We start from the raw sequence: 111,391 nt of genomic DNA on the forward strand, positions 1-111,391 counted from the left end.
GGTATCGCCTTCCGTGCGGTGGCGGTCACCTCGCTCGTCGCCGCTGCCGAGAAGCCCAAGGCGGCCTGATCATGACCGGGTCCCTGGTCACGCTGCTGCTGATCGTCGCCACCGCAGCGATCCTGCGGTGGCGGCGTCCCGCCTGGTACTGGATGACCTTCGGGGTCACCCTTGCCGCGCTGCGGGTAGCGGTCCGATACGCCTCGGTCATGGACGCCTGCGGACTCACCGTTCCGCCCGCGCGTTGGCGTCTCTCCCTCGCCCGGATGACGAACCGCCCCGTTCCTGAGTCGAGGGCCCCGCGCATTCTCCGGCTTCGGCCTACTCGTACCGGGCTGGTCCTGCGGATCAAGCTCCGTCCCGGTCAGGATGCCTTCGACGTTGCCTCGGCCACCGACCGCCTCCGGCACTCCTTCGGGATGTACGGAGTCACCTCCCGCGAACTTCGCTCGGGAATCGTGGAGTTACGAATGACGGGATACGACGTCCTTCGGCGGGTGCAGATGCCCGCCGAAACCGGCCCCGCGCCTATGCGTATCCCCGTCGCACTGCGCGAGGACGGATCCGTCCACTACCGCGACTACCGGGCTGTGCCCCACGGGCTGACGCTCGGCGCGACCGAGTCGGGGAAGTCCGTCTACCAGCGCAACCTTGTCGCCGGCCTCGCGGCGCACGACGTCGCGCTCGTCGGGATCGACTGCAAACAGGGCGTCGAGCTCTTCCCGCTCGCCCGGCGCTTCTCCGCCCTCGCCGACAACCCGGGCACCGCCCTCGAACTCCTCGAAGCACTCGTGCAGCACATGGAGGACGTCTACCAGCTCATCCGTTCCGCTCAGCGCATCACAGTCGACGTTCCGGACGCCGACATAGCTGCCGACATCTGGGACCTGCCGGCCGACATACGCCCGACTCCGGTCGTGGTCCTGGTCGACGAGGTTGCCGAGCTGGCGCTGTTCGCCACCAAGGACGAGGAGAAGCGCCGCGACAGGATCGTCACTGCTCTGGTCCGCCTCGCCCAGCTCGGCCGTGCCGCGGGGATCTACCTGGAGATCTGTGGCCAGCGCTTCGGATCCGAACTCGGCAAGGGCATCACGATGCTCCGCGCCCAACTCACCGGTCGGACCGCCCACCGCGTCAACGACGAGTCCAGCGCCAACATGGCCTTCGGAGATATTGCTCCGGACGCCGTCCTTGCCGCGATCCAGATTCCCACCGACGTCCCCGGCATCGCGGTCTCGGGTGACTCGACTGGTGGATGGACCCGCATCCGGGCACCACACACCTCACTGCGCCAAGCCGTGAACATCTGCAACCGGCACGCCGACCGCACTCCGGATGTGCCCGCCCTCGCGGCCTTCCGGCCCGCCGTCGCACCCCTGGCCTCGGCCACCGCGCCGCTCACCAAAGCAGCGCCCACCACCGCCTGACCTTCCGCTCACCGGTCGGCGTGACCATTCCCGCGCCAAGTCCCTACCCGTCCCATGCCGAAAAGGAGAAGTCCGATGGTCCGTCCCTCCATGCGCGTGGACGCCGTACTGATCCAAGCCGTGATCGCTGGCGCGCTCTCCTTCGCCCACCTCCACGACCTCGCCGCCGCCGCGGGCCAGGACGGCTGGAAGGCATGGGCCTACCCGATCAGCGTTGATCTGCTCCTGGTCGCTGCCTGGCGGCGGCTACGAAAGGACGGCCCGTCCCGGCTCGCCTGGAGCTGGTTCCTGATCGCGCTCGTCGCTTCGCTCGGTGCCAACGTCGCCACCGCCGGATTTCTCGATCTCGCGCACCCTCCGGCCTGGTTGCGCTTCGGCATCGCTGGATGGCCCGCGCTTGCCTTCCTCGGCGGGACGCTCCTCGCCCACACGGAGACCCCGGTCGAGGAGCGCACGCCCGTTCCGGCGGTGCCTACGGCTGATCCCTCGGCGCCGGAGCTCGTCACCGAGGAACAAGCCCCGGAGCTGGAACCAGCGCCGATTCCTGCCGCTGAGGAGTCTCCGGTCCTGCCTCCCGCCGACGCGTCTCCGCCCGTGCCGGCCGCGCTTGTCGATCACGCCCGGAAGGTCGCCGACGACCACCGCGCCCGTACCGGTTCACCGATCGACACCGACACGCTCCGCGCGCGCCTCGGAGTTCCGCCCCAACTCGCCGCCGCTATTGCCGCTCAGCTCGCCTGACTCGAGAGGAGACCCACCATGCCCGCCCGCGACCACTTCCACTCCGTGATGCGGATCGGACCGGTGCAGATCGGTACCCACCGCGACCGGCACGGCCGCACCCAGCACGCCGCCGTGTGCACCGCCGATCGCTGCGGTTGGTCGTCCGACTTCAGCAGCCGGTCCGCCGCCCAGCTCGCCGCCCGCACCCACCGCTGCAAGGTCCGCTGAAGGAGACCCGCCATGGACGTACCGCTCTGGCTCGCCCTGATCGTCGTCGGCTGGCTCGGCGTGAAGCTGATCCGCCCGCCCTGGTGGCTCGTGCTCGTGCTGCTGCTCGGCGGCTATCTCCTCGCCGACAGCCTCCTGACCCCCGTGATCGACACCGCCGTCAAGTAACCCCCACCGAAGGGAGAACCGCCATGCTCCGCCCGAGGATCCCCACCAACCCGTTGCCGACCGGAATCGTCACTGGAACCGCCCGGAGCGACGTCCCCGCCGTGCCCCACCAGACCTCGGCCCCGGCCCCTATGGCTCCCGCACGTCCCACGGTTCAGCTCACGCCCGGTGCAGTCGTCGCCGTCATCGGTGGCGGCACCGCCGTGGTGCTGGTCGTCGGTGCGGTCCTGGTCTCCATGCTCCTCGCGGTCGCCGTCACCGCCGCGTCGCTCGCCATCAGCGCCCTGGTCATTCGGTCGCTCGTGGCGTCGCAGAACCATCGCTGACCGGCTTCCGGGCGGCCTCGATACCGGCATCCGCCGCCCGGAAGCCGTGCTCCTGCCCGAACCACAGATCCGGAAGGAAGCACCATCATGACCGACCGCACCGCCCGCCGCCGGGGGAGTGCACATGCCTGAATCGCAGATCGACCGGCTCACCCTCGGCGACCTGCTGAGGGTGGCCTCGGCCCCCGAGTTCCACCGCTGGGAGGACCAGATCCGTCGCACTGGTGGCTGCTCCGACCCGATCCACCTGACCGGTTGGACCCTAACCAAGGACAAAACCACCGGCGAGACCCTTCACCACTACTCGACCGAGACCGAGCCCGGCGGACGTCTCCGCCTCGCCTGCGGCAACCGCCGCGCTTCCCGCTGCCCCTCTTGCGCCTGGACGTACGCCGGAGACACGTACCACTTGATCCGTGCAGGCCTGGCTGGCGACGAGCGCCGCGACGTCCCCGCCACCGTGCGGGATCACCCCCGGGTCTTCGCCACGCTTACCGCCCCGTCCTTTGGCCCGGTCCACAACCGCCCCGAACGTGGCACTTGCCGTTGCGGTAGCCGGCACTCGGCAGACGTACCCGAGCTCGGTACCGCCCTGGACCCCGAGACGTACGACTACGCCGGATCGGTCCTGTTCAACAACCACGCCGGCGACCTCTGGATGCGGTTCACCACTCGCCTCCGACGGGAGATCGCGGCCCGCGCCGGACTCACGCAGGTGGAACTGAAGGAATCGGCTCGGTTCTCGTACGGCAAGGTCGCCGAGTTCCAGAAGCGCGGGGCGATCCACTTCCACAGCGTGATGCGGATCGACGGACCGGACGGGCCCGGCACCCCTCCTCCGTCATGGGCCACCGTCGACCTGCTCACCGACTCAATACGCGCAGCCGCTCGACACAACTACACCTCGGTGTCCGCTCCCGCCGCCGACGATCAGCCCGCTCGCACCTTCCGCTGGGGCACACAACTCGACGTCCGCCCGGTCGTTGCCTTTGGCGACGGCTCCGATGTCACCGAGCAGGCTGTGGCGTCCTACGTCGCGAAGTACGCCACCAAAGCGGCGGAGAACACCGGCACTCTGGACCGCCGCATCGGCGAGCTCTCCGAGCTCGATCGCCATGGCGTTCCCGACCACGCCCGCCGTCTCATCGCCGCATGCCACCTCCTCGATCCGCTCTACCCCGAACGTCGGCTGCGCGCCTGGGCGCACATGCTCGGGTTCCGCGGACACTTCTCCTCGAAGTCCCGCCGCTACTCGACCACCCTCGGCGAGCTCCGCCAAGCCCGCGCCGACTTCCGTGCCGCACAGGAACGGCAGTCACTCTGCTTGGAGGACCGCGTCCCGGACACCGTGCTCGTCCTGGCCGACTGGCAGTACGCAGGCCATGGTCACTCGCCCGGAGAATCCGTTCTCGCCGCGACCATCGCCCGTGGTCTCCAGCTCAACCGCGAAACCGCCCGTGAAGCCATGGCGGAGCTGGTCGACGAGGGGGAGTGGTGACCATGGCGCTCCCTCTGCCGAGTCGCTATCTGACGCCCGACGACCTGGTCGAGATGTTCGAGCTGCCCAGCGTCGAGACGGTCTACCAGTGGCGCCGGAAGCGGACAGGCCCCCGCGGCTTCCGCGTCGGCCGGCACCTCCGCTTCGACCCCGACGACGTACGGGCCTGGGTCGACTCCCGCCGGAGCGAGGCGGCTGCCTGATGGCCGGACACATTCAGGACCGCTGGTTCGTGACTGTGACCGGCCCTGACGGTAAGCCGCGCAAGGTGAAGTCGGATCGCTACGGAGTGGGGTCCCGCTACCGCGCGCGCTACGTCGGGCCGGACGGCACGGAGAAGTCGAAGAGCTTCCCGGACCGACAGAAGCGGCTCGCTGATCAGTGGCTGGCCCATACCGAAGCGGACATGGCGCGGGGGCAGTACATCGATCCCCGCGCGGCCCGGACCACCTTCCAGCAGTACGCGGAGGGCTGGGTATCCACCCAAGGGGCGGACCCCAACACGCAAGCCTCGATGGAGTCGCAGCTCCGGCTGCACGCGTTCCCGTACCTCGGCACGCGTCCGCTCGGATCGTTCCAGCCGGCGCACATCCGCGACTGGGTGCAGCAGCTCCAAGCGAACGGTGTGCGTGGCTCGTACGCCCGGACGATCTACTCCAACGTGCGGGCGGCTCTCAGCGCGGCCGTGGATGACGGGCACCTCCCCCGGAACCCTTGCGCTGCCCGCTCGGTACGGCCGCCGACCGTGGACACGAAGCGCGTCACACCCTGGACGACGGAACGGCTCTTCGCTGTGCGCGCGGGTATGCCCGCCCGGTACCAAGCGATGGTCGACCTGGGCGGCGGCTGCGGCCTCCGGCAAGGCGAGATCCTGGGCGTCGCGGTGGACGCGATCGACTTCCGCTCGGACACGTTGCACGTCGTCCAGCAGCTCAAGCTGAGCCGCAGCAAGCCCGTCTTCGCTCCGCCCAAGGGCGGCAAGCTGCGGGACGTACCGCTCCCCGGTCCAGTCGCTGAGGCGCTACGGGCACACATGAAGCAATTTTCGCCGGTCGCGATCACGTTGCCGTGGAAGGTCGCGGGCGGACCGCTGGTGACCAAGCGGCTCGTCTTCACGGGACCGCGCGGTGGTCATGTCTGGCGAACCTCGTTGAACGAGGAAGCGTGGAAACCGGCCCTGGCCTCGGCTGGAGTCATCCCGACCCCGGCGGCCGGCGCTCCGCACGCCGAGTCGCGCGAGAACGGTATGCACGCCATGCGGCACTTCTACGCGTCGGTGCTGCTGGACGCCGGGGAGAACATCAAGGCGCTCGCCGAGTACCTCGGGCACTCGGACCCTGGCCTGACGCTGCGGGTTTACGCACACCTGATGCCGTCGAGCCAGGAGCGAACGCGCAAGGCGGTTAGTGCGATCTTCGGATCGCAGAACCTCGAAATAGGCAACGGCTCGTTCTCGAAGGCGTCTGGTTTGAAACCGGAACCTTACATCTGAGATCTGTTCAAGGTTCCAAATGTGAGTTTCGAAGCAAGGTTGAAATCGGTAAGGGGAAACCGATACTCCGCAACCGATTCTCCGACATCGATTTCCCGAAATCAGTTACGGAAACCGATTGGCGCAACCGGTTGCTCCTGCCTGGCGGCGGCGGCCCTGCGCGGCATCGTCCTCGTGTCCTGCGGGGCGAGGTGGCGCGAGGTGACACAGGTCGGCACCAGGCAACGAGGGGCAACGAGCCGCATCGGACGGCGCCTGGAAAGATTCGAGGGTCTGGAAAGTCTCCGGGAAATGTTGGAGTGCTCTGGCTGTCCATGTGCGTGGACAATCTGTCTACGCAAACGAACAGGGTAGCTTTCAGCTGCGCGTTTGTCTGGCGCGTGATGGTTGTGGGAAAGTTCCTGCGGCATGCGAATGCCGCCCGTGCAAGGGCGGCATTCGCCTCCATTTGCCACGCCCCAGAAATCACCTTGCGAAGTGAACCGAGCACAGCTGGAGGGCTTCATGGTCCCACGCGTCGGCGTAACCGTCGATATCCACCCGCGCGATCTCCCGATCGCGCTCATCGGCACTGCCGGCGGCGCACTCGCCGTCTGGGCCAACGCCCCCGCAGAGATCGCTGTCCCCGTGGCACTGCTGATCGTCCTCGAAGTCCGCATCCGCCGCTGGAGCCGCCGCGCCTGACGGCCCGTTGAGCATCTGACGGCCCACAGACGGCCCAGCGCACCAAGAAGCCCCCCACCACGCGGAGAACCCGCAGGTGGGGGGCTTGTTCAGCTCTGCTTACTTCTTCTTGCCCTGGGTCTTCACAGCCTCGATCGCAGCCTTCGCCGCGTCCGGGTCCAGGTACGTGCCGCCCGGGTTCAGGGGGCGGAAGTCGGCGTCCAGTTCGTAGGCGAGCGGGATGCCGGTCGGGATGTTCAGGCCCGAGATGGCGTCGTCGGAGATGCCGTCCAGGTGCTTCACCAGGCCGCGGAGGCTGTTGCCGTGGGCGGCGACCAGGACGGTCTTGCCGTCGAGGAGGTCCGGGACGATGCCGTCGTACCAGTACGGCAGCATGCGCTCGACGACGTCCTTGAGGCACTCCGTGCGGGGGCGCAGCTCCGGCGGGATCGTCGCGTAGCGCGGGTCGGCGCTCTGCGAGAACTCCGTGCCGTCCTCGAGGGCCGGCGGCGGGGTGTCGTACGAGCGGCGCCAGAGCATGAACTGCTCCTCGCCGAACTCGGCGAGCGTCTGGGCCTTGTCCTTGCCCTGGAGGGCGCCGTAGTGACGCTCGTTCAGGCGCCAGGAGCGGTGCACGGGGATCCAGTGGCGGTCCGCGGCCTCCAGCCCGAGCTGGGCGGTGCGGATCGCGCGCTTCTGGAGGGAGGTGTGCACGACGTCGGGGAGCAGGCCGGCGTCCTTGAGCAGCTCACCGCCGCGGACCGCCTCCTTCTCGCCCTTGTCGGTGAGGTCTACGTCCACCCATCCGGTGAACAGGTTCTTCGCGTTCCATTCGCTCTCGCCGTGGCGGAGGAGGATCAGCTTGTACGGTGCGTCGGCCATGGGTCCGAGCGTAATCGAACCCGTGCGGCCTCCGCGCGCTCGCCCGAAGGGCGGACCGGGGGCGGGGCCGGGGCGTGACGGTTGACGGGCGGCGTCAATCGAGTGGCGGCCGGGGGCGGCGCCTTCGTAAGGTTCGGACCGTCGCGGGGCCGCTTACAGGGGCCGGCGTCCTATCCGTACGAACACGTCCCCGGGGGGAAGCCCTATGTCCGTCGCCGGTCTCAGAAAGGCGGCACACGAGACGGTCGCCGGGCTCCCCAGGGAGTTCTGGTGGCTGTGGACCAGCACGCTGGTCAACCGCCTCGGGGCGTTCGTCGCCACCTTCATGGCGCTCTACCTGACCTTGGACCGGGGCTACTCGGCCTCGTACGCCGGTCTCGTCGCCGCGCTCCACGGGCTCGGCGGGGTCGTGTCGTCGCTCGGCGCCGGGGTGATGACCGACCGGCTGGGGCGCCGCCCCACCATGCTGATCGCGCAGCTCTCGACCGCCGTGTCCGTGGCGGTGCTCGGCCTCATGGTCCACCCCGTGGCGATCGCCGGTGTGGCCTTCGTCGTGGGCATGGCCAGCAACGCGTCCCGGCCGGCCGTGCAGGCGATGATGGCCGACATCGTCCGGCCCGAGGACCGGGTGCGGGCCTTCTCGCTCAACTACTGGGCCATCAACCTGGGCTTCGCCGTGTCGTCGGCCGGAGCCGGGTTCATCGCCGAGTACAGCTATCTGGCCGGTTTCCTGGGGGAGGCGGCCCTGACCCTGCTCTGCGCGGTCGTCGTCTTCCTCAAGGTGCCGGAGTCCCGGCCGGAGGTGGCGCCCCGGGTTGCCGGAACCCCGCCGCCGGACGACGTGCGGCTCAGCACGGTCCTGCGCGACGGACGCTACATGGGGGTCGTCGGGCTGTCGTTCCTGGTCGCGCTGATCTTCCAGCAGGGGTACGTGGGCCTGCCGGTGGCCATGGGTACGGACGGGCTGTCCGCCTCCGACTTCGGCACGGCCATCGCCGTCAACGGTGTGCTGATCGTGGCCCTGCAGATCCCCGTCACGCGGTTCATCCAGCACCGCGACCCGCGCCGGCTGCTGATCCTGTCGTCCCTGCTCGCCGGGTACGGCTTCGGGCTGACCGCGTTCGCGGGAACGGTCGGGGTGTACGCCCTGACGGTGTGCGTCTGGACCCTGGCCGAGATCGTCAACGCCCCGACGCAGACGGGCATCGTCGTACAGCTGTCCCCGGCCCACGGCAGGGGCCGCTACCAGGGCATGTACACGATGTCCTGGTCGGTGGCGGGGCTCGTCGCCCCGCTGATGTCCGGCTTCGTGATCGACCACTACGGCGCCGCCTGGCTGTGGGGGACCTGCGCGGTCCTGGGCACCGTGGCCGCGGCCGGCTACTGGCTGCTGATGCGCAACCTGGACCTGCCGGAACCGGTGATCGCCGCCTCTCCGGTGCCGGAGGACCGGACGGTCGCCGAGCCCGCGGTCTGACGGGACAGGGGCAGGGGGTAGGAGGTAGGCCCCCGCGGTTCGAGAGGCAGGCCCGGGAGAACGCGGGCGCGCGGCGCGGTGCCCCGCCACGGACGTGTCCGGAGCGGGGCACCGCCGCTGGATCCGGCCGGCCTCAGCCGCCGCACTGGCAGGGCGCGCCGGCCTGACAGCCGCACCCGCAGCCCGAGCCGCAGCCGCAGGCTCCCAGCAACGGCAGATGCACCACTTCGGTCGGGGTCTCCTGCTGCTGGGGTTCGGTCATGGGGGAATCGGCCATGGTCCCTCCTCAGGGCGTACGACTCGACGGCGTACGGCACATGTATGGGGCACACATGCCGACGGCGGGGGCCGCAGGCATGCCGCGCCGCCCCCGCACCCATTGCATGCCCAGCCCGGAGGGCGCATCAACGGCGCACGAGCGCGGGAACGGATGTGCGGCCGTCGTGGTGGCCGCGCCCCCCTACGCCCCCTCCACCGGCGTCGCCGCCTGGATCTCGTCCGCGTGCTCACCCGTGACCAGGTAGACGACGCGCTTGGCGACCGACACGGCGTGGTCGGCGAAGCGCTCGTAGTAGCGGCCGAGCAGGGTGACGTCGACGGCGGTCTCGATGCCGTGCTTCCAGCGGTCGTCCATCAGGTGCTGGAAGAGCGTGCGGTGCAGCAGGTCCATCTCGTCGTCGTCCTGCTCCAGCTGGAGCGCCAGGTCGACGTCCTTCGTGATGATCACCTCGGCGGCCTTCGCCATCAGCCGCTGGGCGAGCTGCCCCATCTCCAGGATGGTGGCGTGCAGGTCGTGCGGCACCGCCGACTCGGGGAAGCGCAGCCGCGCCAGCTTGGCGACGTGCTGGGCGAGGTCGCCCGAGCGCTCCAGGTCGGCGCTCATCCGGAGCGAGGTGACCACGATCCGCAGATCGGTGGCGACCGGCTGCTGGCGGGCCAGCAGCGCGATGGCGCGGGCCTCCAGGTCGTGCTGGAGGTCGTCGACCTTCTGGTCGGCGGCGATCACGCTCTCGGCGAGCTTGAGATCGGCGTCGAGCATGGACGTCGTGGCCCGTCCGATCGCCGAGCCGACGAGCCGGGCCATCTCGACCAGGTCCTCGCCGATCGAGTCGAGTTCCTCGTGGTAGGCGTCGCGCATGGAAGTCCCTCTCCAGATCCTTGTGACCGGCCGGCAGCGGGGGCGGCGTCCCCCGTACGGCCGGGTTTGCTGAGGCCGGGGTCTTGGCGCCGACCCCCACGCTGCCACGGTGCGGTGCCAACGCGTCGGGATCCGGCCGCCTAAGTGAACCGGCACTATCCCCTCGGTGAACTCTGGGCGACGAGTGTTCGAGATGGCACCCGGATGGCTGGGAGAGTGTCGGCGAGCCCGCATAACCTTGAGGCATGGACGTGAACGCGGCAGTCGCCGCAGCTGCCGCGATCGCCGGGCTGTGCACCGGTGTGATCGCGATGCTGGCGTTCCGCTGGAGCGAGCGCGAGCAGAAGCGGCCCACGCGTACGTCCCTGCGGCCCGACGGCAACGCCGCGCTGCCCCCGGGCGTCGACACGGTCCTCTCCGTGCTCAGCTCCTCCGCCGTCGTGCTCGACGAGAGCGACAGCGTCGTCAAGGCCAGCTCCGCCGCGTATGCGCTGGGCCTGGTCAGGGGCGGCCGGCTGGCGGTGGAGCCGATGCTCCACATGGCCAGGGACACCCGGCGTGACGGTGAGATACGACAGGTCGAGCTCGACCTCCCGCGCCGGGGCACCGGCCGGGGCGAGGCGCTCGCCGTCTCGGCCCGGGTCGCCCCGCTGGGCTCACGCCTGGTCCTCCTGCTGGTCGAGGACCTCACGGAGGCCCGGCGCATCGAAGCGGTCCGGCGCGACTTCGTCGCCAACGTCAGCCATGAGCTCAAGACGCCCGTCGGAGCGCTCTCCCTGCTCTCCGAGGCCGTCATGGACGCCTCCGACGACCCGGAGGCGGTGCAGCGGTTCGCCGGCCGCATGGAGATCGAGGCGACCCGGCTGACCAACCTCGTGCAGGAGCTCATCGACCTCTCCCGGGTGCAGAACGACGACCCGCTGGAGGACGCCGAGCCCGTACGGGTGGAGGAGCTGGTCGCCGAGGCCGTCGACCGGTGCCGTCAGCAGGCCGGTTCGAAGCAGATCACCATGGCCTCCGGCGGTACCGCGGACCTCTTCGTCTGGGGCAACCGGAGCCAGCTGGCGGCCGCCCTCGGCAATCTCGTGGAGAACGCCGTCAACTACAGCCCCGCCCGCACCCGCGTCGGCATCGCCGCCCGGAAGCTGGCCGCGCCCGGCGGGGACCTGATCGAGATAGCCGTGACCGACCAGGGCATCGGCATCTCCGAGAAGGACCGCGAGCGTGTCTTCGAGCGGTTCTACCGCGTCGACCCGGCCCGTTCACGGGCCACCGGTGGCACCGGTCTCGGCCTCGCCATCGTCAAGCATGTGGCCGCCTCGCACGGCGGGGAGGTCACCGTATGGAGCTCGGAGGGACAGGGCTCCACGTTCACCCTGCGACTGCCGGAGTCCGGCGTCGTACGGGGTCGTACCACCGGCGGATCCCTCGTCGTCAACGGCGCTGTTGACCACGACGGGCCGTACGAGACCGATTCTTTTGACACATTTCCTGCCCCGGAGGCTCTTCCGTGACCCGAGTGCTTGTCGTCGAGGATGAGGAATCCTTCAGCGACGCCCTGTCCTACATGCTCCGCAAGGAAGGCTTCGAGGTGGCCATCGCGGCCACCGGCCCGGAGGGCCTCGACGAGTTCGAGCGCAACGGTGCCGACCTCGTGCTGCTCGACCTGATGCTCCCGGGTCTGCCCGGTACGGAGGTCTGCCGGCAGCTGCGTGTCCGGTCCAACGTTCCGGTGATCATGGTCACCGCCAAGGACAGCGAGATCGACAAGGTCGTCGGCCTGGAAATAGGAGCCGACGACTATGTGACCAAGCCCTTCTCCTCGCGGGAGCTGGTGGCCCGCATCCGCGCTGTCCTGCGCCGCCGCGGCGAGCCGGAGGAGGTCACCCCGGCGGCCCTGGAGGCCGGGCCGGTCCGGATGGACGTGGACCGCCACGTCGTCACGGTCTCCGGCGGCAAGGTCGACCTCCCGCTGAAGGAGTTCGACCTCCTGGAGATGCTCCTGCGCAACGCGGGACGCGTCCTGACGCGCATGCAGCTCATCGACCGGGTCTGGGGCGCCGACTACGTGGGCGACACCAAGACCCTGGACGTCCACGTCAAGCGGCTCCGCGCCAAGATCGAGCCCGACCCGGGGGCGCCGCGCTACCTGGTGACGGTGCGGGGCCTGGGCTACAAGTTCGAGCCGTAAACGGCACCCGGCGCCGTACCGTGGGCGGCATCCGGCGCCGTACAGCCGTGAAGGGGGTGCCTCCGCCGGAGGCACCCCCTTCACGCGTGCGGTCAGTGCGTGGCGGCTTCGTCGTCCGCCGTGCCGGCCGAGTCGGTGGCCGTGCCGTCGGACTGGCTCCCGGCCTGGCCCTCGGACGCCTCGCCGGTGGCTTCGCCCGTCGCCCCGGTCTCGGAGGCCGAGGGGGTGGGTGACGGCTTGGCGGACGGCGCGGTGCTCGGGCCGAACTTCTCGAAGAAGCTGGTCGCCGGGACGATGGCGGCGCCGAGCTCGATGTCGCCGGTCTCGCTGAGCGTGAAGGCGACGTTCTGCACGGCGCCGTCCGCGCCCGCCTGGCGGCCGTTCTCGATGACGGCCGAGGCGTTGTTCTTGCCGCCGATGATGAGCCGTCCGCCGGCCGGGATCACGACCGGGCCCTTGCCCTTGGCGGGCTTGAGCTCCACGGTGGCGTTGGTGCCCGGCAGGGTGACCTTCTCCACGACCTCGCGCTTCGGGCCGTCGTTGAAGAGAGTGGCGGCGATGACCGCAGGGCCCTCGGTCTCCGGGTCGGGCTGGGTGATGATGTTCAGGTTCTGGATCTTGATGGAGTCGACAGCGGTGGCTGCGTTGTCCGGCCTGACCTGAAGCGTCTGCGCGTTGTTGCCGGCGGCACAACCGGACAGCGCGGCGATCGAGAACACGAGGGCAGTGGCGGCGAAGGCGCCGTGTCGAAGGCTGCGGCTCACGGCGGCGGCAACTCCTTGAACGTTCGGACTGCGGACTTCGGACTCTGCGGACAGGAAGGCCGAGCGGCCGTAAAGCCGCCCTAAGTGTGTGTCAGCGGGCTCAGGTTACCGAGCCGTCGTCCCGGGCCCGCACCCGACCCGCCCCTGGGGGCTCCTGACCTGTGGGGCCGGTACGGGGCCCGGTGGCCCCGGCGGCGGTCGCGGACACCCCCGGGCCACGCCGAGGCCGTCTCCCGAGCCGTGAGGATTCGCACGGCGTTCACAAAGCCCGGTAAGGCGGCTGAGCAGTGCGTTGATCGGCGCGATGATCGATTTCCGGGCGGTGGCGCATTTCCCGTGCATAATCCACGCGGCCCGGGCCGTTGATCAATTTCATTGGCCACGCACGCTAAGGGCCGTACGGGTGATCGAGGTCCGAACGGAGTACGGAAAGTTCACCATCCGGAATCCGGCAAAACGGGACGTTCGGCACCTTCTTGAGGGCTTCCGGCACCTGTGACGCGTGTGTTTCGGCTCGGTCGTACGCCCGCTCCGACCTGCGAATATCGCCTTCCGGAAGGCTCCCGCAGCACGTTCGTGTCTCAGTTGTCAAGCCCCGAGATATGCCCTGACCTGCGAAAACGCCATTCAGGAGAAGCCGTTCTCGTGTTACTCTGGATAGCCACGGAAGGGGTACCTGTCACATGACGTTCAAGGTTGGCGACACCGTGGTCTATCCCCATCACGGGGCCGCGCTGATCGAGGCTATCGAAACTCGCCAGATCAAAGGCGTGGACAAGACCTACTTGGTGCTCAAGGTCGCCCAGGGCGACTTGACGGTTCGTGTGCCGGCGGACAATGCGGAGTTCGTCGGTGTGCGTGACGTGGTCGGGCAGGAAGGGCTGGACCGGGTCTTCGAGGTGCTGCGCGCGCCGTACGCCGAAGAGCCGACGAACTGGTCCCGACGCTACAAGGCAAATCTCGAGAAGCTCGCCTCCGGCGATGTCATCAAGGTCGCCGAAGTAGTGCGCGACCTGTGGCGTCGCGAGCGCGAGCGCGGACTCTCCGCAGGTGAGAAGCGCATGCTCGCCAAGGCCCGCCAGATCCTGGTGAGCGAGCTCGCCCTCGCGGAGAACACGAACGAGGACAAGGCCGAGGCACTGCTCGACGAGGTCCTCGCGTCCTGAACCGGACGGCAGCCGGTGATGTCGACGTCACCGGTCGTCGGACGACGCCGGTGACCGGATGACACCGGCGCCCACCGGACCCGGTAATGAAAAAATGTGCCGCGGTGCCCGCTGACCAGCCGTCTTCACGGCGAGTCGTCGGGCGCTGCGGCATGTTCGGACCCGGGAGCAGGATCCGCCCGGAAACCCGCCCGGGAAACGGACATCCATCCGGAAGAATGCCGACACGCCGCGCGCCGTCCCCTTCGGCATCCTCCACCGGTCCTCTCCGATCCCCGGCCGGCCGGGGATCACGGAAGGGTCCCGGTCGAGCCGAGGCGCAGCGCCCGGCTGTTCCCCGACCTACGGTCGGGGCACGCCCAGGCCATACCCATGTCGGCCGTGGAAACAAACCTGCCGAAGCTGCGGAGTGCAACCGATGTCACCGATGCCACCGACGCCTGCTGAACCGAGCCCCTCGCGCACCGCGGCGGTGATCCCCGCGGCGGGCCGCGGCGTCCGGCTCGGCCCCGGTACCCCGAAGGCGCTGCGCGCGCTCGGCGGTACCCCGATGCTCATCCACGCCGTACGCGCGATGGCCGCGTCCCGCGCCGTCACCCTCGTCGTCGTGGTCGCGCCGCCGGACGGCGCGCCCGAGGTCAAGAACCTCATCGACGGGCACGCGCTGCCCGAGCACACCGACTACGTCGTCGTCCCCGGCGGTGCGACACGCCAGGAGTCCGTGAGGCTGGGCCTGGACGCCCTGCCGGACGACGTCTCCGTCGTGCTCGTCCATGACGCGGCCCGGCCCCTGGTGCCGGTCGACACCGTGGACGCCGTCATCGAAGCCGTACGGGACGGGGCTCCGGCCGTGGTTCCCGCGCTTCCCCTCGCCGACACCGTCAAGGAGGTCGAGCCGGGTGAGCCGGGCGCGCCGGAGCCGGTCCTGTCGACGCCCGTACGGGCGCGGCTGCGGGCCGTGCAGACGCCCCAGGGCTTCGACCGGCACACGCTCGTCAAGGCGCACGGGAGCGTCGCCGTCGACGGCGAGGGGGCGACCGACGACGCGGGCATGGTCGAGCAGCTGGGCTCGCAGGTCGTCGTCGTGCCCGGGCACGAGGAAGCGTTCAAGGTGACCCGGCCGCTGGACCTGGTCCTGGCCGAGGCCGTACTCGCACGCCGGAGGGCGAACGATGGATTCTGAGACAGCGGCGCGGCAGCAGGCCCCCCTGATCCCCCGTGTGGGCATCGGGACCGACATCCACGCCTTCGAGGAGGGCCGCGAGCTCTGGTGCGCGGGCCTGCTGTGGGAGGGCGAGGGCCCCGGTCTCGCCGGGCACTCCGACGCCGACGTCGTGGCGCACGCCGCCTGCAACGCCCTGTTCTCGGCCGCCGGGCTCGGTGACCTGGGGCAGCACTTCGGCACCGGCCGCCCCGAGTGGTCGGGTGCGTCCGGTGTCACCCTGCTGACCGAGGCCGCCCGGATCGTGCGCGCCGAGGGCTTCGGGATCGGCAACGTCGCCGTACAGGTCGTCGGTCTCCGGCCGAAGATCGGCAAACGGCGCGACGAGGCGCAGAAGGTGCTGTCCGAGGCGGTCGGTGCCCCCGTCTCGCTCTCCGCCGCGACCTCCGACGGCCTCGGGTTCACCGGCCGGGGCGAGGGCATCGCGGGTATCGCCACGGCCCTGGTCTACCGCGCCGAAGGCTGAGCCGAAGCGGCCCGGAGGGCGGGGCGGGGCATCGCGACCGCCCCGGGCACGTCCGGCCGCCTGCCCTCGGAACCCCGCCCGGCTTATTGCACATGGCTTGCACGTACGCTGGTACGGCAAGTCATGTGCGGTACGGCCGAGAGCGAGGGTGAGCGTCAGTGGTGAGCGCGACCGCCGGTGCGACGAGGGTGCCGGACGCGCCGGCCGGGGCGGACGGGTACGTCCTGCGGACCGCCACCGCGCGGGACGTCGGCGGCGCCCGCGCCGTGATGCTGGACACCGTCTACCACGACCTGCGCTCCGGCTACGTACCCCGCTGGCACGCCGACATCATCGACCTGGAGGGCGCCTACCTGCTCCCCGAGCGCTGCACCCTCCTGGTCGTCGTGCGCGGTGACGAGGTCGTGGCGACGGGGGCGGTACGGGACCGGGGCCCCCAGGCGCCGCCCAATCCGCAGTGGGTCGCGGACCGCTTCCCGTCCGGGTCGACGGCCCAGCTGTGCCGGATCTACGTACGCCCCGAGCACCGCAGGCACGGCCTGGCCCGCAGGCTGGTGCGCGAGCTCGGCGACTTCGCCGCGCGGGCCGGCGGCTACACCTCGCTCTATCTGCACACCGACCCCGCCGTGCCGGGCGCCGAGCCGTTCTGGCGGTCGCTCGCCCAGGAGGTCTGCGACGAGCGCGCGCTGCCGGACGGCGGTCAGGGCATCGTCCACTTCGAGCTGCCGATGCCCGCCCCCCGGGGCCTCGCCGCCTCGCACATCAGATGACAATCGTTTCCATATAGGGTCTCCGTCATGCCTACGCCCCGAATCCGCCGCTCCCCGCTGCGGGCCGTCGCCGCCACCGCCGCGCTGCTGCTCCCGCTCGCCGCCTGCTCGTCGTCCGGCGGCTCCGGGGCGTCCGGCGACGCACAGCGGCTCAGGGTCGTCATGGCCTTCCCGCCCGCCCAGGCCATGTCCCCGTACGGGGACGACGCGGTCACCCTCAGCCGGCTCGCCGTCGTCGAGGGCCTCACCACCCTGGACAGGAACGGCGCCGCCGAGCCGTCGCTCGCCGCGTCCTGGAAGCAGGACGACCCCACCACCTGGACGTTCACCCTCCGCGACGCCGTCTTCCAGGACGGCGCGAAGGTCGACCCCGACGCCGTCGTCCGGTCCCTCACCGCCGCGAGCAAGGCGTCCCCGCTGCCCCGGGTGCTGTCCGACACCACCCTGAAGGCGGCGGCCACAGGCGCCCATACCGTACGGATCGTCACCGGGGAGCCCGACCCGCTGCTCCCACAGCGGCTCGCCAACCCGTCCCTCTCGATCCTGTCCGCCCCCGCCTACCGGGGCGGCAAGGTGAACCCCGCAGGACACGCCACCGGACCGTTCACCCTGACCGACGTCAAGGGCGCGGTCGCCGCCACCCTCGAACGCAACGCCCACTACTGGGGCGGCAAGGCGAAGGCCCCGGGCGTCGACGTCACCTTCGCCGCCGACGGCACCGCCCGCGCCAACGCGCTGCGCACGAAGGCCGTCGACGTCGCCGAGTACGTACCGATCGCGCAGGCGTCCCTGCTCGGCGACTCGTACGTCCACGAATTCCCGTCCGCCCGGACCAACGGCCTCTCGCTCAACACGGAACACGGAGTCTTCGCCGACCCGGCCATGCGCGCCGCCGCCCGCGAGGCCATCGACTCCAAGGCGCTCGTCGACGGCGTGTACGAGGGGCGGGCCGACACCGCCCAGGGGCTCCTCGGCCCCGGCATCCCCTGGGCCGCCGACCAGCGCACCGCACCCACCGGCCGCACCCCGGCGGCGAGCCGCGCCGACGTCGCGAGGACGAAGGAGATCGTCCTCGCCACCTACACCAACCGGCCCGAGCTCCCCGAGGTCGCGACCCTCGTCCAGCAGCAGCTGGAGAAGCGCGGCTTCACCGTCAGGCAGGTCGTCCGCGACTACGCGCAGATGGAGGCCGACGCGCTCGCCGGGAAGTACGACGCGTTCATCCAGGCCCGCAACACCCTCCTGGACACCGCCGACCCCGTCTCCTACCTCGCCTCCGACTTCACCTGCGACGGCAGCTTCAACATCTCCCAGCTGTGCGACGAGCGGGTCGACGCCGCGGTCGCCGAGGCCGCCTCGCTCACCGCCACGGACGCCCGCCACCGGGCCGGGATGACCGCCGAGGCAGCCGTCCTCGGTGCCGACGCCCTCGTCCCGCTCGTCCACGAACGCTTCGTCCAGGGCTACGACGACGCCCGCGTCGAAGGCGTCGCGCTCGACCCGATGGAACGCACCCTCATCACCGCCGACACCCACATCGGGTGACCGCGTGAAGTACCTGGCCGGGCGGCTCGGCGCGCTCCTGGCCGTCGTCGCCGTCATCGGCCTGCTGCCCAGGCTGACCCGCACCGACCCGGCGCTGACCATCCTGCACGCCCGCTACGCGGACCGGCCGCCCACACCGGCCGTCCTCGACGCCATCCGCGCCGGGACCGGCCTCGACGGCGGCCCGCTGCACGTCCTCGGCACCTGGGCGTCCGGACTGCTCCGCGGCGACCTGGGGGAGTCCTGGGTCTCCGGACAGCCCGTCGGCCCCGACGTGACCTCCGCCCTCGGCGTCTCCCTCACCCTCATGGGCGTCTCGCTCGCCGTCGCCGTCCTCCTGGCGCTCGCCCTCGCCGCCCGTACGCTCCGCCGGGGCGCCCGCCGGACGCTCGTCACCACCCGGGCCGGCGTCGGCGCGGGCGTGCTCGCCGCCCTGCCGGAATTCCTCCTCGCCGCGGTGCTGGCCACCGTCCTCGCCGTACAGCTGGGCTGGTTCCCCGCCCTCGGCTGGGGCGGGCCCGAGCAGCTCGTCCTGCCCGCCCTCGCCATGGGCGTCCCCGCCGGCGCCCTCCTCGGACGGCTGCTCGACGACGCGCTGCCCGCCGCGTTCGCCGAACCCTGGGCGCGCGCCGCCACCGCCCACGGGCTCCCCGCACGCCGGATCGCCGTACACGCCCTGCGCCGCACCCTGCCCGCGCTGCTGCCCCAGCTCGGCCTCGTCGTCGTCGGACTCACCGGCGGCGCGGTCGCCGTCGAGACGCTCTACGCCATACCCGGGCTCGGCGGTACGGCGCTGGCCGCCGCCCTCGCCCAGGACCTCCCCGTCCTCCAGGCCTGCGTGCTCCTCCTGCTCCTCCTGGGCGTCGCCGCCGGACTCGCGGCCCGCCTCGGCTCCCGGGCCCTGCTCGGCCCCGCACGGGCCGACGGCGCCCTCCCCCCGCTCGTCGCACCACCCCTCCCCACCGGCCGCGCCGTGGCCGCCGGGGCAGTGGTCCTGGGCGCCGTCCTCGCCGCCGTCGTCATCACCGGTCTCCTGCGCGACCCCCTGTACGCCGACACCGCCGCCCGCCTCGCGACCCCCTCCGCCTCCCACCCGCTGGGCACCGACTCCCTGGGCCGCGACCTCCTCGCCCGCCTCGGCCACGGCGCGGCCAGGACCGTGCTCACCGCCGTCGCCGTCAGCGCCGTCACCCTCCTCCTCGGACTGCTCGCCGGAGCCGCCCGCGCGGGCGCCCTCACCGAGACCGCCAACGCCCTGCCCGCCGTCCTGGCCGGCCTCGTCGTCGCGGGCATCGTGGGCCCCGGCCCCTGGGGCGCCGCCGCAGCCGTCGCCGCCGTCGCCTGGGCCCCCCTCGCCGCCCACACATCCGCGCTGTACGCCCAGGAACGCGCCGCCCCGCACATCGCCGTGGCCCGCGCCCTCGGGGCCGGACGGTGGCACCGGCTGCGCCGCCACATCCTGCCCGGCGTCCTCCCGCCCGTCGTACGCCACGCCGTCCTGCGCATCCCCGCGATCGCCCTGGCCCTCGCCTCCCTCGGCTTCCTGGGCCTCGGCACCCCTGCCCCCGCACCGGAATGGGGCCGCATGCTCTCCGAGAACATGCCCTACGCCGAACGCGCCCCCTGGGCCGTCCTCGCCCCCGCCGCGGGCCTCGCCGCCCTCGGCGCGCTGGCGGTGCTGACCTCGGCCGCCGTACGCAGCCGTGGGCGCCGATGACGACGGCCACCGAGACCACCACCCCCGCGCCGAAGTCCTACCTCCGGCTCCTGACCGCCACCCAGTTCGCCTTCAACACCGGCTTCTACGCCGTCCTGCCCTACCTGGCCACCCACCTCGGCGACGGACTCGGCATGGCCGGCTGGCTCGTCGGCCTCGTCCTCGGCCTGCGCACCTTCAGCCAGCAGGGCCTCTTCGTCGTCGGAGGCGCCCTCACCGACCGCTACGGCCCCCGCCCCGTCGTCCTCACGGGCTGCGTCCTGCGCATCGCCGGATTCTGCTGGCTCGCCCGGGCCGGCACCACCGCCACCGTCATCGGCGCCGTCCTCCTCATCGGCTTCGCCGCCGCGCTCTTCTCGCCCGCCGTGGAATCCGAGACCGCCAGGGCCGCCGTCGCCCACGAGACCGCGACCGGGACGCCACGCGCCCAGGTGCTGGCCGTCTTCTCCGCCGCCGGACAGGCCGGCGCGTTCCTCGGCCCCCTCCTCGGCAGCCTCCTGCTGCTCCTGGGCGGCGACTTCCGCACGGCGTGCCTCGCCGGAGCCGTCGTCTTCGTCGGCGTACTCGCCGGACACGCCCGCCTCATGCCCCGACGGCCGCGCCGCGCCCGGACCCCCCGTCACAGCGCCTTCCTGTCCCGCGAGGTCTTCGCCAACCGGCCCTTCCTCCTGCTCTGCCTCGTGTACAGCAGCTACCTGGTCTCCTACAACCAGCTCTACCTCGCGCTCCCCGCGGAGGTGGAACGCGCCACCGGCTCCCAGAACGCGCTCGGCGGACTCTTCGCGCTCTCCTCCCTGCTCGTCGTCGTCGCCCAGCTGCCACTGACCCGCTGGTCCGCCCACCGCCTCGCGCCCCGCACCGCCCTCGTCGCGGGGCTCGCCGTCGTCGCCGGCGGATTCGGCGCCGTACCCCTCGCCCCGGACGGGCCCGCCGGACTGCTCCCCGCCGCCACGCTCGTCGTCCTGCTCACCCTCGGCCAGATGCTCCTGGTCCCCGCCGCCCGCGGCCTCGTACCCGACCTGGTCGACGACCACCGGCTCGGGCTCGCCACCGGCGCCCTCTCCTCCGTGTCCGGCCTCGCCGTCCTCGTGGGCAGCGCCGCCACCGGGACGCTCCTCGACGCCCCCGGACCCGTCCTGTGGACGGTGCTCGCGGCTGTCCCCCTGACCGGCGCGGCACTCGCCCTGACCCTGTCCGGCAGGCGGCGCGCGCCGGGATCCCGTACCACCGTCACCGATTAGTTGTGACACGTTTTCCACAGGGGGCGCTGGGCACTGGTGCGGGCCCACTACCCTTGAGGGGTGACTATTCGCCTGCATGACACCAACGCCCGGCAGATCCGTGACTTCGTCCCGCTCACCGCGGGCTGTGTCTCGATCTACCTCTGTGGCGCGACTGTCCAGGCCGCCCCGCACATCGGGCACATCAGGTCCGGGCTGAACTTCGACATCATGCGCCGCTGGTTCGAATACCGCGGATACGACGTGACGTTCATCCGGAATGTCACCGACATCGACGACAAGATCATCAAGAAGGCCCAGGAGCAGGGCCGCCCCTGGTGGGCCATCGGCTACGAGAACGAGCGCGCGTTCAACGCGGGCTACGACGCCCTCGGCTGCCTCCCGCCCACGTACGAACCGCGCGCCACCGGCCACATCACCGAGATGGTCGAGATGATGCGCGGCCTCATCGAGCGCGGCCACGCCTACGAGGCCGACGGCAACGTCTACTTCGACGTCCGCTCGTACGAGGGATACCTGGAGCTCTCCAACCAGGACCTGGACGACCTGCGCCAGCCCTCCGGCGACAACGAGACCGGCAAGCGGGACAAGCGCGACTTCGCCATGTGGAAGGCCGCCAAGCCGGGCGAGCCCAGCTGGGAGACCCCCTGGGGCCGCGGCCGCCCCGGCTGGCACCTGGAGTGCTCCGCCATGGCGCACAAGTACCTCGGCAGCGCCTTCGACATCCACGGCGGCGGCATCGACCTGATCTTCCCCCACCACGACAACGAGATCGCCCAGGCCAAGGCCTTCGGCGACGAGTTCGCGAAGTACTGGGTGCACAACGGCTGGGTCACCCTGTCCGGCGAGAAGATGTCGAAGTCCCTCGGCAACTCCGTGCTGGTCAGCGAGATGGTCAAGCAGTGGCGCCCGATCGTCCTGCGCTACTACCTCGGCACCCCGCACTACCGGTCCATGATCGAGTACAGCGAGGAGTCGCTCCGCGACGCCGAGTCCGCCTTCGCGCGGATCGAGGGCTTCGTCCAGCGCGTGGTCGAGAAGGCCGGACCGGTCGAGGCCGCCGCCGAGGTCCCGCCCGCCTTCGCCGAGGCCATGGACGACGACCTCGGGGTCCCGCAGGCGCTCGCGATCGTCCACACCACCGTCCGCCAGGGCAACTCCGCCCTCGCCGCCGACGACAAGGAAGCCGCCGTCGCCCGCCTCGCCGAGGTCCGCGCGATGCTCGGCGTCCTCGGACTCGACCCGCTCGATCCCCACTGGGCCGGCGAGAGCGACCGCGGCGAAGACCTCCACGGCGTCGTCGACACCCTCGTACGCCTCGTCCTCGACCAGCGGCAGTCCGCCCGCGCACGCAAGGACTGGCCCGCCGCCGACGCCATCCGCGACCAGCTCAACCAGTCCGGCCTCGTCATCGAGGACAGTCCCAGCGGACCCCGATGGACACTCGGACCGCGCTGAGCGGACCCTCGCATCCGTGCGTGAGCAGCGCAGATGTGCCGCCCGGCCGTCCGGGCGGCACACTTTCACTTGACGACGTCTTTCTGAAGCAACGAAACAGGTAGGTCATGGCCGGGAACAGCCAGCGCAGGAACCGCCGCACGTCCAACAAGAAGGGCATGCAGGTCGGCAGCGGCGGTAACCGACGCCGTGGTCTCGAAGGCAAGGGACCGACGCCGCCCGCCTCCGCCCGCAAGGGACACAAGAAGAACAGGGTGGCGAACGCCCAGGCCAAGCAGGCTGCGGCCCGCCGCCCCGCCCCGCGCCGCGGTGGCACCAAGGGCACGTCGGAGATGGTGGTCGGCCGTAACCCGGTCTTCGAGGCGCTGCGCGACGGCGTGCCCGCGACCACCCTCTACGTCCAGCAGTACATCGACAACGACGAGCGGGTCCGCGAGGCCCTCCAGCTCGCCGGTGAGCGCGGCAACATCAACCTCATGGAGGCCCCGCGCCCCGAGCTCGACCGGATGACGAACGGCCTGAACCACCAGGGCCTCGTCCTCCAGGTCCCGCCGTACGAGTACGCGCACCCGGAGGACCTCACCGCCGCCGCGTACGACAACAACGAGGACCCGCTGATCGTCGCCCTCGACGGCGTCACCGACCCCCGCAACCTCGGCGCGATCGTCCGCTCCGTCTCCGCCTTCGGCGGCCACGGCGTCGTCGTCCCCGAGCGCCGGGCGGCCGGCATGACGGCCGGGGCCTGGAAGTCCTCGGCCGGCACCGCGGCCCGTACGCCGGTCTCCCGCGTCACCAACCTGACCCGCGCCCTGGAGGGCTACCAGAAGGCAGGCCTGACCGTCGTCGGCCTCGCCGCCGACGGCGAGCACACCGTCGAGGACCTGGAAGCACTGGCGGGCCCCGTCGTCATCGTCATCGGCAGCGAGGGCAAGGGCCTCGGCCGCCTGGTCGGCGAGACCTGCGACTACCGGGTCCGGATCTCCATGCCGGGTGGCGCCGAGTCCCTGAACGCCGGGGTCGCCGCCGGCATCGTGCTGTACGAGGTGGCCCGCCGCAGGGCGTGACGCGCGTGGCCCGGCCCGGTGGGCCGGCCTGGTCGGTCCGGCGTGGTCGGTCCGGGCAGGTCGGTCCGACGCCGGTCCGGTTCTGACGGTCCGGCGTGGGACCCGGCGGCTCCCGAGCCGCTGGGCCCGCTGGTCTCCCCGCGCCGCCGGGCCCTACACCTCTCCGCGCCTCCGGGTGTCCGCCGGCCCTTCTCAGGCCGTCAGACCCGCCAGCCGCGCCCGCATCAGCACCGCGATCGTGAAGCCGTCCGTGACGCGCCCGTCGCCGACCATCGCCTCCGCCTCCGCGAACGGCACGGTCACACAGCCGCGAATGCCCTCGCCCGTCTCCAGGGGTCCCACGTCGTCGATCCGTGCCGCGAAGAGCGCCACCCGGTCGGCCGTCGTGCCCGAATCGGGGTGCAACTCCCCGAGCGGAACGACCTCCAGCACCTCCGCGCCGATCTCCTCCCTCAGCTCCTTCGCCACGTTCTCCACGGCGGACAGCCCCGGCGAGCCGAACCCCCGCGGCACCTCCCAGTGCCAGGAACGCGTCGCATGACGGAAGTGCTCCACCAGCACCACCCCGCCGTCGAGCAGCGGCAGCACCGCGCACCCGGGCTCCGGTGCCGCGCCGACCGACCGGATGTACGCACCGGTGGAGCCGTCCGGGAAGCGCACGGGATCCCGGAGCAGAGTGATGTAGCGGTCGCTGTACATCACACCGCCGGCCTCCGCGACCGCTTCCGGGTCGCTGAGGATCTCGATCCCCCCGGCCCGGTTGACGAACAGATCAGGGCGCTCGACGCGCAGCCGCTCGTAAGACTCGGTACCCATCCCGGGTGTTTTCCCGCCCCTCGCCGTGTTCAGACATCCCGCGTACCCCGCCGGGTTCACACATGCGGCGACTGCTGATCGGCCTGCCCCCGGCGCGGGCTCGACCCCGTCTCCACGACACGGCCGCCGTAGGACTTCAGGATCTCCTCCCAGTCCTTGCGCACATTGCGCAGCTGGAGCGACGGCAACGTCAGCGAATGCCCCAGCCCACTGCGCGCCCCACGGCCCTCCCGGTCGAAGAACTCCAGCCGCACGCTCAGCGCACCCGCCAGCGCCGTGGCCATCTGGAGCGAACCCGCCAGCAGCGAGACCTCCTCACCCGCCGTCACCTGCAAGGCGATCCCCGCGGACTCCAGAACCAGCGCCACCTTCATCTCCCGCTGGAAACCCTGCTGCGAACCGCTCACCTTCCGCGCGGCCCGCAGCATCCCCCGGTGCAGCCTGGCCACATCACCCGTACCGGCGCGGAACTCCTCCGGCGTGGGCACGCGCCCGTCCCGGAAGCTGCCCCGCACGAAGGAGTCCAAGGCGTTCACATAGCCGTTCCACTCCTCGGTGGTCCGCAGCCGCGTGATGTCGGACAGCGACAAGGCGCCGTAGGAACGCGGACCGTCCACGGCACGGTGCAGCGCATCCGCGAACACGTCGCGCAGCAGCAGACCGATCTGCTCCGGATCGTCAGGACGGCTGCGGACATCGTCACGCAGCTCCTGGAGCGTGGTCCTCGGCGGAGAGCCCGGCGGAGTCAGAGCCGTGACACCGCTCGCCTTGGGAACCCCCAGGTTGTACAGCAGGTCCACCAGCTGCTTGGCGGCCACGACGTGCTCGCCCTCCCGCAGCAGACCCTCGTGCACCTCGGTGCCCGGCCGGGTCAGGAACTCCTTGTACACCGCCTCACGCGTGATCGTCGCGTACAGGTCCTGCTGCGTGGCCCACCGGGCGATGTCCGTGAGGATGCCCTCCTTCATCGCCCGGGCCTGCGCCAGACCGATGTCCAGATGCTTCGTCAACGGCGCCTCACGCAGGCGCATGAGGGTCGTGAGACTGCTGGAGAAGAACTGGTTGATGCGCTCCGTGGCCTCCCGGTTCGCCTCGTCGTCCCAGTCGAAGCGCACCAGGGCCGGTTCGGCCTCGTCGGTGAGCAGCCGCTGCCACGCACGGTGGACCTGCGGGACATTGGTCCAGGCGAACTCGGCACCCGGATCGCGCTCGGAGTACAGGAACGGGACGAGCGCCCTCCCGTTCAGCAGATCGACGAACGCCTGCCGTTCGGACGGATCGGCCGAGGGCAGATAGTTGACCGAAACCGCTTGGTTGTTGATGAAGTACGCCCGGTTGACCACCAGAGTCCCGCTGTTGACCAGAGCACGTCGCAACTCCGCCGCAGCCGCACCCACATGGTCGGGGGAGCGCCCGGCCGGAGCGTTCGCGCGCTGCCGCGCCGCAGCCAGATCGCCCGGCAGCCACTGGTTGTCCAGAGCCTGAGCCATCACCGGATAGCGGGAGAGATCCTTGAAGATGAGCTGCTGTCCGGCCACTGTGTCCCATTCCCCTGCGCTCAATGTCCCCGAAAGCTGTGCTGGTTGACGTACAGCGGACGTACGGGAGTTCCCGTGGACCGCAGGTTGGCCGGATTTTGACGGGTCTCGGACACTTCGGACGCGTCAAGGCAGTGTCCTAATCACACATCACTCGGTTAGATGAGTGTGGACACCAGAACGCCTCGGTTCGACGACCAACCCGCCCTGAGCATGACGAAGGTGGACAGCGACCCCGCGCAGGTCATCGTCAGCCACGCCAGCTTCCGGGTACAGCTCGCCCCGGGCCAGCGCACCCGTCTGCGCCCCCTGGGCTCCGCCGGACCGGCCAGGATCCCCGCCATGAGCGGCGCGGGCGGCCGCAGGCGGGCTCCCGTCGTCTGGAGCGGCAGGTCCGAGCCGGGCGACCCCGGAGCGACCGGACTCCTGCAGGCCGTACGGAACTCCACCGCCGGCCACCTCGACGCCCGCCCCGGCAGCGCGTACGGCACGGGCCACGACGACACGGGCGGCGGCACCCAGGTCATCCCCCGCCTCGACGAGACCCAGCCGAACCCCGTACTGCGACCGCCCCACCAGGGCGGAAGCGGCCGCACCGGCCCCCTTCTGCCCCCCATGCGGCAGGCCGTCGGCGCCTACGACACCGTCGACACCCCACCCCACGACCCGTACGACATCACCCGCGACGACGACCCCGGGACCGAGGACACCACTTCCACCGGGGAACGACGCCACTCCGGCGACACCGTCCGGCACGCCTACTACCCCGGCCGCCGGATGAACCTCGGCGTCGTGCTCCTCCCGCTGCGCGTCATCCTCGGCTTCCTCGCCATCTACGCCGGCATGGGCAAGCTCTGCGACCCCGCCTACTTCGACGACGGCGACCGCGGCTCCATGGTCAGGTGGCTGAACTCGCTGCACCCCTGGTCCGCCGCCGGACCCCTGCGCGACTTCGCGCTCGCCCACCCCGTCGCCACCGGCCTCTCCGTCGCCTTCCTCCAGGTCGTCGTCGGCGTCCTCACCGTCCTCGGACTCTGGCAGCGCGTCGCGGCGGCCTTCGGCGCCCTGCTCTCCGCCGCCGTCCTCGTGACGGTCAGCTGGCGCACCGCCGCCACCTACGACACCACCGACCTCATCCTGCTGGCCGCGTGGAGCCCGCTCGTCATCGCCGGTGCCCCCGTCTACTCCCTCGACGGACGTCTCGCGGGCGAGGCCTGGCGCACACTCGGCCCGCGCTCCGGCATCTGGGACCTCCGCCGCCGCGTCCTGCGCCGCGGCACCGCGGTCGCCACCGTCGTCGTCGGCCTGACCCTCCTGACCGGCTCCATGCTCGGCGGGGCGGTCCGCTCCACCGAGGTCGTCACCGTGCCGGGCCCCGACAGCTACCCGACCAACCAACTGCCCGGATCGCCGCTCCCCGACGAGACCAAGGGCAAGAAGCGCAAGCCCTCCAGCACCCCGGAGAACCGCGCCCCCGAGACCTCCCCCTCCAGCGCCCCGGGCACCCCGTCGGCCGAGGAGTCCACCCCGGGCTCCGACTCCGGACGTGACTCCGGGCCGACGGCCGGGGCGAGCACCGGCCAGCCCAGCCAGACCCAGGGCACCGGCCAGGCACCCCCGCAGGAACCGTCCCCGCAGGAGCCCCCGGCCGGCGACCCCGGCCCCAGCTCGTCCGGTTCCGACGGTTCCGGTGGCGGCACGACCGGTGGCTCGGACGGCGGCTCCGACGGAGGATCCGACGGCGGCGGCTCGTCCGGCGGCGCCGGACGGAATCCCATCGGCGGCCTGCTCGGCTGACGCCGCCACCCCACACCACGAGGGCGGCCACCGGACATCCGGTGGCCGCCCTCGCGCACGTACGGGAGACGGTTCAGCCGCCCGCGTGGGCGCCCAGCTCCTTCGCCGCCTCCGTCAGGTCCTTCGCGGTGTCGATGGCCCGCCAGTACGCCCCATGAGGCAGCGGAAAACCGGCCAGCCGGCGCTCACGGGCCAGCCGGGGGAACGTCGTCCGCTCATGGTCGCCACGGTCCGGCAGCATCCCGGTGAACGCCGGCGCGAACACGTACACACCCGCGTTGATCAGATACGGCGACGGCGGCGACTCGATGAAGTCGGTGATGTGCCCGAACGCGTCCGTCTCCACGGCACCCCACGGGATCCGCGGGCGGGCCAGCGCGAGCGTCGCGGTGGCGTCCCGCTCGGCGTGGAACGCGGCCATCTCGCGCAGCGAGAAGCGCGTCCAGATGTCCCCGTTCGTCGCGTACCAGGGCTCCGACGGGTCGGGCAGCCGCGCCGCGGCATGCTTGAGACCGCCGCCCCGGCCCAAGGGCTCGGTCTCGACGACGGTCGTGACACGCAACGGAAGATCGGCCGAAGCCAGCCACTCCTGCAGCACATCGGCGAGATGGCCGCACGAGATCACGGCGTCGGTGACGCCCTCGGCGGCCAGCCAGGACAGCTGATGGCCGATGATCGGGGTCCCGGTCCCCGGGATCTCGACCATCGGCTTGGGGCGGTCATCGGTGTACGGGCGCAGCCGTGAGCCCTGACCACCCGCCAGGATCACGGCCTGCGTCGGAAACGTATGCATGCGAGGCACGATATGCCGTGCCCGCGCACACCCCGCTCAGCTGAACTGGGCGACGCCCGAGGCGAACGAGGTGTCGCACACCGGACGGGAGAAACGGTGGGCACGGGTCGGACCGTACTGGTCCACGGCTGCCTTGCCGAGCGCCCTGGCGATCGACATGCAGTGCTTCGCGAGGGACGGACGCCCCTCGACGGTGCGCTGGAGGCTCGTCAGCGCGACACCCGGGTCCTTCTCACGGAGTTCCAGCAGGAGCTTGTCCCGCAGAACGTCCTGAGGTGCCCGGGCCTTCGCCTGCTTGGAGACGGTCTCCGAGGCGGCGGTCAGCAGCTGGGTCTCGGTGTCCTGCCCCGACCACTGCACACGGGTGACCGCGAGGGTCCCGGACAGAACCATGACGACGGGCAGGACGAGAGCGAGGGTTCGGCCGATTCGGCGCGCGGTATGGGTCACGCAGGCGAGCGTAGCGGGCAGTGATGACTTGGCGACATTTCGTCACCCCTGCGGGGGATGGTTCGAGAGCCCTTTTCGAATCGGGCGTTGACGCGCAGGGGCGAATTGACCGGTGTGCCGGGGTATTTGGGGCCGATCAGCCCCGAAACCCGATTCCGCCCGCGACACGCGAACGGCCCCGCGTCCTCGGGAGGACGCGGGGCCGCTGAAGCGCGGAACTCAGTCGGTCGTACGGATCACGCGGATCAGTCGGTGAGACGCTCACCGGTCGAGGTGGCGAAGACGTGCAGCTCGTCCGGGCGCGGCACGACGTGCAGCTCGGTGCCCTTCTCCGGGACGGCACGGCCGCCGACGCGGACGACCAGGTCCTTGTGCTCGCCACCGACCTGCGCGGCACCGTAGACGAAACCGTCGGCGCCGAGCTCCTCGACCACGTTGACGGAGACGGCCAGACCGGCCGGGGCGTCGGAGGAGGCCTTGGAGAGGCCGGTCGCGGCGGCGCCGCCGTGCTCGACGATGTCGAAGTGCTCGGGGCGGATGCCGACCGTGACGGTGGTGTCACCACGGTTGGCGGCGGCGGTGAGCGCCTCGCGGGAGACCGGGACGACGCTGTTGCCGAACTTCACGCCACCGTCGGTGATCGGGACCTCGACGAGGTTCATCGCCGGGGAGCCGATGAAGCCGGCCACGAAGAGGTTCGCCGGGCGGTCGTACATGTTGCGCGGCGAGTCGACCTGCTGGAGCAGACCGTCCTTGAGGACCGCGACGCGGTCGCCCATGGTGAGGGCCTCGACCTGGTCGTGGGTGACGTACACGGTGGTGATGCCGAGGCGGCGCTGCAGCGAGGCGATCTGCGTACGCGTCGAGACACGGAGCTTGGCGTCGAGGTTCGACAGCGGCTCGTCCATGAGGAAGACCTGCGGCTCACGCACGATGGCACGGCCCATCGCCACACGCTGACGCTGACCACCGGAGAGCGCCTTCGGCTTGCGGTCCAGGTAGTCGGTGAGGTCCAGCATCTTGGCGGCCTCTTCGACCTTCGCCCGGATCTCGGTCTTGTTCACACCGGCGATCTTGAGGGCGAAGCCCATGTTGTCCGCGACGGACATGTGCGGGTAGAGCGCGTAGTTCTGGAACACCATGGCGATGTCCCGGTCCTTCGGGGGCAGGTGCGTGACGTCGCGGTCACCGATGCGGATCGCACCGCCGTTGACGTCCTCGAGACCCGCGAGCATGCGCAGGGAGGTCGACTTGCCACAACCGGAAGGACCGACGAGGACGAGGAACTCACCGTCCGCGATGTCGATCTCGAGCTGGTCCACAGCCGGCTTCGTGGAGCCGGGGTAGACGCGGGACGCCTTGTCGAACGTGACACTGGCCATAGCGATGCTTCTCCTCCACCGGCAGGAACGTGCCGGACGATCCGAGTAAGGGAGTGGTGTGGTCCACTGGAGTGAACCTGAGGTGACGCTACCTGGCGTTTTCGAATATGTCAGTAGTCCTGAGACCACGAAAAATTCGCCAGCGTCCGGCAGAGCAACGCACTTTTGACCCCGCCGTTGTCACGGCACTTCCTGCTTCCGCGCCCTCTGCCGACCGGACGCGCCCCTGAGGGGCACATCCGCCCGGTCTTACATGGGCTCCACAGGCATCACGGCCGACGGCCCGTCGGTCCGTACCGCTCGTCGTCACGCCGCCAGCAGCACGTCCGGCAGCTCCGACGCCTTGATCACAGCGGGGGCCATCCGCCCCGGCGGCAACGCGGAGGCCACGAGCCGGTACAGCCGCATGCCCTCGTCCCGCAGGTTCCGCGCCGCATTCACATCACGGTCATGCGCAGCGCCGCACTCCGCGCACGTCCACTCCCGCACCGACAGATCGAGCGACGGCGCCTTGGCATGGCAGTCGGAACACCGGCGCGTCGACGGGAAGAAACGGTCGACGATCACCAGCGTCCGGCCGTACCACGCGCACTTGTAACGAAGCTGCCGCAACAGCTCCCCCCAAGCCGCATCCATGATCGACCGACTGAGCCCGGCCTTCTGCCGACGCCCTGTCCCGACCGCCGGCCGCAGCAGATTCATGATGGCCAGGTCCTCCACCACGAGCACTTGGTTCTCGCGCACGAGGCGGGTGGTCAACTGGTCCAGCATGTCCCTGCGCACATCGCTGATCAGGGCATACAGTCGAGCGATACGCTCCCTGGCCTTCCTTCGGTTCGCCGACCCCTTCCTCTTCCGGTGCAGCCCCCGCTGCAGCCGCGCCAGCTCCTTCTCGTACTTCCGCAAGAGCCGCGGATGACCCACCTTCGTCCCGTCGTCCAGCGTCACCAACGCCGCCAGACCCAGATCGATCCCTACCGCCTCCGGTTCACGCCCACCCGGCAGGAACACGGCAGGCAACGGCTCGATCCGCTCCTCGACGAGAACGGACACGAAGTACCGGCCGGCACGGTCCCGCATCACGGACAGCTTCACCGGATCCACGCCCACCGGCAACGGCCGCGACCACCGCACATCGAGCGGCTCCGACTGCTTCGCCAGCGTCAACCGCCCCGTACCCGGAAGCTCCGCATCCTCCACCCACCGGAAGCCCGTCCGCACATACGTCGCCGAGTCCCGCGAGCGGTGCTTCCTCTTCCGCTGCGGATACTTCGCCGACTGCTTGAAGAAACGCGTGAACGCCCCGTCCAGATGTCGCAACGACTGCTGCAGCACCGTCGACGACACCTCACGCAGCCAGCCCGTCTCCGACGCCTGCCGCCACCCCGTCAACGCACGGCACGACTCGGCGAACCCCACCGACACCCGATGCTGCTCCCAGGCGCCGACGCGCAGGGCCAGCCCTTCGTTGTAGACCCAGCGGCAGGCCCCGAAGGTCATCTCCAGCTGCTCGGCCTGCGCCGGAGTCGGATAGAAGCGGTAGCGGTACACGCGCTGCTGCGTGCCGGGCTGCTTGGTCCGGCTCTTCATGGCGGTGGACGCGCGGCCGTGGTGTTTCTTGCGGTCGGCGATGCCCAGGGCGCCGCGTTTGATGCGCTCGGCCTCTTCCCCCGCCACCCGTACCGGCTGGTCCACCGTGTCCGTCATGCCCGCTCCCCCGACCGTCCGATATGCGGACCAGTACGTCAGTCCTCTTAACGCACGGGTGGTCGGATGGTCACGGTGGCGGCGAAACTTCGTGGAGCGGTGGGTGGGCCGCTGTGTAGAGTGAGGGCTTGCGCGCGCGGTTTTGGCGTGCGAAGTGCCGCCTTAGCTCAATTGGCAGAGCAGCACCTTTGTAACGTGCAGGTCGTCGGTTCGATTCCGACAGGCGGCTCAAATCCCCAGGTCAGCGCCATGCTGGCCTGGTTTTTTGTTGCCCGAAGGGGTACCCGGGCGGGCTTGAGGCGCTGGTGCAGGAGTACGGCATCGAGGTGGCGTAGGCGGGCCGGCTGCCTGGTGCGTGGGGGTCCTGCTCAGTGCTTCTGTGTGCCCGGGGCCCCCGTGCGGAGGCCGTCCATGACGAGGTCCAGGAGGCGGGTGGCGCGGGGTTGCCAGTCGCCGTGGGGGTCGAGTTGCCAGAGGCCGGCTATGGCGAGGACGAAGTCGTCGCCGGTGACGCCCGGGCGGATGGTGCCGGCCTCCTCGTTGGTGCGGAGCAGGAGTTCCGCCGCGGTCGTCACCGGGGTGTGGCCCGGTTTGGCCGGGCTTCCGGGGGTGCTGGTGGCCTGGCGGATGGCGTCGGCGAGGCCGGCCTTGGTCATGGCGAACCGGGCGAGGTGGTCCATCCACGCGCGCAGGGCGCGGTCCGGTTCGTGGGTCCTGATGAGCTCGGTCGCGGCGTCGGCGACCTGGTGCATCTCGTGGCGGTATATCTCGAGGACGAGCGCTTCGCGGCTGGGGAAGTTGCGGTAGAGCGTGCCCTGTCCGACGCCCGCCTTCCTGGCGATCACGCTGAGCGGGGCGTCCGCGCAGAGGGTCAGCTCCTCCAGGGCGGTTTCCAGGATGCGTTCGCGGTTGCGCTGCGCGTCCGAGCGCAGGGGTGCGTCCCTCTCCTGTCGCACTCGTCCTCCTCGCGAGTTCGTGGCCGAATCCCGCCCTTGCCTAAGCGGACAATTGTCCACTACGTTTTTCCGTGAGCGGACAGCTGTCCGGTTAGGTTCACCTTAGCGGTGTTCGGCCCGGGCGGACAGTCCCACACCTCCTCCGATACGTCTTCGCTTCCTCCGTTTCCTCTTCCTGCCGGACCTTCCTCGTGAGGTGGTCCGGGTATGTGAAAGAAGGCTGATCATGGCCACAGCGCCCTCGTCGACGTACAGCGCCGTCACCCTGAACATCAACGGCGAGAAGCACACGCTCACCGTCGACCACCGCACCACCCTGCTCGACGCCCTGCGTGAGCGCCTCGACATGACCGGGACGAAGAAGGGCTGTGATCAGGGGCAGTGCGGCGCCTGTACGGTCCTGATCGACAAACGCAGAGCCGTTTCCTGTCTGCAGCTGGCGGTCGCGGCCGAGGGCCGGGAGATCACCACCATCGAGGGTGTCGCCGAGGGGGAGCAGCTGCATCCCGTGCAGCAGGCGTTCCTCGACCTCGACGGTTATCAGTGCGGGTACTGCACGCCCGGCCAGATCTGTTCGGCCGTGGCGGTGATCGAGGAGCATGCCGCGGGCTGGCCGAGTGCCGTCACCGACGACGTGCGGCCCGAGGCGGGTCCGCCGCCGCTGACGGCGGACGAGATCCGGGAGCGGATGAGCGGCAATCTGTGCCGCTGCGGTGCGTATGTGTCCATCGTGCAGGCGGTCGCCCGTGCGGCAGGGCTCCCGGCGGAGGCCGGCCCGGCCGTGGGGAACGCACAGGACGGGACGCGCGAGGGGGCGGCGGCATGAGGGAGTTCGGATACGAGCGCGCGGTCGATGTCTCCGGCGCTCTCGCGCTGCTCGACGCCGATCCGGATGCCCGCTTCCTCGGGGGCGGCACCAATCTGGTCGACCTGATGAAGACCGGTGTGGAGCGGCCCGGCAGGCTCGTCGACGTACGTGAGCTGCCGCTGGACCGTATCGAGCCGACCGGGGACGGTGGGCTGCGTATCGGTGCGACCGTCACCAACAGTGACCTCGCGGCTCATCCGGAGGTGCGCCGGCGGTATCCGGCCCTGGCCCAGGCGGTGCTGGCGGGTGCGTCCGGGCAGTTGCGCAACATGGCGACCGTGGGCGGGAATCTGCTCCAGCGCACGCGCTGCGGGTACTTCGCCGATGTGTCCGGTCCGTGCAACAAGCGGGTGCCCGGCAGTGGTTGCCCGGCGATCGAGGGTGAGCACCACAATCACGCGGTGCTGGGGGCGTCGGGGCATTGTGTGGCGACGCATCCGTCCGACATGGGGGTGGCGCTGACGGCGTTCGGTGCTGTCGTGGACTACGAGACGGCGGACGGGGTGGGCCGGTTGCCGCTCGGTGAGTTCTATCTGCCGGTGGGTGAGACCCCGCATCTGGAGACCGCTCTTCCGGCGGGGGCGTTGATCACCGGTGTCACGTTGCCGGCTGCCCCGGTGGCGGCCAACTCGCGCTATCGCAAGGTGCGGGAGAGGGCTTCGTACGCGTTCGCGATCGGCTCGATCGCCGCCGCGCTGGAGGTCCGGGACGGTGTGGTGCGGGAGGTGCGGCTGGCTTTCGGGGCGGTTGCCTCCCGGCCGTGGCGGGCCCGGGTGGCCGAGCGTGCTCTGACCGGGGGGCCGGCGGACGCGGGGGCGTTCGCCGCGGCCGCCGATGCCGAACTGGCGGCTGCCCAGCCGCTGCCGCACAACGGATACAAGGTGACACTGATGCGCAATCTCGTCGTCGCCGTGCTGAGTGAGCTCGCCGAGGAGGCCACCCGATGACCGCCGTCACGACCGGGGCCAGGGCGGCGAACGCCGTCGGGACCGCGCATACGCGGGTGGAGGGCCGGGACAAGGTCACCGGGGCGGCCCGGTACGCGGGGGAGATCCCCTTCGCCGGGCTGGCGCACGGCTGGCTGGTGCTGTCGACGGTCACCCGTGGCCGGGTCGTCGCGGTGGAGGCGGACGCGGTGCTGCGGATGCCGGGTGTACTCACCGTCCTGCACCACGGGAACGCCCCGCGGGTCGACACCGACTACACGGGCATGCTGGGGATGGTGCCGGACCCGACGATCGCCGTCTTCCAGCACGACAGGGTGCCGCACGCGGGCTGGCCCGTGGCGCTGGTCGTCGCCGAGACCTCCGAGCAGGCCAGGGAGGCGGCTGAGTCCCTGGTGGTGCGTTACGAGGAGGAGGCGCACGACGTCACCTTCCCGGGTGAGAACCCGGACGTGTCCACGGGTGCGGGGCCGGCCGGTCCGGGGGCGACGGAGAAGGGGGATCTGGAGGCCGAGTTGGCGGCGTCCGCGTTCGTGCTGGACGCCGAGTACTCCACTCCCGAGGAGCACCACAATTCCATGGAGCCGCACGCGGTGACGGCGCTGTGGGACGGTGGCCGGCTGGAGGTGGTGGACTCCAACCAGGGGACGGTGTGGGTGGCGGACGAGCTCGCGAAGCTGTTCTCGCTCGATCCGGCGTCGGTGCGGGTGCGGTCCGAGCATGTGGGCGGGGGCTTCGGGAGCAAGGGGGTCCGTGCGCATCAGGTGGCCGCGGTGATGGCGGCGACGGCGTTGTCGCGTCCGGTGCGGGTGGTGATGACGCGGCGCCAGATGTTCTCGCTCGCCGGGTACCGGAGTCCTACGACCCAGCGGGTCAGGCTCGGTGCCGATGGGGAGGGGCGGCTGCGTGCGCTGGAGCACCGGTGTCTGAGTCGTACGTCGACGGTGCACGAGTTCATCGAGTCGGGTGCGGGTCCGGCGCGGGTGATGTATGACGCGCCGGCGCATCACACGGTGAACCAGGTCGTGCGGCTCGATGTGCCGAGTCCTACGTTCATGCGTGCGCCTGGTGAGGCGCCGGGGTCGTTCGCGCTGGAGTCGGCGGTCGACGAGCTGGCGGAGAAGTGCGGTATCGATCCGATCGAGCTGCGTCTGCGTAACGAGCCCGAGGTGGGTCCGGTGTCCGGGCTGCCGTTCAGCACGCGTAATCTGCCGGCCTGTTTTCGGGAGGGGGCGCGCAGGTTCGGGTGGGCGGACCGTGATCCGCGGCCGGGTGTCCGTCGTGAGGGGCGCTGGCTGCTGGGTACGGGGACGGCTGCGGCTTCGTTCTTCGCGGGGGCGGCTCCGTCCACGGCGGCGGTGACCGCGGAGGCCGATGGGACGTTCACGGTGCGGATCAACGCCGCGGACATCGGGACCGGGGCGCGGACTGCTCTCACTCTGGTCGCGGCGGACGCCTTGGAGGTGCCGACCGAGCGGGTGCGCGTGCGGATCGGGGACAGTGATTTCGGTCCGGCGATGATCGCGGGTGGCTCGATGGGCACCCGGTCGTGGGCCTGGGCGGTCACGGCGGCGGCCGGGGAGCTGCGGGAGCGGCTCGCTCCGGGCGAGGGCATTCCGCCGGAGGGCATCACGGTGCGGTCGGACACGACGGCGGCTGTCGGGGCGCTGGCGCAGAAGGAACGGCATTCGTTCGGGGCGCAGTTCGCGGAGGTCGCGGTGGACGTGGCGACCGGGGAGGTGCGCGTGCGCCGGATGCTGGGTGTGTTCGCGGCCGGCCGGATCGTCAATCCGCTGACGGCGATGGGTCAGTTCAGGGGCGGGATGATCTGGGGTATCTCGATGGCCTTGCACGAGGAGGCGGTCAGGGACCGGAACACGGGTGCTCTGTACGGCGCGGATCTCGCGGGTTATCACGTCGCGACGAACGCGGATGTGCCGCTGGTGGAGGCGGACTGGGTGGACGATCCGGATCCGGACGACCCGGTGGGGATCAAGGGCATCGGTGAGATCGGGATCGTGGGGGCCGCGGCGGCGGTCGCCAACGCCGTCTGGCATGCGACGGGTGTGCGTCACCGGGCTCTGCCGATCAGGCCGGACCGTGTTCTCGCGGCAGGCACGCGTGCTTGACATCGCCGACCGGCTGGCGCGGTGGGTGGCGGAGGGGCGGGAGTTCGCCGTCGCCACCGTCGTGGCGGTCGGGGGGAGCGCGCCGCGTGGGCCGGGTGCGGCTCTCGCCGTGGACAGTGAGGGCACGGTCGTCGGTTCGGTCTCCGGTGGCTGTGTGGAGGGCGCGGTGTACGACCTGTGTGTGCAGGCGCTCCAGGACGGTGGGACCGTTCTCGAACGGTTCGGTTACAGCGATGAGGACGCTTTCGCGGTCGGGCTGACGTGTGGTGGTGTCATCGACGTCATGGTGACCCCGGTGGGGGCGGGGGCGCCGGCCCGTGAGGTGTTCAGGTCGGCGCTGTCGGCCGCCGCGGCGGGGGAGCCGATGGCGCTGGCGAGAGTGGTCGGGGGTCCGGACGGGCTGCTGGGCGGGGTCCTGCTGGTGCGTTCCGACGGGTCGTACGAGGGCTCGTACGGGGGTGAGTTCCCGGAGCTGGACGGGGTGGCGGCGGCGGAGGCGCGGGCGATGCTGGAGGCGGGGCGTACGGGCACCGTGGGGCTGGCGGAGGACGGGTCCCGGTGTCCGGGCGGTCTGACGTTGCTCGTGGAGTCGAGTCTGCCGCCGCCTCGCATGATCGTGTTCGGTGCGATCGATTTCGCCGAGGCGCTGGTGCGGGCCGGGAAGTTCCTCGGTTACCACGTGACGGTGTGCGACGCCCGTCCTGTGTTCGCGACCCGGGCTCGTTTCCCGGAGGCGGATGATCTGGTCGTGGACTGGCCGCACCGGTATCTGCGGGGTACGGGGACGGATGGGCGCACGGTTCTGTGTGTGCTCACCCATGACGCGAAGTTCGACATCCCGCTGCTGGAGCAGGCGTTGCGGTTGCCGGTCGCGTTCGTGGGGGCGATGGGTTCGCGCCGGACGCACGCGGATCGTGAGCGGAGGTTGCGGGAGGCGGGTCTGGGTGAGGAGGAGCTGGCCCGTCTCAGGTCGCCGATCGGTCTGGACATCGGTGCGCGCACGCCGGAGGAGACGGCTCTGTCGATAGCGGCGGAGATCGTCGCGCTCCGGCGCGGCGGGTCGGGCGTACCTCTGACGGGTTCGGCGGTGCCGATCCATCGTGACGGGGGTCGGCGGGGCGCGGCGGAGGCGGCCTGAGGGTTCGCGGGCCGGTCAGTGCCGGCCCGCGATGCGGTTCGGTCAGTGCCGGCCCGCGAGGCGGTTCGGTCAGTGCCGGCCCGCGAGGCGGTCGGCGGCCTTCGCGAGGCGGTCCGTGCCGAGCCGCGGTGAGGTGGATTCGCGGCGGTCGGCGGTGCGGTAGGCGGCGTACAGGGCGTGGACGCCGAGCCAGCGGAAGGGTTCGGGTTCCCAGCGGCGGACCTTGTGGTTGACCCAGGGGAGGTTCGTGAGGTCGGTGGGGCCGGCCTGGCCGGAGTCCTGCTGGATGAGGTCGCGGAGGGTGCGGGCGGCGAGGTTGGCGGTGGCGACGCCCGAGCCGACGTAACCTCCGGCCCAGCCGAGGCCGGTGGTGCGGTCCAGGGTGACGGTGGCGCACCAGTCGCGGGGGACGCCGAGTACGCCGGACCAGGCGTGGTCGATGCGGGTGCCCGCGGCGGTGGGGAAGAAGCGGACGAGCAGGTCGCGCAGGGCTTCGACGGTGGCGGGCTGGGTGCGGCCGTCGTTGTCCGTCGCGGAGCCGTAGCGGTAGGGGATGCCGCGGCCGCCGAGGGCGATGCGGTCGTCGGCGGTGCGCTGGGCGTACATGTAGGCGTGGGCCATGTCGCCGAGGGTTTCGCGGCCGTCCCAGCCGATGGTGTCCCAGAGGGAGGTGGGCAGGGGTTCGGTGACGATCATGGAGGAGTTCATGGGGAGCCAGGTGCGCTTCTGGCCCTTGAGGCCCGCGGTGAAGCCTTCGGTGCAGCGCAGCACGTAGGGGGCGCGGACGGTGCCGTAGGGGGTGACGGCGTGCTTGGGCTTGATCTCGGTGACGGGCGTCGACTCGTGGATCGTGACGCCGAGTGCCTCCACGGTGTCGGCGAGGCCCTTGACCAGCTTGGCGGGGTGGAGGCGTGCGCCGTGCGGGGTCCAGCTGGAGCCGACGGCGCCGGAGACGCGGATGCGTTCGGCGGTCTCGCGGGCGCCGCGCAGGACGCGGTCGGTCTCGCCGAAGGCGATCTCGACGGAGTGGAAGTCCTTGAGGCGGGCGAGCTGGGAGGGGGTGTGGGCGACTTCGAGGACGCCGCCGTGGTGGATGTCGGCGTCGATGTTCTCCTCGCCGGCGGTGCGGATGACCTCGCCGACGGTGTCGTTCATGGCTTTCTGGAGGCGGACGGCGGCGTCGTGGCCGTGGAGCTTGGCGTAGCGGTCGCGGCCGGCGATGCCGTTGTAGAGCCAGCCGCCGTTGCGGCCGGAGGCGCCGTATCCGCAGAACTTGCCTTCCAGGACGGTGATGTTGAGGAAGGGGACGGCCTTCTTGAGGTAGTACGCCGTCCAGAGCCCGGTGTAGCCGCCGCCGACGATGCAGACGTCGGCGGTGGTGTCGCCGGGCAGGGGCTCGCGTGGGGCGGGGGTGCCTTCGTGTGCGTACCAGAAGGAAATGCCGCCGTTGACGGTACTGACGGTGCTCATGTGTCCCCTGCTTGTCCGTGTGCAGCCCAGTCGCTGGAGGGACGTTACCTCTAGGGTCGTGGTGTGATCGACGTTCCGGATGACCTGGTCGTGAATCTGAGTGAGCACAAGGGGGCGGCGGGGCGGGAGTTCGCCGTCGCGCTGCCCGCCGTGGCGGGGCGGTTCCTGGAGGAGTGGGGGCTGCGGCCCGACGGGGCCGTGATGTGCGGGATGTGCGCGCTGGTGGTCCCGGTGGTGCGGGAGGCGGACGGTGTCGGGGCGGCGCTGAAGCTCCAGATGGTGGACGCGGAGACGGTGGACGAGCCGGTCGCGCTACGGGTCTGGGGTGCGGCGGACGCGGGGGTGGTGGGTCTGCTGGAGCATGACGCGGCCACCGGCACGATGCTGCTGGAACGGCTCGACGAGCGGCGGCCGTTGACGGGGCTGCCGGATGCGCGCGAGGCGGTGCGGCTGCTCGCGGAGTCGTTGGCCCGGCTGGTGCGTGTGCCGGCTCCGCCGGGGATGCGGCGGCTGGGGGACGAGGCCGCCCGGATGCTGGCGGAGACGCCCGGGGCGGCGGCGGTGCTGGAGGACGCGGACGAGCGGCGGCTGTTGCTGGACTGTGCGGCGGCGGTGCGTGAGGTGGCGGGGGAGCCGGGGGACCGCTTGCTGCACTGGGATCTGCATTACGCCAACATCCTGGCCGGGCGCGCGGAGGAGGGCCGGGCGGACGAGTGGGTGGCCTTGGACCCGAAGCCTCTTGCGGGCGATCCGGGGTTCGAGCTGTTCCCCGCGCTGGACCAGAGGTTCGACGCGTCGGAGGTGCGGTGGAGGTTCGATCTGCTGACCGGGGTGCTGGAGCTGGACCGGGAGCGTGCGCGGGCGTGGACGCTGGGGCGGGTGTTGCAGAACGGGCTGTGGGGGATCCGGCTCGGGAGGCCGCGGCTGCCGCCGGACCACGCGGAGATCGGCCGGCAGTTGCTGGGGCGGGGCTGAGGGCCGGCTGTCCGGGCCTGAGGGGCGCCGGGCGGGGGCGGCCTGAGGGGCGCCGGGCGGGGCGGTCTGCTTAGGCTGCCCCCATGATTCGCGTAGCCACTCCCGAAGACGTCCCCGCCCTTTACGCCATGATCCGTGAGCTCGCCGAGTACGAGAAGGCGCTCGACGAGGCGAAGGCCACCGAACAGCAGTTGCGTGAGGCCCTGTTCGGCGAGCGGCCCGCCGCGTACGCGCATGTGGCGGTGGCCGACGACGACGGCGAGGTGGTCGGCTTCGCGCTGTGGTTCCTCAACTTCTCGACGTGGCGTGGTGTGCACGGGGTGTATCTGGAGGACCTGTACGTGCGTCCAGGCCGGCGTGGTGGCGGTTACGGGAAGGCGCTGTTGCGGGAGCTGGCACGGATCTGTGTGGAGCGGGGCTACGGGCGCCTGGAGTGGTCCGTGCTGAACTGGAACGCCCCGTCCATCGCGTTCTACGAGTCGCTGGGTGCGCGCCCCCAGGACGAGTGGACGGTGTACCGGCTGACGGACGGGGCGTTGGCGGAGCTCGGCGGGGCCTGAGGGGTGCGGGCCGGCCGCTACGGGGCCTGAGCGGCACCGCTCCAGGTCAGGCGGTGCCCGCCGTGCGGGGCGCGTCCTCCGCCGTCCTGCCGAGGAGCCTCACCGCCAGCACCGCCGCTTCGATGCCGCTGTTGAACGCGACCTCGCTGAGGAGCCCCGGTGCGGCCACCTGGTCGCCCGCGAGGAAGATCCCGTCGCCGCGGTCCACGGCGGGCCGGTCGCGCCAGGTGGTGCCGGGCTTGTCGAGGGCGCCGGTGCGTCCGGAGGCGAGCGCCTCGCGGCGCCAGGTGGTGCGGTCGCGCCAGCCGGGGAAGCCGAGGTCGAGCAGGTCCTCGGCGCGGCTGACGGCGTCGGCGCGCGGGGCGCCGGGGGCGAGGGGGATCTGCGCCTGGATGAGCTGTTCGCCCGCCGGGGCGAGCGTGGGGTCCTGGGCGGTGAACCGCTCGACCCAGCCGGGGCCGTCGAGGTCCGAGACGATGAACGCGTCGCCGCGCCGGGTCCGCAGGGCCAGGTCGAGGAGGGCGGTACGGCCGCTGTCCCAGGTCAGGGAGGGGTCGTCCAGCAGGGTGCGGGCGGAGTCCAGCTGGGTGGCGACGATCACCGGTCCGCCGCGGTGGAGCCCGGCCAGTTCGCCGGAGCCGACGCGGGCCGCGGTCTCGATCCGTACGCCGAGGTCCCAGGCACGGGACGCCATCCGCTCGACGAGCTGCGCCCAGCCGCCGACGGGGTAGTGGGCCTCCGGCGGCAGCGCGGTGGCGCGGCGCAGGCGTTCCTGGACGAAGGCGGCGGAGAGCGCACCGGGGTCGTGGTGGAAGAGGGCCACGCCCATGTAGTGCGCGGCCGCGCGGGCCCCCTCCTCGCCCACCTGAGTGATGGCCCAGCTGAGGAAGTCGGTGTCGACGGGTGCCCGGCGGGGGCTGCGGCGGCTGAGGCGCAGCATGGCGAGGGGCGGGGTCCGGCGCAGGGCGCCGTCGCGGCGGAAGAGGAAGCGGGTGCCTTCGAGGGGCGGTACGGAGGCCATCCGGCCGAGGAGCCCGCGCTGTTCGAGCCAGGTCCAGTGCGGTCCGCGGCGGTAGAGGGCGTGCGGGCCCTCGTTGGTCAGGTAGGGGCCGTCTGAGGTCCTGGCCCGTCCGCCGAGGGTGTGATGGGCCTCGTGGACGGTGACCTGGGCCCCGGATTCGGCGGCGGTGACGGCGGCGGTCAGCCCGGCGAGGCCGCCGCCGACGATGTGGATGCGCTGCATGGCTGGGTCTCCTTGCGGTGGGCGCTTCTGCAGGGAGGACGGATGGGCGGGCCGGTTCTGTGACACCGGTCCGGGGGCGCTGTCAGTGGTGTGCGTCACGATGGGGGACATGGCACGTACAGGCAACAGGAGCAGCGGGCGCGCGGGCGTGACGAAGGGCGTGGCGGAGGCGCGGCGGCCGGAGGTCCGGCTGCCGGCCCTCGTGGCGTACGACGCGGAGGGGCTGGAGCCCGACGGGGACTACGACGGGGTGCGGTTCGAGGAGACGGACCTGGCCGACGCCTCGGGTCCGGGGGCGCGCTTCCTGGACTGCGAGCTGCGGGGCTGCGCCCTGGACCGGGCGGAGCTGGGGCGGGCCAGGTTCATCGACTCGGTGCTGGCGGGCGTGCGGGGTGTGGGCACCGATCTGGCGGGGGCGTCGCTGCGTGACGTGGAGGTGCTGGACGCGCGGCTGGGCGGGGTGCAGCTGCACGGCGCGGTGCTGGAGCGGGTCCTCGTGCGGGGCGGGAAGATCGATTATCTGAATCTGCGCAAGGCGCGGCTGAAGGACGTCGTGTTCGAGGGGTGTGTGCTGTCGGAGCCGGACTTCGGGGAGGCGCAGCTGGTCCGGGTGGAGTTCCGGGACTGTGTGCTGAGGAGGGCCGACTTCAGTTCCGTACGGATGGAGTCCGTCGATCTGCGGGCGGTCGCCGAGCTGGACATCGCGCGGGGTGTGGAGCGGCTGGCGGGGGCGGTGATCAGCCCGTCCCAGCTGATGGAGCTGGCTCCGGCCTTCGCGGCGCAGATCGGGGTGCGGGTGGAGGCGTGAGCGCGGGCCCGCTCAGAGGCGGGGGAAGCGGGCCTGGAGGTCCCAGACGACGGGGTTGTCGGCGAGGCCTTCGTGCATGTCGGCCAGGTCGGCGATGAGGTCGTGCAGGAAGTCGCGGGCCTCGCGGCGCAGCAGGGAGTGGCTGAAGGTCAGCGGGGGCTCGTCGCCGGGCATCCAGTCGGCCTCGACGTCCACCCAGCCGAAGCGGCGCTCGAAGAGCATGCGGTCGGACGACTCGGTGAAGTCGAGCTCGGCGTACTGCTGGCGGTGCGAGCGGTTGCCCCGGGGGTCGCGGTCGATCTGCTCGACGATGTCGCAGAGCGCCCAGGCGAAGTCGAGTACGGGAACCCATCCCCAGGCTGTGGACACCTCGCGGTCGGCCTTGGTGTCGGCGAGGTAGACGTCCCCGGAGAAGAGGTCGTGCCGCAGGGCGTGGACGTCCGCGCGGCGGTAGTCGGTCTGCGGGGGGTCCGGGAAGCGCCGGGAGAGGGAGTAGCCGATGTCGAGCACGGTTCGATGGTGTCATGCCGCGCGGGCCTGCCGTGCCGCCCGGGTCCGGGCTACAGGGAGCCCCGGCCTCGGCTACGGGAGCAGGCGTTGTTCCTTGGCGACGGAGACCGCTCCTGCCCGGGTGTCCACGCCGAGCTTCTCGTAGATCCGGCCCAGGTGGGTCTTGACGGTGGCCTCGCTGATGAAGAGGGCTCGTGCGATGTCGCGGTTGCCGAGGCCCTGGGACAGCTGGCCCAGGATGTCGAGTTCGCGCGCGGTGAGGGCGGGGCGGGGGTTGCGCATCCGGGCCATGACCCGGCCGGCGACCGGAGCGGAGAGCGTGGTGCGGCCCTGCGCGGCGGCGCGGATCGCGGCGAAGAGTTCCTCGGGGCGCTCGGCCTTGAGCAGATAGCCGGTGGCCCCGGCCTCGATGGCGCGGGTGATGTCGGCGTCGGTGTCGTACGTGGTGAGGACGAGGACATGGGCGGTCCCGGCGGTGGCGATCCGCCGGGTGGCCTCGACGCCGTCGATCCCGGGGCCCAGCTGGAGGTCCATGAGGACGACGTCGGGGCCGAGCCGGGCGGCCAGGGCGACGGCCTCCTCGCCGCTGCCCGCCTCGCCCACGACCTCGATGTCGGGTTCGCCGCCGAGGAGGGCGAGCAGTCCGGCCCGTACGACGGCGTGGTCGTCGCAGAGCAGGATGCGTACGGGCGGGGTCATGCGGGTCCCTCCGGAGGCGATGGGGGCGACGGGGGCGGCAGGGGCGACGAGGGCGACGGGGGCGATGGGGCAGGCGGGGCTGATGGGACGGGCGGGGTCGGCGGGGCAGGCCCGGCCGGTGGGGTGGGCGGACGGTGCAGGGGTACGGCGGCGGAGAGGACCGTGCCTTCGCCGGGGGCCGATTCGACGGTCAGCGTGCCGCCGAGCTGCCGCACCCGGGCCCGCATCGCCGGCAGTCCGTGGCCGCGTACGTCCTCGGGCGGGCGCGGAGCCGGCCGGTCCTGGCCGAAGCCCCGGCCGTCGTCGGCGATGTCGAGGACGACCCGGTCGCCGAGGTGGGTCAGGGTGAGCGCGGCGACGGTGGCCTCCGCGTGCTCGGTGACGTTCGCGAGGGCGCCTTGTGCGATGCGCAGCAGCGCCGACTGCACCCGGTCGGGGAGCGGGGCGGCCGGAGAGCCCTCCACATGGCAGCGGACGGTGAGGCTTCCGCCGGACCGTTCGGTCTCCCGGGTGGCGAGCGTGTGCAGCGCGGCCTCCAGCCCGCCGCCCTCCGCCAGGTCGGCGGGGGCGAGGTCGTGCACGAAGCGGCGGGCCTCGGCGAGATTGCGCTCCGCGATGCCGGTCGCGGTCAGGACGTGGCGGCGTGCGGTGGCCGGGTCGGCGTCCCAGGAGCGGTCGGCGGCCTGGAGCAGCATCTGCTGGCTGGAGAGGCCCTGGGCCAGGGTGTCGTGGATCTCCATGGACAGCCGCTGACGTTCGGCGAGGGTCCCCTCGCGGCGTTCGGTGGCTGCCAGTTCCCGCCGGGTGCGCAGCAGGTCGTCGATCAGCTCACGTTGGCGTACGGAAAGGTCGCGTTGGCGTACGGCCTGGCGCCGCATATGGACGAAGACGGCGGTCGCGACGGCGGCGACGGCGGGCGGGGCCAGGACGAGATTGGGGTCGAAGCCCGTGGCGAGCCGCAGCTGTGCGGCGACGACGAAGACGGTGAGCAGGGCGACGAGCGCCAGGGCGGCGCGCGGCGGCAGGATCCGCAGGCCCGTGTAGAAGAGCGGTACGGCGCACCACGCGAAGCTCGGCGCGAGGACCACCAGGACCATCCACACCACGACGAGGGCGCCGAGCCAGGTCAGACGGCGGGGCGTGGGCCGTGAGCCGAGCACCGGGCCGAGGAGGTACAGCACGGCGAGCACGGCCGACAGGGCGATGATCCAGGGGGTACGGGTCTCGCCGGGGTGCCGCATCAGGAACCGGGCGAGCGAGGCGCCGAGCAGCAGGAAGAACGCGGCATGCATGAGGAGGGCCAGCCACCGCGCATCCGGGTCACCGGCCGCGTCGGGCCGGACCGACGAGCCGGCCCCCTCCGGCGAACCCGCCGAGCCCTCCAGGCCCGCTGAGCCCTCTGCGCCCGGCTGGTCCCTGTCCGGTCCGGTCCCGTTCCGCCGCACCTCGTACCCCGTGCTCCCTCGACCGTGACCCGGGCTGCCTGTCCCACGTCTTCCCCTGGTCCGCGCTGCTGACCTGCCCGGACACCTCGTACGCACCCCATGGTCACCCCCCGGCGCCCCCTCCGCATCAACCGATCGGCTGACGGGGCGGTCGGCCGACCCGGGTGCGGCTTCCAGCCGGTACGCCGACCGTACGGGCCCGGATCCGGCCGGAGGATCGATACAGGAAGCCACCGCCGGCTCGGAGCCGAGCCGCGCACCACCCGAGGAGACCACCATGAAGAAGATGTCGCTGCGCACCCGTGTCCTGACCGGTGCCGTCGCCGTCGGCGCGCTGGGCGCCGGAACCTTCGGCGCGATGTCCGCGAACGCGTCGACCCCGGCCGCCGCGCCCGCCGCAGCCGTGAAGGCCGACACCGCCGACCGGAACCTTCAGCAGTCCACCCATCTGACCGTCGCCGCCGCGACCAAGGCCGCACAGGCCGCCCTGGACGCCGCGAAGAAGGAGAACCAGCGGGTCTCGGTGGCCGTCGTCGACCGTGACGGCAACACCGTGGTCACCCTGCGCGGCGACGGCGCGGGCCCGCAGTCCCCCGAGTCCGCAGTGAAGAAGGCGTACACCGCCGTCTCCTGGAACGCGCCCACCTCCGAGCTGGCCAAGCGCCTGGAGCAGGCCCCGAACCTCAAGGACATCCCCGGCACCCTGTTCCTGGCGGGCGGCACGCCCGTACAGGCCAAGGGCGCCCCGGTGGCGGGCGTCGGAGTCGCGGGCGCCCCGAGCGGCGACCTGGACGAGAAGTTCGCCGCGGCGGGCGTCGCCGCGCTCGGCCGCTGACGCCCGGCCCGGCGAGCGCGGCAGCCGTCCGGTCAGTCGCAGTCGAGTGCTGCGCGGGCGGCGGCGGTGAAGCGGTTCTGCACGTCGGACGCCTTGACCAGGGTCGCCGCAGCCTTCTCCTCCGTGGTGTCAGGCGAGTACACGTAACCGGCGATGTCCGTCGCGAAGTAGGTCTCCTTGCCACCGCAGACGGCATGGTCGAAGCGCCGCTCCTTCGCCGCGGGCAGCAGCTCGGGGTTACGGATGACCGCGAGCCGGGCGAACGGCTCCCGGTCGTCGTCCCGGGGCAGCCCGGTGGCGGGCCGGTGCAGGGAGAGGTCGCAGAACCAGGCGTCGTCGCGGGAGCCCGAGGTCTGTTCCCGAAGAGGGCTGTCCACCGGAGCCTCCGCGCCGAGGGCGAAGCCGTCCAGTCCGCACACCGTGGCAGGGTCGCTCTTGGCGGGAGCGGACGCCTGGATGAGGTCCGCCGAGGCGTTCCCCTCAGCTGGGTCGGCAGGCGCGCAGTCGTGATCGGCGGCGAGCTTACGGGCTGTGGCCCGGGTCAGTCGGGCGAGTTCTGCCGGGTCGGCGTCCCCCCGCTCGGTGACGACGTTCAGGACCGTGTGGTCGCCCTTGGCCCATGCGGCGCCGATCGGGCCGCAGTCGGATGGCAGGGCGACCCAGCCGTTGCCGTCCGTGTCGAAGGCGCCGGGTAGTTCGCCCGGCAGGATGTTCTGTGCACCCGAGGCCTTCCACTCGGACCGGCCGAAGGGGTGGGCGGGGGTGACAGAGGCGGCCGACAGCCGGATTTTCGCGTCCGTGGTGCCCGGCAGCCAGCCGGACTGTTCCACCGTGCAGCCTCCGAGGCTGTCGGTGCTGCCGGTCACCCGGCCGGAGCCGTCGAGGCTCTTTCCGGCGTCCTCGCTGCTCAGACGGCCGTCGCACAGGTCACGAGGCCCCAGCACGTTGGTGTTGGTCGCCACCGTCACGCCGGCCACCACGGCCAGCGCGCAGACGCCGGCCGTGACCAGCCACGCCCGGCGGCGCTTGCCGGATGTTTCCGTACTCACTTGTGCTCAATCCCGTCCGAGGTAGGTCGCGGCGTCGCCACGTGCTCCCGAGTACGACTGCTTGGCTTCGTCACGCATGGCCTGCCAGGCAACCCAGTTCGGGTCGTGCTTGCTGTTGTCGGGGTCGTCGACGTCCACGCCGCGGTCCTCGGCCCAGGCGTCGATGAGGCTGTAGGTGCCGCCGACGCCCGAGTTGAAGTGCTGGGAGTTCTTCTCCGTGGCCGCGGAGTCGGCCGCGGAGATGACGTCCTTGGACCACTCGTACGTCGCCGCGTCGATCAGCCGTTGCGTGGTGTCGCCCAGGACCGGCAGGCCGGTGACCGGCGCGCCGAGAGCGTGGTAGGCGTACCGGGCCTGGTCGTTGGTCTCGTCGATCTTGTCGTCGCGCTGGTCGAGGATCACGTCGGAGCCGATGGAGTTCATCGCGCCCATGACCTGGCCGAGGTCGCTGGCGGGGTTGATCCAGTTCAGCTGTCCCTCGCCGCCCTCAGCGGGGGCCTTGGCCAGCTGTTCCATGGCGTAGTCCCGCTGGGTGGCGTAGAGCAGGTCGGCGGTGTCCGCCTCCTCCGTCACCCCGCGCATGACCCTCATGAGTGAGTCCTTGCCCACGGTGATCCCCGCGTCGGAGCCGTCCTGCCAGACGCCGGCCTTGCCTTCCGGGCTGCCGTACCGGCGGCCGTCGTTCTCCGCGAGGATGTTGTGGTTGTCCGCCGCGTAGTCGGCGATGGCGTTCGCCAGGTTCTGGTGCATGTTCTTCGGTACGTCGTCGCCCGAGGCCCCGGCGTCGAGGAACTCGATGGTGTTCTGCATGACCCGGGCCTGGGCCGGGCTGTGCGGGCCGGGGCGGCCGTTGGACTCGCCCTCGGACAGCGGGGGGTGGCCGGTGGTGGCCGCCTCCAGAGCGGCGCCGAGCCCGGCGTGCCCGTACGGGTCGTCCACCTCGACCTTGGGGTAGAGGGAGAGCGTGAGCTTGGGCCACTCGCGGGTGCCTTCGCCGTGCCCGGTGAGGTACTCCAGCCTGCCGTTGCCCTTGTCGGGGTCGGCGCCGGGGTCGAGGAAGGCGGTCGCGGTGTCGGGGTCGCGGCTCATGACACCGAGGAGGTTGTCGATGGCGTCGGCCCGGATGCCGTCGTGGCCGGCGCCGATCTGGACGAAGAGATCCTTGTCCTTCTTCTCGGCGGCGATCATGTCGTCGCCCAGCTCGCTCATGAAATCGGGGTCGAACTTCTCGTCGGCCATGTTCATCACGGCGACGAAGCCCGAGTAGCCCTTGATCGGGTTGTTCGACTCACCGAAGCTCTTGGTGCCGTTCTCCTTGAGTTCCTTGGTGAACTCGTCGTAGAAGGCGCGTTCCTTGGCGCCCTCCGGGTTCGTCGTGGCGTTCGCGATGGAGTTGGCGAGCTCGCGCTGCATCCCGAGCAGCTGGGTGCGGCTGCTCTTGTCGTGCTCCGCCATGTCGAACAGCTTGTTGCCGAGCTTGATCGTGCCGTCCGCGCCGATCTTCCCGAGGAAGGGCTGGCTGAACTCCTTGTTGCCGCTGTTGTCGCGCAGCGAGCGTTCCAGTTCGGCCAGTTCCGCGGCGGACACCTTCTCGCCCGAGTTGAGCTTCATCGCGGTCGCGGCGGCGGCCTTCGCCTCGTAACCCTCGATGTCGCCGGTGGCCTTGTGGTTGAAGCCGCCCTCGGTGCCGTCCCGGTCGTCGCTGTCCTTGGTCACCGCCTTCATGGCCACGGCGAATCCGGTGTCGGCGTCGGCGACCGCCCGCACGGCCTTGGCTATGTGGTCGGTCCACGACTGCTCGGTGGTACGCAGATCGGGATCGTGGTGGGCGGTGAAGCGCTCGTCCTCCGTCAGCTTGCTGAAGTCCAGGCGGCACTGACCCTGGTCGGAGACGGTCATCTTGGCGGCGACGGCCTCGGCGACCGCGGTTTTCACCTTGCCCCGCAGCTCGACGAACTGGGTGTGCGCGTCCCTGATCAGCGACGCGATGGCCTTTGCCTCGGTCTGCGCCCCCGAGTACTCCTTGAGGGTGATGTCGAAGCGGCGGTTGGCGGCCTCCGCGCTCTGCCCCACCCAGGCCGGGCCGAGGCTGATCCCGTGCACGTCGCGCCTGTAGGCGGCTTCGACCTCGGCCAGTTCCCCGGCCATGGACTCCCATTTGTCGGCGGCGGTGGTCAGCGCGGACAGGTCCGTGGTCATGACTTCGTGATAGCTCGGCATGGTGTGGCGCCTCCCCCTCAGAGCCCGTTGATGTTCGAGGTGCCGCGGAGCTGCGTACCGATGCCGAGATCGTTGGACCGGAACTGGATCCGGGTCTCGCGCAGGGCGGCGCTCTCCGACGAGAGCCGGTTGCAGAGCACCCGGACCGAGGCGTCCCAGGCTTTGTCCGCCGCCTTCAGGGCGCTCGCCGTGTCCCAGCCGTCGGCGTCCTTGGGGCCGAACGCCTTGACCGCCGCGCTGTTGGCCTCGTCGGCCCACTTACCCGCGCTGCGCGTGTCTCCGAGGATGTGCTCGTCGATGGCCTCGGCCGCGGCCTTCTTCTGGGCCGGTGACGACGCGAAGGAGGGGGCGAAGGGGCCGTACACGGGTGGGCCCCCTTGGTCGGCGGGCAGCTGGTTGAGCTGCATACCGGTCGTCGAGTTCTCACGCTGAGTGGATTTGATCTGTTCCCACTCGTCCCATGCCATGGATTCCCAGCCCCCGCCTGCCTGGTCGTGCCCGATGTACGTGCTGCTCCTTATAAGTGCATACCAACATACAAGTACACGCGGTGTGGCGAGAGGTGCCCTGCTGGGGAGGCCCGACGGTGCCGCACGGGCCCGGCAGCACGAAGGAGCCGGTCCGCGGTGCGGACCGGCTCCCGGGGTGGTTCCGTGGTGTTACTTGACGTTGACTCCGGTCCAGGCGGCCTGGACGGCCGCGAGTTCGGTGCTGTCGGCGCCGTACAGGTCGGTGGCGGCCTTCTCGGTCGCCTCGCGGGCGCCCGCGTAGTCGGTGCTCGACGTCATGTAGACGGAGAGCGCCTTGTACCAGATCTGGTAGGACTTCTGGAGGCCGATGCCCGTGACCGTGGAGCCGTCGGCGGTCGGGGAGTCGTAGTCGACGCCGCCGATGGTCTTCGCGCCGCTGCCCTCGGCCAGCAGGTAGAAGAAGTGGTTGGCGACGCCCGAGGAGTAGTGGACGTCGAGGTCGCCGACGTTGGCGTCCCAGTAGTCCGCCGAGCCGCCGTCCTTGCTCGGCTTGTCCATGTAGCGCAGCGGGGTTCCGTCGCCGTTGATGTCGATCTTCTCGCCGATGAGGTAGTCACCGGGGTCGGTGGCGTTGTCGGCGAAGAACTCGACGGAGGTGCCGAAGATGTCGCTGGTCGCCTCGTTGAGGCCGCCGGACTCGCCCGCGTAGTCGAGGTTGGCGGTGGCCGCGGTCAGGCCGTGGCTCATCTCGTGGCCGGCGACGTCGATCGCGGTGAGCGCGCTCTTGTCGTCGGCCCCGTCGCCGTACGTCATGCAGAAGCAGCTGTCGTCCCAGAAGGCGTTGACGTAGCCGGTGCCGAAGTGGACGCGGGAGTACGCCGCGCGGCCGTCGCCGGCTATCCCGTCGCGGCCGAGCTCGGACTTGTAGAAGTCCCAGGTGGTCGCCGCGCCGTAGTGGGCGTCGACCGCCGCGGTCTGGCGGTCGTCGCCGGTGCCGTCGCCCCAGGTGTCGTCGGCGTCGGTGACGAGGTCGCCGGTGCCGGTCTGGCCCTGGTTGAGGTCGTACGTCTTGTGGCCGCCCCGGTCGCCGTCGGTCAGCTCGAAGCCCGAACCTCCCTTGGTGGTCGAGAGGGTGACCTCGCCGCTGTACTGGCTGTTGCCGGTGCCGGTCTCGATGGCCTCGTAGCTGTGCAGCTGCTTGCCGGTCGTGGCGTCCGTGATGATGTGCAGCCGGCTGGGCGTGCCGTCCTTCTGAACACCCTTCTTGACGGTCTCGAAGGCGAGGACGGGCTTGCCTTCGCCGGCCCAGACGACGGTGCGCGCGCTCGCCGCTGCCTTCAGCTTCGGCTGGGTGGAGGGCACGGTGATGCGGGCCTCGGTGGCCTTGTCGACGCCCTTGGACGTGCCGTCGGCGGCGGTGTGGGTGACGAGGTCGCCGCCGAGGACCGGCAGACCGGCGTAGGTGCGCTCGTAGCGGGTGTGGACGGTGCCGTGGGCGTCCTTGATCACGTCACGGGCGATCAGCTTCTCCTGGCTGCCGAGCCCGAGGGTCTCGGCGGCCGCCGGAGCGCCGGTCTGGGCGGCCTTGAGGGCGGTGGTGCGCTGGGCCGCCGAGTTCACGCCGAGCGCGGCGGCGCCCGCCGTGGTGCGGGCGGAAGAGGCGGTGTCATCGGCCGTACGGGAACCGGCCGTTGCCGTGCCGGTCTGGACGCCGACGACGACCATCGCGGCAACTGCGGCCAGGGCGGCGGCGCGACGGGTGTTCATGTGGGGGGTCATGCCTTCTCCGTTGCTCGTTCCTGTGGGGGTTACGAGCGGAGAGCGTGCCACCAAATGAACGACTTTGACGGGACGCCGACAATTGCCTCACAAGTTTTTGACCAGTTCTTGTCCGAATGGAGTTCGTTCATGTCCGCTATGTGAAGAGGACGCACGGGAGCCCCCGTCCGACCTGAGTCGGGCGGGGGCTCCCGGGGAAGCGCGTGTGCGGCGTCGGGTCAGAGGTTGACGCCGAAGTCCTGGGCGATGCCGCGCAGGCCGGAGGCGTAACCCTGGCCGACGGCGCGGAACTTCCACTCGGCGCCGTTGCGGTAGAGCTCGCCGAAGACCATCGCGGTCTCGGTGGCGGCGTCCTCGCTCAGGTCGTAGCGGGCGATCTCGGTGCCGCCGGCCTGGTTGACGATGCGGATGAAGGCGTTCCGCACCTGGCCGAAGTTCTGGCTGCGCGCCTCGGCGTCGTAGATGGAGACCGGGAAGACGATCTTGTCGATCTCCGCCGGGAGGCCCGCGAGGTTGACGTTGATCTGCTCGTCGTCGCCCTCGCCCTGGCCCGTGACGTTGTCACCGGTGTGGACGATGGTCTGGTCCGGCGTCGCCTTGTTGTTGAAGAAGACGAAGTGGCCGTCGGAGAAGACCTTGCCGGCGGCGTCGACCGCGATCGCCGAGGCGTCGAGGTCGAAGTCGGTGCCGGTGGTGGTGCGGACGTCCCAGCCGAGGCCGACCGTGACGGCGGTCAGGCCCGGGGCCTCCTTGGTGAGCGAGACGTTGCCGCCCTTGGACAGGCTTACAGCCATGGGAAGTCCCTTTCCTCGTCGTGTGCGGGCTTCGTGCCATCACGAAAGCTACCGTCACCCGTCCTAACGCAGACAAGAGACCACGAGGTTCCTGCTCGCTTTACTTTCTTTGCCGAACTTCTGGACGAACGCGCGCAAAACAAGGTGACGAACCGGCCGGGGGCCGGGGAACATGGGTGTCATGTCCGGGCCCTATGTCATCCGCGGTTCGGTCTCCCTGCCGGAGGCCGAACTCATGTGGCGTTTCTCGCGGTCCTCCGGGCCCGGCGGGCAGCACGTCAACACGAGCGACTCCCAGGTGGAGCTCCGCTTCGACCTCGCGGCGACCGAGTCCCTGCCGGAGGTGTGGAAGGCCCGTGCCCTCGAACGCCTCGCGAACCGGCTGGTCGGCGGCGTCGTGTCCGTACGCGCCTCCGAGCACCGCTCCCAGTGGCGCAACCGCGAGACGGCCGCCGTGCGGCTCGCGGCGCTCCTGGCGGAGGCCACCGCGCCGCCGCCCAAGCCGCGCCTCAAGAAGAAGATCCCGCGCGGCATCAACGAACGCAGGCTGCGCGAGAAGAAGCAGCGCGGCGACACGAAGCGCGGGCGCTCGGGCCGCGACTGGTAGACGCGGGACGGCCCCGCCCCCCCCCCACGGGTCGGCCGCAGGACGGTCCCGCCCCGACCCGCCGCGCAGGCAGGTCCGGGCGGTCAGGCCAGGTGCCGGTAGCGGCCCTTGAAGTACGTCAGCGGCTCGCCCTCCGCGCTCGGCAGCGACGCCGTCAGCACCCGCCCGATCACCAGCGTGTGGTCCCCGGCCCGGACGCGCTGCTCCGTGTCGCACTCCAGGGTGGCCAGCGCCCCGTCCACGAGGAGCGCCCCGGTGGCCTCGCCCCGTACGCAGGGGAGGTCCGCGAACAGCAGCCGGTCGCTGATCCGCCCCTTCATGGAGAACCGCCCGGCGACCTGCCGCTGGCTCTCCGCGAGCACCGACACCGCCCACCGGGGCTGTTCGGCCAGCAGGTCGTCCATGCGTGAGTCGTTGCGCACGCTCACCATGACCAGCGGCGGATCCAGGGACACCGACATGAAGGCGGTCGCCGTCATCCCGACGTCCTCGCCCAGCCCGTCCTCGTCCAGCGGGGGCTCCTGGGCGGTGATCAGCACCACGCCCGCCGCGAGACGGGACAGGGCGGCACGGAATTCGTCGTTGCTCACCCCTTCAGCATGGGGGACGGCTTCGGGGCGCGGGGCGGGGGGAGTCTTCTGCAGCACACGGGGAACGCTAGTGCCGCCGCGCGCGCCGCCGCATCGGGCCAGGGGACCAGTCAGGTCCTAGGACCTGAGCCCCGGGTGTGCCGATTTGCGTTCGATAAAGAACAGACGTCCCGGGAGGCACCACTAAAGGTCTTTACCATCTGTTGTGACTTGAGTCACAGAGAGCAATATTTGTTGACCCTGTGTACCGGGTGCACAGCTCACTGTGATTCAGTGGCCGTGACAGTGCAACAAGTACGTCGATATGAAACCTGGAGTTGCTGTCGAGGTCTCGGGGAGTGCGAGCAATGGAGGCCGAGTCGGAGCCGTATGTCCGTCTTGCGACCATGCGGCAGTTGCACCAGGCCGTCGCTGATCTCAACACGGCGCGGAGCCTGGCGGACACGCTGCAGTCGGTCGCCGACGGCATCGTGGCCGGTCTCGGCTACGAACTGGGCTGCGTGAACCTCGTCCGCCCCGACGGCGATCTGGTGGTCGCCGCGTTCGCCGGCAACAGCGCGGCCGAAGCCCTGATCACCGGCCGCGTCGGCTCCCGCGAGTCCTGGGAGCGCAGGCTCTCGATGGGCGAGGCCTGGGACGAGCTCCGCTTCATACCCCACACCGAGGGCTGGGTGCTCCTCGACGACGACGTACCGCAGTGGCACACCGAGGGGCCGGAGCCCCGCTTCGAGGACGAGTGGCACCCCCTGGACCGCCTCTACGCCCCCATGTACGCCTCCGGCGGAGGTCTGGACCTCCTGGGGGTCATCTCGGTCGACAGGCCGCGCAACGGCCGCCGTCCCGGCGCCTGGGGCCGTGAGGCCCTCCAGATGTACGCCTCCCAGGCGGCCATTGCGATCAGTAACGCCCGCCTCCGAGCAAACATGCAGCGCGCCCTGGTCCGGCTGGAGCGCGAGCAGCAGGCGCTGCGGGCCAGCGAGGAATCCTTCCGTCAGGCCTTCGAGTACGCCCCGAGCGGCATGGCCATCGCGGAGATGGGCGGTGACCAGCACGGCAGGCTGCTGCGGACCAACGACGCGCTCTGCCGCCTCCTGGGGCGCCCCGCCTCCGTCCTGCGCCGCTACTCCTTCGCCGACCTCGTCCACCCCGAGGACATCGGCACCCTGCTCCGTACGTCCGCCGAGGGCGGGCGGGCGGAGCTGCGGCTCGGGCGCAGGGACGGCACGTACCTCTGGGTCTCGCTGCGCAACTCCGTCGTCGCGGACACCACCGACGGCCCGCGCTTCCTGCTCACCCATGTCGAGGACATCGAGGAGCGCAAGCGCAACGAGCTGAATCTCGCCCACCGGGCCTCGCACGACGCGCTCACCGGTCTGCCCAACAGCGCCGAGCTGCGCTCCCGGCTCGGCGCGCGGCTGTGTGAGAGGCCTCACTCGGTCACCTCCAGCGCCATCGAGGCGCTGGACGCGGCCTACGGCGACATGGACAGCGCGGCGCACGGCTATCGCGCGGACGGCTACGAGGGTGAGGTCGCGCCGGGCGTCGGCCCCTACGACCACCATGTGCACAGCGTGGCGCCCGACCCCGAGCGCGACGACGGGACCAAGGGTCTCGCGGTGCTGTTCTGCGATCTGGACGGCTTCAAGTCCATCAACGACCGCTTCGGGCACCACGCGGGTGACGCAGTTCTCATCGAGGTCGCCCGGCGGCTCACGACCTGCGTACGGGACGGTGACACGGTCGCGCGGCTCGGGGGTGACGAATTCGTCGTCCTCGCGGACGGCCTCGGGGCGGCAGATGCGGCAGATCTGGCCGTACGCTTGCGTAACGCCATCATTCCGCCCATCCGGGTGGACGGCCGGGCAGTCAGGGTCGGGGCGAGTTTCGGTATCGGCTGGGCCGAGTGCGGCATGACCGAGGAAGAGGTCCTGCACTCCGCCGACCAGCGGATGTACGTGGAGAAGCGGTCCCGGTCGAAGGTTCACCGCAGAGCCGGCTGACGTTCACGCCCTGGCATTCCCCGTACACCGCCCGGTTTTCCGGGGGACCGAGGGCAATTCGACGCGTGCTCCGTTCGGGGTAGGCTCGGCCGGTCGGCGACGGCTGGCGACATGGTGAGGAGTGACCCAGGGATGACGGCCGGAAACAACGGCGCGAGCAAGCCCGAGGACGACGATCCGTTCGGCTATCTGTACGCGGACGGGCAGGCGGCGGGCGCACAGCCGCCCGGGCAGGGTGGCTACGGCTACCCCGGTCCGGCGGCACAGCGCGGTGTGCCCAGAACGTCGTACAACCAGGTGCGGGCGGTCGGCGAGCGGCAGTACGGTCAGGTCCCGCAGCAGCAGGCGTACGGCCAGCAGGCCCCGCCGCAGTACGGTCAGCCCAACGGGCAGTACGGCCAGCCGAACGCGCAGTACGCGGCGCCCGAGACGTACCCCGGGGGCGCGCCCACGACGCAGAGCCAGTCCGGTGGGTACGGCGGCGGCGACGGCAGGAACGCCGGTCCCGGCCGTGGTGGCCCCAACACCAAGGCGCTGCTGATCGCGGCCGTCGCGGTGGTCGCGGTCGTGCTGATCGGGATCGGTGCCGCCCTGATGACGGGCGACGACAGCGACGGCAAGAAGGACGAGGCCGGGTCGTCGGCGGGTCCGGCCGACGAGGTCGAGGACTCCCCGAAGCCGGAGAAGTCGGCCGAGGCGTCCCAGGAGCCCGTGGACCTGCCCGAGCAGGACGCGGCGACGCTGACGCTCGGGGGCACGGCGTCCCTGGACAACACGGTCAAGGGTGCCAAGAGCGCGAACGGCCAGTACATCAGCCTCAACGAGGTCGGCCGGTCGGCCACCTGGACGGTCGATGTGCCGGAAAGCGGCGAGTACACGCTGTTCGTGACGTACGGCGTGCCGGGCAAGGACGCCAAGACGTCCCTCACGGTCAACGACGAGGACCCCCGCTCCATCAACATGAAGAACTTCGCGCAGGCCGCGGAGGGCGATCTGGAGAAGGGCTGGACGCGGACGTACGCCTGGGTCCAGCTGAAGAAGGGGTCGAACTCGCTGATGCTCTCGTGCAACGAGGGTGACTCCTGCGACGCCAACCTCGACCAGCTGTCGCTGAAGTCGGGTCACGTCAAGAACTGATCCGCCGCCCGTTCAGGAACCAGCACCACCGTCGTCCCGGTCAGCGCCCCGCGCGAGCCGGGACGCGGTCGTTCCCGGGGTCGTTCAGGCGGCGGGTGCGTGCTGTTCGACGGTGACGCGGGGCAGCAGTTCCTCGTAGGCCGCGCGGTCGAACTCCCCGGCCACCGGGGCCAGTACGGTCGCCGCGGACAGAGCCACCGCGCGGGTCAGCCTGTCCTGCCAGCCCAGCCCTTCGGCGAGGGCGGACAGCAGTCCGGCCACGGCGGAGTCGCCCGCACCCGTCGGGTTGCCGCGTACGGCGGAGGGCGGGGCGGCCCGCCAGATGCCGTCGGGGGTGACGGCGAGGAGCCCGTCCGGGCCGAGGGAGGCGACGACGCTGTGCGCACCCCGGCGGCGGGCGTCGCGGGTGGCGCGCAGGGGTTCGCGGGCGCCGGTGAGCTGGGCCAGTTCGTCGGCGTTCGGCTTGATCAGGTCGGGGCGGGCGGCGATGCCCCGGCGCAGGGGTTCGCCGCTGGTGTCCAGGAGGACGGGCACGCCGGCGGCGCGGGCGAGTCGTACGAGTTCCGCGTACGCGCCGACGTGGATGCCGGGGGGCAGGCTGCCGCAGAGGGCGACGGCGTCGGCCCCGGGGAGCAGCTCCCGGAACGTGCCGAGGAAGGCCGTCCACTCGCCGGAGCCTATGTACGGGCCCGGTTCGTTGAGCTGGGTGGTGTCCCCGCTGGTGCGGTCGACGACGGCGAGGGTGCGGCGGGTGTTCCCGGCGACGGTGACGAGCGCGTCGGTGGGGCGGTGGGGGAGTGCGCCGATGAGTGCGCGCAGGACCTCTCCGGTGGGGCCGCCGGCGAAGCCGGTGATCACGGTGTCGTGGCCGAGGGCGGCGAGCACCCGGGCCACGTTGACGCCTTTGCCGCCGGGGCGTTCGGTGACCTCGTGGACGCGGTGGCTGGTGTGCGGGACGAGGGCGGGGACGCCGTAGGTCAGGTCGAGTGCCGTGTTCAACGTGACGGTCAGTATCACCTGTACCGGCCCCCGGTTCCTTGTCGTCCGTTCCCACGCGCCGTCTCCCCGCGGCGCTGTCCTTGGTGATCATGCCAAAGAGGCGGCGGTCGTCCCAGGTTTCCGGGACAACCGCCGTCTCTTCGTTACGTGTTCAACCGCCCGTCTGTTCCGCGGGTCCGCCGGTCAGCCGAGCGGGGGCTCCACGATCCACTCGCCGCGGCGCATGACGCCCTTGAGCGCGAAGTCCGCGTCCAGGACGACCAGGTCGGCGTCCTTGCCCGGTTCCAGCGAGCCGACCCTGTCGTACACGCCGAGGAGCCGGGCCGGGTTGGCGGAGATGGACCGTACGACGTCGTCGACGGAGATCCGGTCGATGGTCACGGCCCTGCGGAACGCGGTGTCCAGGGTGAGGGTGGAGCCCGCGATCGAGCCGCCCTCCACGAGCCGTGCGACCCCGTCCCTGACCTCGACGGCGAGCGGGCCGAGCTCGTAGAAGCCGTCCTCCGCGCCGGCCGCGTCCATGGCGTCGGTGATCAGGGCGACCCGGTCGGCGCCCGCGTGGTGGTAGGCGAGCTCCAGGGCGGCGGGGTGCAGATGCGTCCCGTCGTTGATCAGCTCGACGGTGACCCGCTCGTCCTCCAGGAGCGCCGCGATCGGCCCCGGGGCGCGGTGGCCGATGGGGGGCATCGCGTTGTAGAGGTGCGTGGCGACGGTGGCGCCCGCGTCGATGGCCTCGACGGTCTGCTCGTACGTCGCGTCCGTGTGGCCGACGGCGGCGATCACCCCGTGCTCGGCGAGCAGCCGTACGGACTCGATGCCGCCCGGGAGTTCGGTGGCGAGCGTGACCATCTTCGCGGTGCCGCGTGCCGCGTCGAGGAGCTTGCGGACCTCGGCGGGGTCGGGATCGCGGAGCAGTCCCTCGCTGTGGGCGCCCTTGCGGCACGGGGAGATGAAGGGGCCCTCGAAGTGGACGCCGGCGAGCTCGCCCTGTTCGACCAGCTCGGAGAGCATGCCTGCCTGGCGCGCCAGGAAGTCCATGTCGCCGGTGACGGTCGAGGCGACGGAGGTCGTCGTGCCGTGTGCGCGGTGCGCCCGCACCGCCGTCAGGGCGTCCTCGGCGGTCCCGGTGGCGAAGGACGCGCCGCCGCCGCCGTGGTTGTGCATGTCGACGAATCCGGGGACCACCCAGTGGCCCGGGAGGTCGAGGGTCGGGGTGTCCTCCCGCGTGCTGCCGGCGATCCGGGCGCCTTCGACGATCACCCGGCCGTTCTCGACGGTGCCGGTGGGGAGCACCACCCGGGCACCTGTGAGAACGGTGCTGTCTGCGCGTCCGGCCATCAGGCGGATACCTCCGTGGAGAGTAGATCCCAGGCGAGCAGCCCTGCGCCCAGGCATCCGGCGGTGTCCCCGAGGGCCGCCGGGACGATGTGAGGCAGCTTCTGGAACGTGACCCGTTCCTCGACAGCCGCACGCAGTGGTGTGAACAAGGTTTCCCCCGCCTCGGCGAGACCGCCACCGATGATGAGCGTGCGGGGGTCCAGCAGGGTGAGCGCGGTGACCAGCCCCGCGGCGAGCGCGTCGACGGCGTCCTGCCATACGCGCAGGGCAGCCGGATCGCCGGTGGTGACGGCCTTCGCGCAGTCCGCGGCGTCGGCGTCGGGGTCGCCGGAGGCGGCGGCCCAGGCCCGGGACACGGCGGCGGCCGAGGCGAGGGTCTCCAGGCAGCCGCGCTGGCCGCAGCCGCAGTCCGGGCCGTCCGGCCGGACCACGATGTGGCCGATCTCGCCCGCGTAGCCGTGGGCGCCCGCCTCGATGGTGCCGGCGATGCCGATGGCCCCGGCGATCCCGGTGCCCAGCGGCACGAACAGGAAGCGGTCCGCTCCCCGGCCCGCGCCGATCCGTCCCTCGGCGAGACCGCCGGTCCGTACGTCGTGGCCGAGCGCGACCGGTATGCCGCCGAGCCGCTCGCCGAGCAGCTTGCGCAGGGGTACGTCGCGCCAGCCCAGGTTGGCGGCGTAGACGGCGATGCCGCGTTCCGCGTCGACGATGCCGGGGACGGCGACGCCCGCGGCGACCGCGCCTTCGCCGAAGTGCTCCTCGCCGTACGCGTACAGATCCTCGGCGAAGCCCAGGATGCTCTCCACGACGGCGTCCGCACCGCGCTCCCTGCCGGTGGCCCGGCGCGCCTCATGGAGCAGCGCGCCGTCGGCCCCGACCAGGGCGGCCTTCATTCCTGTGCCGCCCACATCGAGGGCGATGACGTGTCTCACGGAGACAGTTTCGCCCGCCGACCCCTAAAAGGTCTAGTCCACTATCGTGGTTTGTTGCGCACCCATACAAAACGGCCCTGCTAGATTGCCGAATCGATACACCGGTGGTGTAGACCTCCGTGCGTACGTGAGGCAGGATCGCGGGTTCGTCGCCGAGCGGCGGCGTCCGCGTCGAATGATGTAGGGGATGGGCAAGGCTGTGCAGCGGCGCTATGTGGGTCTGACCGCGGTGGTGGCCGCACTCGGTATGACGGCGACGTTGTCGGGGTGTGGTTCGGACGCCGGAGGCGACGTCACGCTGCGGCTCGTCGCGGCCGACTACGGTACGGGCGCGGAGAACAGCTCCCAGAAGTACTGGGACGACGTCGCCGGGAAGTTCGAGAAGGCCAACCCCGACATCAAGGTCGAGGTCAGCGTCTACTCCTGGAAGGACGTCGACCGCAAGGTCGCCGAGATGGTGAAGGCCGGGAACGCCCCCGACATCGCCCAGATCGGGGCGTACGCCGACTACGCCAAGGCGGACAAGCTGTACACCGCCGACGAGACGACAGCCATCCGTACGACGTCCAACTTCTTGCCCTCGCTGACCGACGCGGGTGAGGTCGACGGCAGTCTGTACGGCCTTCCGTTCGTGGCCAGCACGCGGCTCCTCTTCTACAACAAGGGCCTGTTCGCCAAGGCGGGCCTCGGCGCCCCGCAGACCTGGGACGACATCCAGAGCGACGCCACCGCGCTCAAGCAGCGTGGCGTGACCTACCCCTTCGCCCTGCCGCTCGGCCCGGAGGAGTCCCAGGCCGAGACCCTGATGTGGCTGCTCAGCGGGGGCGGCGGCTACACGGACGACGTCGGCAACTACGACATCGACTCCCCGGCCAACATCGCGACCTTCCAGTGGCTGAAGAAGGACCTCGTCGGCAAGGGGCTCACCGGGCCCGTCGCCCCGGGGAAGCTCGACCGGGCGAAGGCCTTCGAGGCGTTCACCAAGGGCGAGGTGGGCATGCTCAACGGGCACCCGACGCTGATGCAGGAGGCCGAGAAGAAGGGCGTCGACGTCGGCATGGTCCCGCTGCCCGGGATCGACGGGCCGACCAACGGCTCGATGGGTGTGGCCGACTGGATGATGGGCTTCAAGCAGAACGGCCACCGGGCGGAGATAGGCAAGTTCCTCGACTTCGCCTACAGGGACGAGAACGTGCTGGCCTTCGCCGACCAGTACGACCTGCTGCCGGTGACCAGCAGTGCGTCCGCCGCGATGGAGGCGGACAACAAGCACAAGTCGCTGCACGAGTTCCTCTCGGCGCTGCCGAACTCGCAGCTGTACCCGTTCGGCAAGACGTCGTGGGCGCAGGCCAGTGAGTCGATCAAGGAGAAGATCGGTTCGGCGGTCGAGCCGGGGGGCAGTCCGGAGAGTGTGCTCGTGGAGATCGCGTCTCAGGCCCGGCAGGCGGAGAGCGCGGAGTAGGTAGGTTGGTTGATATGACCGCCGACCGTTCCGATCCTTCCGGTTCTTCCGAGTCCGCCGAGGCTGGGGGGCCGCAGGGCTCTGGTGCCTCCGGGGCCTCCGGGGCCTCCGTTGTCCCGCTCTCGGGGCAGGAGCGGGCGGTGCTGGCCCTGGAGCGGCGTTCCTGGGCGGGGCCCGGGGCGAAGGAGCGGGCGGTCCGGGAGGAGCTGGGGATCTCGCCGGTCCGCTACTACCAGTTGCTCAACGCGCTGCTGGACGACCGGCGGGCGCTGGAGGCGGACCCGGTGACGGTGAACCGGCTGCGGAGGGTTCGGGAGGCGCGGCGGGGGCGGCGCTGAGGGCGGAGCCGGTCTCGGGCCGGGCCCGTCCCGGGGCTCCGCCCCGGACCCCGCGCCTCAATCGCCGGCGGGGCTTGATTCGGCCCTGTAGCGCCGGACGGTGAGCGGTCGCGCCGATAGGGTCGGGGGATGGGTAATTCGGTGCATCCCCTTCCGACCCCGTCCACCCGGGCCGGCCGTGACGGCCTCGCCGCGCTGGTCGAGCGGCCCGGCCGGGCGGTCGTCGCGTTGGACTTCGACGGCACGCTCGCCGACATCGTCCCGGACCCGGAGCAGTCCCGGGCGCACCCCGACGTCCTCCCGGCGCTCTCCGCGCTCGCCCCGCAGGTCGCCGCGGTCGCCGTGATCACCGGGCGGCCCGCCGACACGGCCGTGCGGTACGGCGGCTTCGCCGGGGCGGCGGGGCTGGATCACCTCGTCGTCCTCGGGCACTACGGCGCCGAGCGCTGGGACGCCGTCACCGCCACCGTGCACGCCCCCGCCCCGGACCCCGGCGTCGAGGGTGCCCTGGCGGAGCTGCCCGCCGTGCTGGCGGGGACCGGCGTCGGTGACGGGGCCTGGATCGAGGAGAAGGGCCGCGCGGTCGCCGTGCACACCCGCCGCGCCGCCGACCCGCAGGGCGCCTTCGAGGCCCTGCGCGGGCCCCTCGGGGATCTCGCCGCCCGCCACGGGCTGATCGTCGAGCCGGGCCGCCTCGTCCTGGAGCTGCGCCCGCCGGGCGTGGACAAGGGCGTGGCGCTGGAGGAGTACGTGAAGGAGACCGGCGCCGAGGCCGTGCTGTACGCCGGAGACGACCTCGGGGACCTCGCCGCGTACGCCGCCGTCGAGAAGCTCCGCGCCCGGGGGATCAAGGGCCTGCTCGTGTGCAGCGGCACCGAGGTCCCCGAACTGGCCGAGCGCGCCGACCTGGTGCTGCCGGGCCCGGTGGCGGTGGCGGAGCTGCTCCACTCCCTGGCCCGGCGGATCACACGGGACTAGCTCCGCAGCGCGTCCAGCTGGTCGAGGAACCACTGCTGGGGCGGCAGCGCGGTCGCCGCGGCGGCCAGTCGCTTCGAGCGGGCGCCCCGCTCGTCGGGGTCCATCGTGAGCGCCTCGTGCAGCGCCGCCGCCGTGGCCGACACGTCGTACGGGTTGACCACGATCGCGTCCTCGCCCAGCTCCTCGTACGCCCCCGCCTCCCGGGAGAGCACCAGCGCGCAGCCGTGGTCCGAGACGACCGGGACCTCCTTGGCGACCAGGTTCATGCCGTCGCGGATCGGGTTGACCAGGGCCACGTCCGCCAGCCGGTACGCGGCCAGGGAGCGGGCGAAGTCGTCGTCGACGTGGAGCAGGACCGGGGTCCAGCCCTCCGTGCCGTACTCCGCGTTGATGGCGTCGGCGACCCGCTGGACCTCCGCCGTGTAGTCGCGGTAGACCGCGAGGTCCTGTCGCGAGGGGTAGGCGAAGGCGATGTGCACCACGCGTTCGCGCCATTCGGGGCGCTCCTCCAGCAGCGCGCGGTAGGCGTGCATGCCGCGGACGATGTTCTTGGAGAGCTCCGTGCGGTCCACCCGCACGATCGTGCGCCGGTCCGCGCCCACCTGGTCCCGCAGGATCTCCATGCGCTCGTCCACGTCCGCCTCGCGGGAGCGGCGGCGCAGGAAGTCCGCGTCGGCGCCCAGCCCGTGCACCCCGATCCGGGTGCGGCCGGTGCCGCCGAGGATCTCCGTGCAGCAGCCGATGAAGGCGTCCGCCCAGCGGCGGGTCAGGAACGCGGCGCGGTCGGCGCCCAGGATGCCGTCGAGGAGCTGCTCGCCGATGTCGTCGGGCAGCAGCCGGAAGTAGTCGACGGGTGCCCAGGGGGTGTGCGAGAAGTGCCCGATCCGCAGGTCGGGGCGGAGCTCGCGGAGCATGCCCGGGACCAGCGAGAGGTGGTAGTCCTGCACCAGGACCGAGGCGCCCTCGCCCGCCTCCTCGGCGAGCGCCTCCGCGAAGGCCCGGTTGTACGCCTCGTAGGAGGCCCACTGCCGGCGGAACTCCGCGTCGAAGACGGGCTCCACCGGCGTCTGGTAGATCATGTGGTGGACGAACCAGAGCACCGAGTTCGCGATGCCGTTGTACGCGTCGGCGTGCACCCCGGCGTCGATGTCGAGCATCCGGACGCCGGTCTCGGAGACCCCGCGCCGGACCGCCTCGCGGTCGCCGTCGCTGAGCGCGGCGCACACCCACAGCTTGTCGTCGACGGCGCTGAGGCCGGAGACCAGCCCGCCACCGCCCCGTTTCGAGTCGAGCGTGCCGTCCTCCCGCAGTGCGTACGACACGGGGCCGCGGTTGGACGCGACGAGGACCTGGGCGGCGTGCTCGGAGACCATGTACCCGAACCTAGCCCGTTCGGGAAGCCGCCAAACGTGAAGCGGCTGTGGAGCCGGGCGTGGGGCGGGCGCGGAGCCGGGTGTGGGGCCGGGCGCAGAAGAACCGTTACGCCGCACTCCGTGACGCGTACTCCGCGATCTCCCGCATCGGCGGCCTCTCCTCGGTGTCCACCGCATGGGTGTGCGGGACGAATCCGCCGGGCCCCCGCTCGAACTGGGTGATCTCGGGCCGCACGAGGGGCCCCCGGGAGAGCCGCTGCTGCGCCGTCCGGTAGATCGTGGCGGCCATCCGCCCGAGGGCCTGGCCGTCCTGGTGGCGGTGCCGGCGTACGCCCACGTCGACCTGTGCCAGCGCGTCCAGGCCGACCGTGTGCAGCGCGTCCACGAGCAGGCCCAGCTCCACTCCGTAACCGACGGGGAAGGGGAGCCGCTCCAGGAGGGAGCGCCGCACCGCGTACTCGCCGCCCAGCGGCTGGACGAAGCCCGCCAGCATCGGCCAGTGCAGATTGAGCAGCGGGCGGGCCACCAGCTCCGTCACCCGGCCGCCCTGGCCTGCGGCCTCGCCCAGCGGGCGGTCGTACATGGCCTTGACGAACTGCACCGCGGGGTCGGTCAGCAGGGGGCCGACGATCCCGGAGACGAAGTCCGCGGAGAAGTCCTTGAGGTCCGCGTCGACGAAGCAGACGATGTCACCGCTGGTGACGAGCAGCGAGCGCCACAGCACCTCGCCCTTGCCGGGCAGGGCGGGGATCCGGGGGAGAATCGCGTCCCGGTGCACGACCCGGGCGCCGGCCCGCCGCGCCGCGTCGGCGGTGGCGTCGGTGGAACCGGAGTCGATCACCACCAGTTCGTCGACGAGCCGGACCTTCTCCATCAGCTCGCGCCGGATCTCCGCGACGATCGCGCCGACCGTCTCCTCCTCGTTCAGCGCAGGCAGGACGACGCTCACGCGCGAGCGGTGCGGATCGCGCGCGCGGGCGGCCGTGAGCCGGTCCAGCGGGCGGTCGGCAGCAGACCAGGAACGCCTGCTCAGCCAGCGTTCCACCTCTTCCAGCACGGTCGATACTCCCTGTATGTGATCCATCTCGCGGTTCGGACGACTATCTCAACCGTCCGGTGCTTCGGTTACAGTCTTGAACAACGCGGATGACCGTCGCATGTCGGGGTCGGTCCGCCGATAAACGCCCGGATCCATGGTCCGGCGCCATAGCGCTCATCCAGAGGGACTGAGGGAACGGCCCGTTGAAGTCCCGGCAACCCTCCTGCCGACCGCGAGGTCACGGTGGGGAAGGTGCCAATTCCGTCTTGTGGCGAAATACGTCGCAAGGAAGATGAGGAGAAAGGGCCTCCGCCATCATGGCCGTGCAGACAGTTGCAGCCGACACCAATTCTTCCACCGTGGACCTCGGTCCCGCCGCGGCACTTTCCTGCCGCGAATGCGGCGAGCGTTTCGCGCTCGGTCCCATTTTCGCCTGCGCGTCCTGTTTCGGGCCGCTCGAAGTGGCGTACGACCTGCCGAGCGGCTCCCCCGAAGAGCTGAAGAAGCGCATCGCCGAGGGCCCCGACAACATCTGGCGTTACGCGCCGCTGCTGCCCGTCCCCTCCGATGTCGCGGACAAGCCCAACATCAACCCCGGTTTCACCAAGCTGGTCAAGGCCGACAACCTGGCCCGCGAGCTGGGCGTGACCGGCGGTCTGTACGTCAAGGACGACTCCGGCAACCCGACGCACTCCTTCAAGGACCGTGTCGTCGCGATCGCCGTCGAGGCCGCCCGCGCCTTCGGATTCACCACCCTCTCCTGCTCCTCCACCGGCAACCTCGCCGGTGCGGTGGGCGCCGCCGCAGCCCGCGCCGGCTTCCGGTCCTGCGTGTTCATCCCGCACGACCTGGAGCAGGGCAAGGTCGTCATGGCCGCGGTGTACGGCGGCGAGCTGGTCGGCATCGAGGGCAATTACGACGACGTCAACCGCTTCTGCTCGGAGCTCATCGGCGACCCGCTCGGCGAGGGCTGGGGCTTCGTCAACGTCAACCTCCGGCCGTACTACGGCGAGGGCTCCAAGACCCTGGCGTACGAGATCTGCGAGCAGCTCGGCTGGCAGCTGCCCGACCAGATCGTCATCCCGATCGCGTCCGGCTCGCAGCTGACGAAGATCGACAAGGGCCTCCAGGAGCTGATCAAGCTCGGCCTCGTCGAGGACAAGCCGTACAAGATCTTCGGTGCCCAGGCCGAGGGCTGCTCCCCGGTCTCCACGGCCTTCAAGGCCGGCCACGACGTGGTGCGCCCGCAGAAGCCGAACACCATCGCGAAGTCCCTGGCGATCGGCAACCCGGCCGACGGCCCGTACGTCCTGGACATCGCCCGGCGCACCGGCGGCGCCGTGGAGGACGTGAACGACGAGCAGGTCGTCGACGCGATCAAGCTGCTGGCCCGCACCGAGGGCATCTTCGCGGAGACCGCGGGCGGGGTGACGGTCGGCGTGACGAAGAAGCTGATCGACTCCGGTCTGCTGGACCCGTCCCTCACCACCGTCGTCCTGAACACCGGCGACGGACTGAAGACGCTCGACGCGGTCGCCCCCACGACCGGCCTGTCGGCGACGATCCGGCCCAGCCTGGACGCGTTCCGCGACGCGGGCCTCGCCGCCGCCAACTGACCACCCGAGACCGAAGGAAGGCACCCACATGAGCGTCAAGGTCCGTATCCCCACCATCCTCCGCACCTACACGGGCGGCCAGGCCGAGGTCCCGGCGGAGGGCGCGACCCTCTCCGAGGTCATCGCCTCCCTGGAGCAGAACCACCCGGGCATCGGCGCCCGCGTCCTGGACGACCAGGGCAAGCTGCGCCGCTTCGTCAACGTGTACGTCAACGACGACGACGTGCGCTTCGAGGGCGGTCTGGACGCGGTCACCCCGGACGGCGCCGGCGTCTCGATCATCCCGGCGGTCGCCGGAGGCTGATCCCGCGCATTGCGCAGCGTGAGCACCGTGGCCCCCTCCGCGAGAGAAGCGGAGGGGGCCATTCTGCATGGTTGAGCACGGTACAGTTGGGGAAGTCCCCGCAGCTGCCCGTGCCCCCCGCATATGAGAATGCGCCCGGCCGCGACAAGAAGCAGCCAAAGTACGTGAGCCTCTTGAGGCATAAGTGGCCTTTGTCAGGCCCGACTTGCCCTGGAATCCATTGAATTCTCCCCATGCGTGCGATCACCTGTGCCCAGAATTCTCGTCCGATTGACCTGTTGCAGAGGGCAGTTGGGCAGATACATTCAGCCGCGGTCGACGCGTTCCGGCGCACGCCACCCTCTCCTGTCGGAGGGTGAGTTCTGACCCGGGCCCGCGAAGTGCGGTGCTCGTGCAAGGGCCAGTAATAGGGGAGTTAGGCATGGCTCAGGGCACCGTCAAGTGGTTCAACGCGGAGAAGGGGTACGGCTTCATCGCGGTCGACGGTGGTGCGGATGTTTTCGTCCACTACAGCGCGATCCAGATGGACGGGTACCGCACCCTCGAAGAGGGTCAGCGAGTTGAATTCGAGATCTCGCAGGGCCAGAAGGGGCCCCAGGCCGACATGGTCAAGCTCGCCGTCGGCTGAGCTCGGCGCGGTCGTCCGACGACACCACTCACGCACGTGAGGCCCGCACCCCGGACCGGGGTACGGGCCTCACGCGCGTCCGCGTACCCCCGAGGTTGTCCACATCCCGAGGGCGACGCTTGCACTCGCAGGGGTCGAGTGCTAATCATTGGCGTTAGCACTCTCCAGGTGAGAGTGACAGAACGTGGACCGGGCCGGTGAGGCCCGCAGGCACGGTGGAGCAAGGAGCCACCGCGCACGCTGGCCGTCCGTCGCGGGCGCCTCTCGGTCCGGAGAAATCCTTCCCCAAGCTCTCAACTGCGTTCGAGCAGGGGAGACCCCATTCGTCCGGGAGGACCACTTCACATGGCCAAGATCATCGCGTTCGACGAGGAGGCACGGCGCGGTCTCGAGCGCGGGATGAACCAGCTCGCCGACGCCGTCAAGGTCACCCTCGGCCCCAAGGGCCGTAACGTCGTCCTCGAGAAGAAGTGGGGCGCGCCCACGATCACCAACGATGGTGTTTCCATCGCCAAGGAGATCGAGCTCGAGGACCCGTACGAGAAGATCGGTGCGGAGCTGGTCAAGGAGGTCGCCAAGAAGACGGACGACGTCGCCGGCGACGGTACGACCACCGCCACCGTTCTCGCCCAGGCGCTCGTCCGCGAGGGCCTGCGCAACGTCGCCGCGGGCGCCAACCCGATGGCTCTGAAGCGTGGCATCGAGAAGGCCGTCGAGGCCGTCTCCGCCGCTCTGCTGGAGCAGGCCAAGGACGTGGAGACCAAGGAGCAGATCGCTTCGACGGCCTCCATCTCCGCTGCCGACACCGAGATCGGCGCCAAGATCGCCGAGGCGATGGACAAGGTCGGCAAGGAAGGCGTCATCACCGTCGAGGAGTCCCAGACCTTCGGTCTGGAGCTGGAGCTCACCGAGGGTATGCGCTTCGACAAGGGCTACATCTCGGCGTACTTCGCCACCGACATGGAGCGTATGGAGGCGTCGTTCGACGACCCGTACATCCTGATCGTCAACTCCAAGATCAGCAACGTGAAGGACCTCCTTCCGCTGCTGGAGAAGGTCATGCAGTCGGGCAAGCCCCTGCTGATCATCGCGGAGGACGTCGAGGGCGAGGCGCTGTCGACGCTGGTCGTCAACAAGATCCGTGGCACCTTCAAGTCCGTCGCCGTCAAGGCCCCGGGCTTCGGTGACCGCCGCAAGGCCATGCTCGGCGACATCGCCATCCTCACCGGTGGCACCGTCATCTCCGAGGAGGTCGGCCTCAAGCTGGAGAACGCCGGTCTCGACCTGCTCGGCACCGCCCGCAAGGTCGTCATCACCAAGGACGAGACGACCATCGTCGACGGTGGCGGCGACAGCGACCAGGTTCAGGGCCGCGTCAAGCAGATCCGCGCCGAGATCGAGAACTCCGACTCGGACTACGACCGCGAGAAGCTCCAGGAGCGCCTCGCGAAGCTGGCCGGCGGCGTGGCCGTCATCAAGGCCGGCGCCGCCACCGAGGTGGAGCTCAAGGAGCGCAAGCACCGCATCGAGGACGCGGTGCGCAACGCCAAGGCCGCCGTCGAGGAGGGCATCGTCGCCGGTGGTGGCGTGGCTCTGCTCCAGGCCTCGGCCGTCTTCGAGAAGCTCGACCTGACCGGTGACGAGGCCACGGGCGCCAACGCCGTGAAGCTCGCGCTGGAGGCCCCGCTCAAGCAGATCGCCGTCAACGGTGGTCTCGAGGGTGGCGTCATCGTCGAGAAGGTGCGCAACCTGCCGATCGGTCACGGCCTCAACGCCGCGTCCGGCGAGTACGTCGACATGATCGCCGAGGGCATCATCGACCCGGCGAAGGTCACGCGCTCCGCCCTGCAGAACGCCGCGTCCATCGCCGCGCTCTTCCTCACCACCGAGGCCGTCATCGCCGACAAGCCGGAGAAGGCCGCCGCGGCCGCTCCGGGCGGCATGCCGGGCGGTGACATGGACTTCTGATCCTCGGATCGGAAGCTCCAGGCAGTACCCGCAGTACCCGCAGTATCCGTGCGACGCCGGCCCCCGGGATCCGTTCCCGGGGGCCGGCGTCGTCGTGCGTGCGCGTCAGGACCCGGACGCAAGGCGATCCTCCCGGCAACCCCGGCCTCCCGCGCCCCTGAAGCTGAAGTTCTGTCATGCCCCTGGCGGTTCGCGCGTTCCACCCGCACACTGCATGGGAGCGCTCCCATGTGGGGGTGCCCGTCCTCCGCCGCTGTCGACGAAAGGCCCTCCCGGTGCATGCCTCACCACTCTCCGCACGGCCCACGCGCCGCCGTCCCCGTCACGGGCGGCGCGCGTTCGGGACGTCAGCCGTCGCGTTACTGTTCGCGGCGGCCCTGGCGTCGCCCGGCACGGCTCTGGCCGACGGTGCCGAACCCGGGCCCGAGCAGATCACCAATGGCGATTTCGCGGCCGGTACCGCCTCGTGGTGGTGGACGCCGAACGCCACGGCGGCCGTGTCGGACGGCCGGCTGTGCACGGAGGTGCCCGCCGGCACGTCCAACGCCTGGGACGTCATCGTCGGCCAGAACGACGTCCCGATCGTGGCGGGCGAGACCTACGAGCTGTCGTACGCGGCCAGTTCGACCGTGCCGCTGACCGTCCAGACCCGGGTCCAGGAGGCGGCGGAGCCGTACACGACGGTGCTCTCCTCCGCGGACCCCGTGGGCGCGGAGGCCACACAGGTGACCCGCACCTTCACCGCCTCGGTGGATCTGCCGGCCGCGTCGGTGCAGTTGCAGATCGGCGGCGGTGAGAAGGCGACGGCCTTCTGTCTGGACGACGTGTCGCTGCGCGGCGGTGCCGAGCCGCCCGTGTACGTACCGGACACCGGGTCGCCCGTACGCGTCAACCAGGTCGGGTATCTGCCCCACGGCCCCAAGGGCGGCACCGTGGTCACCGATGCCGATGAGCCGCTGACCTGGACGGTGAAGGCCGGGGACGGCACGACGGCCGCGACCGGCAGGACCGTCCCGCAGGGCGAGGACCCCAGTTCGCTCCAGCGGGTCCACACCTTCGACTTCGGTGAGCTCACCACGGTGGGCGACGGATACACCGTGGAGGTCGACGGCGAGGTGAGCGAGCCGTTCGCGATCGGCGACGACCTGTACGACGGGCTCCGCTCCGACGCGCTGGCGTACTTCTACCACAACCGCAGCGGCATCGAGATCGACGCGGACCTCGTCGGCGAGGAGTACGCGCGCCCGGCCGGTCACATCGGTGTCGCGCCCAACAAGGGCGACACGGACGTCCCGTGCCAGCCGGGTGTCTGCGACTACCGGCTGGATGTGTCGGGCGGCTGGTACGACGCGGGCGACCACGGGAAGTACGTGGTCAACGGCGGCATCTCGGTGGCCCAGCTGATGTCCACGTACGAGCGCACCCTGACCGCGCCGGACGCCGAGTCGGCGGAGCTCGGTGACGGTGAACTGCGGGTGCCCGAGCGGGACAACGGGGTGCCGGACATCCTGGACGAGGCGCGCTGGGAGATGGACTTCCTGATCAAGATGCAGGTCCCGGCCGGTGAACCGCTGGCGGGGATGGTGCACCACAAGATGCACGACGCCGCGTGGACCGGGCTTCCGATGAAGCCGCACCTCGACCCCCAGCAGCGTGAGCTGCACCCGCCGTCGACGGCGGCCACGCTGAATCTCGCGGCCACCGCCGCCCAGTGCGCCCGGCTCTACGCCCCCTTCGACCAGGACTTCGCGGACCGCTGCCTGACGGCCGCCGAGACCGCGTGGGCCGCGGCGAAGCAGCACCCGGACGTCCTCGCCGACCCGGCCGACGGCACCGGCGGCGGCGCGTACAGCGACAACGACGTCTCGGACGAGTTCTACTGGGCGGCGGCCGAGCTGTTCACCACGACGGGCAAGGACACCTACCGCCAGGCGGTGCTCTCCTCCGACCTGCACGGTGACGCGGACGCGGTCTTCCCGGCGGGCGGCGGCATCTCCTGGGGCTCCACCGGCGGACTCGGCGTGCTCACGCTGGCCACCGTGCCGAACGGCCTGACGGCGGACCAGCTCGGTGAGGTCCGCGGGGTCGTCACCACGGCCGCCGACCGTTACGCCGAGCAGTCCCGCAGCCAGGCGTACGGGCTGCCGTACGCGCCCAAGGACCAGGACTACGTCTGGGGGTCCAACAGCCAGGTCCTCAACAACATGATCGTGCTGGCCACGGCCCACGACCTGACCGGCAGGGCCGCCTACCAGGACGCGGTGCTGAGCGGCGCCGACTACCTCCTCGGCCGCAACCCGCTCAACCAGTCGTACGTCACCGGCTACGGCGAGCGGAACTCGCACAACCAGCACCACCGCTTCTGGGCGCACCAGTACGACGCCTCGCTGCCGAACCCGGCACCCGGTTCCCTCGCGGGCGGGCCCAACCTGACCGCGATCGCCTCCGGCGACCCGGTGGCGGCGGAGAAGCTCAGCGGCTGCGCCCCGGCCATGTGCTACATCGACGACATCGGCTCCTGGTCGACCAACGAGATCACCGTCAACTGGAACGCCCCGCTGGCCTTCATCGCCTCCTACCTGGACGACGCGGGCGCCGGCGGGCAGGCGGCCCCGGCCCGCGCGTGCGAGGTCACGTACTCCTCGCACCCGTGGAACAGCGGCTCGACGGTGACGGTCCGCGTCCGGAACACCGGCTCGGAGCCGGTCTCCCCGTGGTCGCTGACCTGGCTGTTCTCCGGTGAGCAGCGGCTGAGCCACACCTGGAGTGCGGAGTTCGCCCAGTCCGGCCGCACGGTCAGCGCCACACCGCTGTCGTGGAACAAGGCCCTCGCGCCGGGTGCGGCGGTCGACTTCGGCTTCAACACCTCGGCCTCGGGCCCGGCCCCGGATCCGGGGGCGTTCAAGCTGAACGGCCGGGCCTGCGACGCGGGCTGATCACGCGCTCCTGAGGGGGTACGGGCCGGGCTGCCGCACCTCGGCACCCGGCCCGTGCCCCGTGGTTCCAGCGCTCAGCGGCGGCCGCGTGACCAGGACGTTCGGTCGGAGCGTGGGACCAGGGCCGCGCGGACCGAGGCCATCCGCTCCTGTACCCCGCCGGTGGGTACGGCGCCGGGCGGGCCCGTGGGGGCGTTCACCGCCTCGCCCCGGCACGGCCCGCAGAGTCCGCCCGCCAGGGCCTCGGGGCTGCCGGGGGCGCGGCACTCGCCGCATTCCAGGCTGAGCAGCACCGCCCGCCGCTCCGGAGCGGGCCGGGGCGGGGGCAGCTTGTCGGTGAGCCGCCTGCGGAGCAGCGAGGCCGCGTGATGGACCGGCACGGGGAGCCCGTCGGTCAGGGCGTGCAGCAACTCGGCCTCGGTGGCGCCCCGCGCGAACCACTCGCCGACCTGCGGCTCCAGGCTCGCGCACTCGGCGGCCGACAGGGTCAGCGCGGGCGCCGTACGCCCCAGGGCGGCCAGCAGGACGAAGGCCCGGCTGCGGGTGGGCCGTTGCGGCTCCTCCTGCGGTACGTCGCCCCGTGTGAACGCCGCCCACCAGGCGTCGTCGCGCGCGGTCCGGGAGAAGAAGGTCCGGGTCACCCAGAGCATGACGTCGTCGGTGGTGACGCACTCGCGGCCCCGGCGCAGGTGCCCGGCCGCCTGGAGCCTGTTGAGCGCGGTCCGCAGGGCGCACTGGCCGTACGGGAGCCACCTGGCCAGTGTCTTCACGGAGACGTCGGAGCCGTCCGGCAGCCGGTCGATGTAGGCGGCGACGGCGGCCTCACGGGGCGGGAGATGCGCGAAGTCGCGCTCACCGCGCGGGCGCTGGTCCGGGGCGGACCGCTTGCCGTAACCGGGGTTCGCCATCGGGTGCGGGGGCACGTAGGGGGCGCGGGGGGCAGCACTAAACTGGTCGACAGCCATCAGATCGTTTGTCCGATCTCGTTGGTCAGACCCCTGTCAGGTGTTGGCTCACCGGCGGGGGTCGTCTTGTTCTAGGGATTTGGCACGCTAGAGCGTAGCCACCGTCCGTGGCAAGTCGGTCACATTCGGTCAACTGTGCAGGCAGGGTGGGTGGGTGGGAACAATCCCGCCTCCCTTTCCTCTGAAAGAGCGCTCGGACTCCAGGACTTGAGCTTCGGGTCCGCGAAGGGCTCGTGATCCGTCACCGTGACCGGCTCACCGCGTCCGGCTCACCGCGTCCCCAGGGAGTACGGCGCCCCCGTGCCGACGGCCCCCAGCTTGTCCGGGTTGGCGACGTTGTGGATCGTCGAGATGCGCCCGGACTCGTCGAAGTCGAAGGTGACCGTGGCGATCACGCGGCCCGCCCCGCTGAAGACCAGGCCGGGTCCGCCGTTGATCTCGACGAGTTCCGCCTTCATGTCGGCCGGCTCGACCCCCTGGTAGGTGACGGTCCCGATGGCCGCGAACCAGGCGGCCACCGTGGACGCGCCCACGACCGGGCGCAGGGCCTGACGGACCTTGCCGCCGCCGTCCGTCCACAGCGTGACGTCCGGGGAGAGCAGCTCCAGCAGGGAGTTCATGTCCCCGCCGGTCGCCGCCGTGAAGAACCGTTCGGTGGCGTCGCGCTGCTGGGTCCGGTCCGCCGCGAAGCGGGGCCGCCGGGCCCGTACGTGTTCACGGGCCCGGTGCGCGGCCTGCCGTACGGCGGCTTCGGACCGCTCCACCGCCTCCGCGATCTCCGCATGGCTGAAGTCGAAGACCTCCTTCAGCACGAACACCGCGCGCTCCAGCGGGCTCAGCGTCTCCAGCACCACCAGCATGGCCATCGAGACCGACTCGGCGTCCATGACGGTGTCGGCGGTGTCCGCGCTGGTCAGGATGGGTTCCGGCAGCCATGGCCCCACATAGACCTCGCGCTTGTGCCGGGTGGAGCGCAGCCGGTCCATCGCCAGGTTCGACACGATCCGCGCCAGATACGCCTTGGGGTCGGCGACCTGGGTGCGGTCCGCGGCCGACCACTTGATCCAGGCGTCCTGCACCGTGTCCTCGGCGTCGGCCGCCGTGCCGAGGATCCGGTAGGCCACCGAGAACAGCAGATTGCGGTACCGGTCGAACGCCTCCTGGCCGGGGTCGGCCGCCACCCCGGTCACCGGGCCGCCCCGATCCGGGTGAATCGGCCACCGCGCGGCCAGAACGCGCCCGACGCGGGCATCTTCTTCATGCGGCCGTAGGTCGGCCAGGGGGAGGCGGTCACCGTCTCCTTATACCGGGCGGCCTTCCGGCCCGTCAGGTACATCCGCCGCGGGCTGTCGTCGGGTCGGGTGAACTGCACGACGGCGTCCTGCCGGCCGAGGCTCACCGGTGTGTGGTAGTAGCCGAAGCGGAAGGGCTTGGGCCGCTTGCCCCGCAGTGTGCGGAGGACCGACACGGCCGCGTGCACCCCGGTCGGCATCCCGCCCTGGCAGGTGCCGTGCATGACGCCGTACCCCTGGCGGACCGCCGCCGCGTCGCCCACCGCGTACACCTCGGGGTGCGAGGTGGACCGCAGGGTGGTGTCGGTGACGACCCGCCCGCGCTCGTCGACCTCCAGGCCCGCCGCGGCGGCCAGCGGGGAGACCCGGGTGCCGCTGGTCCACAGGACGAGGCCGGCCGCGATGCTCTCCCCGCCGGCCAGCTCGACCGAGTCCGGCAGCACCTTCACCACGTCGCACCCGCTGCGGACCCGGACGCCCAGGCGGTCCAGCGCGGACCGTACGTACGCCCCGGCCTTCGGGTTCATCAGCGCACCGGGTTCGTCGCGGCCCAGCAGCACGACGTCCAGCTCCGGGTGCCGCTCGGCGATCTCGGCGGCCGACTCGACGCCGGTCAGCCCGCTGCCGCCGACGACCACCGTGCCGCTGCCGAGCCCCGCCAGCCGGTGGGCCACCGCCTCGGCCTCCTGCGGGCCGTTCAGGGTGTACGCGTACTCCTCGACGCCCGGCACCGCAGAGGTGTCGGCCACGCTGCCCAGCCCGTACACCAGCGTGTCGTAGTGCAGGTCCCGGTCGTCGTCGATCCGTACGGTCCGGGCGTCCGCGTCCACGGCCGTCACCCAGCCGCGTACGAACTCCGCGCCCGTGCCGTCGAGCAGCTCCGGGATGCTCAGCTCGCCGAGCTGTTGCCCGGTCGCCGCCATGTGCAGCCGCAGCCGCTCGGTGAAACGGTCCTGCGCGTTGACCAGGGTGACGCGCACGTCCTCCTGCCGCCTGGTCCTGGCCGCGAGCTGGACGGCCGCGGCCATGCCCGCGTATCCCGCGCCCAGGATCAGGACGTGGTGGGGGGCCGGCCGGTCCGTCGCGTGCGGTGTGTTCATGGTGTCCGCCTTCTTCCGCTGCTTGCTGACGATCTCGGGACGCAAGCAGGGGGTCCGGCTGTGACACGCAGATAATGTGACCTGGGTCACATTGTGAGAGGTGCGGGTGGCGGCAGGGGAGCCGCCCCGTCGGCCCGGAAGGCGTGCAGCAGATAGGCGGCGAGACGCCGGGACGCGGTGGCGGCCTCCTCGCCCGCGCCGGTCGTGACCCCGCAGTTGGCGAGCAGCAGCAAGGTGATGTCGCCCGGCTCGAAGTCCTGGCGCAGCCCGCCCGCGTCCTTGGCCCGCCGGACCAGCAGCGCCAGGCCCTCCTCGGCGCGGGAGCGCTCGCGCGCGAAGTCCGCCTGGTCGGGGAACTCCGTCAGGAACGCCTGGGTGAAGCCCCGGTCCACCGCCTGCATCAGGCAGACCCGCTCGATCACGGTGCAGAACCCGCGCCAGGGATCCGGGTCCGCCAGCCCCTCGTCCAGCACGGACACACAGTGGCCGAGCTCCTCGGTGAACGCCTCCGTCACGAGGGCGTCGCGCGTCGGGAACCGCCGGTACAGCGTGGCCACGCCGACCCCGGCCCGCCGGGCGATCGCCGCCACCGGGACGTCGATGCCCTGCGCCGCGAACGCCTCCCGCGCCGCCTTCAGGATCCGGCCGCGGTTCTCCCTCGCATCGGCGCGCAGGCCGTCCCGGGGCGGCTTGTGAGAGGTCTGAGCAGGCATGTTTCTCACTTTAGTCCAAATGGAGGGGGTCATCCGTTTACCGGCCTACCGTGGAGCACATGAACGACATGCGCGCGGCGCTCTACGACAGCTACGGCCCTCCCGACGTGCTGTACGTCGGCAGGGTCCCGGTACCGGCACTCCAACAGGGCCAGGTGCTGGTCCGCGTCCACGCGGCGAGCGTCAACGGCGGGGAGCTGTACGGACGCGCCGGACGCGTCCGCCTGGTGACCGGCCGCACCTTCCCGCAGCGCACCGGGATCGACTTCGCCGGAGAGGTCGCCGAGGTGGACCCCGCGATCACCGGTCTGCGGCCCGGCGCCCGGGTGTGGGGCGTCCTGCCCCGCACCTTCGGCAGCGCCGCCGAATACGTGGCGGTCCGGCCCCGGAACCTCTCGTACGCCCCCGAGAACCTCGGCCTGGTCGAGGCCGCCGCCCTCCCCGTGGGCACCACCGCCCTCACCGCCTTCCGCAAGGCGCGGCTCGAAGCGGGGCACCGGCTGCTCGTGCGCGGGGGCAGCGGGGGCGTCGGCAGCATCGCCGTACAGCTCGGCAAGGCGCTCGGGGCGCACGTCACGGCCCTCGCGGGCACGAAGAACCTCGACCTCGTCCGGGAGCTGGGCGCCGACGAGGCCCACAGCTACACGACCACCGGGCCGTCCGACCTGGGCCGCTTCGACGTCATCCTGGACACCGTCGGCACCGAACTCCGGGCCTTCCGGCGGCTCCTGGCGCCCGGCGGCCGTATGGTCTCGATCGCCTTCGACCTGGACCACATCGCCGCGAGCCTCGGTTACGTGCTCGCCTCGACGGTCCATGGCCGGGGGCGCGTGCGGTTCTTCAGCGGCAACCCGCAGCACGACCTGCTCGCCGAACTCGCCGGGTACGTGGAGAGCGGCGCCCTCCGCCCCGTGGTGGACACCGTCCACCCGCTCTCGGAGATCGCCTCCGCCCACCGGGCCCTGGAGGCGGGCGGCGTACGGGGCAAGCACGTCATCCAGGTCGTCTGAGCCGCCCCGCTCCTACACGCCGAGACCGGCGTCCCGGGCCAGCAGCGCGGCCTGCACCCTGTTCTCGCACTCCAGCTTGGCCAGGATGCGGCTCACGTACGCCTTCACCGTCGCCTCGCTCATATGGATCCGCTGACCCGCGTCCGCGTTGGAGAGGCCCTCGCCGAGGAGGGCCAGAACCTCGCGTTCGCGGTCACTCAGCTTCTCCAGCCTCCGGCGGGCGTCCTCCGCCCGCCGGGTGGTGCCGCCGGACGCCAGCGAATCCACGACGTGCCGCGTGGCGCCCGGCGACAGATACGCCTCGCCGGCCGCCGCCGCCCGGACCGCCCGCATCAGCTCCGCCGGGGCCGAGTCCTTCAGCAGAAAGCCCGCACTTCCCCCGGTCAGGGCCCGCAGCACGTTGTGCCGCTCCCCGAACGTCGTCAGGATCAGGACCCTCACCTGGGGAGCCGCCCGGCGCAGCTCGCCCAGGGCCGTCAGCCCGTCCATGACCGGCATCTGGATGTCCATCAGCGCGACGTCGACCCGCTGCGAGCGGGCGAGTTCGACCGCCTCACGGCCGTCGGCCGCCTCCGCGACGACGTCGATGTCGTCGGCCGAGGAGAGGATCATCCGGATGCCCGCCCGGATCAGCGGCTCGTCATCCGCCACAAGAACCCTGATCACGACTCTCCTGAGCGGTTCTGATCTGCCATGTTCCCTCAGGTCGCCTCGAATGACTTCTTCTCGATCAGCTTGCCGTCCTTGAAGCAGAACCGGAAGACCGGGTCCGCGTCCAGGCTGCTCCCGATCTCCGAGGAGAGGAGGGTGAGGCACGTCGAGCCGTCGGGCTCCGGCGGCGCTCCTGCACCCGGGCCGGTGTTCATGAACGAGTCGCCGTGCGGCAGCGCGTCACGGACGGACTGCTCGGACTGGCCGATCTTCACCGCGTCGTACTGCGCGGGCTCGATCATCGCCTTGTCCGCCTCGCGTACGAGGAGGACGACCCCGACCACCACCGCGATCAGCAGCACCACGCCGACCAGGGCCGCCACCCCGCACCCGATGGCTATCCCGTTGCCCCTCTTGGTCCTGTTCACTGCCCTGGCCAACTCCTTCGGGAGACCGTTCCACTCGATGACCGGACCAGCCTCACCTCCGGAGCCCGCCGGGATCTGCGCCCGAAAGTCGTCCGGCGGAGCGACGAACGTCTTCCTCGTGTCACCGGGGGAGGCGTACGGGAGGACGCCGGCCAGCCGGAACCCACCGTCGGCCGTGGGACCCGCGTGCACCATGCCGCCGACCAGCCGGGCCCGCTCCTCAAGACCGGTCAGCCCCTGGCCGCCGCTCGCCACACCACCGCGCACCGGCTCTGCCACCGGGCCGTTGGCGACCTCCACGACCAGCGAGTCCGGCTCGTACCGCAGGCCGATGGAGATCGAGGCGCCCGGCGCGTGCTTATGGGCGTTCGTCAGGCCCTCCTGGACGACGCGGTACGCCGCGTGGTCGGCGGTGGTCGCGAGCGGTCGCACCTCGCCCGAGCGCCGGACCTCCACGGCCGTACCGGCCTTCCGGGACGTCTCGGCCAGCTCGTCGATGCCCGCCACCCCACGGGACGGCGCCCCGGGGCCCTCGTCTCCCTGAGGAGCACCGTCGGCCGGGGAGGCGTCCGCACCGTCCCGCAGTACGCCGACGACGTCGCGCAGTTCGTGCATCGCGGCCACCGACGCCTCCCGCAGCACACCGACAGCCTCGCGCTGCTGGTCGGTCAGCGCGCGGTCCACCTCCAGCGCACCCGTGTGCACGGCGATCAGCGCGAGTTGATGGCCGAGGCTGTCGTGCATGTCCTGCGCGATGCGCTGACGCTCCAACATCCTGGCCTGACCGACGAGCATCGCCCGCTCGCGCAGGAGTTGGGCGTTGTACTCGTGGAGCGTGTCGGTCAGGGTCCGACGCTGCGACCAGTAACGCCCCGCGAGCCCCGGCACGACGATCGCGACCAGGATGAACATCCCGGCGACGGCCAGCAGCGGCAACGACGCGTGCGATTCCCACGCGGCGGTCAGGCCGAGGGCGAGACCGTACGCGAGGGCGAAGACACCGCACGCCCTGCCGAGCCCCTCGATCCGGCGCCCCGCCGACCAGGCGACGACGAGAAGCAGGGGCGCGAACCCGAAGAACGGCGCGGAACCGGCCGCGGCCGCCAGCAGCACCGCCGCGGGCAGCCCTCGGCGCAGGAGCGACAACAGCCCGGCCACCAGGCCGACCCCGACGGCCACCGCCGTGTTCTCGTCGTCCAGAAGCCCGGCGCCCACCCCCGCCAGCGCGAGTGCCAGGCTCAGAAACGATTCGCCGACGATGCGCCCGGCCGGCCACATCTCCGGCGCGAGCAGGGCCCGCCCCGGCCATACGCGGGTGGCGGGGGCGGGGTGTGCGGGGGCCACGGAATCCAGACGAGTCACGCGCCCACGGTAGAGACCTCCGGTCCGGCGCCGCTGTAGCCGTTGGTCGCGACGCGGAACGACGAAAGTCGCTCAGCCGCGCTTCAGGTCGGCGATGAAGGCGGACCAGGCGGCGGTCCGGAACACGAGCGCCGGGCCGTCGGTGACCTTGGAGTCCCGGACGGGGACGACGTGGGGGAGGCCGTCGGCGACTTCGAGGCAGTCACCGCCGCTGCCGCCGCTGTACGTGGACTTGCGCCAGGTGGCTACCTCCAGGCAGTTGCCGCCGCTGCCGTCGCTGTAGGAGGACTTGTGCCAAGTCGCTGTGGTCAGGTCGTAGTCAGAACTGCTGATCTTCATGGGCGTAATCCTCCGCCACTGAATCGATCAAGGCCAGGGACGCATCGGGTGACAATGCGCTGGCCACCAGTAGATCGTAGGTCAGTTCGTACGACCGCACCGATGCCGGATCGTCGAGTAGCTGTCCTGATCCCAGCCCGTCCAAGTAGGCCAGGGGAGGTGCATCAGGGAAGGTCATGAGCTTGAGCGGTCCGCCCATGGCCGGGTGCCCGCCCGCACTGAATGGCAACACCTGGACAATGATGCGTCGTTGCCGCATCAGCTTGGTGAGGTGGGTCAGTGCCTCTCGCATCACTGCGAAACCGCCGACTCTTCGTCGCAGGGCGGCTTCGTCCAGAACTGTCCAAACCAGGGGTGTTGTTGGATGGGACAGCAAGCTGGCCCGAGCGACTCTGGCCTCGACGAGCTCGTCCACCACTTCTTCCGGGGCGGTCGGCCTGTAGCCCAGAAAGACCGCCCGCGCGTAGGACTCGGCCTGTAGGAGCCCCGGGATGAGCAGCGGTGAGTACTCCCTGATCGTCTCCGCAACGGCCTCCGCCTCCGCCGCCTCCGCGAAGTGGTCCGGGTACTTGGACTTCTTCAGCGCCGCGCAGTTCCGTACGAAGAAACCGCCCGCGCCCAGCACCTCGTCCAGCTTCTGGGCCTGGTCCACCTGCATGCGCCGCGTACCGGCCTCCAGTTGTCCGATGAAGGAGCCGCTGACGAACAGCGGTGCCCCCAGGTCGTCCTGCGACAGGCCCGCCGCCTCCCTGCGGTGGCGGAGTTCGGCGCCCAGGAGGGCGCGGGGTGAGGACGAGGGATCGAGCTTCTTGGGTCCGGGCAATGCGACTCCCTGATGACACATCTGGTGGTGTTGGAACTGCGCCTCTTCCACGGTAGCGATGAATTGGACACGCTGTGTAGGCATACCCACTACTCAGCGTGGAAATGGGGAAGATCATGATGACGGCTACGGAACGGCGCAAAGAAGCAGCGGACAGAGTGCGTGCGGCGGAGGACGCGGTGGCACGGCTGCGGGCCGGACTCGCGGGGGTCGGCGTGAAGCTGCCGTCGCTGCGGGTCGACCCGGTGTCGTGCGCGGCCAACGAGCCGACTCCGCTGGTCGATCTCGGGCGGTGCTCGATCGAGACGGCCATGCGGCTGAGTGTGCAGGTGGAAGCGGCGGCGGCTCATGACAGTTGAAGGACTGGAGCCCTGTACGCCCGAGCCCGGGACCTTCGCCGTGGACGGGCGGGACGGACGGGTGGGCCGGGTGATGGGCCGGGTCGGACCGTACGTGCAACTGCGTCCGCCGGGCGGTGGCGCGGAGTGGGACTGCCCGCCGGAAGCCGTCCGGCCGGCCCCGCCGGGGCTCGTGCTGCGGGCGCGGGTGCGGGAGATCAACCGGGAGGGGCGGCTGCCCTGAGGCGGGCGGCCCGGCGAGTCACGTCCGGGTGGCCGCCGGCTGCGGCTCCCGGGCCGGGGCGAGCCGCCGCTGGAGTACGGCGAGGACCGTGTGCGCCGGCGGAAGGACCAGGGCGCCGGTGAGGAGCAGGGCGGCGGCGATCGGGGCGAGGACCCCGGCGACGTACGCGGCGTAGGTGTTGTCCGGGCCCCACGCCAGGACGAGGTGGACCGTGCCGGAGCGCAGGGGCCGGGCGGCGGTGTGCAGCAGGAGGTACACGCCGACCGTGAGCAGCCCCAGGGGCAGCGCGACGGCCACGGTACGGAACCAGGCGGCGGAGGTCCGGCTCCAGGTCAGCGCCCAGGAGCGGCGCAGGGCGGCCCGGGGCCCGAGGCCGTCCGTCGCGGCGGTGGCCGGGGCCAGGGTCCAGCCGAGCCGGAGGACGAGGGCGGTCGCCGCGCCGAGCAGGGGCGGACCGTAGCGCAGGACCTCGAAGAGGTTGGGGTACTCCCACTTCGGGACGATCGCGGTGTGCTCGCGGAACAGGGTGGTGGTGAAGTACTCCTGCACCAGGATCCCGAGGACCAGCGGAGCCCAAACGAGCACCCCGCGCAGCACGTACACGCCCAGGACCGTACGGAATCGGCCGTGACTCCCGTCGGCCCCCGTAGCGCGGGCGGCCGCCCTCTGGACGGCGGTGCATCCCAGGTGCAGCAGGAGGATCAGGAACGGCAGGCAGGCGAGGAGGATGAGCCAGAGGTGCTGCACCCGGCGGCCGTCGGGGGCGTAGGAGTCCCCGTCGTACTCCTCGGCCCGGATCGCGCCCGCCCGTATCTCGGTGAACGTGGGCCAGGCGGCGAGGAACGCCACGGCCGTCAGCAGCAGGGCCCCCAGGGCGACCAGTCCGGTCACGCGCGCCGTGAGCCCGGACAGCGGTCGCCCGTCCCGGCGCAGCACGCCGAACGCGGTACGGACGACGCCGTGCCGTGGCCCGTCCCTGCCCTCCTCCGCCCGCAGTTCCTCGGAGGTGGTGGGGCCGTTCGTCATACGTTCCGCTCCTTGCTCTCGGCATGCGCTGCCCGGTGCCGGAATCAGCGTCTGCCCGGAGAGATGCAGATGAACGGTGGTGCGGTTCTCCGGTCGGAACGAACGGGGGACACCTGCGGTGAGGTCGGTGCGGCGCTCACACGATCGTGGGACGCTGGAGGAAGCGGCGGACTGCCGCAGGAACGTCGATCTACGCTCCCACACGAGGCCACAGGAGAAGGGACCTGCGATGACCGCTGCGATGGTCGAAAGCGATCAGGGCTCCGAGGGCCGCCCGTGGGAGTACCTGCTGCGGACATGGCAGGAACTGGACGTGCCCGAGGGGTGGCGCGCCGAGATCGACGAAGGGCAGATCGTCTTGGTACCGCCGCCTCACGCTCACCACAACGGCATCGCCGAAATGGTGCAGCGTCTGCTCTACAGAGGCCTCCCCGATGCGCTGGGGATCTATCAGACGCTCGGTGTGCACGTCGCGCCGCTCGACAAGCTGTACGTCCCGGACCTCGTCGTGATGCCGACCGAGCTGATCGCGGCAGCCGATCCGGAGGCCAGCGCCCCCCTGGACGCGTCGGAAGCGCTGCTGATCGTCGAGATCACGTCCCAGGGGAACGCCCGCGAGGACAGGACGAAGAAGTACCGCGCCTACGCGCGCGCGGGGGTCCCGATGTACCTGCTGATCGACCGGTTCGACACGCGAGGGGCGATGACCACGCTGTTCACCGAGCCCAACGAGGACGGAACGTACAAGCGTTCCGACGCCGTGCCCTTCGGGAAGCCCCTTCCGCTGCCCGCGCCCTTCGACGTCACGCTGCTCACGGACGGCTTCCCGCACTGACAGCGGGGCCGGCCCCGTGATGGGAGCCGACCCCGCCTCTGATCATGGTGTCGCCCGGACTACACGATGCGGTAGCTGTCGTAGTAGCCGCCGACCTGGGCGTGGTAGCCCGGGTCGTCCGCATGCTTGTGCTTGTCGAACTCGGGGGAGTCCTTGATCTGGTCCTTGGTCAGGTCGACGAATATCTTCTTGTGCTCGATGTCGATGCCCTTGACCGTGCCTGCCGGAAGCAGGACGTCCTTGCCGAAGATCCAGACTCCGGTGTCGACGACCAGGTAGGCCGAGCCCACCTCGTCGGAGTGCCTGTCGACCTTGCCGATGCTTCCGTCCGTCGCCTCGACCGAGTATCCGGTCAGGTCGGCGCCCGCAGTGTGACCGCTCGTGGGCTGGTAGCCCCACAGGTTGTCGCTCATGAATTGGCTCCTTCCTCGACTTACTCGACGGTTTCATTCGGCACGGCGCATCATCGTCGCGATGAGGACGAGTGCCGCTCTCTCTTTCGGCTGCCCGCACTTTTCCGGGCCACACCCGGTGAATTCCACGACGGCAGAAAAATGCGGGCGGCCCAGGACCATGGGGTCCTGGGCCGCCCGCATCAGTGCTGGTAGGAGTGGTCTACCAGCGGTACCACCGGCCGCGCTTCCCACCGGAACTCGACCGGGCGAAGAACCCGACGAGCCAGACGATCAGCACGATCACGGCGATCCACCAGAGTGCCTTGAGTGCGAAACCGGCACCGAAAAGGATCAGGGCGAGCAGAAGAACGAGAAGCAGGGGAACCATAGTTATCAACCTCCGAGACAGCTGGTGCCCCCCAATTCTCCGGCTACACACAACTCTTTTCGAAAGTGCCCGGACGGTGTGCCCGGGGTGCTGTCCCGGGGGCGGTGAGGCTCACAGTGTGCGGCGTACTCCTGCCTGGCGTTCCAGGTTGCGGAGCTGCACCGAGAGGTCGCCCTCCACCGCCGTGTGGGCGGGGCCGCTGCGTCCGATGGGCAGGACCTCTTCGCTGCGCACGTCCTCCAGCAGCAACGCGAACGCGGCGTACGTGGCGACGAGCGCCACGAGGATGCCGAGCCCCCCGGACGTGTACCGGAGCCATTCGGCTCCCGTCAGCCCGGACAGACCGGTGGCGGCCCAGCGCGGCAACGAGGCCACGATCACGAACCACAGGGCCCGCTTGGGCCGGGTGACGGCGGCCATCAGGGCCCCGAAGCACAGGAGCGCCAGGTTGAAGACACCCAGCACACGGGTCCCGCCGGGCGCGCCGGTGCCGAGGACCAGGGCGTAGGCCAGCCAGGAGGCCGCGAAGGTTCCCATGAGGGTCGCCGCGATCACGTCCCGGGCCCCGAACGCCAGGGAGCTCACGAGGAGCTGGAGGAAGAAGGCGGGCAGCACGCACAGGGCGACGGCCCTGCGGTCCGCCGCTCCGAGGACGTCGAGTTGCAGGCAGGCCGTCATCACGGAGGCGATCGCGACGGTGAAGAAGCCCAGTGGCATCGGTGAGGCGATGGGACGGAGATTGATCCGGGTCATCGACCGGAGATCCGCTTCGAAGCGGCGCCCCGGGGGCGGGTCCGGGGAGGGGTCCGGCTCCGCGCCGGCTGCGGTGGTCATACGAGGGATTCCCTTGGTCAGTGGAGGAAGCAGGGGTCGAGGAAGGGCGGCGGGGCGTCGGGGGTGAGGCCGCGCGCGACGCGCCACAGGCGGTGGTCGTCGGACTCGGCCACGGCGTCGGCCATCAGGTCGGCCTGGGCCGCTCCGGCGGACCGGTAGCCGCCGAAGTGGGCCACCGGGCTCCAGAGCGGCCGGACCGGCGGGACGGCCTCGTCGAGCCCCTCGTACTCCGCCGCCGCGTGGACGATCCGGCCGCCGACGACGGTGAGCACCGACTCGATGTCCGGGATGACGGCCTCGGGCACCGTCAGGTAGTCGTCCGAGAGGATCGCCAGATCGCCGTAGAAGCCCTCCCGGAGGATGCCCTTGACGTCCTGCTCCCCGGTCAGCTGTGCCCCGCCGCGGGTGTAGAGACCGAGAGCGGTCTCCCGGTCGACGAGGTTCTCGGCCGGGTACAGCGCCGTTCCGCCGACGGTGCGGCCGGTCACCAGCCAGTGCAGGGCGACCCACGGGTTGTACGAGGAGACACGGGTGGCGTCCGTGCCCGCCGCGACGGTCAGCCCGCGGTCGAGCATGGCCCGCACCGGCGGGGCGTGGGCGGTGGCCTCCGCTCCGTAGCGGTCGAGGAAGGCGGTCCCCTGGAAGGACATCCTGTTCTGCACGGACAGGGCGCCGCCGAGGGCCGCGATCCGGTCCAGGCTGTGTGCCGAGACGGTCTCGGCGTGGTCGAAGAGCCAGCAGTTGCCGCCGGGGAACAGCCCTTCGGCGGCGAGCTTCTCGAAGACGTCCAGATCGCGGCGGATCGTCTCGTCGTAGGTCGCGTGGAGCCGGAACCCCCAGCCGTTCTCCATCAGCAGGCGGACCGCCTGCTCGAACTCCGCCTCGTAGTCCCCGGAGAGCTCGGGACGGGGCTCGGAGAAGTTCTCGAAGTCGGCGGCGGCCCAGGTCAGGTTCTCCCCGGCGCCGTTGAGGCGGAGCCACTCGTCACCGTCCCCGGGGCTGACCGTCCCGGTCCAGCGCCTGAGGTCGGCGAGCTCCTGCCCGGCGGTCTGCGGGAACAGGTGATAGGCGATCCGCAGCGAGAGTTCCCCCGACCTCGCCAGGTCGATGACGGTGGCGTAGTCGTCGGGGAAGTTCTGGAAACCGCCGGCGGCGTCGACGGCCGACGTCAGGCCGAAGCGGTTGAGCTCGCGCAGGAAGTGGCGGGTGGACGTCCGCTTGTCCGCCTCGTCCAGGGCGGGCGCCTTGGCCAGGGTGGAGTACAGGAGGAGGGCGCTCGGAGCCGCGAGAAGGACCCCCGTCGGCTTCCCGTCCCGGCCCCGGACGATCTGTCCGCCGCGCGGGTCGGGGGTCTCCCGGGTGTAGCCGGCCGCCCGTACGGCGGCCCGGTTCATCAGCGCGGACTGGTAGAGGTGCAGGACGAAGACGGGGGTGTCGGGTGCGGCGGCGTTCAGCTCCGCCACGGTCGGCATCCGGCGTTCGGCGAACTGCTCGGCGCTCCACCCGCCCACGACGCGGATCCACTGGCCCCTGGGAGTGCGGCCCGCCTGCTCGCGCAGCATGGCCAGGGCCTGGCGGAGGCTGCGTACGCCGTCCCAGCGGAGTTCGAGGACGTAGTTCAGACCGCCGCGGATGACATGGAGGTGCGAGTCGTTGAGCCCCGGGATCACCCGCCGGCCGAGGGCGTCGAGGACCTGGGTCGCCGGGCCCACCAGGCCCGCCAGTGACCGGTCGTCGCCGACGCCCACCACCCGGCCGTCCCGGATGGCGACGGCCCGGGCGTCGGGACGCCCCGGATCCCCGGTGAAGACCTTCGCGTTGCGGACCAGGAGATCCGCCGGGGCCCGGCCGTCGGGGTGCCGGGCGGGGAGGATCCCCGCCACGGGCATGCTCGTCCCGCCGGTCACGCCAGGGCCTTGCGCAGGGTGCTGATCGCGAGCCCGATCGCCACCTCGGCGGCCGGTGTGCCGCGCAGCGTGTTCAGCATGACGAAGTCGTGGATGGTGCCCAGCGCACGCACGGCGGTGACCTCGACCCCCGCCTCCCGGAGCTTCGCGGCGTAGGCCTCGCCCTCGTCGCGCAGGACGTCGGCCTCGGCGGTGACCACCAGGGCCGGCGGCAGACCGGTCAGCTGGTCCAGGGAAGCGCGCAGGGGCGAGGCGGTGATCCGCGCCCGCTCGGACTCCTCCGTCGTGTACTGGTCCCAGAACCAGCGCATGGCGTCCCGGCGCAGGAAGTAGCCCTCGGCGAACGTCCCGTACGACTCGGTGTCGAAGGAGGCGTCGGTGACCGGGTAGAAGAGCACCTGGTGGGCGAGGCGCACATCGCCGCGCTCCTTGGCCATGAGGGTGAGGGCGGCGCTCATGTTCCCGCCGACCGAGTCGCCCGCGACGGCCAGGCGCTGCCCGTCCAGGCCCTTGTGGTGCCCTTCGGCGGTGATCCAGCGGGCCACCGCGTAGTTCTGCTCGATGGCGACCGGGTAGCGGGCCTCGGGCGAGAGGTCGTACTCGGGGAAGACCACGGCCGCCCCCGTCCCGACCGCGAGTTCGCGCACCAGCCGGTCGTGGGTGTGGGCGTTGCCGAAGACCCAGCCCGCACCGTGGATGTAGAGGATCACGGGCAGGGGGCCCGTGGTGTCGCGGGGCCGGACGATCCGGGCGCGGACGGTGCCGGTGGGACCGCCCTGGACGGTGATCCACTCCTCGTCCACCTCGGGCAGCGGGACGCCCTCACCGCTCTGGACGTCGTCGACGGCCTTGCGGCCGTCCGCCGGGGGGATCTGGTAGAGGAACGGGGGCCGGGCGGTGGCGTCGGCGAACGCCTGGGCGGCGGGGTCGAGTACGGGACGGTCGGGCACGGAGGAACTCCTTCGGAGAGGAACGCTGGGAAAGGGCTCGGGGAGGGCGGCGGGCTCAGGCGAGGAAGTCGAGCAGCGCGGAGTTGACCTCGTCGGCGTGGGTCCAGAGCAGACCGTGCGGGCCGCCCGGCACGACCTTCAGCTCGGCTCCGGCGATGCTCTTCGAGAGCGGGATCGCGGTGGCCCCGATGGGCAGGGTGCGGTCGGCGTCGCCGTGGATGATCAGCGTGGGGACGTCGAAGGCGGGCAGATCCGCGCGGAAGTCGGTGAGCCAGGCCTGCACGCAGTCGAGGATCCCCTTGGCGGAGGCACCGGCGGCCACGTTCCAACTCGCCTGCACGGCCTGCTCGCTGATGCGCTCACCGCCCAGCACGTCCACGTTGTAGAAGTCGGCGAGGAAGTCGGTCATGAAGGCGAAGCGGTCGGCGACGATCGCCTCCTCGATCCCCTTGAACACGCCCGCGTCCACACCGGTCGGGTTGTCGTCCGTCCGGAGCAGGAAGGGCGGGACGACGCCGATCATGACGGCCTTGGCGACGCGGCCGGAGCCGTACGTGCCGAGGTAGCGGGTCACCTCGCCCGTGCCCATGGAGAAGCCGACCAGGACGACGTCCTCCAGATCGAGGGCGGTGAGCACCTCGTTCAGGTCGGAGGCGAAGGTGTCGTAGTCGTAGCCGTCGGAGGGCTGGTCGGACCGGCCGAACCCTCGGCGGTCGTAGGTGATGACCCGGTGGCCGGCGGCGAGCAGGGCGGCGGTCTGCCGCTCCCAGGACGCGCCGTTGAGCGGCCAGCCGTGGATCAGCACCACCGGCCGGCCGGTGCCGTGGTCCTCGTAGTACAGCTCGACGGGGGCGGAGTTGCCTTCGGCGACCTTGATGCGGGGCATGGTGTTCTCCTTCGTGAGGTGGTGGGTGGTGGGTGTGGAGCGGCCCTCAGGCGCGCACCAGGGGTGTGTCCACGAGGTGTTCGGCCAGGAACCACACCTGGGCCTCGCCGGTGCGGACGACCTGGGAGACGAGCAGGTCGTTGCTTCCCTCGTCGCCCTCGGCCGAGAGCCGGGCGGCGGCGTCGCGGGCGTCGGTCAGGACACGCTCGTGCGCGTCGAGAAGGCGCGACAGCATGACCGGCACCTTCTCGACGCCGTCGGGAGGCCGGGGGATGGAGGTCAGTTCCGCGACATGGCGCGGGTCTCCGACGGCCACGCCGCCCAGCGACTGGACCCGCTCGGCCAGCGCGTCCACGATGGCCAGCTGTTCGTCGGCGTGCTTGTCCAGCATCAGGTGGAGCGAGTAGAAGGTCGCCCCGCGCATGAGCCAGTGGTGCTTCTTGTAGAGGGAGTACAGGATCTGGGTGTCGGCGAGCAGGTGGTTCAGCCGCTGACAGGCGTAGAGCCGGGTGTCGTGGCCGAGTCCCACCGGGAGCTGCTTGAGCGTTCCGAAGGGCTGGGTCTCCTCGCCGGTCTGGTGCAGCAGGGGCTGCCCGCCGTCACGGCGGGGCTCGGTGGTGGGGGCTTGCATCGGTTGCTCCGAATTCAGGGCTCTGCCGGGCGTCCGGCAGCACGGATCGGGTGAAGGGCCCCCGTCGGCGCGGGCCGTGGGGGAGGGCGCACCGCGCGGGCGGGCGCCGGCCGGCGCTCAGCGCCGCACGGCCGCCGACGGGGCCGGGGCACGGTGCAGCACGAGCCGGGCGAGCAGCCCGCTGCCGGCACCGGCCGCCAGGACCACGGCCGTCCACCACAGGGGGAAAGGCGTGAGGCCGATGGCCGCGTCGAGGGACCAGGCGCCCGGGCCGGTGGCGGCGAGGGCGACGGCGGCGCCGATGAGCACGAGCGGGTACTCGTACCCGTCGTTCTGCACCCACAGGCCGTTGCGCCACTTCACGGTGGCGGCGACCGTCATGACGCCGACGGTGCCGGTCGCGGCGAGCGGGGTGAGGAGGCCCGTGGCGAGCAGCAGTCCCGAACCGATCTGGCCGCCGCCCGCCGCGAGTGCGGTGAGGACACCTCCCCGGAAGCCGTCGGACCGGAACTCCTCGGTGCCGCCTTCGAGTCCACGGCCGCCCAGGTGGAAGCTCACCTTCTGGACCCCGTGCCCGGCGACGAGCAGCCCCACCAGCAGACGCAGGATCAGAATGCCGCTGTCCACGTACGTCAGCCGGCCGCGTGCTCGCCGATGACGGCCTGCGCGTACACGACGCCCAGGCCGTACGCGCCCGCGTGCTCCTTGACGATGTCCATCACGGCGCCGTACGTCTCCTGGCGTGCCCAGTCGCGCTGCAGTTCCAGGAGGACCTGGACCCAGGTCACCGGGACGGCGCCCGCGGCGGTCATCCGCTGGAGGGCGTGCTCGTGGGCGGCCGGGCTGACGCCGCCGGAGGCGTCGGAGACGACGTACACCTCGTAACCCTGCTCCAGGGCGGAGAGCGCGGGCAGGACCAGGCAGACCTCGGTCCACAGACCCGACAGGACGATCTTCCTGCGGCCGGTCGCCCTGACGGCCGCGACCAGCGCCTCGTCCTCCCAGGCGTTCATGGACGTACGGTCGACGATCTCGCTGTCGGGGAAGACCTCGGCGAGCTGCGGGAGCAGCGGTCCTGAGAAGGACTCGGCGGCGACCGTCGTCAGGACGGTGGGCACGTCGAACGCCCGAGCCGCCTTGGCGAGCCCCACGGTGCTGTTGATGATCGCGACACGGTCGCCGCTGCCGGTGCCGAAGAACATCTGCGGCTGGTGGTCCACGAAGAGCATGACCGCGTTGTCGGGCGTGATCAGGTCCGCGCTCGGAGCGGCTGTCACCTGGGTGATGTCGAACATGAGGAAGTCCTCTCGGAACGGACGGAGATGCCTGCCGCCGTCTGCTCACGGCCCGGCACGGACCGAAGCTATGACCGGTCCCGCCCGCCGGTGTTTCTCCCCGTGCCCGGGGGCTAGCACCTCAGCGCACGGCCGACCGGGACGCCCTCGGTGTCCGGGCCGTGGACACCGCCCCTGCGGACACCCTCTTGTCAGTATTTTTTATGATCATTCTTCTGAGGTGGATCGTCCCGGCGCAGGTGCCGCGATCACGAGTACGGGAGGCACGGGATGGGCGAGCAGGTGGCGTTCGGGGCGCTGCTGCGGGAACTGCGACTGGCCGGATCGCTGACGATCGAGGGACTCTCCGAAGCCTCGGGCATCAGCGTCCGGGGCATCGGGGACCTGGAACGCGACCGGAGGGCCGCGCCGCAGCGCCGTACGGTCGCCGCTCTCGCGGACGGGCTGGCCCTCGACGCACCGGAGCGGGAACGGCTGCTGGCCGCCGCGCGCGCCGGCCGGAGTTCGGCCTACCGGCCGGTGGGGGTGCGCTCCTTCCCGCGCAGTGTCGACGATTTCACCGGCCGTGAAAGGGAGTTGGCCCTGCTCGACGGGCTGGCCGGGGAATCACGGGAACGGCCGGTCGTGGTGTCCGTCTCCGGCACACCCGGCGCCGGGAAGACGACGCTGGCGCTGCACGCCGCGAGGCGTTCGGCGGACGACTTCCCGGACGGTCAGCTGCTGGTGGACCTCCGGGGCACGCACGACTCCCCGCCCGGACCGGCCGAACTGTTCGTCACCGTGCTGAAGGCGCTGGGCACTCCGGACCGCGAGCTCTCCAAGGCCGGACCGCAGGGGCACGCGGCGCTCTACCGGGAGGTGCTCGCCGAACGGCGGCTGCTGCTCATCCTGGACAACGTCCTCGACGAGGCACAGGTGCGCCCGTTGCTGCCGGGGGCGGGCTCGGTCCTGACCGTGATGACGAGCCGCCGCATGCTCACCGGACTGGAGGGCGTGCACAGGCTGTGGCTGGGACAGCTCGGTCCGGACGACGCCGGCACCCTGCTGGCGTCGATCGCCGGGACCGAGCGCGCGGCGGCCGAACCGGCCGCGCTGGCCGAGGTCGCCGAACGCTGCGGATACCTGCCGCTGGCCCTCCGGGTCGCGGGGAACCTGCTGGCCACCCGGACCGGGTGGACCGTGCGCCGGCTCGCGGAGCGACTGGCGCAGGAGGACCGGCGCCTCGACGTGCTGTCGGCGGGCGACGTACGGGTGGAGGCGGCCTTCGACCTGTCGTACCGGCAGCTGACGCCGGGGGCGGCGCGGATGTTCCGGCTGCTGCCCCTGGTGCCGGGACCGGACACCGGAGCCGCGTGCGCGGCCATGCTGACCGGCCAGGGGGTGTTCGACGCCGAGGACACCCTGGAGGAACTCGTCGAAGCGGGGCTGCTGGGCGCGGAGGGAAGCCGCTACCGGCTGCACGATCTGCTGCACCTCTACGCCCGGGCCCGGCTGGGCGAGGACGAGCCGGCCGACGCCGTGGACCGGTCGCGGAACACGTTGTACCGCTGGCTGCTGGGGACGGCGGTCGTGGCCGGCCGTTGGTACGACCCCGACCACGGCGCCCCGCCGGAGTCCTGGCGGGACATCGTCGACCTGTCGAGCGCCCAGCGCGCCAGGGAATGGCTCCAGGCGGAGGGGGTCAACTGGCTCACCGCGCTCCGGGCCGCCTCGGAGGAGGGCCGTCACGCCACGGTGGTGGAGGTCGCCGAGGCGCTGCACTGGTTCTCCGACCAGTGGATCTTCTGGGGCCACTGGGGCGAGGTCTTCGGCCTGGCGGTCGCCTCCGCCGAGGTGCTCGGGGAGCCCGTGGCGGAGGCCACCCAGCTGAACTATCTGGCCTGGGCGAGGCTGCTGGCCGAGGCCCGCCCCCGGGAGAGCCTGGCCGTGTCGGCCCGTGCCCTGGAGGTGGCGGAACGGGCGGACGACCTGGTGCAGCAGGGCTGGTCCCACCACTACAGCGCCTGGGCCCATCGGCTGCTGGACGAGATCGACGAGGCCTTCCGCCACACCGACGAGGCGACCGAGCTGTTCGTCCGCGCCGACGACGTCCACGGGATACTTCAGGTGCTGCTGCACCGGGCCCTCCTCTTCGAGTGCGAGGGACGGGCGCAGGACGCCATCGACGCCTCGCGGAAGACCCTGGAGGTCCTCGAGGAGAACGTCGACCGGATCGAACCGCACGTCGCCGTCTTCACCAGGTTCGGAGCGCAGCAGAGCATGGGGTCCGCGCTGGTCCGCCTGGAGCGCTGGGAGGACGCCGTGAAGCAGTTCGGTACGGCGCTCGCCATCTCGCGGGAGATGGGGAACACCGGGGTCGAGAGCCGCGTCCTGGTGAAACTCGGCGACGCCCTGCGGGCCGCGGGCCGTCCCGACGAGGCACGCGACTGCTTCGAGAGCTGCGTGGGCCTCGGCCCGGACGCCGATCCGCAGCGGGTGACCGTGGCGCGCGAGCGGCTGGCCCTGCTCGACGCCCCGGGGTGACCACGGGGTTCCTGCCCGGGGCCTCGCCTGTTGCTGCCTGTTTCTGCCTGTCTTCTGCCTGGAGGCGCCGGGTTCCCGCTGGTTGTCTGTTCATGGGTGGGGAAGGGCGGATCCGATGCCGCCGGGCCAGAGCACCGTGTGGAGATGCAGCCGGGTGAGCCATATTTCGCTGACAGGGACGACGTCCCTGCTGACGTCCCGCGACGAAGGAACAGGACGGTGGTACGCCGCCCTCGAAGACGTGCTGGGGGCGGTGCACGTCACCACCGGGGGGCGGGAGGACGGGCACGGACGGTCGCGCACCACCCAGGTGGGGTTCGTGCGGGTGTGTGACCTGGAGGCGGGGGCCCACGGTGTCGGCCGGACCCGGGGGCACATCGACGGCGACCCCGAACCCTTCGTCGCCTTCGCCGTCCAGGAGCGCGGCACCGCGGTCCTCGGGCAGGCGGGCCGGACGGTCACCGCCGGACCGGGAGAGCTGCTCCTGTGGGATGCGGCAGCCCCGTACACCCTGGACCACCCGACAGCCTTCGCGGCTCGGATCGTCCGTCTGCCGCGGCGCGTCCTGGTGGTGCGGGACGCCGGTCCGCGGGCGGGCGGCGCTGTCGTCCGGACCACGGAAGGGCTCGGGCTCGCCCTGAAGGCCCTCCTGGACACCCTGGTCACAGCCGGCGGTCCGCGCTCGGCGGCGACGGCGGACCTGTCCGCCGAGAGCGTCGCGAACCTGTACTGCGCCCTCGTCGCCGAGCGCGAGCAGCCCTCGGGGAGCGGCGGTGCGGACATCACCCTCGACCCCCGGCGGCATCTGCTCGCCAGGATCCGCGCCCATATCGACGAGCACCTCGCCGAGCCGGACCTCTCACCGGTCACCGTGGCCCGGGCGCACCACATCTCCGTGCGGTATCTGCACCGGCTCTTCGAGGCCGAGGGCATCACGGTGGCGCGCTTGATCCGGCAGCGGCGGCTGGAGCGGTGCGCGCGCGAGCTGGCACGCCGGAGCGCGTCGCCCCCGACCGTCTCCTCCATCGCCCAGCGATGGGGGTTCGTCAATCCGGCGCACTTCAGCCGGACGTTCCGCGCCGTCCACGGTCACTCCCCCGTGGAATGGCGGGCCCTTCGCGCCTCGGCAGGCCAGGACCCCACCGCCCTCCTGGGGGTGGGGTCCTGGACCTGACCGGCCGGTGCCTCAGACCTGGGCCGGCGCCTTCGCCGGGGAGTCACCCGAGCCGGAGCCCGGTCCTGAGCCGGAGCCCGGGTCCGAACCGGCCGCGGGGGCGCCACCGGTGGCCGCGACCGTCGAGGCGGCAGACTCCTGGGAGACGTTGAACTCCGTCAGCAGCGCCTTGCTGAAGCCGAAGAAGTACGTCGCCACGAAGCCCGCGACATAGCCGACGAGCAGACCGCCCGCGTAGATGGCGATCGTGGATCCCAGACCGTGGTTGCCGTCCAGCAGCGGGAACAGCGCCCAGCCGGACGGGCCGATGGCCGTGGAGCCGACCGAGTCGCCGAGCTGGTTGAACAGGCCCACGAAGCCACCGCCGAACGCGCCGCCCACACAGGCCGTGATGAACGGGCGGCCCAGCGGGAGCGAGACGCCGTAGATCAGGGGCTCGCCGACGCCCAGCAGACCCGCCGGCATCGCGGACCTGATGGTCTTGCGGATCGACTCGTTGCGGGGGAGACGGAGGTAGACCGCGGCCGCCGCGCCGACCTGGCCGGCACCGGCCATCGCGAGGATCGGGAGCAGGACCGTGAAGCCCTGCTGCTCGATCAGCGTCGTGTGGATCGGGATCAGGGCCTGGTGCAGGCCCAGCATCACCAGGGGCAGGAAGAAGCCGCCGAGCAGGAAGCCCGCGCCCGCGCCGCCCGTGGAGAGCAGCCAGTCGGCGAACGTACCGATGGCGGAGGAGACCTCACCGGCCACGTACATCAGGCCGAAGATCGTGACGAGGCCGGAGATCAGGACGGTCAGGGTCGGCGTGACCAGGACGTCCAGGGCCTCCGGCACCCAGCGGCGGCACCACTTCTCGACGTACACCGCGAGGACCGCCGCGCCGAGGGCGCCGAGGACGCCGCCCTGGCCCGGGGCGAGCTTCTGGCCGAAGGCGTCGATGTTCGCGACGCCCGGGAAGACGATGATCGCCGCGACCGCGCCGCCGAGGATCGGCGTACCGCCGAACTCCTTCGCCGTGTTGTAGCCGACGAAGACCGCGATCAGCGCCATGAAGCCGGACGCCATCGCCGCCAGGGCCGGGGTGACCGAGGTCAGCCAGCCGAGGTTCACCAGGAGGCCGTTGAGGCCGGCGATGATGCCGCAGCCGATCAGGGCCGGGATCAGCGGGACGAAGATGTTCGCGATCTTGCGCAGGAACAGCTTGAACGGGGTGGCGTTCTTCGCCTTCTGCTGCGCCTTGAGGGCCGCGCCCTTGTCGGCCAGCTCCTCGGCCGTGTGGACGGGCGCGGGGGCCTCGGCCGTCCGGCCCTCCTCGACCAGCTGCTCGAACTCCGGGGTGACCCGGGCGACCGTGCCCGGACCGAGGACGATCTGGTACGTGTCGTCGTCGACCACGCCCATCACGGCGGGGAGCGCCTTGAGGGCGTCGTCGTCGACGAGGGAACGGTCGTGCAGACCCAGCCGGAGCCGGGTCATGCAGTGGGCGATCGAGCTGACGTTCGCGGCGCCACCGACAAGCGGCAGGATCGCGGCGGCAGTGGCGCGGTTCTTGTCTTCAGTAGCCATGGTGCGTGGTGCCTTGCTGTGCGGGGAGTGGTGCGTCAGGTGGTGCGGACGGCCGCGAGGGCGGCGCGGAGGTGACCGTCGGAGTCGGCCAGGAGCGTGGCGGCGGTGGGGCCGTCGACCCCGCCGAGGATGGTGAGGATGGCGTTCTTCACCTCGCCGTCGGTGGCGGCGAGCGCGGCCTCGATCTCCTCGTCACCGGCGCCGGTGGCGAGGGAGACGATCCGGCGGGAGCGGGCGCGCAGCTTCTCGTTGGAAGCGCGCACGTCGACCATGAGATTCCCGTACGTCTTGCCGAGCCGGATCATCGTGATCGTCGAGATCATGTTCAGGACGAGCTTCTGCGCCGTGCCCGCCTTGAGACGGGTGGAGCCGGTGAGCAGCTCGGGGCCGACGACGATCTCCAGGCCGTGCTCGGCGGCGGCGGCGAGCGCCGAGTCCGCGTTGCAGGAGAGGCCCAGGGTGAGCGCGCCCTTGGAGCGGGCGTGCTCGACGGCGCCGATGGCGTACGGAGTGCGGCCGGAGGCGGAGATCCCGACCACCGTGTCGTCGGCGGTGAGAGCCAGGGCGTCCAGGTCGGCGGCGGCCAGCTCCTTGCTGTCCTCGGCGCCCTCGACGGCCTTGACCATGGCGGACGGGCCGCCCGCGATCAGGCCGATGACCTCGGACGGGTCGGTGTTGAAGGTGGGCGGGCACTCGCTGGCGTCGAGCACACCGAGACGGCCGGCGGTGCCGGCACCCGCGTAGATCAGCCGGCCGCCGCGCGCCATGCGCTCGGCGGTGGCGTCGATCGCGGCGGCGATCTGCGGGAGCTTCTCGGCCACGGCCGCGGGGACCGTGGCGTCCTCGCCGTTCATGATGCGGGCTATCTCCCGCGTCGGCAGCTGGTCGATCTCGGCGAGCTCCGGCCGGAACGCCTCGGTGGTGAGGGTGGCGAGCTGCGCGCGGAGTTCGCCGTAGCCGCCGGGAGCGGCTTCGTCGGCGTTCGCGTCGGTGGTGGAGGTCATGGACAGCGCTCTGCTTTCTCGTGCTCGTACGGTTCGCGGGTGCGGGTGCGGGTGCTGGTGCGGGTGCTGGTGCGGGGGTCAGCGGCTGCGCGGGGTGTGGCGGTGGGCGAGCGCCTCGTACGAGGCGGACAGGGCGGGGGCGGCCGTCTCGTACGTCCGCTGGGCGACCCCTATGAAGAGGCAGTCGACGACGAGGAGCTGGCTGGTGCGGCTCGACATGGCGGCGGGCCGCAGCTCGCTCTCCCGGGCCGTGGACGTGGTCAGCACATGGTCGGCGTACTGCGAGACCGGGCCGTCCGGGCGGCCGGTGATCGCGATCGTCGTCGCGCCCCGGTCGAAGGCGACCCGGAGCGGCTCTATGACGTCGCCCGTGGAGCCGGAGTGGGTGATCGCGATGGCCACGTCGCCGGAGCGGAGCTGCACCGCGTTGGTCACGGCGAGGTGCGGGTCCATGTGGGCGTGGGCTATCAGGCCGATCCGGAGGAGCTTCTGCGCCAGGTCCTGGCCGACGAGGGAGGACGCGCCGACACCGTAGATGTCGACGCGGCGGGCGGTCGCGGCGGCGGCCACGGCGGCGCCGAGCTGCACCGTGTCGAGACCGGCGGCGGTGTCGGCGAGGGTCTGCTGCTCGTCGTAGGCCAGCTTCGTGACGACGTCCCCGATGGGGTCGTCGACCGCGATGTCGGCGGTGACGGCGGGCGCCCGGCCCGACTGCTGGTGGGCGGCGAGGCCGGCGAGCGCGAGGCGCAGGTCGCGGTAGCCCGGGTACCCGAGGAGGCGGGCGGTGCGGACGACGGTCGCCTCGCTCGTGCCCGTGAGCTCGGCGAGACCGGTGACGGTGAGGGCGGCACACCCGGCGGGGTCCCCCGCGACCGCCTCGGCGACCCGCTGCATGGAACGGGTCATGGACGGGGCGAGCGTCCGCACCTTGGCCGCGAGCGCCGCGGGGGCGGGCGGGGAGTCCGCGTTGAAACTTTCCTTCACGTCATGGGTCACATTTGAAAGATATTTTCACCGGCGAATCCCGTCAACCCCCCTTTGGTCCCTACCTCTGAAGGATCAAGGCCGGGCGGGTGGACGGGCGGGGGACAATGGGGCCATGGAGTTGAACAGCCTGGAACAGGAGCTGCACACCGCACGTGCGCTGGTGATGGCCGACCTCGTCGCGGGCGACGTGGCCGAGGCCGGAATCGTCTCGATGGTCGAGGACGCGGTGGCCCACCGTCGGTGGTGGGTCGAGCAGTGGCCCGAAGGCGTGTCCTTCGTCACGGGGCTCGTGGCACAGGACGTCCAGGACGCTCTTCTCGAACAGTACGGGCGCTGGCCGCTGTGCCCGGTGTGCACGGGGGAAGGACCGCACGCCCTGGACGTCGAGCCGGAGCTCGGACCCGACCCGCACTGGGTCTGCACCAAGGCGACGGTGTCCGTCGCCCCGGTCGGGTCGCTCGCCGAGGTGCTCGGCCGGTGACCGTCTACATCGACCCGCCGACCTGGCCGGGACACGGCCGTATGTGGTCGCACCTGGTCAGCGACGTGTCGTTCGAGGAACTGCACGCCTTCGCCGCCACGATCGGCTGCCCGCCCCGCGCCTTCGAGCGCGACCACTACGACGTGCCCGAGGCGCGTTACGCGGACGCGGTGCGCGCCGGGGCGCGGGAGGTCGGGTCGAAGGAGATCGTGCGCCGGCTCACGGACGCGGGGCTGCGGCGGCCGAAGGGGCGGCCTGCTCCGGGATGACGTGGGCCGGAGCGCCCGTGGCGACCCGCCGGGACGGCGTACCGCCCCCGCGCAGCCGCATCGACACCGTCACGGCCACCAGGCCGACCAGCAGCATCGCGGCGCCCGCCCAGGCCGTGGCCCGGAAGCCGAAGTCCGCGTCGATGACCGCACCGCCCAGCCAGGGCCCGCTCGTGTTGCCCAGGTTGAACGCGGCCGTGGTCGTCGCCCCCGCGAGCGTCGGGGCCACCCCCGCGACGTTGAACATCCGGGCGTTGAGCGCCGGGGCCGTGTAGAACGCGGAGAGGCCCAGCAGGAACGCCAGGAGGACGACGGCGACCTGGTTCGACGCGAAGAGCGCCAGCGCCACCAGGAAGACCGTCGAGGCGCTGATGCCGCTCAGCAGCACACCGAAGAGGTGCGCGTCCGCGACCCGGCCGCCGATCGTCGTACCGATCAGCGCACCGACCCCGAACAGCGCGAGGACCCACGGCACCCAGCCCGAGCTGAGCCCCGCCACGTCCGTCAGCAGCGGCGCGAGATAGCTGAACGCGCAGAACACCCCGCCCGCCGCAAGGGCCGTGATCACGATGGACAGCCACACCTGCCGGTCCCTGTAGATCGCCACTTCCCGCTTGAGCTGCGGCTTCTCGTCCGGCAGCGGAATGCGCGGGATACGGGTGACGACACCGACCAGCGCCACGGCGGACGCGGCGCCCACCGCCCAGAACGCCGAGCGCCAGCCGAAGCTCTCCCCGAGGAAGGCGCCCAGCGGCACCCCCAGCACATTGGCGATCGACAGCCCGCCGATCATCACGGCCATCGCCCTGGCCCGCGCGTTCACCGGAACCATCGCGATGGCGACGGCCGCGCCGACCGCCCAGAAGCCGGCGCACGCCAGCGCGCTCACCACCCGGGAGACGAACAACACGTCGTACGTCGGCGCCAGCGCGCCCGCGACCTGGCCCAGCCCGAAGACCGAGATGAGCGCGATCAGCGTCGTACGCCGGGGAAGTCGCAGCGTGGCGACGGCGAGCAGCGGGGCACCGACCACCATGCCGATCGCGAAGGCGGATATGAGGAGTCCGGCCTTCGGTATGGACACGTCCATGTCGTCGGCGATGGGCGGCAGCAGCCCGGACAGCATGAACTCGCTGGTACCGAGGGCGAACACGGAGAGGCCGAGGATGTAGACGGCCATCGGCATGCGGGCGCGGCTGGAAGCAGAGTCGGGCATGACAGTGGCCAACAGTCCTTTCGTCCCTGACATTCCCCGCCGTACCCGCGTCTCAGTGGGTGAGCAGCTCCAGCTCCGTCGTCAGGTTCTGCCGTGCCCTCGGCTCCCACTCGGCCGCCCCGTGCGGCGTACGGAACAGCCGGGGCAGCTCCAGCAGCTGCCGCAGGACGGCCGCCCTGCCCTCGCGGAACGCCTCGTCCGGGACGAAGCCGTACTCCTCCCGCACCTGCGCCGCGTACGCCGCGTACTCCTTGGGGGCCGCCGCCAGGATCGCGAGGTCCGCGTCGCACAGCACCTCGCCGTTGGTGTCGCCGGCCGCCGGATCGTGCGTGACGGTGAGCCGGACCAGCCGGGCGACCTCGGCCGTCGCGGCGTCGGGGAGACCGGCCTCGGGCAGGGCGCGCTCGGCGAGGGCGGCGCTGCGCTCCTCGTTCTCGGAGCGGTCGGGGCGGTAGACCGCGTCGTGGAACCAGACGGCGAGGCGCACCAGGTCCGGGTCGGCGGCGTGGCCGGCCAGGGTGTCGACGCGGTCCAGGACCTGGGTGAGGTGGGCGGTGGTGTGGTAGCGCCGCTGGGGTTCGGCCCAGCGTTCCAGGAGGTTGTCGGCGTACGGCAGCGGGTCGGGGCCCGGCCCGCCGGCCCGGGCGCCGAGGAGGGCGTCCTGCCAGCGGGCGCGGAGGGTGGTGGCGTCGGTCATGGGGTGACTGTAGGGCCGGCGGCCCCTCCGTCGGGCGGGCCCGCCGCTCAGTGGCCGGGCGCCGTGTCCAGGGCCAGGGCCGCGTACGTCGCCAGCCAGTGGTCCGAGGAGAAGTCCCCGGAGGAGACCGTCGGCAGACCGCGCGCGAGGTGCGCCTCGGCCGAGGCCAGCAGCGCGGTGCGGCCCGGGCCCTCCGGGAGCGCGCCGGCGATCGTACGGAGGGCGGCGGCCCGGCTCAGGGTGAGCCCGAGGAGGTGGCCGATCTGGGGGTCGGCGTGGTCGGAGACCACCGGCGGTTCGAGCAGCGTGGAGCCGGGTGCGGCGGAGACCAGGTCCGGCAGGAACCCGGCGATCCAGGTGCGGAACCCGGCCACCGGCAGCACCCGCCGCATCGCGTCCGCCTCGACCAGCGCGGGGGAGAGGAAGTCCTGGCCGGAGGGCTCCCAGTGGGCGGGGGCGTCGTGGTCGTCGGTGAACCAGGTCCGCAGCCGGTCCGCCGCCGCGTCGAGGACCGGCTGCGGAAGACCGGCCGCCGGGCCCGCGTCGAGGATCAGGCCCAGGCCGAACGCGCTGTTGTTGTGGACGCCGTGCCGGACCGGGTAGGTCGCCTTGGGCAGCCAGCCGCCGAGCAGGTCGCCGACCGCGGCCACACCGGGGGCCAGGGCGTCGGCCCAGCGGTCGCCGTCGGGCGTGCCGAGGGCGCGGCACTCCCCGGCGAGCGCGACCAGCCAGGCCCAGCCGTAGGGGCGCTCGAAGTGCGTCCTGCCGCGCAGGTAGGACGCCTCGACGTCGATGTTCTCGCGGGTCAGGTGCGTGTCGAGCACCTCGCGGATCCGGGTGGTGAGGGTGGCCGGAAGGTCGCCGGTGGTGGAGAAGCGGCGCACGATGCGGACCAGCAGCCAGTGCATGTGCACCGTGGAGTGCCAGTCGTAGCCCCCGTAGAACGCGGGGTGCAGCGTGCGGGGCGGGACGAGCTCCTCGGGTCCGGCGTAGAGGTGGGCGGGCGCGTTGGGGTATTCGCGTACGACGTTGGCGAGGGCCAGCTCCGCGAAGGGGACGGCGTACGCGGCGGGGAGCGCGGGGGACATCGGGGTCACTCCAGAGGGGTGGTTCGGGTCGGGAGGCACAGCGGGGCGTGAGGGCTCGGCCGGGTCAGAAGGCGAAGAGGGCCATGATCACCACGTTGCAGACCAGCAGGGCCGCCGCCGTGGGGAGCTGGGCCTTGATCGGGCCGTACTGGTCCTTGAGTTCGAGGAGCGCCGCGGGGACCAGGTTGAAGTTGGCCGCCATCGGCGTGACGAGCGTGCCGCAGAAGCCGCACAGCATGCCGATCGCGAGGACGGCGGGGGCGTTGCCGTGCATCTGCTCGATGAGGACGGGCCAGCCGATCGCGGCGGTCATCACCGGGAACGCGGCGAAGGCATTGCCCATGACGATGGTGAACAGCGCCATGCCGCAGCAGTAGACGGCCACGGCCACGAACTTCTGGCCGTCCGGCAGCACCGCCTCCGTGATCCTGCCGACCTGCTCCCCGACACCGGCGGTCTGGAAGATCGACCCGAGGACGGAGAGCAGCTGCGGCAGGAGCAGCGCCCAGCCCATCGATTCGAGCATGTTCCGGCCGGAGTGCAGCGGGACGGAGACCTTCCGCTCCCGCAGGAGCAGCATGCCCACGACCAGCGCGGCGATGGCGCCGACGCCCAGACCGAGGATGGTCTCGGACCCCGGCTCCAGGACCGGTTCGCCACCGATCCGCCAGTTCTTCACGAGCGTCGCGCAGATCATCGCGACCACAGGGATGGTGAGGGCCGGAAGGAACAGCTTGTTGCCGAAGCGGGCGGCCGAGGCCGCGCGCTTCTCGCGGGGCGGCGTGTGCGTCTCGCCCTTGCCGGTGAGGCCGAAGCCGCCCAGGACGATGAGGACCAGGACCGCGACGCCCAGGGGCTCGGCGGGGAGGGACTTGTCGACGACTCCGGTGGAGTAGAAGAAGGCCGCGCCCAGCAGGCCCCAGAAGCCGGCGGAGCCGAAGCGCTTGGGGTTGGTGCGGTCCACGGCCATCTGCGCGGCCATGACGAGGAACACCGCGCCGACCAGCCAGAAGAAGTACTCGGACTTGATCACTTGGCGTCCTCCGTCCGGAGCCCGGCGTGTGCCGTCAGGTCGTTCTCGGCTGCGGCGACGGCAAGTTCGCGCTCCAGCTGCCGGTCCAGGTTGAGCAGCCTGGCCCCGTGGATCAGGAAGGCGCAGATCGCGGAGGGGATCGCCCACATGGCCAGGTGCAGGGGTTCGAGGTGCTGGTCGTACGTGGAGTTCACGAAGCCGGTGATCAGCAGGATCGACCCGATGGCGAGGAAGCAGTCCTCGCCGAAGAACACGCCGATGGTGTCGGCGCCGGACGCGTGCGAGCGGACCTTCTCGCGCAGCTTCTGCGGCAGGGGGCCGCCCGCCTTGGTCTCGGCGGCGGCCTCGGCCATCGGGGCGATCAGCGGCCGCACACTCTGCGCGGGGCCGCCGATGCTGGTGAGGCCGACGGCGGCCGTGAGCTGCCGGATCAGCAGGTAGAGCGTCAGGAACCGGCCGGTGGTCAGCTTGCCCAGCTTGCCGATGAGCGCCCGGGCCTGCTCCTGGAGCCCGTAGCGCTCCAGCAGCCCGATGACGGGCAGCGTGATGACGAAGACCGTCACGGAACGCGCGGAGGCGAAGCTCTCCCCGAAGGAGGCCAGCACCTCCTGCGGGGACATCTTGCCGAGCAGTCCCGTGACGATGCCGGCGACACCCACGACGAGGAGGGGATTGCGGCGGGTGGCGAATCCGAGGATCACCACGAGCACGCCGAGGAGAACGATCACGCGTCGGCCTTCTTCCGCGCAGGACGTGGCGGTGCACGGTCCTGACCAGACGGGGGTAGTAGGCGAGACCTTAGGGTCTTGTTCAACAATCCCACAAGGGTGTGGGCTGCATGGATCGGAATCGGCAGTTCCGAAGCGCCGGGTGAAGGATGATGTGTCCGCATATGCCTTGATTCAAGGTCACATGCAGACCCCTCGGGGGCGGAGAGGGTGAGCGCGGATCGGGGAACGATCCGGGTCAGCGCTCGGTGAGCCGTTGCGCGTACGCCTCCGCCAGCTGGCGCCGGGAGTCCTCCAGGTAGAAGGCGAGCATCCGCTCCGCGCCGGCCGCGTCCCCCTTGGTCAGTCTGTCCGTGATCTCCCGGTTCCGGGTGAGATAGGGCTCGTGGAAGCGGCGGGGGTCGGCCATCACGTGGAAGGCGAGCCGCAGTTCGGCGAGGACGTTGCGCATCAGCTCGTCGGTGCGGGCGCTGTTCGCCAGGCCGGCCAGCGCCTGGTGGAAGCGGATGTTGGCGGTGGAGCAGGCGGGCCAGTCGTCCCGCAGCGCGGCCTGCTCGCCCGACGACACCGCCGCCTCGACCGCCGTCAGGTCGAACGGGGGCTCGCCCAGGGCGCGCAGGGCCGCGCACTCGACGAGGAGCCGCACCCGGTAGATGTCGACCAGGTCGTCCACGGCCAGGATGCGGACGAACACGCCCCGGTTGAGCCGGTGCTCCAGCAGGCGCTCGTGCGACAGCAGCCGGAACGCCTCGCGCAGGGTGTTGCGGGACACGGCCAGGGCGCCGCTGATGCTCTCCTCGGACAGCCGGCTGCCCGGCGGGAAGTAGCCCTCGGTGATCCGGTCCCGCAGGACGACGGCGACCCGCTCGGCCGTGCCGGAACGCTTCAGGGAGGAGCTGTGCGCCGCCAGTTCCGAGAGATCCGGTGCGCCGCCGCCGTTCGCCCCGCCGGCCGTCGTCCCCGCCATGCCCCGCCCCTTGCCTGGTGTTCCGTCAGCTGTGTTCAGTTGTGTCCGGTGTTTCAGTGTGTCAGTGAACCGTACGGGGGTCTCGGGCGGTGGGCAGGCTCTTGTCAGATTGTTGAACAATCGCTAGCGTGCGCCCGTGACGGATCTGATGAGTGCGACGCGCACGGTGCGGCCGATGGACCTCAACGCGGACCTGGGCGAAGGGTTCGGACGCTGGACCCTCACCGAGGACGAGGCGCTGCTGACCTGCGTCACCAGCGCCAACGTGGCCTGCGGCTTCCACGCCGGGGACGCCTCCGTGATGCGGCGGGTCTGCGACACGGCGGCGGAGCGCGGCGTACGCATCGGCGCGCAGGTCTCCTACCGCGACCTGGCCGGATTCGGGCGGCGCTCCATGGACGTACCGGCGGCCGAGCTGACCGCCGAGATCGCCTACCAGATCGGTGCCCTGCGGGTCTTCGCGGAGGCGGCCGGCTCCACCGTCTCGTACGTGAAACCGCACGGCGCCCTCTACAACCGGGTCGTCCGGGACGACGAGCAGGCCGCCGCCGTCGTCGCGGGCGTGCTGCTCGCGGGCGGCCGGCCGGCGGTGCTCGGGCTGCCCGGGTCGCGGCTGCTCGCCCACGCGGAGGCCGCGGGCCTGACCGCCGTCGAGGAGGCCTTCGCCGATCGCGCGTACACCCCGCACGGCACGCTCGTGCCACGGGGCGAGACCGGCGCCGTGGTGCACGACGCGGACGAGGTCGTACGGCGCAGTGTCGGCCTGGCCGTCGACGGCGCCGTGACCGGGGTGGACGGCAGCCGGATAGCGGTCGCCGCCCGGTCGCTGTGCGTCCACGGGGACACCCCCGGCGCCGCCGCGCTCGCCCGGCGGGTGCGGACGGCGCTGGAAGAGGCGGGCGTCAGCGTGCGGGCGTTCGCGTGAGCGCCGGCCGGGCGGGCACCGACAGCGGGACGCGCACGGTCACCGACCGGGTGCGTGGCATCCGGGTGCTGGAGGCGGGCCCCCGCGCCCTCCTGGTGGAACTGGACTCCGGTGAGGACGCGGAGGCCTTCCACGCGGAGGTGCTCCGCCGCCGGGCCGCCGGTGAACTCCCCGCCGTACGCGAGATCGTCCCCGGCGCCCGCACCGTGCTGCTCGACGGGGTGGAGGACCGGACGCTCGCCGGGCGGCTGCCGGCGTGGACCGTGCCCCCGCTGAGCCGGGGCGCCGCCGAGGCCGTCGAGATACCCGTCGTCTACGACGGCCCGGACCTCGCCGATGTGGCCGAGGCGTGGGGCGTCGCCGCCGACGAGGTGCCCCGCATCCACGCCCGTACGGAATTCCGGGTGGCCTTCTGCGGGTTCGCGCCCGGCTTCGCCTATCTCACCGGTCTGCCCGCCCACCTGAACGTGGAGCGCCGGGCCACGCCACGGACCCGGGTGCCGGCCGGGGCGCTGGCTCTCGCCGGGCCGTACACGGGGGTCTATCCGCGTACGTCGCCCGGCGGCTGGCAGCTCATCGGCCGGATGCCCGGGCCGGACGCGCTCTGGGACCCGGGGCGCGAACCCGCCGCGCTGCTCGGCCCCGGGACCCGGGTGCGCTTCGTGCCGGCGGGGGTGACCGGATGAGCCCCGGGCTCGAAGTGGTCCGGGCCGGGGCCCTGACCACGGTGCAGGACGAGGGCCGTACCGGCTGGGCCCACCTCGGTGTACCCCGGGCGGGGGCGCTGGACGAGCCGGCCCGGCGGCTGGCCAACCGGCTCGTCGGCAACGCCCGGGACGCGGCCGTGCTGGAGACCACGCTCACCGGGTGCGCGGTCCGGGTGACCGGCGCCCGGCCGGTGTACGCCGTCGTCGGCGGGGCGGGATGCCGGGTCACCGTGGACGGCCGCCCGGTCGCCTGGGGCGCGCCCGTGCGGGTGCCCCCGGGCGCGGTGCTGGAGGCCGGGCCGGCCGTGCACGGGCTGCGCGGCTACCTGGCGTTCGCGGGCGGCCTGGAACCCGAACCGGTGCTCGGCAGCCGCTCGGCCGACCTGCTCTCGGGGCTCGGCCCGCCCGTGCTGCGCGACGGCGACCGTCTGCCGCTGGGCCGGCCGGGCGGGACCCCCCGCGCCGACGCCGTGCCGTGGCCGGGTGCTCCCGCCGAGCTGGTGCTGCCGCTCCACCGGGGCCCGCGCGACGGCTGGTTCACCGAGGAGGCGCTGCGCACGCTCACCACCGCCGGGTACCGGGTCTCGGAGCGCAGCAACCGCATCGGGCTGCGTACGGAGGGGCCCGCCCTGCGGCGCGTCCGGGACGGCGAACTGCCCAGCGAGGGCATGGTGCTGGGCGCGGTGCAGGTGCCCCCGGACGGACTGCCCGTGGTGTTCCTCAACGACCATCCGACGACCGGGGGTTACCCCGTCGTGGGCGTGGTCGCGGAAGCCGCGCTGGCGGGCGCGGCCCAGGCGGCCCCGGGGACACCGGTGCGCTTCGTGCGGGCGTGACGCGCCGTACGGGAGGCGACGCCCGTACGGTGCATGAGGGAACGGGAACCCGGATGCGGGTATCGGCCAACAGGAGGTGACCGAGCCCGCCTCAGCAAGGGATGCCCATGAGCCCAGGAGCCGACCGGTGAGCGCCCCGCCGGGGTGCGAAGCACGGGAAGTCCCCGCCGGCGCCGACGAGTACACCGAGTCGGACGCCTCCGTCGTGCGGCGTTCCCTGGAGGATCCGGACGCCTTCTCCACGCTGTTCGACCGCTACGCCGACGACATCCACCGGTACGCGGCCAGGCGGCTCGGCACCGAGGCGGCCGACGACCTGATGGCCGAGACCTTCGTGATCGCCTTCCAGCAGCGCCGGAGGTACGACCTGTCGCGGCCGCAGGCGCGGCCCTGGCTCTACGGCATCGTCACCAACCTCGTGGGAGGGCACCGCCGCGCCGAGGCCCGCCGGCTGCGGGCCCTGTCCCGTGCCGCGTCCACCGCCCCCGGCGACGCGAGCCAGGACGGCGAGCCACTGGCGGACCGGGTGGCCGCACGGGTCAGCGCCGAAGGGGTCCGGGCCGAACTCGCGGGCGCCCTGGCCGCGTTGCCCGCCCGCTACCGGGACGTGCTGCTGGTGGTCGCCTGGGGCGATCTGGACTACGCGGAGGCGGCCGAGGCGCTGGGCGTCCCCGTGGGCACCGTACGGTCGCGGCTCCACCGGGCCCGGAAGAAGCTGCGCGAGGCGCTGGGCGGTTCGGATCCCACCCGCCCGCACGACGACCACGAGGAGCCCGGCCATGGATGAACTCACCGCGCTGCGGGAGCTGGAGGCCGACCCGCCCGCGCTCACCGAGGGCGCCCGTGCCGCGGGCCGCGCCCGGCTGGCCCGCGCCGTCGCCGAGGAGAACCGCCGGACGCGGCCGCGTGCCGTGCCCAGGCGGCTGGTGCTGCGGACGGGGTTCGCCGCGACGGCCGCCGCCGCGGTGGCGGTCGCGGTCGTCGCCCGGGACGACCGGCCCGCACCGAGGATGACCACGCTGTCCGCGGCCCAGGTGCTCCGCCGGGCGGCCGACCGGACCCGCGCCGACGGGGCCGGGGCGCCGGTGCCGCGCGACGACCAGTACCTCTATGCCGAGGAGGTCTACACGCGGACCCCGCTGAAGGGCGGGAAGCGGACGACGCACACGGACGAGTTCTGGATCTCCGCGGACGGCTCCCGGCCCTCCCGGTACGTCTACGACGGGCGGATCAAGGACGAGCCCCCGTCGGCGCACAGCGTCCCGTGGCCGCCCGACGCGTACGCGAAGCTGGCGAAGCTGCCGACCGACCCGCACGAGCTGCTCGCACTGTTCGGCGGGAGCCGCTCCGGGGGGACCGCGGCGTACATGGACCTCTGCCTGCTGATGCGCGGCCCGCGCGTCATGCCGCCGGGGCTGCAAGCCGCCGCGTTCGAGGCCCTCGCGCTGCTGCCCGGCGTCGTGCTGGACGACGACGAGGTGGACGCCCTCGGCCGGCACGGCATCGGTCTCTCGTATCCGGAGATGTCGTTCGGCCCCGTCTTCGAGCGGAGTACCTACGCCTACCTCGGCATGCGCATGGAGGGTGTCAGGGGGGCGAAACCGGTGGGCCGGGAGCTCAAGGGCGGCGCGAAGTACACCGAGGTCAGGGCCCTCGTGAAGTCGGGCGTCGTGGACGGGATCGGTCAACGGCCCCGGTAGGACCGGGGGCAGGCCCGGTCGGGGGGCCGGGCCTGCTTCCCCTCACACCCGTCTCGCGCGCGCTTCCCCGCACGTTACCGAAGCGTAACTTACTCATGAGTTACCTCAGGTAACCCCGCGGTGCTAGCTTGCGCTCACCTTCATCGGAGCAGAGCGAGGAGTGAGCCGTGAGTCCGCGCAAGATCACCCGTTCGAGCTCGACCGTGAACACCCCCCACCTTCTGGAACCCCGTCGGCCGGGACGCCGCACGGGGCGCCTGCCGGCCGCCGCCACCGCTCTGGGCGCCGCCGTCGCCTGTCTGGCCGCCGCCGTCGTGCCGGCCTCGGCCACCACCTCCGCCGGGTCGGAGCCGGTGGTCTCCCGAGGGGTGACCATCCCCGCCTTCTACAACCCGCCGGCGCAGCTGCCCTCCGCCGACGGGTCCCTCGTCCGCACGGAGCCGCTGCCCCTCGGGCTGAGCCTCCCCGGCCTGGACGGCCGCCGGCTGCCCGGCACCGCGACGCGGCTGATGTACAAGTCCACGGACGCGGGCGGCGGTCCCGTCGCCGTCACCGGCGCGTACATCGAGCCGGCCGCCGCGTGGAAGGGCGGCGGGCCCCGCCCCCTGGTGGCGCTCGCCTCGGGGACCATGGGCCAGGGCGACCAGTGCGCCCCCTCGCTCTCGCTCCAGAACCCGCTGACCATCGGCGAGGGCACGGTGTCCATCGGGTACGACAACCTCGCGGTCTACCGCTTCCTCGCCGCCGGTGCCGCCGTCGTCGTCACCGACTACGCCGGCCTCGGCACGACCGACCGGCTCCACACCTACGTCAACCGCGTCGACGAGGGCCACGCCCTGCTGGACGCGGCCCGCGCGGCCCGCTCCGTCACGGGCGCCTCCATCACCCCCGCCTCCCGGGTCGGCCTCTACGGCTACAGCCAGGGCGGCGGCGCCAGCGCCTCGGCCGCCGAACTGCAGTCCTCGTACGCGCCCGACGTCAATCTGGCGGGCACCTACGCGGGGGCCCCGCCCGCCGACCTCACCGAGGTCATGAAGGGCATCGACGGCAGCGCCCTGGCCGGTGCGCTGGGCTGGTCGATCAACGGCTTCGCCCAGTCCGACCCGTCCCTGGAGGCGGTCGTCGCGGCGAACACGAACGACGTGGGCAAGGCCGCGCTGAAGGACACGTCGACGATGTGCGTGGGCGACGCGATCCTCGGCCACGGCTTCACGAACAGCAAGAAGTGGACCGCGAACGGCAAGCCGATCGCCGACATCATCGCGGCCGAACCGAAGCTCCAGGCCGTCCTCGCCCAGCAGCGCATAGGCAATCTGAAGCCCACCGCGCCGGTGCGGCTGGCGACCGGTGTGCAGGACGACATCGTCGGCCACAAGCAGGCCAGGCAGCTCGCGGTGGACTGGTGCCGCAAGGGCGGGGACGTCACGTACGAGGCCGTCGTGCTGCCCAACCTCGGCGACAAGCTCCTCACCAACCACCTCGCCCCGCTCCTCACCGACCAGGGCAGCGCCATCTCCTGGCTGACCGACCGGCTCGCCGGCAGGAAGACCACCTCCAACTGCTGGTCGATGCCGCTCCAGCCCTGACCCTTCCCGCCCCGTGAGCCCCGAGGCCGCGGCGCGTCCGTTCCCCGGACGCCGCCGCGGCCTCGCGTATCTTCACGCATGCGTTCCCATGGGGAGCTGCGCCCCGGGAGGCCGACCCGTAGTCTGGTTATTGGACTAGACCTGTAGTCCGCAGCCGCTCCGAAGGATGGGAACACCATGAGCAACCGTGCACTCCTGGAGGTGATCGCTCTCGACGCGGAGGACGCGGTCGCGGCGCAGGCGGGC

General features: G+C 71.5%; 111 protein-coding genes, 1 tRNA gene and 1 riboswitch (2 of these 113 cut by a window edge). Of the genes, 58 read left to right on the top strand and 54 right to left on the bottom strand.

The features are described 5' to 3' along the window. The 10 genes from ACZ607_RS21545 to ACZ607_RS21590 all read left to right on the top strand — a co-directional run. Positions 1-69, top strand: the 3' end of a protein-coding gene (locus tag ACZ607_RS21545) for an SCO3933 family regulatory protein (RefSeq protein ID WP_469736870.1). 288 nt of this gene lie to the left of the window's left edge; the window shows 69 of its 357 coding nt (coding positions 289-357); its start codon lies off the left edge, out of view; its stop codon occupies positions 67-69. 2 nt (positions 70-71) lie between these two features. Then, positions 72-1,427, top strand: coding sequence for an FtsK/SpoIIIE domain-containing protein (locus tag ACZ607_RS21550; RefSeq protein ID WP_469736872.1), 1,356 nt, complete (start codon positions 72-74; stop codon positions 1,425-1,427). 75 nt (positions 1,428-1,502) lie between these two features. Beyond that, entirely contained in the window at positions 1,503-2,168 is a 666-nt protein-coding gene (locus ACZ607_RS21555) for a DUF2637 domain-containing protein (RefSeq protein WP_386254782.1), read from the top strand. 18 nt (positions 2,169-2,186) lie between these two features. Beyond that, complete coding sequence (locus ACZ607_RS21560; protein WP_014047488.1) at positions 2,187-2,378, top strand: mobile element transfer protein; 192 nt, start codon at positions 2,187-2,189, stop codon at positions 2,376-2,378. A 12-nt stretch (positions 2,379-2,390) separates the two neighbouring features. Next, positions 2,391-2,546 (top strand): hypothetical protein, encoded by a 156-nt coding sequence (locus tag ACZ607_RS21565; protein WP_106972203.1) that lies wholly within the window; start codon positions 2,391-2,393, stop codon positions 2,544-2,546. Positions 2,547-2,569: 23 nt separating this feature from the next. Continuing rightward, positions 2,570-2,872, top strand: a complete 303-nt coding sequence (locus tag ACZ607_RS21570; RefSeq protein WP_358395990.1) for a SpdD-like protein — start codon at positions 2,570-2,572, stop codon at positions 2,870-2,872. Positions 2,873-2,996: 124 nt separating this feature from the next. Beyond that, complete coding sequence (gene repSA, locus ACZ607_RS21575; RefSeq protein WP_469736875.1) at positions 2,997-4,370, top strand: replication initiator protein RepSA; 1,374 nt, start codon at positions 2,997-2,999, stop codon at positions 4,368-4,370. A 2-nt stretch (positions 4,371-4,372) separates the two neighbouring features. After that, positions 4,373-4,573: a helix-turn-helix transcriptional regulator gene (locus ACZ607_RS21580; RefSeq protein ID WP_030636111.1), complete on the top strand. Its 201-nt coding sequence runs from the start codon at positions 4,373-4,375 to the stop codon at positions 4,571-4,573. Beyond that, on the top strand, positions 4,573-5,862 hold the full coding sequence (locus tag ACZ607_RS21585) for a tyrosine-type recombinase/integrase (protein WP_469736877.1): 1,290 nt from the start codon (positions 4,573-4,575) through the stop codon (positions 5,860-5,862). The genes ACZ607_RS21580 and ACZ607_RS21585 overlap by 1 nt, the downstream gene beginning before the upstream one ends. A gap of 477 nt (positions 5,863-6,339) precedes the next feature. Continuing rightward, the gene (locus ACZ607_RS21590) at positions 6,340-6,546 is read left to right on the top strand and encodes a hypothetical protein (protein WP_469736879.1); all 207 of its coding nucleotides are present in this window, start codon (positions 6,340-6,342) and stop codon (positions 6,544-6,546) included. Between the two features lie 99 nt (positions 6,547-6,645). On the opposite strand, the gene ACZ607_RS21595 is transcribed toward ACZ607_RS21590, so the two are convergent. Then, the gene (locus ACZ607_RS21595) at positions 6,646-7,407 is read right to left on the bottom strand and encodes a phosphoglyceromutase (protein ID WP_469736881.1); all 762 of its coding nucleotides are present in this window, start codon (positions 7,405-7,407) and stop codon (positions 6,646-6,648) included. 205 nt (positions 7,408-7,612) lie between these two features. Between ACZ607_RS21595 and ACZ607_RS21600 the strand changes: the two genes are divergently transcribed. Next, complete coding sequence (locus ACZ607_RS21600; protein ID WP_469736883.1) at positions 7,613-8,884, top strand: MDR family MFS transporter; 1,272 nt, start codon at positions 7,613-7,615, stop codon at positions 8,882-8,884. A gap of 133 nt (positions 8,885-9,017) precedes the next feature. Here the strand turns inward: ACZ607_RS21600 and ACZ607_RS21605 are convergent, their stop codons facing one another. Beyond that, positions 9,018-9,161 (bottom strand): hypothetical protein, encoded by a 144-nt coding sequence (locus ACZ607_RS21605; RefSeq protein WP_164493608.1) that lies wholly within the window; start codon positions 9,159-9,161, stop codon positions 9,018-9,020. 183 nt (positions 9,162-9,344) lie between these two features. After that, positions 9,345-10,022, bottom strand: coding sequence for a phosphate signaling complex protein PhoU (gene phoU / locus ACZ607_RS21610; RefSeq protein WP_099174137.1), 678 nt, complete (start codon positions 10,020-10,022; stop codon positions 9,345-9,347). Between the two features lie 245 nt (positions 10,023-10,267). Here phoU and phoR point away from each other — a divergent pair, with 245 nt between their 5' ends. After that, entirely contained in the window at positions 10,268-11,536 is a 1,269-nt protein-coding gene (gene phoR, locus ACZ607_RS21615) for a two-component system sensor histidine kinase PhoR (protein ID WP_469736885.1), read from the top strand. Between the two features lie 5 nt (positions 11,537-11,541). Next, positions 11,542-12,213: a two-component system response regulator PhoP gene (gene phoP, locus ACZ607_RS21620; protein WP_465250395.1), complete on the top strand. Its 672-nt coding sequence runs from the start codon at positions 11,542-11,544 to the stop codon at positions 12,211-12,213. A 92-nt stretch (positions 12,214-12,305) separates the two neighbouring features. Here phoP and ACZ607_RS21625 read toward each other — a convergent pair whose 3' ends face one another. Continuing rightward, positions 12,306-12,977, bottom strand: coding sequence for a DUF461 domain-containing protein (locus tag ACZ607_RS21625; protein WP_469736887.1), 672 nt, complete (start codon positions 12,975-12,977; stop codon positions 12,306-12,308). Between the two features lie 683 nt (positions 12,978-13,660). Here ACZ607_RS21625 and ACZ607_RS21630 point away from each other — a divergent pair. The 9 genes from ACZ607_RS21630 (at position 13,661) to rlmB (ending at position 23,626) form a co-directional block, all read left to right on the top strand. Then, positions 13,661-14,143, top strand: a complete 483-nt coding sequence (locus tag ACZ607_RS21630) for a CarD family transcriptional regulator (RefSeq protein ID WP_006380568.1) — start codon at positions 13,661-13,663, stop codon at positions 14,141-14,143. Positions 14,144-14,561: 418 nt separating this feature from the next. After that, entirely contained in the window at positions 14,562-15,326 is a 765-nt protein-coding gene (ispD, locus tag ACZ607_RS21635) for a 2-C-methyl-D-erythritol 4-phosphate cytidylyltransferase (RefSeq protein WP_469736889.1), read from the top strand. Further along, on the top strand, positions 15,316-15,831 hold the full coding sequence (ispF, locus tag ACZ607_RS21640; protein WP_469736891.1) for a 2-C-methyl-D-erythritol 2,4-cyclodiphosphate synthase: 516 nt from the start codon (positions 15,316-15,318) through the stop codon (positions 15,829-15,831). Before ispD ends, ispF begins: the two co-directional genes overlap by 11 nt. A 158-nt stretch (positions 15,832-15,989) precedes the next feature. Next, the gene (locus ACZ607_RS21645) at positions 15,990-16,601 is read left to right on the top strand and encodes a GNAT family N-acetyltransferase (RefSeq protein WP_469736893.1); all 612 of its coding nucleotides are present in this window, start codon (positions 15,990-15,992) and stop codon (positions 16,599-16,601) included. 27 nt (positions 16,602-16,628) lie between these two features. Next, entirely contained in the window at positions 16,629-18,146 is a 1,518-nt protein-coding gene (locus ACZ607_RS21650) for an ABC transporter substrate-binding protein (protein WP_469736895.1), read from the top strand. A gap of 4 nt (positions 18,147-18,150) precedes the next feature. Then, on the top strand, positions 18,151-19,863 hold the full coding sequence (locus ACZ607_RS21655) for an ABC transporter permease subunit (RefSeq protein WP_469736897.1): 1,713 nt from the start codon (positions 18,151-18,153) through the stop codon (positions 19,861-19,863). Then, complete coding sequence (locus tag ACZ607_RS21660; protein ID WP_469736899.1) at positions 19,860-21,104, top strand: MFS transporter; 1,245 nt, start codon at positions 19,860-19,862, stop codon at positions 21,102-21,104. The genes ACZ607_RS21655 and ACZ607_RS21660 overlap by 4 nt, the downstream gene beginning before the upstream one ends. Positions 21,105-21,164: 60 nt before the next feature. Continuing rightward, a complete protein-coding gene (gene cysS / locus ACZ607_RS21665) occupies positions 21,165-22,562 on the top strand; it encodes a cysteine--tRNA ligase (RefSeq protein WP_469736901.1) in 1,398 nt (465 codons plus the stop codon). 107 nt (positions 22,563-22,669) lie between these two features. Beyond that, a complete protein-coding gene (gene rlmB / locus ACZ607_RS21670; protein WP_469736903.1) occupies positions 22,670-23,626 on the top strand; it encodes a 23S rRNA (guanosine(2251)-2'-O)-methyltransferase RlmB in 957 nt (318 codons plus the stop codon). 192 nt (positions 23,627-23,818) lie between these two features. On the opposite strand, the gene ACZ607_RS21675 is transcribed toward rlmB, so the two are convergent. Further along, positions 23,819-24,442: an NUDIX hydrolase gene (locus tag ACZ607_RS21675; protein WP_469736905.1), complete on the bottom strand. Its 624-nt coding sequence runs from the start codon at positions 24,440-24,442 to the stop codon at positions 23,819-23,821. A 56-nt stretch (positions 24,443-24,498) separates the two neighbouring features. Beyond that, positions 24,499-25,980 carry a hypothetical protein gene (locus ACZ607_RS21680; protein ID WP_469736907.1) on the bottom strand — a complete coding sequence of 494 codons (1,482 nt, stop codon included), beginning with the start codon at positions 25,978-25,980 and terminating at the stop codon, positions 24,499-24,501. Positions 25,981-26,142: 162 nt separating this feature from the next. On the opposite strand from ACZ607_RS21680, the gene ACZ607_RS21685 reads away from it, so the two are divergent. Further along, positions 26,143-27,777: a DoxX family membrane protein gene (locus ACZ607_RS21685; RefSeq protein ID WP_469736909.1), complete on the top strand. Its 1,635-nt coding sequence runs from the start codon at positions 26,143-26,145 to the stop codon at positions 27,775-27,777. Between the two features lie 73 nt (positions 27,778-27,850). On the opposite strand, the gene ACZ607_RS21690 is transcribed toward ACZ607_RS21685, so the two are convergent. The 4 genes from ACZ607_RS21690 to ACZ607_RS21705 form a co-directional block, all read right to left on the bottom strand. Next, a complete protein-coding gene (locus ACZ607_RS21690) occupies positions 27,851-28,570 on the bottom strand; it encodes a nucleotidyltransferase family protein (protein WP_469736911.1) in 720 nt (239 codons plus the stop codon). Between the two features lie 36 nt (positions 28,571-28,606). Then, entirely contained in the window at positions 28,607-29,020 is a 414-nt protein-coding gene (locus ACZ607_RS21695) for a hypothetical protein (RefSeq protein ID WP_469736913.1), read from the bottom strand. Positions 29,021-29,265: 245 nt separating this feature from the next. After that, positions 29,266-30,402, bottom strand: a complete 1,137-nt coding sequence (locus ACZ607_RS21700; protein ID WP_382990703.1) for an ABC transporter ATP-binding protein — start codon at positions 30,400-30,402, stop codon at positions 29,266-29,268. 306 nt (positions 30,403-30,708) lie between these two features. Further along, entirely contained in the window at positions 30,709-32,109 is a 1,401-nt protein-coding gene (locus ACZ607_RS21705) for an RNA-guided endonuclease InsQ/TnpB family protein (protein WP_469736916.1), read from the bottom strand. A gap of 156 nt (positions 32,110-32,265) precedes the next feature. Here ACZ607_RS21705 and ACZ607_RS21710 point away from each other — a divergent pair. After that, positions 32,266-32,338: transfer RNA gene (locus tag ACZ607_RS21710), tRNA-Thr, on the top strand. A gap of 139 nt (positions 32,339-32,477) precedes the next feature. Here the strand turns inward: ACZ607_RS21710 and ACZ607_RS21715 are convergent. Beyond that, a complete protein-coding gene (locus ACZ607_RS21715) occupies positions 32,478-33,065 on the bottom strand; it encodes a TetR/AcrR family transcriptional regulator (protein WP_469736918.1) in 588 nt (195 codons plus the stop codon). Between the two features lie 226 nt (positions 33,066-33,291). Here ACZ607_RS21715 and ACZ607_RS21720 point away from each other — a divergent pair, with 226 nt between their 5' ends. The 4 genes from ACZ607_RS21720 to ACZ607_RS21735 are packed head-to-tail and all read left to right on the top strand — an operon-like array spanning position 33,292 to position 38,144. Further along, positions 33,292-33,891, top strand: coding sequence for a 2Fe-2S iron-sulfur cluster-binding protein (locus ACZ607_RS21720; protein ID WP_469736920.1), 600 nt, complete (start codon positions 33,292-33,294; stop codon positions 33,889-33,891). Beyond that, a complete protein-coding gene (locus ACZ607_RS21725) occupies positions 33,888-34,880 on the top strand; it encodes an FAD binding domain-containing protein (protein WP_469736922.1) in 993 nt (330 codons plus the stop codon). Before ACZ607_RS21720 ends, ACZ607_RS21725 begins: the two co-directional genes overlap by 4 nt. Next, complete coding sequence (locus tag ACZ607_RS21730; RefSeq protein ID WP_469736924.1) at positions 34,877-37,006, top strand: xanthine dehydrogenase family protein molybdopterin-binding subunit; 2,130 nt, start codon at positions 34,877-34,879, stop codon at positions 37,004-37,006. The genes ACZ607_RS21725 and ACZ607_RS21730 overlap by 4 nt, the downstream gene beginning before the upstream one ends. Further along, positions 36,999-38,144: an XdhC family protein gene (locus tag ACZ607_RS21735; RefSeq protein ID WP_469736926.1), complete on the top strand. Its 1,146-nt coding sequence runs from the start codon at positions 36,999-37,001 to the stop codon at positions 38,142-38,144. The genes ACZ607_RS21730 and ACZ607_RS21735 overlap by 8 nt, the downstream gene beginning before the upstream one ends. A 69-nt stretch (positions 38,145-38,213) precedes the next feature. Here the strand turns inward: ACZ607_RS21735 and ACZ607_RS21740 are convergent, their stop codons facing one another. Next, positions 38,214-39,614: an NAD(P)/FAD-dependent oxidoreductase gene (locus ACZ607_RS21740; protein ID WP_469736928.1), complete on the bottom strand. Its 1,401-nt coding sequence runs from the start codon at positions 39,612-39,614 to the stop codon at positions 38,214-38,216. 63 nt (positions 39,615-39,677) lie between these two features. Here ACZ607_RS21740 and ACZ607_RS21745 point away from each other — a divergent pair, with 63 nt between their 5' ends. Both ACZ607_RS21745 and ACZ607_RS21750 read left to right on the top strand, forming a co-directional pair. Then, positions 39,678-40,589: an aminoglycoside phosphotransferase family protein gene (locus ACZ607_RS21745; protein WP_469736929.1), complete on the top strand. Its 912-nt coding sequence runs from the start codon at positions 39,678-39,680 to the stop codon at positions 40,587-40,589. A gap of 83 nt (positions 40,590-40,672) precedes the next feature. Continuing rightward, positions 40,673-41,149 (top strand): GNAT family N-acetyltransferase, encoded by a 477-nt coding sequence (locus ACZ607_RS21750; protein ID WP_469736931.1) that lies wholly within the window; start codon positions 40,673-40,675, stop codon positions 41,147-41,149. 46 nt (positions 41,150-41,195) lie between these two features. Here the strand turns inward: ACZ607_RS21750 and ACZ607_RS21755 are convergent, their stop codons facing one another. Further along, complete coding sequence (locus ACZ607_RS21755; protein ID WP_469736932.1) at positions 41,196-42,392, bottom strand: FAD-dependent oxidoreductase; 1,197 nt, start codon at positions 42,390-42,392, stop codon at positions 41,196-41,198. A 109-nt stretch (positions 42,393-42,501) separates the two neighbouring features. Here ACZ607_RS21755 and ACZ607_RS21760 point away from each other — a divergent pair, with 109 nt between their 5' ends. Then, positions 42,502-43,200, top strand: a complete 699-nt coding sequence (locus tag ACZ607_RS21760) for a pentapeptide repeat-containing protein (RefSeq protein WP_469736934.1) — start codon at positions 42,502-42,504, stop codon at positions 43,198-43,200. A 12-nt stretch (positions 43,201-43,212) separates the two neighbouring features. Here the strand turns inward: ACZ607_RS21760 and ACZ607_RS21765 are convergent, their stop codons facing one another. The 3 genes from ACZ607_RS21765 to ACZ607_RS21775 all read right to left on the bottom strand — a co-directional run bounded on the left by ACZ607_RS21765 (position 43,213) and on the right by ACZ607_RS21775 (position 45,794). Beyond that, positions 43,213-43,710, bottom strand: a complete 498-nt coding sequence (locus tag ACZ607_RS21765; RefSeq protein WP_033297163.1) for a hypothetical protein — start codon at positions 43,708-43,710, stop codon at positions 43,213-43,215. A gap of 72 nt (positions 43,711-43,782) precedes the next feature. Further along, positions 43,783-44,409 (bottom strand): response regulator, encoded by a 627-nt coding sequence (locus tag ACZ607_RS21770; RefSeq protein WP_469736936.1) that lies wholly within the window; start codon positions 44,407-44,409, stop codon positions 43,783-43,785. Continuing rightward, on the bottom strand, positions 44,406-45,794 hold the full coding sequence (locus ACZ607_RS21775; RefSeq protein WP_469737713.1) for a sensor histidine kinase: 1,389 nt from the start codon (positions 45,792-45,794) through the stop codon (positions 44,406-44,408). Before ACZ607_RS21775 ends, ACZ607_RS21770 begins: the two co-directional genes overlap by 4 nt. A 337-nt stretch (positions 45,795-46,131) precedes the next feature. Here ACZ607_RS21775 and ACZ607_RS21780 point away from each other — a divergent pair, with 337 nt between their 5' ends. Beyond that, on the top strand, positions 46,132-46,689 hold the full coding sequence (locus tag ACZ607_RS21780) for a GlcG/HbpS family heme-binding protein (protein ID WP_469736938.1): 558 nt from the start codon (positions 46,132-46,134) through the stop codon (positions 46,687-46,689). 32 nt (positions 46,690-46,721) lie between these two features. Here the strand turns inward: ACZ607_RS21780 and ACZ607_RS21785 are convergent, their stop codons facing one another. The 5 genes from ACZ607_RS21785 to ACZ607_RS21805 form a co-directional block, all read right to left on the bottom strand. After that, complete coding sequence (locus tag ACZ607_RS21785) at positions 46,722-47,738, bottom strand: hypothetical protein (RefSeq protein ID WP_469736940.1); 1,017 nt, start codon at positions 47,736-47,738, stop codon at positions 46,722-46,724. 6 nt (positions 47,739-47,744) lie between these two features. Next, a complete protein-coding gene (locus ACZ607_RS21790) occupies positions 47,745-49,937 on the bottom strand; it encodes a hypothetical protein (RefSeq protein ID WP_469736942.1) in 2,193 nt (730 codons plus the stop codon). A 38-nt stretch (positions 49,938-49,975) separates the two neighbouring features. Beyond that, positions 49,976-50,425, bottom strand: a complete 450-nt coding sequence (locus tag ACZ607_RS21795) for a hypothetical protein (RefSeq protein WP_469736944.1) — start codon at positions 50,423-50,425, stop codon at positions 49,976-49,978. Between the two features lie 192 nt (positions 50,426-50,617). After that, entirely contained in the window at positions 50,618-52,207 is a 1,590-nt protein-coding gene (locus tag ACZ607_RS21800) for a M4 family metallopeptidase (protein WP_469736946.1), read from the bottom strand. 218 nt (positions 52,208-52,425) lie between these two features. Then, positions 52,426-53,001, bottom strand: coding sequence for a TerD family protein (locus tag ACZ607_RS21805; RefSeq protein ID WP_469736948.1), 576 nt, complete (start codon positions 52,999-53,001; stop codon positions 52,426-52,428). Between the two features lie 172 nt (positions 53,002-53,173). Between ACZ607_RS21805 and arfB the strand changes: the two genes are divergently transcribed. Continuing rightward, the gene (gene arfB / locus ACZ607_RS21810) at positions 53,174-53,608 is read left to right on the top strand and encodes an alternative ribosome rescue aminoacyl-tRNA hydrolase ArfB (protein WP_469736950.1); all 435 of its coding nucleotides are present in this window, start codon (positions 53,174-53,176) and stop codon (positions 53,606-53,608) included. An 83-nt stretch (positions 53,609-53,691) separates the two neighbouring features. On the opposite strand, the gene ACZ607_RS21815 is transcribed toward arfB, so the two are convergent. After that, positions 53,692-54,255: a flavin reductase family protein gene (locus ACZ607_RS21815; RefSeq protein ID WP_469736951.1), complete on the bottom strand. Its 564-nt coding sequence runs from the start codon at positions 54,253-54,255 to the stop codon at positions 53,692-53,694. 290 nt (positions 54,256-54,545) lie between these two features. Between ACZ607_RS21815 and cdgB the strand changes: the two genes are divergently transcribed. Beyond that, complete coding sequence (gene cdgB, locus ACZ607_RS21820) at positions 54,546-56,198, top strand: diguanylate cyclase CdgB (RefSeq protein WP_469736953.1); 1,653 nt, start codon at positions 54,546-54,548, stop codon at positions 56,196-56,198. Positions 56,199-56,330: 132 nt separating this feature from the next. Next, on the top strand, positions 56,331-57,335 hold the full coding sequence (locus ACZ607_RS21825; RefSeq protein WP_469736955.1) for a carbohydrate-binding protein: 1,005 nt from the start codon (positions 56,331-56,333) through the stop codon (positions 57,333-57,335). Between the two features lie 84 nt (positions 57,336-57,419). Here ACZ607_RS21825 and ACZ607_RS21830 read toward each other — a convergent pair whose 3' ends face one another. From ACZ607_RS21830 to ACZ607_RS21840, 3 genes are all read right to left on the bottom strand, one after another. Then, positions 57,420-58,352 carry a 1-phosphofructokinase family hexose kinase gene (locus ACZ607_RS21830; protein ID WP_469736957.1) on the bottom strand — a complete coding sequence of 311 codons (933 nt, stop codon included), beginning with the start codon at positions 58,350-58,352 and terminating at the stop codon, positions 57,420-57,422. Between the two features lie 165 nt (positions 58,353-58,517). Then, a complete protein-coding gene (nagA, locus tag ACZ607_RS21835) occupies positions 58,518-59,672 on the bottom strand; it encodes an N-acetylglucosamine-6-phosphate deacetylase (protein ID WP_469736959.1) in 1,155 nt (384 codons plus the stop codon). Further along, positions 59,672-60,604, bottom strand: a complete 933-nt coding sequence (locus tag ACZ607_RS21840) for an ROK family protein (protein ID WP_469736961.1) — start codon at positions 60,602-60,604, stop codon at positions 59,672-59,674. Before ACZ607_RS21840 ends, nagA begins: the two co-directional genes overlap by 1 nt. Before the next feature lie 187 nt (positions 60,605-60,791). On the opposite strand from ACZ607_RS21840, the gene ACZ607_RS21845 reads away from it, so the two are divergent. The 3 genes from ACZ607_RS21845 to otsB all read left to right on the top strand — a co-directional run bounded on the left by ACZ607_RS21845 (position 60,792) and on the right by otsB (position 63,382). Beyond that, positions 60,792-62,066, top strand: a complete 1,275-nt coding sequence (locus tag ACZ607_RS21845; protein ID WP_469736963.1) for an ABC transporter substrate-binding protein — start codon at positions 60,792-60,794, stop codon at positions 62,064-62,066. A 14-nt stretch (positions 62,067-62,080) separates the two neighbouring features. Then, positions 62,081-62,404 carry a DUF3263 domain-containing protein gene (locus ACZ607_RS21850; RefSeq protein WP_469736965.1) on the top strand — a complete coding sequence of 108 codons (324 nt, stop codon included), beginning with the start codon at positions 62,081-62,083 and terminating at the stop codon, positions 62,402-62,404. A 129-nt stretch (positions 62,405-62,533) separates the two neighbouring features. After that, the gene (gene otsB, locus ACZ607_RS21855; protein WP_469736967.1) at positions 62,534-63,382 is read left to right on the top strand and encodes a trehalose-phosphatase; all 849 of its coding nucleotides are present in this window, start codon (positions 62,534-62,536) and stop codon (positions 63,380-63,382) included. Here the strand turns inward: otsB and ACZ607_RS21860 are convergent. Further along, entirely contained in the window at positions 63,379-64,755 is a 1,377-nt protein-coding gene (locus tag ACZ607_RS21860; RefSeq protein WP_469736969.1) for an alpha,alpha-trehalose-phosphate synthase (UDP-forming), read from the bottom strand. The genes otsB and ACZ607_RS21860 overlap by 4 nt on opposite strands. Before the next feature lie 106 nt (positions 64,756-64,861). After that, positions 64,862-65,812, bottom strand: a complete 951-nt coding sequence (locus tag ACZ607_RS21865; protein ID WP_469736971.1) for a glucosyl-3-phosphoglycerate synthase — start codon at positions 65,810-65,812, stop codon at positions 64,862-64,864. 153 nt (positions 65,813-65,965) lie between these two features. After that, positions 65,966-66,093: riboswitch (SAM riboswitch) on the top strand. Positions 66,094-66,111: 18 nt separating this feature from the next. Between ACZ607_RS21865 and thrC the strand changes: the two genes are divergently transcribed. From thrC to ACZ607_RS21890, 5 genes are all read left to right on the top strand, one after another. After that, complete coding sequence (thrC, locus tag ACZ607_RS21870) at positions 66,112-67,410, top strand: threonine synthase (RefSeq protein WP_469736973.1); 1,299 nt, start codon at positions 66,112-66,114, stop codon at positions 67,408-67,410. Positions 67,411-67,438: 28 nt separating this feature from the next. Further along, positions 67,439-67,714, top strand: coding sequence for a MoaD/ThiS family protein (locus ACZ607_RS21875; protein WP_099174090.1), 276 nt, complete (start codon positions 67,439-67,441; stop codon positions 67,712-67,714). A gap of 421 nt (positions 67,715-68,135) precedes the next feature. Beyond that, positions 68,136-68,342, top strand: a complete 207-nt coding sequence (locus tag ACZ607_RS21880) for a cold-shock protein (RefSeq protein ID WP_003967346.1) — start codon at positions 68,136-68,138, stop codon at positions 68,340-68,342. Positions 68,343-68,687: 345 nt separating this feature from the next. After that, positions 68,688-70,310 (top strand): chaperonin GroEL, encoded by a 1,623-nt coding sequence (groL, locus tag ACZ607_RS21885; RefSeq protein WP_469736975.1) that lies wholly within the window; start codon positions 68,688-68,690, stop codon positions 70,308-70,310. Between the two features lie 275 nt (positions 70,311-70,585). Next, the gene (locus ACZ607_RS21890) at positions 70,586-73,246 is read left to right on the top strand and encodes a glycoside hydrolase family 9 protein (RefSeq protein WP_469736977.1); all 2,661 of its coding nucleotides are present in this window, start codon (positions 70,586-70,588) and stop codon (positions 73,244-73,246) included. Positions 73,247-73,320: 74 nt separating this feature from the next. Here ACZ607_RS21890 and ACZ607_RS21895 read toward each other — a convergent pair whose 3' ends face one another. The 4 genes from ACZ607_RS21895 to ACZ607_RS21910 form a co-directional block, all read right to left on the bottom strand. Continuing rightward, the gene (locus ACZ607_RS21895; protein WP_469736979.1) at positions 73,321-74,211 is read right to left on the bottom strand and encodes a hypothetical protein; all 891 of its coding nucleotides are present in this window, start codon (positions 74,209-74,211) and stop codon (positions 73,321-73,323) included. A 269-nt stretch (positions 74,212-74,480) separates the two neighbouring features. Further along, positions 74,481-75,401 carry an RNA polymerase sigma-70 factor gene (locus ACZ607_RS21900; protein ID WP_469736981.1) on the bottom strand — a complete coding sequence of 307 codons (921 nt, stop codon included), beginning with the start codon at positions 75,399-75,401 and terminating at the stop codon, positions 74,481-74,483. Continuing rightward, the gene (locus ACZ607_RS21905; protein WP_469736983.1) at positions 75,398-76,603 is read right to left on the bottom strand and encodes an NAD(P)/FAD-dependent oxidoreductase; all 1,206 of its coding nucleotides are present in this window, start codon (positions 76,601-76,603) and stop codon (positions 75,398-75,400) included. Before ACZ607_RS21905 ends, ACZ607_RS21900 begins: the two co-directional genes overlap by 4 nt. An 86-nt stretch (positions 76,604-76,689) precedes the next feature. After that, a complete protein-coding gene (locus ACZ607_RS21910; RefSeq protein ID WP_469736985.1) occupies positions 76,690-77,316 on the bottom strand; it encodes a TetR/AcrR family transcriptional regulator in 627 nt (208 codons plus the stop codon). 59 nt (positions 77,317-77,375) lie between these two features. On the opposite strand from ACZ607_RS21910, the gene ACZ607_RS21915 reads away from it, so the two are divergent. Continuing rightward, a complete protein-coding gene (locus tag ACZ607_RS21915; RefSeq protein ID WP_469736987.1) occupies positions 77,376-78,326 on the top strand; it encodes an NAD(P)-dependent alcohol dehydrogenase in 951 nt (316 codons plus the stop codon). Positions 78,327-78,338: 12 nt separating this feature from the next. Here ACZ607_RS21915 and ACZ607_RS21920 read toward each other — a convergent pair whose 3' ends face one another. The 4 genes from ACZ607_RS21920 to ACZ607_RS21935 all read right to left on the bottom strand — a co-directional run bounded on the left by ACZ607_RS21920 (position 78,339) and on the right by ACZ607_RS21935 (position 81,929). Next, the gene (locus tag ACZ607_RS21920) at positions 78,339-78,992 is read right to left on the bottom strand and encodes a response regulator transcription factor (protein WP_469736989.1); all 654 of its coding nucleotides are present in this window, start codon (positions 78,990-78,992) and stop codon (positions 78,339-78,341) included. Positions 78,993-79,027: 35 nt separating this feature from the next. Next, the gene (locus tag ACZ607_RS21925) at positions 79,028-80,683 is read right to left on the bottom strand and encodes a sensor histidine kinase (protein ID WP_469737715.1); all 1,656 of its coding nucleotides are present in this window, start codon (positions 80,681-80,683) and stop codon (positions 79,028-79,030) included. Positions 80,684-80,839: 156 nt separating this feature from the next. After that, entirely contained in the window at positions 80,840-81,106 is a 267-nt protein-coding gene (locus ACZ607_RS21930; protein ID WP_469736991.1) for a DUF397 domain-containing protein, read from the bottom strand. Beyond that, positions 81,087-81,929, bottom strand: coding sequence for a helix-turn-helix domain-containing protein (locus ACZ607_RS21935; RefSeq protein ID WP_469737717.1), 843 nt, complete (start codon positions 81,927-81,929; stop codon positions 81,087-81,089). Before ACZ607_RS21935 ends, ACZ607_RS21930 begins: the two co-directional genes overlap by 20 nt. Positions 81,930-82,048: 119 nt before the next feature. On the opposite strand from ACZ607_RS21935, the gene ACZ607_RS21940 reads away from it, so the two are divergent. Next, entirely contained in the window at positions 82,049-82,288 is a 240-nt protein-coding gene (locus tag ACZ607_RS21940; RefSeq protein WP_469737719.1) for a hypothetical protein, read from the top strand. Continuing rightward, positions 82,278-82,511 carry a hypothetical protein gene (locus ACZ607_RS21945; RefSeq protein WP_099174079.1) on the top strand — a complete coding sequence of 78 codons (234 nt, stop codon included), beginning with the start codon at positions 82,278-82,280 and terminating at the stop codon, positions 82,509-82,511. The genes ACZ607_RS21940 and ACZ607_RS21945 overlap by 11 nt, the downstream gene beginning before the upstream one ends. 18 nt (positions 82,512-82,529) lie before the next feature. Here ACZ607_RS21945 and ACZ607_RS21950 read toward each other — a convergent pair whose 3' ends face one another. Continuing rightward, entirely contained in the window at positions 82,530-83,537 is a 1,008-nt protein-coding gene (locus tag ACZ607_RS21950) for a hypothetical protein (protein ID WP_469736992.1), read from the bottom strand. 229 nt (positions 83,538-83,766) lie between these two features. Here ACZ607_RS21950 and ACZ607_RS21955 point away from each other — a divergent pair, with 229 nt between their 5' ends. Then, positions 83,767-84,372 (top strand): Uma2 family endonuclease, encoded by a 606-nt coding sequence (locus ACZ607_RS21955; protein WP_469736994.1) that lies wholly within the window; start codon positions 83,767-83,769, stop codon positions 84,370-84,372. Positions 84,373-84,431: 59 nt separating this feature from the next. Here ACZ607_RS21955 and ACZ607_RS21960 read toward each other — a convergent pair whose 3' ends face one another. From ACZ607_RS21960 to ACZ607_RS22000, 9 genes are all read right to left on the bottom strand, one after another. Then, on the bottom strand, positions 84,432-84,785 hold the full coding sequence (locus ACZ607_RS21960; RefSeq protein WP_469736996.1) for a PRC-barrel domain-containing protein: 354 nt from the start codon (positions 84,783-84,785) through the stop codon (positions 84,432-84,434). 202 nt (positions 84,786-84,987) lie between these two features. Next, on the bottom strand, positions 84,988-85,155 hold the full coding sequence (locus ACZ607_RS21965) for a DUF5670 family protein (RefSeq protein WP_124274063.1): 168 nt from the start codon (positions 85,153-85,155) through the stop codon (positions 84,988-84,990). 111 nt (positions 85,156-85,266) lie between these two features. After that, a complete protein-coding gene (locus ACZ607_RS21970) occupies positions 85,267-85,989 on the bottom strand; it encodes a GPR1/FUN34/YaaH family transporter (RefSeq protein WP_469736998.1) in 723 nt (240 codons plus the stop codon). 17 nt (positions 85,990-86,006) lie between these two features. Further along, a complete protein-coding gene (locus ACZ607_RS21975) occupies positions 86,007-87,878 on the bottom strand; it encodes an amidohydrolase (RefSeq protein ID WP_469737721.1) in 1,872 nt (623 codons plus the stop codon). A 14-nt stretch (positions 87,879-87,892) separates the two neighbouring features. After that, a complete protein-coding gene (locus ACZ607_RS21980; protein ID WP_469737000.1) occupies positions 87,893-88,846 on the bottom strand; it encodes an alpha/beta hydrolase in 954 nt (317 codons plus the stop codon). Between the two features lie 55 nt (positions 88,847-88,901). After that, entirely contained in the window at positions 88,902-89,732 is an 831-nt protein-coding gene (locus ACZ607_RS21985; RefSeq protein ID WP_469737002.1) for an alpha/beta fold hydrolase, read from the bottom strand. A 46-nt stretch (positions 89,733-89,778) separates the two neighbouring features. Further along, positions 89,779-90,363: a Dps family protein gene (locus tag ACZ607_RS21990; RefSeq protein WP_469737003.1), complete on the bottom strand. Its 585-nt coding sequence runs from the start codon at positions 90,361-90,363 to the stop codon at positions 89,779-89,781. Positions 90,364-90,480: 117 nt separating this feature from the next. Then, positions 90,481-90,990: a DoxX family protein gene (locus ACZ607_RS21995; RefSeq protein WP_469737005.1), complete on the bottom strand. Its 510-nt coding sequence runs from the start codon at positions 90,988-90,990 to the stop codon at positions 90,481-90,483. A gap of 5 nt (positions 90,991-90,995) precedes the next feature. Next, positions 90,996-91,658, bottom strand: coding sequence for a hydrolase (locus tag ACZ607_RS22000; protein WP_469737007.1), 663 nt, complete (start codon positions 91,656-91,658; stop codon positions 90,996-90,998). Positions 91,659-91,928: 270 nt separating this feature from the next. Between ACZ607_RS22000 and ACZ607_RS22005 the strand changes: the two genes are divergently transcribed. Both ACZ607_RS22005 and ACZ607_RS22010 read left to right on the top strand, forming a co-directional pair. Further along, positions 91,929-94,181 (top strand): ATP-binding protein, encoded by a 2,253-nt coding sequence (locus ACZ607_RS22005; RefSeq protein ID WP_469737009.1) that lies wholly within the window; start codon positions 91,929-91,931, stop codon positions 94,179-94,181. A gap of 154 nt (positions 94,182-94,335) precedes the next feature. Continuing rightward, positions 94,336-95,355 carry a helix-turn-helix domain-containing protein gene (locus ACZ607_RS22010; RefSeq protein ID WP_469737011.1) on the top strand — a complete coding sequence of 340 codons (1,020 nt, stop codon included), beginning with the start codon at positions 94,336-94,338 and terminating at the stop codon, positions 95,353-95,355. Positions 95,356-95,367: 12 nt separating this feature from the next. On the opposite strand, the gene ACZ607_RS22015 is transcribed toward ACZ607_RS22010, so the two are convergent. The 3 genes from ACZ607_RS22015 to ACZ607_RS22025 all read right to left on the bottom strand — a co-directional run bounded on the left by ACZ607_RS22015 (position 95,368) and on the right by ACZ607_RS22025 (position 98,921). Continuing rightward, positions 95,368-96,921 carry a PTS transporter subunit EIIC gene (locus tag ACZ607_RS22015; protein WP_469737013.1) on the bottom strand — a complete coding sequence of 518 codons (1,554 nt, stop codon included), beginning with the start codon at positions 96,919-96,921 and terminating at the stop codon, positions 95,368-95,370. Positions 96,922-96,956: 35 nt separating this feature from the next. Further along, the gene (murQ, locus tag ACZ607_RS22020) at positions 96,957-97,925 is read right to left on the bottom strand and encodes an N-acetylmuramic acid 6-phosphate etherase (RefSeq protein ID WP_469737015.1); all 969 of its coding nucleotides are present in this window, start codon (positions 97,923-97,925) and stop codon (positions 96,957-96,959) included. A gap of 78 nt (positions 97,926-98,003) precedes the next feature. Beyond that, entirely contained in the window at positions 98,004-98,921 is a 918-nt protein-coding gene (locus ACZ607_RS22025) for a MurR/RpiR family transcriptional regulator (RefSeq protein WP_469737017.1), read from the bottom strand. Positions 98,922-99,024: 103 nt separating this feature from the next. Here ACZ607_RS22025 and ACZ607_RS22030 point away from each other — a divergent pair, with 103 nt between their 5' ends. Together ACZ607_RS22030 and ACZ607_RS22035 are read left to right on the top strand one after the other, a co-directional pair. Next, complete coding sequence (locus tag ACZ607_RS22030; protein WP_469737019.1) at positions 99,025-99,393, top strand: hypothetical protein; 369 nt, start codon at positions 99,025-99,027, stop codon at positions 99,391-99,393. After that, complete coding sequence (locus tag ACZ607_RS22035; RefSeq protein ID WP_404070923.1) at positions 99,390-99,662, top strand: DUF4031 domain-containing protein; 273 nt, start codon at positions 99,390-99,392, stop codon at positions 99,660-99,662. Before ACZ607_RS22030 ends, ACZ607_RS22035 begins: the two co-directional genes overlap by 4 nt. Here ACZ607_RS22035 and ACZ607_RS22040 read toward each other — a convergent pair. From ACZ607_RS22040 to ACZ607_RS22065, 6 genes are all read right to left on the bottom strand, one after another. Next, a complete protein-coding gene (locus ACZ607_RS22040) occupies positions 99,613-100,848 on the bottom strand; it encodes a Cmx/CmrA family chloramphenicol efflux MFS transporter (protein ID WP_469737723.1) in 1,236 nt (411 codons plus the stop codon). The genes ACZ607_RS22035 and ACZ607_RS22040 overlap by 50 nt on opposite strands. 82 nt (positions 100,849-100,930) lie before the next feature. Next, positions 100,931-101,575 (bottom strand): HD domain-containing protein, encoded by a 645-nt coding sequence (locus ACZ607_RS22045; RefSeq protein ID WP_469737021.1) that lies wholly within the window; start codon positions 101,573-101,575, stop codon positions 100,931-100,933. Positions 101,576-101,622: 47 nt separating this feature from the next. Next, on the bottom strand, positions 101,623-102,663 hold the full coding sequence (locus ACZ607_RS22050; protein ID WP_469737023.1) for a DUF2891 domain-containing protein: 1,041 nt from the start codon (positions 102,661-102,663) through the stop codon (positions 101,623-101,625). A 64-nt stretch (positions 102,664-102,727) separates the two neighbouring features. Then, complete coding sequence (locus tag ACZ607_RS22055) at positions 102,728-103,696, bottom strand: DUF979 domain-containing protein (protein ID WP_469737024.1); 969 nt, start codon at positions 103,694-103,696, stop codon at positions 102,728-102,730. Continuing rightward, positions 103,693-104,424, bottom strand: a complete 732-nt coding sequence (locus ACZ607_RS22060; RefSeq protein ID WP_469737026.1) for a DUF969 domain-containing protein — start codon at positions 104,422-104,424, stop codon at positions 103,693-103,695. The genes ACZ607_RS22055 and ACZ607_RS22060 overlap by 4 nt, the downstream gene beginning before the upstream one ends. Before the next feature lie 238 nt (positions 104,425-104,662). Next, positions 104,663-105,391: a GntR family transcriptional regulator gene (locus ACZ607_RS22065; RefSeq protein ID WP_469737028.1), complete on the bottom strand. Its 729-nt coding sequence runs from the start codon at positions 105,389-105,391 to the stop codon at positions 104,663-104,665. A 175-nt stretch (positions 105,392-105,566) separates the two neighbouring features. Here ACZ607_RS22065 and ACZ607_RS22070 point away from each other — a divergent pair, with 175 nt between their 5' ends. From ACZ607_RS22070 to ACZ607_RS22100, 7 genes are all read left to right on the top strand, one after another. Next, positions 105,567-106,316, top strand: coding sequence for a LamB/YcsF family protein (locus tag ACZ607_RS22070; protein WP_469737725.1), 750 nt, complete (start codon positions 105,567-105,569; stop codon positions 106,314-106,316). Between the two features lie 50 nt (positions 106,317-106,366). Then, positions 106,367-107,002 (top strand): 5-oxoprolinase subunit B family protein, encoded by a 636-nt coding sequence (locus ACZ607_RS22075; RefSeq protein ID WP_469737727.1) that lies wholly within the window; start codon positions 106,367-106,369, stop codon positions 107,000-107,002. Beyond that, entirely contained in the window at positions 106,999-107,859 is an 861-nt protein-coding gene (locus tag ACZ607_RS22080) for a 5-oxoprolinase subunit C family protein (protein ID WP_469737030.1), read from the top strand. Before ACZ607_RS22075 ends, ACZ607_RS22080 begins: the two co-directional genes overlap by 4 nt. A gap of 127 nt (positions 107,860-107,986) precedes the next feature. After that, positions 107,987-108,646 (top strand): RNA polymerase sigma factor, encoded by a 660-nt coding sequence (locus ACZ607_RS22085; RefSeq protein WP_469737032.1) that lies wholly within the window; start codon positions 107,987-107,989, stop codon positions 108,644-108,646. Beyond that, positions 108,639-109,559 carry a CU044_5270 family protein gene (locus ACZ607_RS22090; RefSeq protein WP_469737034.1) on the top strand — a complete coding sequence of 307 codons (921 nt, stop codon included), beginning with the start codon at positions 108,639-108,641 and terminating at the stop codon, positions 109,557-109,559. The genes ACZ607_RS22085 and ACZ607_RS22090 overlap by 8 nt, the downstream gene beginning before the upstream one ends. 167 nt (positions 109,560-109,726) lie before the next feature. Further along, positions 109,727-111,145 carry a lipase family protein gene (locus tag ACZ607_RS22095; RefSeq protein WP_469737036.1) on the top strand — a complete coding sequence of 473 codons (1,419 nt, stop codon included), beginning with the start codon at positions 109,727-109,729 and terminating at the stop codon, positions 111,143-111,145. 177 nt (positions 111,146-111,322) lie between these two features. After that, a protein-coding gene (locus tag ACZ607_RS22100) for a copper homeostasis protein CutC (protein ID WP_469737038.1) crosses the window boundary here: on the top strand, positions 111,323-111,391 show its 5' portion. 621 nt of this gene lie beyond the right edge of the window; only the first 69 of its 690 coding nucleotides appear in the window; the start codon lies at positions 111,323-111,325; the stop codon falls past the right edge of the window.

It is taken from the genome of Streptomyces sp. NPDC104381 (assembly GCF_055583745.1).

Bases quoted from the DNA above. Each gene is read 5' to 3' on its own strand.
- ACZ607_RS21895 (WP_469736979.1), bottom strand. From the start codon at position 74,211: ATGGCTGTCGACCAGTTTAGTGCTGCCCCCCGCGCCCCCTACGTGCCC.
- ACZ607_RS21585 (WP_469736877.1), top strand. From the start codon at position 4,573: ATGGCCGGACACATTCAGGACCGCTGGTTCGTGACTGTGACCGGCCCT.
- ACZ607_RS21705 (WP_469736916.1), bottom strand. From the start codon at position 32,109: ATGACGGACACGGTGGACCAGCCGGTACGGGTGGCGGGGGAAGAGGCC.
- ACZ607_RS21945 (WP_099174079.1), top strand. From the start codon at position 82,278: ATGACAGTTGAAGGACTGGAGCCCTGTACGCCCGAGCCCGGGACCTTC.
- ACZ607_RS21650 (WP_469736895.1), top strand. From the start codon at position 16,629: ATGCCTACGCCCCGAATCCGCCGCTCCCCGCTGCGGGCCGTCGCCGCC.
- ACZ607_RS21580 (WP_030636111.1), top strand. From the start codon at position 4,373: ATGGCGCTCCCTCTGCCGAGTCGCTATCTGACGCCCGACGACCTGGTC.
- ACZ607_RS21800 (WP_469736946.1), bottom strand. From the start codon at position 52,207: ATGACCCCCCACATGAACACCCGTCGCGCCGCCGCCCTGGCCGCAGTT.
- ACZ607_RS22040 (WP_469737723.1), bottom strand. From the start codon at position 100,848: ATGCCGATGGCCGTCTACATCCTCGGCCTCTCCGTGTTCGCCCTCGGT.
- ACZ607_RS21825 (WP_469736955.1), top strand. From the start codon at position 56,331: ATGACGGCCGGAAACAACGGCGCGAGCAAGCCCGAGGACGACGATCCG.
- ACZ607_RS21940 (WP_469737719.1), top strand. From the start codon at position 82,049: ATGACGGCTACGGAACGGCGCAAAGAAGCAGCGGACAGAGTGCGTGCG.
- ACZ607_RS21965 (WP_124274063.1), bottom strand. From the start codon at position 85,155: ATGGTTCCCCTGCTTCTCGTTCTTCTGCTCGCCCTGATCCTTTTCGGT.
- ACZ607_RS21915 (WP_469736987.1), top strand. From the start codon at position 77,376: ATGAACGACATGCGCGCGGCGCTCTACGACAGCTACGGCCCTCCCGAC.
- ACZ607_RS21740 (WP_469736928.1), bottom strand. From the start codon at position 39,614: ATGAGCACCGTCAGTACCGTCAACGGCGGCATTTCCTTCTGGTACGCA.
- ACZ607_RS21960 (WP_469736996.1), bottom strand. From the start codon at position 84,785: ATGAGCGACAACCTGTGGGGCTACCAGCCCACGAGCGGTCACACTGCG.
- phoR (WP_469736885.1), top strand. From the start codon at position 10,268: ATGGACGTGAACGCGGCAGTCGCCGCAGCTGCCGCGATCGCCGGGCTG.
- ACZ607_RS22015 (WP_469737013.1), bottom strand. From the start codon at position 96,921: ATGGCTACTGAAGACAAGAACCGCGCCACTGCCGCCGCGATCCTGCCG.
- ispD (WP_469736889.1), top strand. From the start codon at position 14,562: ATGTCACCGATGCCACCGACGCCTGCTGAACCGAGCCCCTCGCGCACC.
- ACZ607_RS21630 (WP_006380568.1), top strand. From the start codon at position 13,661: ATGACGTTCAAGGTTGGCGACACCGTGGTCTATCCCCATCACGGGGCC.
- ACZ607_RS21750 (WP_469736931.1), top strand. From the start codon at position 40,673: ATGATTCGCGTAGCCACTCCCGAAGACGTCCCCGCCCTTTACGCCATG.
- ACZ607_RS21660 (WP_469736899.1), top strand. From the start codon at position 19,860: ATGACGACGGCCACCGAGACCACCACCCCCGCGCCGAAGTCCTACCTC.
- ACZ607_RS21700 (WP_382990703.1), bottom strand. From the start codon at position 30,402: ATGGCCAGTGTCACGTTCGACAAGGCGTCCCGCGTCTACCCCGGCTCC.
- ACZ607_RS21675 (WP_469736905.1), bottom strand. From the start codon at position 24,442: ATGGGTACCGAGTCTTACGAGCGGCTGCGCGTCGAGCGCCCTGATCTG.
- ACZ607_RS21850 (WP_469736965.1), top strand. From the start codon at position 62,081: ATGACCGCCGACCGTTCCGATCCTTCCGGTTCTTCCGAGTCCGCCGAG.
- ACZ607_RS21875 (WP_099174090.1), top strand. From the start codon at position 67,439: ATGAGCGTCAAGGTCCGTATCCCCACCATCCTCCGCACCTACACGGGC.
- ACZ607_RS21905 (WP_469736983.1), bottom strand. From the start codon at position 76,603: ATGAACACACCGCACGCGACGGACCGGCCGGCCCCCCACCACGTCCTG.
- ACZ607_RS21600 (WP_469736883.1), top strand. From the start codon at position 7,613: ATGTCCGTCGCCGGTCTCAGAAAGGCGGCACACGAGACGGTCGCCGGG.
- ACZ607_RS21845 (WP_469736963.1), top strand. From the start codon at position 60,792: ATGGGCAAGGCTGTGCAGCGGCGCTATGTGGGTCTGACCGCGGTGGTG.
- ACZ607_RS21595 (WP_469736881.1), bottom strand. From the start codon at position 7,407: ATGGCCGACGCACCGTACAAGCTGATCCTCCTCCGCCACGGCGAGAGC.
- ACZ607_RS21560 (WP_014047488.1), top strand. From the start codon at position 2,187: ATGCCCGCCCGCGACCACTTCCACTCCGTGATGCGGATCGGACCGGTG.
- thrC (WP_469736973.1), top strand. From the start codon at position 66,112: ATGGCCGTGCAGACAGTTGCAGCCGACACCAATTCTTCCACCGTGGAC.
- ACZ607_RS22050 (WP_469737023.1), bottom strand. From the start codon at position 102,663: ATGTCCCCCGCGCTCCCCGCCGCGTACGCCGTCCCCTTCGCGGAGCTG.
- ACZ607_RS21930 (WP_469736991.1), bottom strand. From the start codon at position 81,106: ATGAAGATCAGCAGTTCTGACTACGACCTGACCACAGCGACTTGGCAC.
- ACZ607_RS22045 (WP_469737021.1), bottom strand. From the start codon at position 101,575: ATGACCGACGCCACCACCCTCCGCGCCCGCTGGCAGGACGCCCTCCTC.
- ACZ607_RS21685 (WP_469736909.1), top strand. From the start codon at position 26,143: ATGAGTGTGGACACCAGAACGCCTCGGTTCGACGACCAACCCGCCCTG.
- ACZ607_RS21880 (WP_003967346.1), top strand. From the start codon at position 68,136: ATGGCTCAGGGCACCGTCAAGTGGTTCAACGCGGAGAAGGGGTACGGC.
- ACZ607_RS22000 (WP_469737007.1), bottom strand. From the start codon at position 91,658: ATGTTCGACATCACCCAGGTGACAGCCGCTCCGAGCGCGGACCTGATC.
- ACZ607_RS21720 (WP_469736920.1), top strand. From the start codon at position 33,292: ATGGCCACAGCGCCCTCGTCGACGTACAGCGCCGTCACCCTGAACATC.
- ACZ607_RS22065 (WP_469737028.1), bottom strand. From the start codon at position 105,391: ATGGCGGGGACGACGGCCGGCGGGGCGAACGGCGGCGGCGCACCGGAT.
- repSA (WP_469736875.1), top strand. From the start codon at position 2,997: ATGCCTGAATCGCAGATCGACCGGCTCACCCTCGGCGACCTGCTGAGG.
- otsB (WP_469736967.1), top strand. From the start codon at position 62,534: ATGGGTAATTCGGTGCATCCCCTTCCGACCCCGTCCACCCGGGCCGGC.
- phoU (WP_099174137.1), bottom strand. From the start codon at position 10,022: ATGCGCGACGCCTACCACGAGGAACTCGACTCGATCGGCGAGGACCTG.
- ACZ607_RS21760 (WP_469736934.1), top strand. From the start codon at position 42,502: ATGGCACGTACAGGCAACAGGAGCAGCGGGCGCGCGGGCGTGACGAAG.
- arfB (WP_469736950.1), top strand. From the start codon at position 53,174: ATGGGTGTCATGTCCGGGCCCTATGTCATCCGCGGTTCGGTCTCCCTG.
- ACZ607_RS21795 (WP_469736944.1), bottom strand. From the start codon at position 50,425: ATGGCATGGGACGAGTGGGAACAGATCAAATCCACTCAGCGTGAGAAC.
- ACZ607_RS21755 (WP_469736932.1), bottom strand. From the start codon at position 42,392: ATGCAGCGCATCCACATCGTCGGCGGCGGCCTCGCCGGGCTGACCGCC.
- ACZ607_RS21780 (WP_469736938.1), top strand. From the start codon at position 46,132: ATGAAGAAGATGTCGCTGCGCACCCGTGTCCTGACCGGTGCCGTCGCC.
- nagA (WP_469736959.1), bottom strand. From the start codon at position 59,672: ATGGCCGGACGCGCAGACAGCACCGTTCTCACAGGTGCCCGGGTGGTG.
- rlmB (WP_469736903.1), top strand. From the start codon at position 22,670: ATGGCCGGGAACAGCCAGCGCAGGAACCGCCGCACGTCCAACAAGAAG.
- ACZ607_RS21925 (WP_469737715.1), bottom strand. From the start codon at position 80,683: ATGTGGCCGGCCGGGCGCATCGTCGGCGAATCGTTTCTGAGCCTGGCA.
- ACZ607_RS22080 (WP_469737030.1), top strand. From the start codon at position 106,999: ATGAGCCCCGGGCTCGAAGTGGTCCGGGCCGGGGCCCTGACCACGGTG.
- ACZ607_RS21725 (WP_469736922.1), top strand. From the start codon at position 33,888: ATGAGGGAGTTCGGATACGAGCGCGCGGTCGATGTCTCCGGCGCTCTC.
- ACZ607_RS21565 (WP_106972203.1), top strand. From the start codon at position 2,391: ATGGACGTACCGCTCTGGCTCGCCCTGATCGTCGTCGGCTGGCTCGGC.
- ACZ607_RS22030 (WP_469737019.1), top strand. From the start codon at position 99,025: ATGGAGTTGAACAGCCTGGAACAGGAGCTGCACACCGCACGTGCGCTG.
- ACZ607_RS22070 (WP_469737725.1), top strand. From the start codon at position 105,567: ATGGACCTCAACGCGGACCTGGGCGAAGGGTTCGGACGCTGGACCCTC.
- ACZ607_RS21570 (WP_358395990.1), top strand. From the start codon at position 2,570: ATGCTCCGCCCGAGGATCCCCACCAACCCGTTGCCGACCGGAATCGTC.
- ACZ607_RS21955 (WP_469736994.1), top strand. From the start codon at position 83,767: ATGACCGCTGCGATGGTCGAAAGCGATCAGGGCTCCGAGGGCCGCCCG.
- ACZ607_RS22005 (WP_469737009.1), top strand. From the start codon at position 91,929: ATGGGCGAGCAGGTGGCGTTCGGGGCGCTGCTGCGGGAACTGCGACTG.
- ACZ607_RS21690 (WP_469736911.1), bottom strand. From the start codon at position 28,570: ATGCATACGTTTCCGACGCAGGCCGTGATCCTGGCGGGTGGTCAGGGC.
- ACZ607_RS21555 (WP_386254782.1), top strand. From the start codon at position 1,503: ATGGTCCGTCCCTCCATGCGCGTGGACGCCGTACTGATCCAAGCCGTG.
- cdgB (WP_469736953.1), top strand. From the start codon at position 54,546: ATGGAGGCCGAGTCGGAGCCGTATGTCCGTCTTGCGACCATGCGGCAG.
- ACZ607_RS21860 (WP_469736969.1), bottom strand. From the start codon at position 64,755: ATGGTCTCCGAGCACGCCGCCCAGGTCCTCGTCGCGTCCAACCGCGGC.
- ACZ607_RS21950 (WP_469736992.1), bottom strand. From the start codon at position 83,537: ATGACGAACGGCCCCACCACCTCCGAGGAACTGCGGGCGGAGGAGGGC.
- ACZ607_RS21970 (WP_469736998.1), bottom strand. From the start codon at position 85,989: ATGACCACCGCAGCCGGCGCGGAGCCGGACCCCTCCCCGGACCCGCCC.
- groL (WP_469736975.1), top strand. From the start codon at position 68,688: ATGGCCAAGATCATCGCGTTCGACGAGGAGGCACGGCGCGGTCTCGAG.
- murQ (WP_469737015.1), bottom strand. From the start codon at position 97,925: ATGACCTCCACCACCGACGCGAACGCCGACGAAGCCGCTCCCGGCGGC.
- ACZ607_RS21910 (WP_469736985.1), bottom strand. From the start codon at position 77,316: ATGCCTGCTCAGACCTCTCACAAGCCGCCCCGGGACGGCCTGCGCGCC.
- ACZ607_RS22090 (WP_469737034.1), top strand. From the start codon at position 108,639: ATGGATGAACTCACCGCGCTGCGGGAGCTGGAGGCCGACCCGCCCGCG.
- ACZ607_RS21770 (WP_469736936.1), bottom strand. From the start codon at position 44,409: ATGACCCCGCCCGTACGCATCCTGCTCTGCGACGACCACGCCGTCGTA.
- ACZ607_RS21605 (WP_164493608.1), bottom strand. From the start codon at position 9,161: ATGGCCGATTCCCCCATGACCGAACCCCAGCAGCAGGAGACCCCGACC.
- ACZ607_RS21985 (WP_469737002.1), bottom strand. From the start codon at position 89,732: ATGCCCCGCATCAAGGTCGCCGAAGGCAACTCCGCCCCCGTCGAGCTG.
- ACZ607_RS21805 (WP_469736948.1), bottom strand. From the start codon at position 53,001: ATGGCTGTAAGCCTGTCCAAGGGCGGCAACGTCTCGCTCACCAAGGAG.
- ACZ607_RS21730 (WP_469736924.1), top strand. From the start codon at position 34,877: ATGACCGCCGTCACGACCGGGGCCAGGGCGGCGAACGCCGTCGGGACC.
- ACZ607_RS21790 (WP_469736942.1), bottom strand. From the start codon at position 49,937: ATGACCACGGACCTGTCCGCGCTGACCACCGCCGCCGACAAATGGGAG.
- ispF (WP_469736891.1), top strand. From the start codon at position 15,316: ATGGATTCTGAGACAGCGGCGCGGCAGCAGGCCCCCCTGATCCCCCGT.
- ACZ607_RS21990 (WP_469737003.1), bottom strand. From the start codon at position 90,363: ATGCAAGCCCCCACCACCGAGCCCCGCCGTGACGGCGGGCAGCCCCTG.
- ACZ607_RS21975 (WP_469737721.1), bottom strand. From the start codon at position 87,878: ATGCCCGTGGCGGGGATCCTCCCCGCCCGGCACCCCGACGGCCGGGCC.
- ACZ607_RS21550 (WP_469736872.1), top strand. From the start codon at position 72: ATGACCGGGTCCCTGGTCACGCTGCTGCTGATCGTCGCCACCGCAGCG.